This is a genomic window from Micromonospora sp. WMMD1155 (assembly GCF_029581275.1).
Classification (GTDB): Bacteria; Actinomycetota; Actinomycetes; order Mycobacteriales; family Micromonosporaceae; genus Micromonospora.
Genome location: NZ_CP120742.1, coordinates 6280102 through 6393665, shown reverse-complemented (window position 1 = coordinate 6393665; position 113564 = coordinate 6280102). Strand labels below are relative to the sequence as shown.

Sequence of the window (113564 nt, the reverse complement as noted above, 5' to 3'; positions counted from 1 at the left end):
GCCCGGTCGGCGGTCACCTCGGTGATCCTCGGCGCGCGTACCACCGAACAGCTCGACGACAACCTGACCGCCGCCGACCTGGACCTCGACGCCGAGCAGATGCGGTTGCTCGACGAGGCGAGCGCGCCGCCGGTGGGCGACTACCCGTACGGCGGCGCGGGTGTGCGGCAGCGCGGCCGTGACCTGCCGAGCGGGCCATGACGTCGTTCCCCGAGCCCACCGCCCCGGCCGGCAGCCGCACCGAGGTCTTCCTGCGCTACCTGGACTACTTCCGGGAATCCATGGTGGCCAAGGTGTCGGCGTTGGACGAGTCGGAGCTGCGCAGCAGTCGGCTGCCGTCGGGGTGGACCCCGCTGGAACTGCTCACCCACCTGCGGCACGTCGAGTTGCGCTGGATCGAGTGGGGCTTCCAGGGCCGCGACGTGGCCGAGCCGTGGGGCGACCGCCGCGACGACCGCTGGTACGTCGCCCCGGACGTGACCCGGGAGGACCTGGTGGCGGCGCTGCGGGCGCAGGGCGCACACACCAGCGCGGTCGTGACGGCCCACGACCTGGCGGAGATCGGCGCCCCGGGGCCGCGTTGGAACGGCGCGGACCCGGCGTCGCTGGAGCGGGTGCTGTTCCACCTGGTCCAGGAGTACGCCCGACACCTCGGTCACCTCGACGTGGTCGCCGAACTCGCGGGCGGCCCGACCGGCGAGTGAGGCCGGGCCCGATAATGGGCGGATGCCGCCGCTCGTCACGCCCGCCCTGCCCGCCGGAAGCCTCGGTGCCCAGGAGCAACCAGACCTTCCGGTACGCCCCGGGCTGGCGCTGCGGCCGTGGCGCGTCGACGACGCCACGGCCGTGCGGGCTGCCTTCGGCTGTCCCGACATCCAGCGGTGGCACGTCCTGCGTCTGGACGATGACGACGAGGCGCGGGCGTGGACGGCGCAGTGGGAAGGCCGTTGGCGCGACGAGACGGCCGTTAGTTGGGCGATCGTCGGCGACGACGACCGGCCCGTCGGTCAGGTGGGGTTGCGGGGCGTCCTGCTGGCCGAGGCGTCGGCGCACGTGTCGTACTGGGTGGTGCCGGCCGCGCGCGGTCGGGGGATCGCCGCCGACGTGCTGCGCACGATGACCCGGTGGAGTTTCACGCAGGCGGGGTTGCACCGGCTGGCCCTGGAGCACTCGACCGCCAATGCGGCGTCGTGCCGGGTGGCCACCCGGGCCGGCTTCGCCGTGGAGGGAGTGGCCCGACTGTCGATGCGCCACGCCGACGGCTGGCACGACATGCACCTGCACGCGCGACTGGCCTAACGGGCCGTGGCCCGCGCGGTGGTCGAACGCCGTACGCCCGCGCGCATCACGAACAGTTCACGCCGTGCCACCGCTTCACCCTTGGCGTTCAGCTGGTACGCGTCGAGCCAGAGCCAACCGTCGTAGGTGTACCGGTCGGGTATCTCGCGGATGACCCGCACGACGATCGGTTTCCGGAACTGCACGCTCGCGGCGTCGGTCAGGAGGACCACGTCCCCGGCCCGGAACCGGCCGGACTCTTCGTTGCTCTCCGGCACCGGTCTTCCCTCTGCTCGGCGTCTGGAAGGGGCCGCTTCCGGGAGTGCTCGCCCACCGGAAGCGGCCCCGCTACGAACGCGCCCGCCGGGTCTAATCCCTGCCGGGCGCGCCGTCTACACCGCACTTTGCCGGTAGTCACTGGACAAGCACACAGCGTTGCGTTATGTCTTCATCGCAGCCGCTTTGCACCAGGAGAGGACGGCATGAACCACGCCTTTGTCGCAGCGCTCGCCGCAGCGGGTCACACCGCCGAAAGCCTCGCCGACCGGATCGGGGTGCACCCGAAGACCGTCGCCCGGTGGGCGAACCCGGGGCACATTCCCCAGAGTCGGCACCGGGCGACCGTCGCCGACCTCCTCGCCAAGGACGTCGACACGCTGTGGCCGGACGCGGGCCACCGCCGTGAGCCGGTGTGGTTCCGGCCGTGGGTCGACCTGGAACGCGAGGCGGTGACGCTGCGGTCCTTTCAACTCGCGTGGGTGCCCGGGTTGTTGCAGACCGAGGCGTACGCGCGGGCGACCCTGGCCGGCGGGATGCTGGCGGCGGAGGCGATCGACGAGTTCACCGAGGCACGCCTCGACCGGCAGGCGATCCTCGCCCCGGGAGAGGGCGGGCCCCTGCTGGTGGCCGTGCTGGACGAGGGAGTGCTGCGACGGCGCGTCGGCGACGACCGGGCCCTGATGGCCGCGCAGCTCGCGCGCCTGGTCGGGCACGCCGAAGCGGGCGCCGTCCAGTTGCACATCGTCCCGGCGGACGCGCCCAGCTACCCCGGGCTCGACGGGCCGTTCACCATCGCGGACATGCCGGACGGTTCCCGGGTCGCGCACGTGGACAGCGCGGCCCAGGCGCAGATCCTGGACCAGCCATCGGACCTTGTTAATCTGGAGCGACGGTGGGAGCGGATTCGCGGAGAGGCACTGCCCCGAGGGCGTTCCCTGGCACTCCTCAGAGAAGCGGCAGCAGCATGGACATGACCGGCGCGCGGTGGCGGAAGAGCACGAGGAGCGGCGGCAACGGCGGTGACTGTGTCGAGGTCGCCGACAACCTGCCGGGTGTGGTCCTGGTGCGGGACACGAAGGATCGCGACGGCGGAACGCTGGCGGTAAGCCCCGCGTCGTGGCGGCGCTTCGTCGCGCTGATCCGCCACGCCGCCTGACCTCATCAGCGGACGCCGGCGGGTTCGGCCGGTTGCGGTTGCGGGGTCGCCGGCCAGGTGAGTCGGCGTACGCCGGGCACGAGTGACGTGCCCGCGCAGGAGGCGAGGACCAGCAACCCGGCGACGGCCAGGGGCACCGGCGCGCCGAACGCGTCGGCGGCCAACGGCGCCAGCGCGTAGCCCAACGGCATGGCGGCCAACGACACCAGCCAGTCGTACGAGGTGACGCGGGCCAGGACCTCGGGCGGAAACTGGTGTTGCACGACGGTCTCCCAGACCGGGTTGAGGTAGCCGAGGGCGGTCAGCGCCACGGCGTACGCGGCGATCACCGCGGGGGCGGGCGCGGCGACGGCCAGTAGGAACAGCGGCGCGGCGTAGCAGGCCAGCCCGAGGTTGGCCAGCAGCACCGGCCGGCGTAGCCGGACCCAACCGGCCAGCAACGATCCGGTGAGCATTCCGATCGCACCGGCCTGCAACAGCACCACCCAGGTCGTCTCACCGCCCAGCCGGTCGATGGCGACGGCCGGCCCGAGGGTCATCAGCACGGCGGCGGCGCCGTTCCACACGCCGTGCCCGATCAGGCTGGTCCAGAACCAGTCGCGGGCGCGGACCTCCCCGAAGCCGTGCCGCAGGTCGGCGAGGACGGAGCGGCGCGGCACCGGCACGTGACGGACCCGCACCACCATGAGGAGCGCGGCGCTGAGCGCGAACGACGCACCGTCCAGGATGAACGCCCAGCCGGGCCCGGCGGCCCAGATCAGCGCACCGGCCAGCGCCGGCCCGGCCAGGCGGCTGGTGTTGGCGGTGATGCCCATCAAGGCGTTGGCCTGCTGCCGGTCGGCCGGTTCGACGGTGCCGGCGACCAGCGGTGAAGCGGTCGGAATGGCGAACGCCGAGGCGACGCCGCCGAGCGCGGACGCCACGACGACGGTGCTCAGCGACGGGTCACCGCCGAGCAGCTCCACACCGACCGCGAGTTGGGTGGCGCAGCGGACCAGGTCGGCCAGCAGGGCGACCCGGCGGGCGTCGAAGCGGTCGGCGACGACACCGCCGAGGGGCAGCAGGAGCAGCCGGGGCACCATCGCCGCGGCGAGGACGACGGCAAGCGCGCCGGTGGAGTCGGTGGCCCGCAGCACGGCCAGCGCCAGCGCGGCGGGCACCACCGCGTCGCCGAGGGCGGAGACGGTACGACCCAGAAACAGCAGCCGGAAGGAGCGGTTGCGCAGAGGGTGAGCCATGACCCGAAGGTACTTCGACACCGAATATTTTGGCAATGAATATTTCGACATTGAGGTAAGCTGGTACGGTGACCCCGACCCCGGACGCCGCCGACCGGCACATCGAGCGTTGGCTGCCTGTGGTTCCGGACCTCGACGCGGACGTCGAGGGGGCGGTGACCAGGATGATCCGACTGACCCGACACCTGCGGGCGGTCAAGGAACGGGTCCTGGTCGATCTCGATCTCTCGGCCCACGAGTACGAAACACTGCACGCCCTGGCCGGTCGTCGAGGCCGGGCGGCGCCCTCGGACCTCGCCGCGGACCTGGCGATGGCCCCCGCCTCGATCACGGCGCGGGTGGACACATTGCTGCGGCGGGGTTTCGTGCGCCGGATTCCGTCGACAGTCGACCGTCGACGGGTCGACGTGGAGCTCACCGAGGCGGGGCAGGCCGCGTGGCGTGGGGCAATGGAGGTCCAGGGCGCCGAGGAGCACCGGCTGTTCGGAGCGCTCAGCGCGACCGAGCGGCGGCGCCTCTCCGACCTGCTGCGCCGGGTGCTGCTCGTCGCCGAGCAGCCGCCGGAGGCTGACCGAGGTCCCGGATAATTACCTGGCGGTGCGCGTACCGCCGATGCAAGGGTGACCGGCGTGACTGCGCATGCTCTGGCCGGGGCCCTGGCCGACGACGGACGGCGACGGATCTTCGCGGCGATCGTGCTGGGTGCGACCAGCGCGACCGACGTCGCCGAGCGGACCGGCCTGCCGGTGCGGGTGGTGCTCACCGGGGTTCGCCGGCTCACCGAGGCGGGTCTCGTCACCGGCGCGGACGGTGCGTTCGCGCCCGACCAGGCGTCCCTGCGGGAGGCCGCCCGCGACAGCCGTCCGGCCGACGACGCCGATCCCGGCGTCGACCCGGTGCTGCGGACCTTCCTGCGGGGGGACGTCCTGGTGGCTCTGCCGGCTCAGCGGGGTCGGCGGCGGGTGTTGCTGGCACACATCGCCGAGCAGTCGTTCGCGCCGGGCACCCGTTATCCGGAGCGGGCCGTCGACGACGTGCTCAAGAAGTGGTGCGCAGCCGGTGGGTCGGACCACGCGACGCTGCGCCGCTACCTGATCGACGAGCAGTTGCTCACCCGTGAGCACGGCATCTACCAGCGACACTGATCGTCCGCCGCCCTGCTGCCCCGACCCCGGCGGTAGCTATCGCGACGTAGGGGCAGTCGACCGCTGCGATACGGAGCGTTTGGAGCTGATGTCGTAGACGAATCAGACCGATGGTCAACTGCCTGATCCCCGACTTGATCGACTCGGGTTCCTGGAAACCGCGGTGTCCGAGCTACCGCGACGCCCCGCCTTTCAAGAAGCCGAGTCGATCAACGGGGCACTGCGGCTTTGCGACCGTGTCATTGCCGACCGATGCCGGTACGCGGGACAGCAGGGTGGGTGAAATTCCCGCGAGGCGCCTCGTCGGCGCTGCTAGCATCGCTGTCATGGCACGAGGTATCTGGTCGCAGAAGGTGCGCTCCGCCCGCTGACGGCGGCGTCCTTTCTGCTGAATTCGCGCTCGCCGTCCCGGTTCCCGCCGGGCGGCCGTCAGCCGCTGCCCGGCTCCATCGCGAGCTGCGGAGCACCGTTGAACCTCACCCCGAACCACGAAGCCATGTCCCTGCCCGTCGAGGCGGGCGGCAGCGCGCACGTACGCGCCACCGCCATCACCGTGACCCGCGGGTCGCGTCGCGTCCTGAACGACGTCTCGGTCACCGTCTCCGCCCGATCACGGGTAGCGGTCGTCGGCGAGAACGGCCGCGGCAAGACCACCTTGCTGCACGTCCTCGCCGGGCTGATCACGCCGGACGGCGGCACCGTCGCGCGGGCCGGCACGATCGGCCTGGCCCGCCAGGAACTGTCCGCCCGCGAGGGCGAGACGGTCGGCACCCTGACGTCCGAGGCGCTGGCCGCGTCGCTGGCCGCCGTCGCCGCACTGGACGCGGCAGCCATCGCCGTGGCCGAGGGCGACCCGACCGCCGGGGACCGCTACGCCAGCGCGCTCGACGCCGCCACCCGGCTCGACGCCTGGGACGCCGAACGCCGCGTCGATGTGGCACTGGAGGCACTCGACGCCTGCACGGACCGCGACCGTCCACTGGCGACCTTGTCGGTCGGGCAGCGTTACCGGGTGCGGTTGGCGTGCCTGCTGGGCGCACGCCACGACGTGCTGCTGCTGGACGAGCCGACGAACCACCTGGACGCCGACGGCCTGGACTTCCTGACCGCTCGGCTCCGCGAACACGACGGCGGTCTCGCCGTGGTCAGCCACGACCGGGCGCTGTTGCGCGACGTCGCGAACCGGTTCCTCGACCTGGAGCCGACCCGGGACGGAAAACCTCGGCTGTACGCCGGCGGCTACGACGCCTGGCAGGAGGCGCGTCGTCGCGAGCGGGAGCACTGGGAGCAGGACCACGAGCAACAGCAGGTCGAGCACCGACGACTACAGGACGCGGTGTCGAAGGCCCGCGACCGGCTCTCCACCGGCTGGCGACCGGAGAAGGGGACCGGCAAGCATCAGCGTCAGTCCCGTGCACCGGGTGTCGTGCAGGCGCTGCACCGGCAGCAGGACGCGTTGCGGGCACACCGCGTCGACGTACCGAAACCACCGCCGGCGTTGCGGTTGCCGGACCTCGGGGTGCGGCGGGGCGCGCCGCAGGTGCGGTTGCGGAGCGTCGCGGTCGAGGGTCGACTCCCCGGTCCGGTCGACGTCACCGTCGACGGCGGGGACCGGCTGCTCGTCACGGGGCCCAACGGCGCCGGGAAGTCCACGCTGCTCGCGGTGCTGGCCGGCGCACTGGAACCCACCGACGGGTACGTCTGGACGGCGAAGGACGCCCGGGTCGCCCGGGTCACCCAGGAGACCGCCGGGCAGACCCCCGACCTCACCGCCGACGAGGTGTACGCCCGCCGGGTGGGGCTCCTCGTCGCCCGCAGAGTGCTCGCCGACGCCGATGCCGTGTCGCTGGGATCGCTGGGGCTGCTGGACTCCGTCGCGGCGCGTACCCCCGTCGGGCGGATGTCGCAGGGCCAGCAGCGCCGTCTCGACCTGGCGTTGGCGCTGGCCGGGCGGCCCACGTTGATCCTGCTGGACGAGCCGACCAACCACCTGTCGTCGACCCTGGCCGACGAACTGACCGCCGCGATCCGCGACACGAGCGCCGCCGTCGTGATCGCCACGCACGACCGGCAACTGCTGCGCGACCTGGCCGACTGGCCGCGCTTGCGCATCGGTGCGCCGGGCGGGCGAACGCGTGGGGCAGGCCGGGAGCAGGTGTAATCCCGTTGACCGGGCGGTGATGATCGACAGGTGACCGTCACCGCCCGACCGACCTGGTCGATCAGTGCCACCCGACCCGACCAACCCGACGCGGTGCACCTGCTGCGCGAGTACATGACCGAGATGGTGGTCCGCTACGACCGTCGACCCGCCCGGCCCGGTGAGGTCGACGCGGCGCTGGCCGAGATGCCCAGCGACGACCTGACCCACCCGAGTGGACTGCTGCTGCTCGCCCACCACGGCCCCGACCTGGCGGGTTGCGCCGGACTGCGCCGGCAGTCGGGGTGGGCCGAGCTGACCCGGGTGTTCATCCGTCCCGAGCACCGAGGCGCCGGAGGAGGTGCCGCGCTGCTGGCCGCCGTCGAGCAGGCGGCCCGCACCGCCGGGGTGGACCGGATCCGGCTCGACACCCGCAACGACCTGGTCGAGGCCCGCGCCCTGTACGCCCGGCACGGCTACCTGGAGATCCCGGCGTACTCGCAGGGGCCCTACGCCGAGCACTGGTTCGAGAAGCAGTTGACGAACGCCTCGGAAGGCGCTAAATAAGAAGAGGAAGTTGAGTCACACCGACTCAACTCATCACCTTCGGCCAGGAGAACCGAGGAGGCATGACAATGTTGATGCGTACCGACCCGTTCCGCGAGATCGACCGGCTCGCCGAGCAGTTCTTCGGTACGGCAGCCCGTCCCGCGACGATGCCCCTGGACGCCTACCGCGACGGGGACCATTTCTACGCGGCGTTCGACCTGCCCGGCGTCGACCCCGACACGATCGACTGCACCGTCGAGCGCAACGTGCTCACCGTCCGGGCCGAGCGTCGCCGGCCCAGCGGCGACGGCGTCGAGCTGGTGGCCGCCGAACGCCCGATGGGCACCTTCACCCGGCGACTGTTCCTGGGCGACACGCTGGACACCGACAAGCTGGAGGCCGGCTACGAGCACGGGGTGCTGACGCTGCGCATCCCCGTCGCCGAGCGGGCCAAGCCCCGCCGGGTCACCATCAGCGCCAACGGCGAAGGACGCCGCCAGATCAACGCGTGATCACGACCTCGGGTGGGATCGGCGCGCCTGCACGCCGATCCCACCCGAGGCTGAGAACCTTTTTCACATGGTGTTCCCCGACGCTCCGGTGCTCGCCCGCCCGTCCACGACCCTCGCTCTGCCGAGCGGGCCGGTCGAGGTCACCGAGGCGTGGCTGCGCAACCGGCGGCTGTCCGAGCACACCCGCGACGCGTACCGCCGGGACGTCACCGGGTGGCTCACCTGGTGCGCCGGCCGCGACCTGGACCCGCTGCGGGCCAGCTTCCTGCACGTCAACGAGTACGCGCGGGCGTTGGAAGCCACCATCGGCGCCCGCAGCGGCCGACCGCTGACACCGGCGACCGTGGCGCGGCGGCTCTCCGCGCTGTCCAGCTGGTACGACTTCCTGGTCAAACTGGGCGCGGTCCCGGCCAACCCGGTCTCCGGGGCGGACCGGCCCCGCGTCGACCGGGACCACTCCGCCACCCTCGGGCTCACCCCCGAAGAAGTCGACGCGCTGCTCGCGGCCGCCGACGCGGACACCGGCGTGACCGCCGCCCGCAACCGGGCGGCCATCGCGCTCCTCGCCGACCTGGGCCTGCGGGTCGGGGAGCTGATCTCGCTGGACCTGACCGACCTCGGCGCCGAACGCGGCCACCGCAGCGTGCGCTTCGTCGGCAAGGGCGGCAAGCTCCGCCGCCGCGCCCTCACCCCCAGCAGCGGGTACGCCGTGGACGCCTACCTGGCCGAGCGGGCCGCCGCCGCCGGTGTGCCGGTGACGCAGCTGACCGGGCCGCTGCTGGTCACCGCCACCGGCGGTCGGCTGGACCGGCACTCGGTGTTCCGGTTGGTGCGTCGGCTCGCCCGCGCCGCCGGCATCCCGTCGTGGGCGAAGCTGTCCCCGCACTCACTGCGGCACGCGTTCGCCACCACCGCCCGCTCCGAGGGAGTGCCGCTGGAGGACGTGCAGGACGCGATGGGCCACGCCGACCCGCGCACCACCCGCCGCTACGACCGGGACCGGCACAACCTCGACCGCGACCCGGCCTACGCGGTGTGGGCGGCCCGCTCCCGTCGGCGCGCCTGACCCGGCCCGCTCCCTGTCGGCGCGGGCCGACCCAGCCTGATCCCCGTCGGTGATCAACACGGGTTCGGCGAAGTCGCGGTATCCCAACGCCTCCGACACCCCGACTTCGGTGAACCGGTGTTGATCATGCCGATCGGCGACCGGCGCGGCACCGGGTCAGGGGTCGTCTAGGGGCCAGAATGTCTGCCGCGCCGCGCCGTCGCGGCAGAGCAGCCCGGTGCCGGCCCGCCGACAGTCGGTCACCCCCGCCGGGAGCACCGCGGACACCCAGTGACCATCGCGACCCACCGTCGCGACGAGGGAGCGTCTGCCGTCCGCCGCCATACCCAGCACCAGCAGGGGTTCCGGGGCGCCCCGAGGGCCGGGCACGGTGCGCCAGCGCGCGCCCGCCGACCACGTCCACAGCCGCACCCCGGTGCCCGCGTCGATCGCCCAGCGGCCCCGCTCGTCCTGCCCGCAGATCAACCCCTGGCAGGGCCGAAGGGTCAGCTCGCCCGGGGGCACCGGCACCTGCCAGCGCGGTGCCAGCCCCGGTAGGTCGTACCCGGACAGCGCCGCCGCGCCGCCACTCGGATGACGCAGCACCAGATGCGCTCCGGCGACCTGGGGATTGTCCGGGCCGTAGTCGGCCGGCGGAAGTCGTCCCCGACCGAGTTCGGTGCCGTCATGGGCGTCGAGCAACCGGGTCAGCCCGTCGTCCTGCACCAGCAGCACCCGCCCGGGCAGGCCGGGAAGCGGCCGCAGCACCGCCGTGGAGGGCAGCGGGACCGACCACCGGGTTGCGCCGGTGCTCGGGTCGACACCGTGCACCGTGCCCTCGACCCGCCGTCCCGGTTCGGCGGCGCTGCGCACCTCGCTCACCGCCACCGCGGCGTCCCCGGCCGCGTACACCCGCTCGGGCCGCCGCCACACCGGCTGGCCGGTCCGCATCGACCGCGCGGAGGTCGCCCGCGCCCCGCGCGTCTGGTCGCGTTCGACGAGCAGGAGCAGGTCACCGGCGACCTCGGCGGACCACCCGGCCGCGGGCGGCACGGTGACCCGCCACCGGGGCGGGCCGCCCGGCGCGGCCGGGTCGTAGGCGCTCAGCGTCGGTGGGTTCTGGTCCGGGTCGGCGACCAGCAGCAGCGGCCCCGCACCGAGCACCGTCGCCCGGGCGGGCACCGGCGGCCCGACCTGGGGTGTCAGGCGCGCGGCCGGGGCGGCGCCGCCGAGCAGGGCACACGCCGCCACCAGCACCGCCAGCCGCCGACGGCGGGACGACTGCGGAGGCGGCGGGCGGTCGTCGAGTGGCGAACCCCGGTCGTCGCCCAGCTCGATCAGCACCGTCATGCGCGCCCACCCGTCCGCTCGCGCCGATCGCTCAGCACAGCAGGTCGAGGTGGTGGTGGGCGTCCTCGGCGATCTCCTCGTGTCGCAGCCACCGGCGTGCCCACAGCCGGGCGGTCAGTGCCGCCTGCTCGTCGCCCCAGGCGGCGTGTTCGACGAGCAACGCGGCGGTCAGCGCGTACGCCAGGCGCAGCGCCAGACCACGGGCACCGGCGAGGACCGTCGGCGAGCCCGGGTCGGCGGTCACCGAGGTGATGGTGTCGCCCAGCTGCGCGGCGGTGGCGGCCAGCGTGTCGGCCAGCGCCGGCGACAACGGTCGGGCCAGGTCGACGGCGGCGGCGAGCCGGGCCAGCAGGGGTGCCCCGGCGTCCTCCCGGGTCAGCGCCCGCAGTACGTCCAGGGCCAGCACGTTCGTGGTGCCCTCCCAGATCGGCAGCACCTGGGCGTCGCGCAGCAGGCGGGGTACGCCGGTGTCCTCCACGTAGCCGGCCCCGCCGAAGCTCTCCACGTACTCACTGGCCGAGCTGACCGCCAGTCGACCGGTGGCCAGTTTCGCCAGCGGTGCCACGATCCGCAGCTCCGCCGCAGCGTCCGGGTCCGCGCCGACCTCGACCCGCCCGAGCAGGGCGAACGCGTGCCCGGCCAGGGCGAACGCGCCCGCCGCGTCGACCGCGAGGGTGCCCAGGGTGGCCCGGTGCAGCGGCGACGACACCAACGCGCCGCCCGCGACGTGCCGCACGTCGGCGTACGCCCGGGCATACGCGAGACCTCGTCGCATCCCGCCCGCCGCCGCGGCGGCGTTGTGCACCCGGGTCACCACGACCAGGGTCATCGCCCGGACCAGGCCGGGAATCGCCGGGTCACCCAGCGGCAGCGCGTACGCGTCGCGCAGACCGATCTCGGCGGTCGGCAACGCCCGAGTGCCGAGCTTGTCCTTGAGGCGGTGCACCGTGACACCCGGCGCGGGTACCCCCGAGGCAGCGCCGTCGGCCAACGGTGAGTCGACCGCGTACCGGGGAACCAGGAACGGCGCGAGCACCCGACTGCCGCGTCCGGCGCCCTCCGGCCGGGCCAACGCCACCGCCATCGCCGCGTCGGCGGCGGAGCAGAACCACTTCTCCCCGGTCAGCCGCCAGGACCCATCCGCCGCGGGTCGGCCGATGGTGCTGGAACGGCCCAGGTCGGAGCCGCCCTGCGCCTCGGTCATCCACTGCCCGCTGGTGATCGCCACGGCCGGGTCGGTGGAGATCAGCCGGGGCAGCCACGCGTCCCGCACCCCGTTGTCCACCTCCGGCAGGCTGAGCAGCGCCGCAGCCCCGTCGGCCATCGCCACCGGGCAGGAGAACGTCGCCGACTCCGGCCCGTACAGGTGCAGCAGGGCGTGTTGCACCACCCGGGCGGCGGCGCCCCAGGTGCCGCGCGCGTCCGGCAGGTAGGGCAGCGCGACCACCGCGTGCCGGGCGGCGGCGGCCCGTTGCGCCTGCCAACCGGCGGAGGTGTCGATCCGGTCGACCCGTGCGCCCCACGGGTCGTAGCGGACCAGCGTCGGTGGGTGGGCCTCCGCGTCGGCGTGCGCCGCGCGCAGCGGCCCGGTGACGTCGGCGGCCAGGTCGGCGAGACGGCCCTTCGCGGCCGCGTGCCCGGCCGGGCCCAGGTGACGCTCCAGCCAGGACCGCAGCAGGCTGTCATCGGCGTACGGGTCGACGGGGGGTGGTACCGGCTGCACGAAGCGGCTCATCGATCGGCTCCTGGCACTGCTCGGGGGGTGTGCGCCGACGGTAGACGATCCGTGGCCGCCGCGAACAGGGTGAGTCGCCGGACCCGATTTTCCGCTTGTCGTACCCCGGTGCGACGGCGTTCTCTACGGTCGGTAGTCGTGGGTGCCGGCCAGTCGTGGAGCCGACCGGCCCGGCGCAGCCGCCCGATGCGCGCCGGGTTGGCGTTCGCCGGGTTCGGTGTGGCGCTGTGCTGCGTCGGGGTGGCCGGCCTGGCCGCCTGGAATCTGCAGACCGTCCGGCAGGCCGCCGGCCCGATCCGGGACACCGCCGACGGGTTCCTCACCGAGGTGACCCTCGGCGACAGCGACCGGGCGTACGAGCGGCTCTGCGAGGACGCCCGCAGCCGGTGGAGCGCGATCGGCTTCACCAGTTGGGTGCGTACCCCGCCGATGGTCACCGACTACGAGATCACCGACGTGTCGGTCACCACCCGCAGCGGCCGACCGCAGGGCACGGTGACGGTGAAGGTGACCCGCTCCGGTGGGCTCAGCGAGGAACGTCGCCTGCCGGTGGTCCGCGAGGGCGGCGACTGGCGGGTGTGCGGTGACCCCTTCTGAACCGCCGGCCGACAGCCCGGCGCATCCCGGGTTGCTGCGCATGCGCAAGGGGGTCCGACCGACCACCTCAACCGAGCTGTTCTTCGACCTGGTCTTCATCTTCACGATCACCCAGCTGTCGCACTACCTGATCGAACACCCGGGCTGGCGTGGTGGCGGACGTACCGCGCTGTTGCTGGCGCTCGTCTGGTTCGTCTGGGTCTACACCACCTGGCTGACCAACTGGCTGCACCCGGACCGGGGTCCGGTGCGGGCGATGCTGATCGGGGTGGCGCTGGGCAGTCTGCTGCTGTCGGCGGCGATCCCGCAGTCGTTCGCCGGGACCGGCCTGCTCTTCGCGGTGGTCTACGTGACCGTGCAGGTGGGGCGGACGATATTCGCGTTGTGGGCGGTGCAGGGCACCCCATGGCTGGTCGACGGCTTTCAGAAGTCGCTGCCGTGGATAGTCGGGACGTCGGTGCTGATGGTGGTCGGCGGCCTGGTCGGCGGGGCCGCCCGGGAGGCGTTGTGGGCGTCGGCGGTCGTGCTCGACGTGTTCGGCCTGTTGATCGGCTACCCATTGCCGGGGCGGGGGCGTAGCCGCCCCGAGCGGTGGATGGTGGAGGGCGGACATCTGGCCGAGCGGTGCGCGGCGTTCGTCCTGATCGCGCTGGGCGAGTCGATCCTGGTCACCGGCACCACCCTCACGTCGCACCTCGACCGGGTGACGTCCGGCGCGTTCCTGCTCGCCTTCGCCGGGTCGGTGGCCCTGTGGTGGGTGTACTTCGCCCGCTCAGCCCCGGCCGCGACGGAGGTCATCGCCCACGCCGGGGACCGCACCGGCGCGTTGAGCCGGGTGGCGTTCAACTTCCTGCATCCCGTGATCGTCGCCGGTGTCATCGTCACCTCGGCGGGTGACGAGCGGCTGCTGCGCGAGCCCGGCGCGCCCGCCACCATGGACGTCGTGATGCTCACCCTGGGCGGCCCGGCGCTTTTCCTCGCGGGGCACGCCGCGTACCAGGCATTGCTGTGGCGGATGCTGCCGACCAGCCGGATCACGGCGGTGGTGGTGCTGCTGGCGCTGATGCCGGTCTGCGTGGGGCTCGGGGTTCCGGTCGCCGGGTGCGCCACGGTGGCGTTGGTGGTGACGGTCGCCGTGATCGTCGCCGACCGGTCCCGGGCACAGCGGGCCGAGCGGTGACCCGCTCCGAACCGGCCGGCCGGTGTCTCAGTCGCGGGGGCCCAGGTCGCCGCTGCGGTAGTGACGGCGGCAGAGCACCTGGTAGCGCACCTCAGCGGTGTCCACGGTGTCGCCGATGACGACCTGCGCGCCCTCGCGGACCACCCGCCCGTCGACGACGCGGGCGTTGAGCAGACCTTCCCGGCCGCACCAGCAGAGCACCTCGACCTGGATGCGGGCCACCTCGTCGGCCAACTCGAACAGGCGTTGCGTGGCGGGGAACAGGTGGGACCGGAAGTCGGTGGCCAGCCCGAACGCGAACACGTCGACGTCGTAGCTGTCGACCAGTTCCGCCATCTGCTCGACGTGCTCCACGGTGTAGAAGCACGCCTCGTCGCAGATCAGGTAGTCCACGCGTACCCCGTCGGCCCACCGGCCGCGCACGAGCGCCCGCAGGTCCAGGTCGTCGGTGACCTCGATGGCCTCGTGCGCCAGCCCGATGCGGGTGGTGACCTGCGGGCCCAGCGACCGGTCGATGCGGGTGGTGACCAGTCCCCGACGGCCCTGCCGGGCGTGGTTGTAGTTCATCTGCAACGCCATCGTGGACTTGCCGCAGTCCATCGGCCCCCAGAAGAACTTCAACGCCGCCGCGTGCACCGGCCGCCCGTCCAGCCCGCGCGCCGCCGCGCACCCGGCCGGAGCGTGCGGCTGGCCGGGGAACGGGTGGGCGAGGCAGGTCGGGGCGGCGGTGGCGTCGTCAGTCACGGTCGGGCAGCCTAGCCGATCGACCGGCCCTGATCTGTCGGGTGCGGGATGCGTGCTCAGAGCACCCGCGGTGGCGTGTTGCCGGCGGCGACGATGGCACGGCGCATCGGTACGGCGGCGAGGAGCAGGAAACCGACCACGAAGAAGATCAGCAGTGAGACCAGGCCCACCCGGTAGGAGGAGGTGAGCTGGAACACCAGGCCGAAGGCGAGTGGGCCGAGCCAGCTGGTGCCCTTGTCGCTGATCTCGTAGAAGCCGTAGTACTCGCCCTCCTTCCCGGTGGGGATGAGCTGGCTGAACAGCGACCGGCTCAGCGCCTGACTGCCGCCCAGGACCAGGCCGATGGCCGCGCCGAGGACCATGAACGGCACCGGTGCCTCGGCGGGCAGCCGGAACGCGGCGATGATCACACCAGTCCAGAGCACCAGGCTGAGCAGCACGGTCTTCCACGCGCCGACGCGCCGGGCCAGCGCGCCCAGGCTCAACGCGCCGCCGAAGGCGAGGAACTGCACCAGCAGGATCGTGATGATCAGGGTGCTCTGTTCCAGGCGCAGCTCCTCGGTGCCGTACTGGCTGGCCAGGGTGATGACGGTCTGGATGCCGTCGTTGTAGACCAGGAAGGCGAGCAGGAAGTACAGCGTCAGCGGGTACGCCTTGATCTCGCGGACGGTGCGGCCGAGCTGGCGGAACCCGTCGGTGAGCACGTTGCCGCCACCGGCCAGCGCCGCCGCCGACGGACGCTCGCGCAGCCACCGCAGCGGGACCAGCGTGAACAGCGCCCACCAGACACCGGCGGACACGATCGACCAGCGGGCCAGGTCCAGGGTGCGCTGCGGGTCGTCACCCTTGTCGAGCAGGGTGATCGCGACCAGGTTCAGCGCCAGCAGCAGACCACCGCCGAGGTAGCCCAACGCCCAACCCCGGCTGGAGATGCCGTCGCGTTCGTCGGGGCCGCCGAGCTGCGGCAGGAACGAGTTGTAGACCACGATCGCGGCGCCGAAGGAGATGTTGGCGACCAGGAAGAGCGCCCCGCCGAGCAGGTAGCGGTCGCCGGTGACGAGGGCCATCGCGATGGTGGCGCCGGCACCGGTGAACGCGGCACCGCCGAGCAGCCGCTTCTTGTGCGCCGACCGGTCCGCGATGGCCCCGATGACCGGCAGCACGAACACGGTGAGGAACACCGACAGCGAGATCAGGTACGGGTAGTAGGACCCGGCGGCGACCTTGATGCCGAGCGGGTACACGAAACCGTCGCAGGAGTCCGCGCCCAACTCGCACCCGGCCGCCACCTCGGCGACGGTGGTGAGGAACGGGCCGAGGAAGACGGTGATCACTGTGGTCTGGAACGCGGAGTTCGCCCAGTCGTAGATGTACCAGCCCCGGCGCTCCCGGCGGGTGCTCGCCGGGGGCGGGGTGTCGTCCACCGCGGGGGTCACGGTCTCGGCCATCGGGGGTCCTTGGAATGGTTCAGGCGGCCCAGTGGCCGCGGCTGCGGTAGACGTCGCGCAGCACGCCGACGTGATCGGTCATGATGCCATCCACGCCACGATCCAGTAAGTCGTGCATCTGGGCGGGTTCGTCGATCGTCCAGACGTGCACCTGAAGGCCGATCCGGTGGCAGTAGTCGAGGAACCGGCGGTCCACCACCGGCACCCGCCCGTAGCGGGGCGGCACCTGTGCGGCGACCACCGACGGGGGAAGCCGCAGCGGGCGTCCGTGCAGGGAGGCGAGGCGTAGCCGGGCCACGCCCCGCATGCCGAGGCTGGTCGCGACCCGCCCCTCGGTGAGCGCGCGCATCCGGGTCAGGCGGGCGTCGCTGAACGAGGCGAGCAGCACCCGGTCGGCGGCGCCGACCCGGGTCACTGTCGCGACCGTCGGTTCGACACCACCGTCGGCCTTCACGTCGATGTTGAAGCGGACCTGCGGCCAGGCGCCGAGCACCTCGTCGAGCCGGGGTACGACGGCGGCGCCGCCGACGCGTACCGAGGCGAGGTCGGCCCAGCTCATCTCGGCGATGCGCCCCGGCTCACCGGTGACCCGGCGCAGCGTCGGGTCGTGGAAGATCACGGCCACGCCGTCCGCGGTGGCGTGCACGTCGGTCTCCACGTACCGGTAGCCGAGCCCGATGGCCCGGGCGAACGCCTCGGCGGTGTTCTCGTCGCCGTCGGCGGCGCCGCCACGGTGGGCGAACGCCAGCGGCGCGGGCGCGTCGAGGTAGCCGGGTCGGGTCAGCACGCGACGCAGTATGCCCGCCGCCGGTGGAGCCCGGGTGACCTACCGGCGAAGATCAGGCCCGCGACGCCGTTGCCGGCGGATGTCCCTGCTCGCAGTGGTGGCAGACCCCGCGTCGGCGCCGGGACCGTGGCGAGGGCGGGCGGGACCGGCCTGCCGGCCTTGAACCAGATCCAGCGCGGATAGACCTCTCCCCAGCGGGCCACCAGGCCGTGGGTGAGGACCCCGCCCACCGCCGACGCGACGGCGCAGCCCAGCCCCACCTCGAGCATTCCCGGCGTGCCCTGCATCATCCGCAGGAAGTCCTCGTCGATGCCGAGCGGAAACCCGAGGTACCAGGCGATCCGGGTGACCTCGTAGGGCAGTGGCGCGAGGCAGGCGGCCACGACGGCCCACCGGCCCCACCGCAGCAGCGTCTGCCGTGAAGGGCCGTCGCCGCTCCCGTGGCGGCGGCCGCAGTGCGCGCACGCGCCCCGGACCCGCCGCTGGTACGCGAGGGTGGCGGCGGCCCAGAGCAGACCGCCGAGGAACACGATGATCAGGTTCGTCCGGTGCCAGTACAGGATGTCGCCGATCCCGTCCTGCTCGCCGGGCACGCCGGTGAAGGCGAAGACCAGCAGCAGCGGCGCGAAGGCCACCAGGACGATCAGGGTGTAGTCGGGGATGACCAGGGTCGACCCGACCGCCACCGCCCAGCCGAACAGGACCAGCGCCGTCGGCAGGCGACCGGGTCGGGCGCGGCGCGTCATCACCCACGCGACGACCGCGCCGACCAGGCCGAGCACGGCGATGATCGGCGCGACGACCTCGACGCGGCTGCCTTCCAGGATCGACCCGGACGCCCGCGACGGGTCCACCGGGGCGAACGGAAACCCGTCGCCACCGGCGGTCCAGTAGAGGCCCAGCGCGCCGTACAGCAGTGAGAAACCCCCGGCGGCGTATCCGGCCCAGGTCGGCCAGTGCCTCCACCACGCCCAGGTCACCGAGGACCACACAGTGCCCACCGTGGCTCTCGCCACCGCCGCACGGGAACCAGACCGGGACATGGCACTCCTTCGCGCAGGTGGCTGGCTGACGCGAATCAGCATCACCGCCTGCCGAGGCGGTCTCATCCCCTCGCCGAGCCACCCGCATCCCCCGGACCGGGGACAACGCCAACGAGGGGGTACGGCCACCGAGGTCCCACGGGCACGCCGGTGACACCGCCGAAGCGGCCGTCCCGTAACCGCTCTTTCCGGCGCCCGCTGGCCGCCGAATGTTCCCGCCCGAACCGGCCCACGGCGGCCACCCCCGGCCACCCTCCCTACGTCCTTTGCTCTGCACCCACGGAGGCGACAGTCACCGTGGGTAGCTGGTGCATCGGCGGGTGCACAGCAAAGGGCGTAGGGGGTGGTGCTGGGGATGCGGTCGCCGTGGGCTGAACTCTGCGCTGTGGGCTTCGCTGGCACAGGCGCCCCGACGCCGCAGCAACCTCGTCGGTCGCAGCGCAGCCGGGCCGAGCGGCGGCGCGGGGCCGAGCGGCGGCGCAGACCGAATGGCGCTTCGGCCCAGCGGGCATCTCAGGCCGAGCGGCGGCGGTGGGCGCGGCTGAGGTCGCTCGGGCGGCCGGGGTCGACGTGCCGGGGCCGGTCGGGTTCGTCGGGTCGCAGCGGGACCAGGGTGTCGGTGAGCGCGTCGATGATCCGGTCGGTGGCCCGGCGTGCCGCGCCGGGGCTGGCGGCGGTCGACTCGCCCAGGTCGACGGGGGTGCCGAAGTGCACCCGGATGACCGGGCGACGCCACAGTGAGCGGGCGGCGCCGCGCAGCATTCCCCGGGGTGCCTGGTAGGGGAGTACCTCGTGCGAGCCCCACTGGGCGACCGGGACGACCGGGGCGCCGCAGGCCAGGGCGAGGCGGGCGGCGCCGGTCTTGCCGCGTTCGGGCCACATGCCGGGGTCCAGGCCGATGCGTCCCTCGGGGTAGATGAGGATCACCGAGCCGCGGGCGACAGCGGTGGCCGCGTCGTCGAGAGCCTGGTGGACGGCGCTGGTGCCCCGGTCGACGCGGATGTGCCCGGCGTGGCGCATGGCGGTGCCGAGCACCGGGGCGCGGAACAGTCCGGCGGTCGCCATGATCCGGGGGGCGATGCGCCGGGTCTGGCAGGCGGCGGCCAGCACCACCGGGTCGAACGGGCTGATGTGGTTGGCGGCCAGCACCAGCGGCCCGCGGCGCAGGTGCGCGGGGACGTCGCCGGTGACCTCGAGGCGGGCCAGCAGGCCGACCAGGCCCCGGGCCAGCAGGAGAGCGCCGCGCCAGATCAGCGGCGGCTGCCAGGTGGCGTACGTGGTGTCCATCAGCGCGACATCGTCGCACGCGGCGGTGAGGGCGTGCGGGCGGGTCGGCCGGATGCCTCGGGGTGATCAGGGTCATTGGTCCCGGACCGGTTCGGGCCGCCCGGCCCTGCCCAATCCTCTACGACGAGCAGTAGTATTTACTACGTCTCGTAGTACGGCTGGTTGGGGGTTTCAGGTGGACGCGTTGGACGTCGCCCGCTGGCAGTTCGGTGTCACCACCGTCTACCACTTTCTCTTCGTTCCGCTGACCATCGGCCTGTCCGTGCTGGTCGCCATCCTGCAGACGCTGTGGCACCGCACCGGCAACGAGCGCTACCTCAAGCTGACCAAGTTCTACGGCAAGCTGTTCCTGATCAACTTTGCCATGGGGGTGGTGACCGGCATCGTGCAGGAGTTCCAGTTCGGCATGAACTGGAGCGACTACTCGCGCTTCGTCGGCGACATCTTCGGCGCGCCCCTGGCCATCGAGGCGCTCGTCGCGTTCTTCCTCGAATCCACCTTCATCGGCCTGTGGATCTTCGGTTGGGACCGGCTGCCCAAGCGCGCGCACCTGGCCAGCATCTGGGCCGCCGCGATCGGCACGAACCTGTCCGCGTACTTCATCCTCGCCGCGAACTCGTTCATGCAGAACCCGGTCGGCTACCGCATCAACCCCGACAGCGGACGCGCCGAGCTGACCGACTTCCCGGCCGTGCTGACCAACAAGGTCGCCCTGATCACGTTCCCGCACACCCTGGCCGGCTCGTTCCTCGTCGCCGGGTCGCTGATCGTCGCGGTCGGCCTGTGGCACGTCATCCGCAACCGCGACTCCGCCGACACCGGCGCGTACCGCTTCGCCACGAAGTTCGGCTCCTGGGTGGTCCTGGTCGCCTCCGCCGCCGTGCTGTTCACCGGCGACATCCAGGGCAAGATCATGACTGAGGTGCAGCCGATGAAGATGGCCGCCGCCGAGGGTCTCTACTCCACCGAGAGTCCCGCCTCGTTCTCCGTGCTCACCATCGGCAGCCTCGACGGCAGCCGCGAGGTGTTCGCCCTCAAGATCCCGTACCTGCTGTCCTACCTGGGCACCGGTGACCCGCACGGCACCGTGCACGGCATCAACGACCTGCAGGCCCAGTACGCCACCCAGTACGGCGCGGGCAGCTACACCCCGATCATCCCGGTCACCTACTGGAGTTTCCGCTTCATGATCGCCTTCGGGATGGCCGCCGGCGCGATCGCCCTGCTGGTGCTCTGGAGCCAGCGCAAGGGCCGTACCCCGAGCAGCAGGTGGCTGCTGCGCGCGGGCCTGGCCATGCCGGTGCTGCCGCTGCTGGCCAACTCGTTCGGCTGGATCTTCACCGAGATGGGCCGCCAGCCGTGGATCGTCTTCGGCGAGATGCTCACCCGCAACGGGGTGTCCCGCAGCGTCTCGTTGGCCGAGGTCCTCACCTCGTTCACCGCGTTCACGCTGATCTACGCCACCCTCGCCGTCATCGAGGTCAAGCTGCTGCTGCGCTACGCCAAGGCCGGCGTACCCGACGTCAGCGAACAACCCCCCGCCGACGACACCGACGACGCCGAGCGCCCGCTCGCCTTCGCCTACTGATCCCGGAGCCCATCGTGGAACTGACCACCATCTGGTTTCTCCTCGTCGCCGTGCTGTTCACCGGGTACTTCATCCTGGAGGGCTTCGACTTCGGCGTCGGCATGCTGCTGCCCGTCCTGGGCCGGAACGACCGGGAACGCCGTGTCCTGATCAACACGATCGGCCCGGTGTGGGACGGCAACGAGGTGTGGCTCATCACCGCCGGCGGCGCGATGTTCGCCGCGTTCCCCGAGTGGTACGCCACCCTGTTCTCCGGCTTCTACCTGCCGCTGCTGCTGATCCTGCTGGCCCTGATCGCCCGGGGTGTCGCGTTCGAGTACCGGCACAAGCGCCCCGAGGCGTCCTGGAAGCGCCGCTGGGACACCGCGATCGTCGTCGGCTCACTGCTCCCGGCCATCCTGTGGGGCGTCGCCTTCGCCAACATCCTGCGCGGCGTGCCACTGGACGCCGACCACGAGTACGTCGGTGGCCTCGTCGACCTGCTCAACCCGTACTCCCTGCTCGGTGGCGCGACCACCCTCGCGCTGTTCCTGACCCACGGCGCGGTGTTCCTCGCGCTGAAGACCACCGGCGACATCCGCGAGCGCGCGGGCGCCCTCGCGGTGCGCCTGGGTGTCGTCGCCGCGGTACTCGCGGTCGGGTTCCTGAGCTGGACGTTGAGCATCCGCTCCAGCACGGCCGCCGTCGTGCTCGCCGTCGGCGCGGCCCTCGCCCTGCTCGGTGGTCTGGCCGCCGCCCGGGTACGCCGGGAGGGCTGGGCGTTCACCGGCACCGCCGTGGCGATCGGTCTGGCCGTGGCGACGCTGTTCGCGGCGCTGTTCCCGAATGTGCTGCCGTCCACGCTGGACACCGCCGGCACGTTGACGGCCACCAACGCCGCGTCCACCCCCTACACCCTGAAGATCATGACCTGGGTGGCGGTGATCTTCACTCCGGTGGTGCTGGCCTACCAGGGCTGGACCTACTGGGTGTTCCGCAAGCGCATCGGTGTGGCCAACATCCCCCAACACTGACCGCATCTCGCCGACGTGGCGGTATCCCGGGGGCGCGGATACCGCCACGTCGGCGATATCGAGTCGATCACGTCCGGCGTCCGCCGCTACCGTGTGCCGATGCACGTACGCGAACTCACCGCCGACGACCTCGACGCCGCCTGGGACCTGGGCCGGTTCGCGTTCGGCAACACCTCGGAACGAGCGGCGAGCACGCGGATCGTGGTACCCGGGATGACGCGCTGGGGCGCGTTCGACGACACCGGGCGGCTCGTCGGCAAGGCCGTCGACCTGCACCACGACCAGTGGTGGTCGGGGCGGGTGGTGCCGGCCGCCGACGTGGCCGGGGTGGCCGTCGCACCCGAGGCCCGGGGCCGTGGCGTGGCGAGGGCCATGCTCACCGCGTTGCTGCGCGGGGCGCACGAGCGGGGCGCGGCGGTCAGCGCGTTGTACCCGACCGTCGCCGCCCCGTACCGGGCCTGCGGGTGGGAGGCCGTCGGTGTGCTGCGGACGGTCGACCTGGCCACCGCCACGCTGCCCCGGTACCGGCCCGCGTCGCACCTCACCGTCCGGGCCGGTACGCCCGCCGACCTGCCCGCCGTCGCCGCCCTCTACGAGCGGGTCACCCGGCACCGTAACGGCCTGCTGACCCGCCGGGGTGAGCTGTTCGACGCCGACGATCGCGGCCTGCCCGGTGACGGACTCACCCTCGTCGAGAGGGGCGACGACCTGGTCGGCTACGCCACCTGGCAGCGGGGGAGCGGCTACGGTGCCGACTCGGTGCTCACCGTCGACGAGGCCCTGGCGGTCACCGCCGAGGCCGCCCGGGAACTCGTCGGGGTGCTCGCCAGTTGGGCGAGCGTCGCGCCGACCCTGCGGCTGTGTCCGCTCGACGGTGACGCGGTGAGCGCCTGCCTGCCGTTGGAGTCGGCCCGCGAGCACGAGCGGGACCTGTGGATGCACCGGCCGGTCGACGTCGCCCGGGCGGTGAGCACCCGTGGGTGGCCCGCCCACGTGCGGGGTGTCGTCGACTTCCGCCTCACCGATCCGCTCGCCGAGTGGAACACCGGCACCTGGCGGTTGGCTGTCGCCGACGGCGCGGCCGAGTTGACCCGCGTCGACGGTGAGGCGGATCTGCGGCTGGACGTCCGCGGTTTCGCGTTGCTGTACGCCGGGGCGGCCGGCGCCCGGTCGGTCGCGCAGGCGGGCCTGCTGCACGCCGCCGGTGTCGCGCCGGACGCCCTGGACCTGTTGGGCGCGGGCGGCCCGGCCCAGGTGCTCGACTACTTCTGACGGGTCGGACTCGTCCGGCGTCACCGCCACCTGCGGGCGATCGGCCCGACCACGTTCCCGGCGGTCAGGTCCGCGCACACGCCTGACCGGTCCGCCGACCCGCGACGGCACCGCTGTGCCCGGTCAGGCCGCCAGTTCGGCGTTCGCGCGTCGGCTGACCTGTGCCGCCACCGCCCCCGGTCAGGCCGCCAGTTCGGCGTTCGCGCGTCGGCTGACCTGTGCCGCCACCGCCCCCGGTCAGGCCGCCAGTTCGGCGTTCGCGCGTCGGGTGATCACGGTGAGCGCCCGGGCGGCGGCGTTCGCGTCGTCGGCGGGGATGTCGGCGTAGAGGCGCTCGGTGATGCCGGAGACGACGTCCGCGACGCGGGCCTGCGTCGCCTGACCGGCGTCGGTGAGCCGGATCCGCGCCGGGTCGGTGTCGTCGTCGGCGAGGTTCGCGTCGAGGAGTCTGGCGATCACCTCGTGGACGGCCGGCGCGTCGACCTTGAGTGTGCTGGTGATCCGGTCCGTCAGGTGGGCGCGGTCGACGGGCCCGTCGGCGAGGACGTTGAGCGCGAGCACCTGGCCGAAGGTGAGCCCGAGCGGGGCCACGGCCCGCTCCAGCAGGGCCCGGGTGGCGTAGTGGGCCTGGCCGATGACCTGGCCGTTGAGGGTGGGAGTGGTGGACATGACGCCTCCTTCTAAACGTTGGCCGCACCAACGTTGGTGAAGCCAACGTAGCATGGATCGTAGGTCGCGCCAACGATTCCTGTTAGGCTGCGGCCATGCAGTCCACCGCCCCGCAGTCACCCGCCGGGCTCCGCACCACCCCGACGTGGTTGCTCAACCAGACCGCCGCCCACGCCGCCCGGCTCATCAGCGAGGGCTTCGCCGCGCACGGCCTACGCGGCTACCACTACCGGCTGCTCGCCACGCTGGACGAGGACGGCCCCGCCAGCCAGGCCGACCTGGGCCGACGCTGCGGCATCGACCGCAGCGACGTCGTCGCGGCCGTCAACGACCTGGCCGGTCGAGGGCTCGTCGTACGCGCCCCCGACCCGGCCGACCGCCGCCGCAACGTCATCAGCCTCACCGACGCCGGCGCCGACGAGGCCCACCGGATGGGCGACACCGTCGGCCGGGTCCAGGACGAGCTGCTCGCCCCGCTGTCCACCGCCGAACGCGACCAGCTGACCCGCCTGCTCACCCGCCTGCTGGAGCACCACGCCCGGCGCTGAACACCCTCAGCGGGCCTCGCGCAGCTCCGCCAGGCGCGCCTCGATCTCGGCCAGCTCGGCGCGCAGCTTCTCGGCCTGCTGCTCCGCCTCGGCCCGCTCGGTGCCGAGGATCTGCTCCACCGCCTCCTGCACCCCGGGCACGTCGACCAGGGCCACCATCTTCAACGCCTCGGCCGGCTTCACCACGTACGGCTTCGCCAGGGCCTTGCTGCCCTGCTGCGCGGCGACGGTCCACTCACCGTCGGCGTACGCCAACGTGACGGTGAGACCGGCGGGCCCCTTCGGCTTGACGGCCTTGACCGCCCGCCGCGCCGGCGGCTTCTCCGTCTGCTCCACCTTCGGATCCTCCTGTCGCTGCGCGGGCACCCGCGGCGTGTCCAACACGAACTCCGGCGCCGCCACCGGCTCCGGCTCCGGCGCGGGCTCGGGTTTCGGCTCCACCACCCGACGACCGGCGCCCTTGGGCGCCACCGCCAGGTCGGCGGGGGAGAACGGCAACTCGTCGCGGCCGAACCGCACCACCACGAACTCGTCGGACACCTCCGGGTCGGTCAGCTCGACCACCTGACCGACCTGGCCGGCGATCTGCCCCGCCGAGGCGGTGAACACCACCCGTGGTTTACGCCCGGCCGCCAACGCCTCCCGGATGCTCTGCACCTCGTCAGTGGACAAACCCTGGCCGGCATCCATCACAACCCTCTTCCGTACACCTGTTTGATTTCTGTCTTGATACCAGCCGACTGCGACACCCGCCGCACAGGGCCCACGCCCACTCAGCCGCCCAACGCCCGCAGTGCGCGATCCGCGTGGTCGTTCATGCTGACCTCACTGTGGATCACCTCGATGACCCGCCGGTCGACGCCGATCACGAACGTCATCCGCTTCGTGCTCAACGCCCCCAACGGCATCCGCCGCCTCACCCCGAACTGCCGCGCCACCGTGCCGTCCTCGTCGGACAACAGCGGATAGTCGAACCCGTGCAGCTCGGAGAACTCCGCCTGCTTCGCCACCGGGTCCCGGCTGATGCCCACCCGCGACGCGCCCAACGCCGTGAACTCCGCCGCGAGGTCCCGGAAGTGGCAGCTCTCCGCCGTGCAACCCCGCGTCATCGCGCCCGGGTAGAAGAACACCACCACCGGCCCGGTCGCCAGGAACTCCGACAACCGCCGCGGCGTGCCCGTCTCGTCCGGTAGCTCGAAATCCTGCACCACGTCGCCGACACCCACACCCGCCACCGCGCACCTCCGTTGTCCCAGCGACCGAACGCGCGGGAAGCGTAAGCGATCACCCCGGAGCGACCCCGACTCCCCGGCCACCCCGCCGCCACCGTGTACCGAAGCCCGCCGCCTGTGACCCTCCTCTCGACGACCGAAGCGCGCCGGTCACGGTAGCGTCGGCGCATCCCGATCCGACAGCCCTGGAGTCGCCGTGGCACCGGTCACCGTCATCACCGGGGGCGGTCGCGGCATCGGCGCGGCCACCGCCCGCCGCCTCGCCGCCGCCGGTCACCACGTCGCCCTGTGCTACCGCCGTGACGAGGCCGCCGCCGCCACCGTCCTGGCCGACCTGCGCGCGACCGGAGTGCAGGCCATCGCGGTACGCGCCGACACCACCGACCCCGACCAGGTCGCCGAGCTGTTCGACGCCGCGGCGCGGCTCGGCCCGCTCACCGGCCTGGTCAACAACGCCGGCGTCACCAGCCTCATCGGGCCCTTCACCGAGCTGCGCGTCGAGGACCTGCGCCGGGTCGTCGACGTCAACCTCGTCGGCTACGTCCTGTGCGCGCAGCAGGCCGCCCGCCGGCTGAGCGACGGAGGCGCGATCGTCAACGTCTCCTCGGCCGCCGCCACCCTGGGCAGCCCGGGGGAGTACGTGCACTACGCCGCCGTGAAGGCCGCCACCGACACCCTCACCGTGGGTCTGGCCAAGGAACTCGCCCCGAAGGGCATCCGGGTCAACGCCGTCGCCCCCGGCATCGTGCGCACCGACATCCACGCCGACTCCGGGGTGCCCGACCGCCCCGACTCCGCCGTCGGCCGGATCCCGCTGGGCCGCGCGGGCGAACCCGACGAGATCGCCGCCGCCATCGCATGGCTGCTCGGCCCGGAGGCCTCCTACGCCACCGGCACGGTGCTGCGCGTCTCCGGCGGCCTGTGAGCCGGGGCGCCGCGCGCCCCGGCTCACCGCTCAGTGGGTGAACAGGTCAGTGGGTGAACAGCTTCGCCGCCGTGATGGCGGTCTGCGCCACCCCGTACCCGAGCAGCACCGCCACCACCAACCAGGAGATCCACAACCGGGCCTGCTGCCCGTTACGGCTGTCGTCGCTCATCGCGTACCGCTCCTCTGCTCGGTCTTCGGCTCGTCCACATTCGCCGCCGGCTCGTGGTAGCGCTGCGGCACCGGCCGCACCAACAGGTTCGCCACGAAGCCCACCGCGAGAACCCCCACCATGGTGAACAGCGCCGGCCGGTACGCCGCCGCCGTCAACGTGCCCGGCTCGCCCTGCGCGTCGAGGAACCCGTTGACGATCAGCGGGCCGGCGACCCCCGCCGCCGACCACGCGGTCAGCAACCGACCGTGGATCGCGCCGACCTGGAACGTGCCGAACAGGTCCCGCAGGTACGCCGGCACGGTCGCGAACCCACCGCCGTAGAACGACAGGATCACGCAGGCCAACAACACGAACAACGCCGTGGCGGTCTGCCCGACGAGGGCCAGCAGCGCGTACAGCACCATGCCGACACCCAGGTACACCAGGTAGATCGGTTTGCGGCCGATGACGTCCGACGTGGACGACCACACGAACCGGCCCGCCATGTTGAACAGCGACAGCAGACCCACGAACCCACCGGCCGCCGCGACGGTCACCGCCGACGTGCCGTCGTCCCGGAAGAAGTCCTGGATCATCGGGCTGGCCTGCTCCAGGATGCCGATGCCGGCTGTCACGTTGCAGAACAGCACCACCCACAGCAGCCAGAACGAGCGGGTCTTCACCGCGTTCGCCGCCGACACGTTCGCCGTCGTGACCAGTGGTTTCGCCGCCACACTCGCCGGGTCGAAGCCGGCCGGACGCCAATCCTCGGCCGGCACCCGCACGTTCGCCACCCCGAACATCATGATCACGAAGTAGCCGATGCCGAGTGTCACGAACAACCAGACCAGGGCGCTGCCGGACGCCGTCGACCCGGCGTTGGCCGGGTCGTAGGCGGGATCGAAGAAGGACAGCAGTTGCCGGGACAGGGGAGAGGCGACCATCGCCCCACCACCGAAACCCATGATCGCCAGACCGGTGGCCAGGCCCGGCCGGTCCGGGAACCACTTGATCAGAGTGGAGACCGGGGAGATGTAGCCGATGCCCAGGCCGATGCCGCCGAGCAGCCCGTAGCCCAGATACAGCAACCACAGTTGCTTCGTGGCGATGCCCAACGAGCCCACCAGGAAACCCGCCGCCCAGAAGCAGGCCGAGACGAACATCGCCTTACGCGGCCCGTTCTCCTCCACCCAGGTCCCGGCGACGGCGGCGGACAACCCCAGCATCACGATCGCGATGCTGAAGATCACCCCGATCGCGGTCTGGCTGGCGTCGAAGTGGGCGATCAGCGAGTTCTTGTAGACGCTTGTCGCGTAGACCTGGCCGATGCAGAGGTGGATGGCCAACGCCGCCGGGGGGATGAGCCACCGGCTGTAGCCGGGCGGCGCGACGGTGTGCCGACGATCGAGTGCGGAAAGCATGCGCTGCTTCCTCTCCGATGAGGACGAGACGTCCCCACAACGTGCCCACCGCACGTACCAGCGGCAAACCTCGACAGCGCCGGGTGGTCGAAACCGTGAGCTGAGCGGTCACTCAGCCGCCGGCTGCGCCCGCCACACCCAGTTACGCCGCTCGTAGAGCACGCTCATGCCCAGCCGACGCATGTTGTCCAGCGACGGATTCGACGCCCCCGGCGCGGGCCGACCCGTCTCGGCGGCGACCCACCGGCAACCGGCCGCCGCGGCGGCGGCCACCCGGGCCGCCAACAGACCCGACTGCGCGCCCCGACCCCGATGCGACGGCAGGGTGGCACCGGTGTTGAGGGAACCGACCTCGCCGTGCACGAACAGGTTCGCGGCCGCCACCATCTCCGCACCGTCCCACGCGGCGAACGGACGGAAGCCGGGGTCGCGGACACTCGCGGTCAGCATCGGCGCCAGGTGTTCCTCGGGCATCCCGAAACACCGCAACACGACCGACGCCCACTCGTGCACCGACCCGTCCGGAACCGGGCCCACCCGCAGGTCGGTGCCACCGGGGCTCAGGGCGTCGACCTCACCGGCGAGTTTCACCCACACACCGCCCGCCGTGATGTTCTCCCGCGCGCAGATCTCGTCCCAGTCCGCCGGCAACCGGTCCGGCGCGATCTGGATGACGGCGCTGGGCGTGCCCTCGGCGCGGTAGACGTCACACACCTGGGCGATCACCTCGCCGGTCACCGGCTCGGCGACGCCGAACCCGAGCGCCTTGGACCAGTAGCCGGTCGGGTCGTGCCGCATCGACAGCACCACCCCGCCGCCCACCCGGGCGGTCCGGATCCCGAGCGCGGCCCGCACGTCGGCCGGAGCACCCGACTCGTACCGGAACATGAACTCGGCCTCGGCCAGCTCGGCCAGCGCGCCTACCGTCTCGTCAGTCGCCACCCGGCACAGCCTGCCAGGGCGCGGTGCGCCCCGGCACCGGCGAGGCCGACGCCGTGAGCAGCGCCACTACCGCAGGTCCGGGGCGTGCCACCCGCCGGTGAGGGCCTCGGCGTCCGCCGGACCCCAGGTGCCCTTGTCGTACGACCGCACCGGCGCCGCCAGGTCCAGGATCGGCGCGACGATGCGCCACTCCTGCTCGATCGTCTCCGCACGGGCGAAACGCAGGTGCTGCCCGTCCATCGCGTCGTCGAGCAACCGCTCGTACGCCTCCTGGCGACGCCCGAGCGCCGAACCGAAGTCGACGGACAGGTCCACCGGGCGGCTCGTCACCTCGGCACCCGGGCTCTTCGCCTGGATCGACATCGTGATGCCGTCGCCACGCCCGAGGCGGAACCGCAGCAGGTTCGCGGCGGTCGCCGTGCCCCGCTCCGCCGGGATCAGCGCGCGCTGCGGCTGCTTGAACTCGACCACGACCTCCGTCGCCGTACCCGGCAGCGACTTGCCGGTGCGCAGGTAGAACGGCACGCCCGCCCAACGGGGTGAGTCGACGGTCAACCGGGTCGCCACGAACGTCTCCGTGTTGGAGTCGGCGGCGACACCCGGCTCGTCGCGGTATCCGGCGTACTGCCCCCGCACGGTGGACTCCGGCGACAGCGGCGCGATCTGCCGCAGCACCGCGGCCTCCGCCTCCCGGAACGCCGTCGTGTCGTCACTGGCGGGCGCCTCCATCGCGATCAACGCGACGACCTGCAGGATGTGGTTCTGCAACACGTCGCGGGTGGCGCCGACAGTGTCGTAGAACCCGGCCCGCCCCTGCGTGCCGAAGCCCTCCGCGAGGGTCACCTGGACGTTGTCGATGTGCTCGTTGTTCCACAACGGCTCGAACAACCGGTTGGCGAACCGGAAGGCGTAAAGACCCTCGACGGCCTCCTTGCCCAGGTAGTGGTCGATGCGGAACACCCGCTCGCTGTCGAACGCCGCCCGCAGCGTGCGATCCAACTCACGCGACGACTCCAGGTCACGCCCGAACGGCTTCTCCACGATCACCCGGCCTCGGTCGGCCAACCCGACCGCCGCGAGGCCCTCGACGACGGACCCGAACACCGCCGGAGGGATCGCCAGGTAGAAGAGCGGCCGCTCGGCGTCGCGCAGACGCTCGGCCAGGCGCTGGTACGTCGTCGGGTCGGCGTAGTCGCCGGAGATCATCGAAAGGTTGGCCGCGAGCCCGTCGAAGGTCTCCTCGTCGATCTCGTCGTTGGCCTCCAGCACCGACTTGCGGGCCGTGGTCACGAGCTGCTGGTCATCCCAGGGGGAGCGGGCCACGCCGATCACCGGGACGTTCAGGCGGTCGCGTCGGGTCAACTCGTACAGCGCCGGGAACAGCTTCTTCGAGACGAGGTCACCGGTGACGCCGAACAGCACCACCGCGTCTGAGCGCATGTGCATGGCTCTTCCATTCGATCATCTGATTCTGATCTTCCGAACGGAGAACGGCGCGACCCACCTCGGCATTCCCTGCTGGGCGGCGCACGTGAGGTCGGCGACAGCGACGGCGCTCACCGCGAACCCCGCGCTCCACCACCCGGTGCAGAATTCGACCATGCGCCTCACCTTCGACCAGTCAGCGGGAACCGGGCCGGAGATCATCTGCCTGCCGATGTTCAGCACGACCCGCGTCGCCACGGCCGCCGCCCTGGCACCCGCCCTCGCCGGTGCCGACCTGCGCGAGACGTACCTCGACCTGCCCGGCCACGGCGACACCCCGGCAACCTGCCCGGCCACGTCCCAGGCGGTGCTGGACGTGGTGTGCGCGTGGCTCGACGAGCACGTCGACGCCCCCGTCCTCCTGGCCGGCGCCTCCTACGGGGCGTACCTCGCCGCCGGGATCGCCCGCCGACGACCCGAACTCGTCCGCGGCCTGCTCCTCGTCTGCCCCGGTGTCACCATCGCGCCGAGCGGCCGCACCCTGCCCGAGGAGCGCCCGGCACCGGGGCCGGCCGGCTGGCTCGACGAGGCCCCCACCGACCTTCGCGCGCACCTCGACGCCGCGTTGGGCCACCGCACCCCGGCCGTGGTCACCACGGTGCTCGCCGCCCTCGCCACCGGCGGCCCCGGCGACGACACCTTTCAACGGACGCTGCGGTCCGGCTCCGGGTACGCGCTCCCGGACGAGGACGTCGACACCCCCTTCCCCGGGCCGGTCAGGGTGCTCACCGGCCGACAGGACGGCGTCGTCGGGTACGCCGACCAGTTCCACGCCATGCGCCGCTACCCCCGTGGCACCTACACGACCATCGACCAGGCCGGCCACTATCTGCCCTTCGAACAACCGGCCCTGCTGCGCGCGCACACCCAGGACTGGCTGCGGCGAACCCGCGCCTGACCCACCCTCCCGGCGAGCACACCCTGACTTTTGTCACGAGCACACTGTGCACCACGCATCGAAGGGTCGTGACTAACTGCACTGTGGCGCGCCCCGTCCCGTCAACGAGACTCGATCCAGAACGCCGGCACGACAGCCGGCCGGGTTCGAGACGGGAGGCGGGACGGTGGACGAGCGCTACGACAGCTACTGCGCCGCGGATCGACTGTTCTACGACTCGCTCGGCACCGCTGTCGCGCAGCCCGACTTCCCGGCCGCCACGGCGAGCCGTTCGACGACTGGCTGATCTACGGCCCAGGCCCCACCTGGCATGAGGGTCTGATTCGATAATGCACATTATGTAAAGTCATGGAATCCGGCGGTCCCCTCGACCACCGTCATCCACGGGTCAACCCGGGCGGGCACGCGTCCTCGTCCGGCCCGACGGGGCGGGCGTTGACCAGCGGATGGCGCCGCAGACGCGCCACCACAGCGGCGCTGCCGCCGAAGTCGGTCCAGGTGTCGTCCCACAACGCCGAGACGAGCCAGGAGCGATCCGCCGGGAAGAACAGATCCGGCAGCGGACCGTCACCACGCATGTGGCCGGTTCTCCAGGTCAGGGCCTGCTCGGGTCCGGCTTCGACCACCACGTAGGGATAGTCCCAGTAGAGGGAGATCCTCGGGGCGTGCGGGAAGACGACGTCGTGGGCGCCGGTGTCGAGGTAGCCCAGCCACCAGGGCTGATCCGTGGTGCACGACGCAAGTTCGTCCACCACGGCGCGTTCGTGGGCGTCGAAGCCGACACCTTCGGGTGGGTGGAACGTGGCGTACGCGTCGAACACCGGCGGGATCGCGGTGGTGACCGAGAAGCCCTGCGTGGTCTGCCCGGCGAGCCAGCGGACGTCGTCGGGGGTGCCGATCCGCCAACGCTGTCCGTCCTTGTCGACGTCCATGGGCTCCGTCCAGGTCGATGCGTCGTCCGCGCCATAGCGGCCGGACTGGGCGGCCGACGACGCGCAGGGCGCCCACCCTGGTCGACCGACAGCCCGCCACTGGTGTCCCTCCGGGCAGACCAGGTCCGTCGGTTCGCCCACCTCTCGATGAACGAAGACCGCGCCGGGTCGCCCGCAGTGCGGGCAGGTGGTGACGGGTACTGCCATGCCGCGCAGAGTACGTGTTCCCTCGATCCGCGCGACGCGTTGCCGCGATGCGCGCCGGCCGACAGGTGGCCGCGCCGCTGTCGAACCACCCCGGAACGCAGGACCCCGAAGGCAGTGCCTGCTCCCCTTGTCCGGGGCTGGTACGGGGCACTTCCCGGCAACCCGAAAATGCTGCATAATATCGCTTATGCATGACAAAAAGGACGAATCGCTCGCAGTGTTGATCGAGGAGTTCCTGACCGCCCGGGCCACCCGCAAGCCCTCCCCGCACACCCTGGCCGCATACCGGCGAGATCTGCTCGCGGTGGCGGCCCTGGTCGCCGAGGATGCCGCCACTCCCCTCCCCCTGGACGCCTTGTCGATCACCGACCTCTCCCCCAGGGTGATGCGGGCGGCCTTCGCCCGGTTCGCCGCTCCCCGGGCGCCCGCGTCGGTGCATCGGGCCTGGTCCACCTGGAACAGTTTCTTCACGTTCCTCGTCGCTGACGGGGTCGTGGCCGGCAACCCGATGCCGGCGGTCGGGCGGCCCCGGGCGCTACTCCCCCAGCCGAAGCCGTTGCGGGGCGCGGACACCCCCGAGGTGCTGCTCGCGTCCGCCGCGCGGGACGAGGGTCGGCAGCGCGATCCGTGGCCCGAGCGGGACGTCGCGGTGTTGGCGGTGGCGCTCTGCGCCGGGCTGCGCCTGTCGGAGCTGCTGGCGTTGCGGGTGGGTTCGCTGGGTGGTCGGCCTGGTGAGCGGCGGATCGAGGTGCTCGGGAAGGGTGGGCGGCCCCGGGTGGTGCCGATGGAGGCGGATCTGGACCGGGTGTTGGAGGACTATCTGGACAGTCGGGTGCGGCGGTTCGGTTCCCGGTCGGTACGCCCCGACTCGGCGTTGCTGGTGGATCGGCGGGGTGAGCCGTTGCGTCGTGGTGGGCTGCAGTACCTGGTCGAGTCGTGTTATCGGCGTGCGGGCATCGGTGACCGGGTGCCGCAGGGCGCGCGGTTGCACGCGTTGCGGCACACCTTCGCGACGCGGCTGGCCGAGGACGGGGCGAGCGCGGCGGAGATCATGCGGTTGTTGGGGCATGCGTCGTTGGCGTCGTCGCAGACGTACATCGAGGTGACGGTCGGGCAGCAGCGCGACGCGGTCCGGGCCAACCGGACCAACCGTGCGTTGGCGGCTCTGCTGCCGGTGCGGCCGCGGTGAGCGGTGGTCAGTGCGCGCGGTGGCCGGTGCCGGCGGTGACGGGCAGTGGGCCGAGGACGGCGTTGATGATGTGGATTCGGGCGTTGGTGGCCTGGTAGTCGGAGCAGACGGTGTCGGCGCGGTCGCCGAGGCGGCTGGTGGGTCCGGTGCGGGTGACGGTGATCGTGGTGCCGTCGAGGGTGGTGGCCCGGCCGGCGGTGGTGAGGTCGGCGATCGGGTGGGTTTCGCTGACGAGGTGGGCCTTGAGCAGGGTGCGGAGCTGGTCGGTGTGGTGGGTCATGAGGTCGTCCCAGTTGTCCTCGGAGAACGTGGCGGCGAAGGCGTCGTCGGTGGGGGCCAGGATGGTGAGGCCGGTGCCGGCGGGCAGGTCGGTGAGGACGCCGCTGGTGCGCAGGGCCGCCTCGAAGGTGGTGAGGGTGGGGATCCAGCGCAGCGCCTGGTCGGCGGGTTGGCCGGCGAGGAAGGTCGGGTTGCCGGGGTCGGTGCCGGTGGGTAGGGCGGCGCAGAGGGGTCCGGTGACCTGGGGTGTGGTGTCGGCTGGTGGTTGGGTGGCGGCGCGGGGGGTGTCGGTGCTGCTGGTGCAGGCGGTGAGCAGCAGTGTCGGCACGAGGAGGGCGAGGGCCCGCAGTCGGGGGTGTCGCGCTGGGGTGGCGGGTTGCGACACGGTGGCCTCCACGGGTCGGGGGTCGGTGGGTGCCGGCGGCGCGGGCGGTGGGTCCCGCGCCGCCGGCGTGTTCAGGTGACGGTCAGAGTGCCGCGCACTGGTTGGTGCGGGGGCCGTGGACGGTGTTGGCGATGCCGAGGTTGCTCGGGGTGGGGTTGTTGCCGGTGCAGGTGAGCGGGCCTCGGATGGTGGTGCCGGCGAGCAGTGGGGTGTCGGTGCCGGTGGTGTTGGTGGAGAGGTCGGCGGGGCCGGCGATGGTGACGTCGATGACGGAGACGGCGTCGGTGGTGTCGGCGATGCGGAGCGGGCCGTTGACGGTGCTGTCGGCGAGGAGGACGCCGGCGGCGCCGGTGGCGGTGAGGGGGCCGCTGATGGTCGTCGCGGTTGCGACGAGTGCCGCGCCGGGTCGGACGGTGACCGGGCCGTTGATGGTGGCGTCGGTGGCGCAGGTGAAGCCGGTGACGGTCAGGGGTCCGTTGCGGCGGCCGGTGAGGGTCGGGTGGACGCGTTCGCCGTCGGTCAGCTTCTCGACGCCGAGTGGGTCGAGGAGCAGTGGGATGAGGCCGCGTTCGGGTTGGTTGAGGGGGACGTAGTAGCCGTCGGTGGTCTTGACGACCTTCCAGCCGTGGGCGGTGATGCGTTGGGCGACGGTGGTGCCGGCGCCGCCTGGTCCGTCGGTGCGGGCGCCGTTGTACTGCTCCTCGGTGAGCTTGTAGGCGCAGGGTGCGTTGTCGAGGATGAGGTTGGCGGGGGGCGCGTCGAGCGGCGGCGGGCTGTCGCCGGGGTGCGGCGCGGGATGGGCGGGGATGGGTCGGGATCCGCGGAAGACGAGGCGGCCGGTGTTGGCGGCCTGGGTCTCGATGGCGTCGGCGCGGGAGTTGAGGATGTCGGCGCGGTCGGCGCGGTGGTAGTCGAGGAACTGGTGGAAGGTCCACAGGGCGGAGTAGGTCTTGCGGCGGCGGTTGTTGGCGGTGTTGCCCTCGTCGGGGCGGGTCTGGCCGCCGGAGCTGCGCAGTTCCAGGAGGGAGTTGGTGACGTTCTTGAGGCCGAGGGTGTTGCGCAGGATGGTTTCCTCGCTGAGGCCGACGTTGCCGCCGCCTTCGCAGCCGTAGGGGCAGGCCCACCAGCCGGCTTCGGCGCCCTTGGCGTACATGTGGCCTTCGATCATGTCCTGGGACTGGTCGAAGATGGGTTGGGCGACGTTCTGGTGTCGGGGTGGGAGCATCGGGAGGTCGCCGGCGCGGGAGTTGCCGTATTCGTGGCCGTCGTAGCCGGCGACGGGTCGGTAGTCGCGGACCATTTTGATGTACGCGGTGGTTTCGGGTTGGCGGATCAGGGAGTAGTCGCGGTTGAGGTCCTGGCCGGTGGAGTTGCCGCGGGTGTTGTTGGCGCGGCCGTCGCCGTTGATGGTGGGGACGATCAGGACGGTGGTGTGGCTGAGCAGGTCGGTGATGCGGGGGTCGGTGCTGAAGGCGAGTTGGCGGGCCATGATGAGGCAGGCTTCGCGGTCGCCGGGTTCGTTGCCGTGGACGTTGCAGTTGATGGCCACGGGTGCGGTGGCGGCGACGGCGGCGGGGGTGGCCGGTGGGGTGGGGTGGCCGATGACCAGCATGTTGATGGGTCGGTTCTGGACGGTGCGGCCGAGTTCGACGACGCGGACGCGGTCGCTGAGGGCGTCGGTGGCGGCGGTGTAGGCGTACTCGTCGGTGTCGCTGGTGTATTGCGCGGCGTGGGTGGTCTCCCATTGGGTGCGCAGGTGTTGGCCGGGGGTTTCGGGATTGCCCCAGGGTGCGGTGGTGGTGGCGACGACGGGGTCGGAGTAGGGCTGTTCGGTGGTGCCGACGCGGGCGCGTACCCGCCATTGGAAGGTGTCTCCGGGGTTGAATCCGGCGTCGGCGAAGGTGGGTGACTGTTGGTTGATCTGGCGGTTGGGGCGCCAGACGCCGACGATCGTGGGTGTGCCGGTGGGGGTGTCGGTGGCGTCGACGGGTGTGCGTTCGATCTGGTAGTCGGTGGCGTCGGGGACGGGTTGCCAGGCGAGGGTGGCGTATCCGTCGGCTTGGCGGACGGTGAGGTCGGTGACCTGCGCGGTGGTGGGTTGGGCGTGGGCGGGGGTGGGTGCGGTGGTGAGGGTGAGGGCGGCGATGGTGGACACGGCGATGAGGGTGGGTCGCTGACGTCTCATGTGGCCTCCGACGAGGTGCTCGTGGGCGCGTGTCGATCAGCATGATCGTCGAGGTCCGTCGATGCAATGATCTTGAGGGAATCTTGCGGCTCGTGGTGCGCTCCCCCGCCAGGTGCAGGAGCACGGTGCCGATGTCGGTGGCGGCGGCGCGTACGCGGCGGGTCGGGACGGTGTCGCCGGTGATCCAGAGCGCGCCGTGGTGTTGCCCGTTCCAGCGCAGGATGAAGCCGATCTCCAGGGGGCTGGGGTCGGCGTTGATCGCTTCGACCTCCGCCTCCAGACCGGGGTACGCGGGGGTGAGCACCCGGAAGCCTTTGGCCTGGTAGTGGGCCCACTGCTCCCAGCTGCGCGGGGTGACCCAGAATCCGTGGATGAGGACGATGGTGTCCGGCGTGCCGCTCATGTCAGCGCCGTGGCGTCGGGGGTGGCGATGGCGTGACGACGGTGGTGTCGGTGAGCCCACCCTAGACATTCGTGACTCGCGATGCCGGGCTTTTCGTGACGTCCGTCAGTCGAGGTCGACCAGCAGGGGGCGGTGGTCGGAGATGGTGGACGGTGGGGCGGTGACGGCGCGTACCGGTGGGAGCTGTTGGAGGGCGTGCCGGTCGGCGAGGATGTGGTCGAGTTGGACGCGGGGTTGCCCGGCGGGGTAGGTGGGGCGGCGGCCCAGCGGGTGCCAGCCGGAGACGAGTCGGGCCGCGCCGGCGGGCAGGTTGAGGTCGCCGAGCAGGACGCGGGGGGCGGGCAACGCGCGCAGGGCGCGGACCGTCTGGCGGAGCTGGCGGGCGTTCCAGCCGGGCACGAAGGACAGGTGGGTCGCGGCGACGGTGAGCGGGCCGTGTGGGGTGTCCAGGACGGCGGCGAGGACGACGCGGGGTTCGTCGTGCAGCAGGATCAGGCCGCCGCGGGGGCCGGGTACGTAGACCGGTGAGCGGACGGGGGCGGGCTTGAGTCGGGTGACGTGCCAGCTGCGGACGGGGTGTCGGCTGACCAGCCCGATGCCGTAGCAGGGTTCGCCGTGTCCGTCGTCGTCGTGGCGGAGGGGGCGGAAGTGTTCGCCGGGGGTGCCGACGACGGCGGCGGCGAAGCGGTGGTGTGGTGCGTCGAGGGCGCGGGCGGCGATGGCGGTGAGGTCGAGGTTGCCGCTGCGGTGTTGGTCGCGGTCGACCTCCTGCAGGGCGAGCACGTCGGCGTCGAGGGCGCCGACGGCGGCGGCGAGCCGGTCGGGGTCGACGAGCCCGTCGGTGAGGGATCGTCCGTGCAGCAGGTTGAAGGTGGCCAGGCGCACTCCTGCACCTTACGTGCCCGTGGGATGGTTGCCGGGTGGTGAAGGTGTTGCTGTGTTCGATGGTGGTGTTCGTGGCGGTGGGTGCGTTGGGGGTGTGGTTGCGGCGTACGCGGGGTCGCTGAGCGGTGAGTTCTCCCACTCGGGGGGCCGGTCGGGCGCGTCGGGTGGCGAGAATTGCGACCCGTGGACGCCGTGACGCTGAGTACTCTGCTGGCCGCCGCCGCGATGGCGGGATGGGTCGATGCCGTCGTCGGCGGTGGTGGGTTGCTGCTGTTGCCGGCGTTGTTGGTGGCTGCCCCCGGGTTGCCGGTGGCCACCGCGTTGGGCACGAACAAGCTGGCGGCGATCTTCGGTACGTCCACGGCGGCGGCGACGTACGCCCGGCGGACGAAGGTGGATTGGCGGGTGGCGGGTCCGGCGGCCGGGTTGGCGGTGCTCAGCGCGGGTGTGGGCGCGGCGTTGGCCGGGGCGGTGCCGGCGTCGGCGTACCGGCCGGTGGTGTTGGTGGTGCTGGTGGCGGTGGCGGTGTTCGTGCTGGTGCGTCCCCGGATGGGGGTGGTGGCGGTGCCGGCGAAGCGGACTCCGGTGCGGGTGGGTGTGGTGGTCGCGCTGGCCGGGGTGGGTATCGCCCTGTACGACGGGATGATCGGTCCGGGCACCGGCACGTTCCTGGTGTTGGCGTTCACGACTGTCGTCGGCGCGGACTTCGTGCACGGTTCGGCGATGGCGAAGGTCGTCAACGCGGGCACGAACCTGGGTGCGTTGGTGGTGTTCGGGGTGACCGGACACGTGTGGTGGCTGCTGGGCGCGGGGATGGCGGTGTGCAACATCGCCGGTGCGGTGCTGGGTGCGCGGATGGCGTTGCGCCGGGGGTCGGGGTTCGTGCGGGTGGTGCTGCTGGTGGTGGTGCTGGCGTTGGTGGCGAAGCTCGGCCACGACCAGTGGGTGGCCCGGTGACGGTGCGCTGACCCGCTGCCGCCGGTCGTCGCCGCGCCGGCCGGGACCGCCGACAGCGACTGACGGGACCGCCCGGCCGGCGCGTCGGTCGGATCAGCGCAGGCGGATCAGCGGCGGCGGCTGGGTGAGTCGAAGCGGCCGGCGCGGATCTCGCGCAGGGCCCGGCGGCGGATGTCACCGCGCAGCGTGTCGACGTAGAGGGTGCCGCGCAGGTGGTCGGTCTCGTGTTGCAGGGCGCGGGCGAGGAAGCCGCTGCCGGAGATGGTCAACGGTTCGCCGTTCTGGTCGACGCCGTGTGCGGTGGCGTGCAGGGCCCGCACGGTCGGGAAGTACAGCCCGGGGATGGACAGGCAGCCCTCCTCGTCGTCCTGGAGTTCGTCGGACAGTTCGAGGGTGGGGTTGATCAGGTGCCCGCGGTGCCCGTCGGCGTCGTAGACGAACACCTGGGCGCTGACGCCGATCTGCGGTGCGGCGACACCGGCGCGGCCGGGCTCGCCGAGCAGGGTGTCCATCAGGTCGGCGACGAGGGACCGCAGCTCGGCGTCGAAGGTGGTGACCGGCTCGCATTCGGTGCGCAGGACGGGGTCGCCGATGATCCGGATGGGCCGCATGGTCATGACCGGCAGCTTATCGCCGTCGGCGGCGGAGTCAGCGTCCGGCCAGGGTGGCGCGGATCGGCGCGACCTTCGCCGCGGCCTCGGCGACCTCGGCGGCCGGGTCGCTGTCCCAGGTGATGCCGCCGCCGGCCCAGGTGTGCAGGTGGCGGCCGTCGGCGGCGGCGGTGCGGATGGTCAGGCCGAGGTCCACGCGGCCGGGGGCGACCCAGCCCAGCGCTCCCATGCTGGCGCCCCGGCCGACCGGTTCGAGGGCGTTGATCTGGGTCAGGGCGGCGAGTTTCGGGGCGCCGGTGACGGACCCACCGGGGCAGGTGGCGCGCAGCAGATCGGCGAGGCCGAGGCCGTCGGCGGCGACGGCCCGTACCGTCGACTCGGCCTGCCACAGGTCGCACCAGCGGCGGACGGTGAACAGGTCGTCGACGGTGACGGTGCCGGTGCGGGCGATGCGGGCGAGGTCGTTGCGTTCCAGGTCGACGATCATGACGTGTTCGGCGCGTTCCTTCGCGCTGGCGAGGAGTTCGGCGCGGCCGGCGGCGGTGGCCGGGCGGGTGCCCTTGATCGGTCGGGTGATGAGGTACCCGTCGGTGACCTCGATGAGGGTCTCCGGGGAGGCGCAGCCGATGGCCCAGCCGTCGCCGGTGAGCACACCGCCGTAACGGGCGCCGGGCAATCCGCCGAGGCGGCGCAGCGCGGGCAGCGGGTCACCGGTGTAGGGGGCGGCGGCGTGCCCGACGACATTGGTCTGGTAGACGTCGCCACGACCGATGGCGGCGCGCACGCGCGTGACCGCGTCGGCGTGCTGCCGGGGCGTCCAGCTCTCGGCCCACTCGCCGAGCCACCACGTCGACGCGGGCGGGCCGAACGGGTTGGCCGTCGGCGGGCGGTGCTCGTAGACGACGACGGCGAGGTCGGGCAGCGTCGGCGCGGGTTCGGGTGCCGTGCTGGGCGCACCGGCCAGGTGCGCGCCGGCGGCGGCGGACAGGTAGAGCGTGGCCCCGCAGACCCCGCTGCCGAGGTGGTGCGCGCTGGCCGGGCGGGTCAGGTCGTGCAGGGGCAGGCCGTGCGCGGCGAGGAACTCCTCGGCCAGGGCCGCGGGGTCGCCTCCGTCGCCGAGGCGCCACTGCAGGCGGGCGCGTTCGGTGAGCGCGCCTCGGCATGCGGCCGGGCCCGCCGGGACATCGACGAACGCCGCCGAGTCGCGGCGCGCGACGGAGCCGGCCGGGTCGCGGCGCGCGACGGAGCCGGCCGGGTCGCGGTTCGCGGCCGAGCCAGCTACGCCGCGTTCCGCGGTAGACACCTGTGGGAGCGTTTCCACGCCGTACGGTTCGACCTTCCTCATCCGTTCAGTGGATTTCCGGCGCGACAGACGGACACCTGCTCGATGCCGGACACTTTCGCTTGGTACTGTGCGTCACTGGTCATGTGAACCATGACACAGTGCCCCCACAGTCCGGAGAACCCGATGTGCCAGCACCAACCGACCTGCCCCTCCGCTGAAGCCACCGACCGGGAAGCCGCGCGAGTCCTCGCCTGCTTCCGTGAGCAGGGCTGGAGCCTGCTCTGCAATGGTGTCATCGTCTTCGAGGACACTGGCGAGCTGCTCCCCGACGGCAGCAGCATCGCACCGCACCGCGGCCCCGCCCGCCACGCCCTCGTGGCCTGACCGACCACTCAGCGTCACCGAATAGCCGCGATCGGCCCGGTCGTTCCCCGGGTCGCAGCGGCTGCCGGGGCGGCTCGCACCGCCCGCCCCGGCACGCCCGTCGCCACTCAGTCCTCGAACGCCTCCGGCGACGGGCACGAGCAGACCAGGTTCCGGTCGCCGTACGCGCCGTCGATGCGCCGCACCGGCGGCCAGTACTTCCCAGCCCGGTCCACCCCGGCCGGGTACGCGCCCACCGACCGCGGGTACGCGTGCGGCCACTCGTCACCGCTGACCATCGCCGCGGTGTGCGGCGCGTTCGCCAGGGGGTTGTCCCCGGCCGGCCACTGCCCCGAGGCGACCTGCTCGATCTCCGCGCGGATCGCGATCATCGCGTCGCAGAACCGGTCCAGCTCGGCCAGGTCCTCGCTCTCGGTCGGCTCCACCATCAGCGTCCCCGCGACGGGGAACGACATCGTCGGCGCGTGGAAGCCGTAGTCGATCAGCCGCTTCGCCACGTCGTCCACTGTCACCCCGGTGGCCTTCGTCAACGGCCGCAGGTCGAGGATGCACTCGTGCGCCACCAGGCCCTTGTTGCCGGCGTACAGCACCGGGAAGTGCCCCCGCAGACGCGCCGCCACGTAGTTCGCCGCGAGGACCGCCACACCGGTCGCCCGGGTCAGGCCCTCGGCGCCCATCATCCGCAGGTACGCCCACGGGATCGGCAGGATCCCCGCCGACCCGTACTTCGCCGCCGAGATCGCCGGCGTCGCGTCCGCGTGCGCGCCCAACGGGTCACCGGGCAGGAACGGCGCCAGGTGCGCGCGTACCGCCACCGGCCCGACGCCGGGGCCACCGCCGCCGTGCGGGATGCAGAACGTCTTGTGCAGGTTCAGGTGCGACACGTCCGCCCCGAACTTACCCGGCTTCGCGAAGCCGACCAGGGCGTTGAGGTTCGCCCCGTCGACGTACACCTGACCGCCGGCGTCGTGGACCTTCGCGCACAGCGACGCGATGCCCGTCTCGTACACGCCGTGCGTCGACGGGTACGTCACCATGATCGCGGCGAGCGCGTCCCGGTGCTTGTCGATCTTCGCGTCCAGGTCGACCAGGTCGACGTTGCCGTCGTCGTCGCAGGCCACCACGACGACCCGCATGCCGGCCATCACCGCCGACGCCGCGTTCGTGCCGTGCGCCGACGACGGGATCAGACACACGTCGCGGTGCGTGTCGCCCCGCGACGCGTGGTAGGAGCGGATCGCCAGCAGCCCGGCCAGCTCACCCTGCGAACCCGCGTTGGGCTGCACGCTGACCGCGTCGTAGCCGGTCACCTCGGCCAGCCACGACTCCAACTGGCCGATCATCTCCCGGTACCCGACGGTCTGGTCGTCCGGCGCGAACGGGTGGATGTGCGCGAACTCCGCCCAGGAGACCGGCTCCATCTCGGTGGTCGCGTTCAGCTTCATCGTGCAGGACCCGAGCGGGATCATGCCCCGGTCCAGGGCGTAGTCGAAGTCCGACAGCCGCCGCAGGTAGCGCAGCATCGCCGTCTCCGAGTGGTGGCTGCGGAACACCGGGTGGGTCAGGAACTCGGTGGTGCGGGCCAGGTCGACCGGCAGGGTGGCGTCCACGTCGCCGTCGAACGCGGCCACCCCGAACGCCTCCCACACCAGGGCCAGGTGCGCGAGGGTGGTCGTCTCGTCGCAGGACACACCCACCCGGTCGGCGTCGACCAGCCGCAGGTTCACGCCCCGCTGCGCGGCGGCCGCGACGACGGCCGACGCCCGGCCCGGCACCCGCGCGGTGACGGTGTCGAAGAACGCGACGTCCGCGACGTCGACGCCACCGGCGCGCAGCCCGGCCGCGAGCCGCGCCGCCATCGCATGGGTACGCGACGCGATGTCCCGCAACCCGTCCGGGCCGTGGTAGACGGCGTACATGCCGGCCATCACCGCGAGGAGCACCTGCGCGGTGCAGATGTTGCTGGTCGCCTTCTCCCGCCGGATGTGCTGCTCCCGGGTCTGCAACGCCAACCGGTACGCCGGGTTGCCGTCCGCGTCGCGCGACACCCCGACCAGACGCCCGGGCAGCATCCGCTCCAGGCCCGCGCGCACCGCCAGGTAACCGGCGTGCGGCCCACCGAATCCCATGGGTACGCCGAAACGCTGGGTGGTGCCGGCGGCGATGTCCGCCCCGATCTGCCCCGGCGCCCGCAGCAGCGTCAACGCCAACAGGTCCGCGGCGACGGTGACCAGCGCCCCCACCGCGTGCGCGGCCTCGACCAGGCCCGCGTGGTCGCGGACCGCCCCGGACGCCCCCGGGTACTGCAGGTGCAGGCCGAAGAACTCCGCCGGCAACTCGTCGGCATCGACGTCGAGGACCCGCACATCGATGCCCAGCGGCTGCGCCCGGCTGGTGATGACCGCGATGGTCTGCGGCAGGGCGTCGGCGTCGACCACGTACACCGGGCTCTTGCTCTTGGACGCGCGGCGCGCGAGGGTCATCGCCTCCGCCGCCGCGGTGCCCTCGTCGAGCATGGAGGCGTTCGCGGTGGCCAACCCGGTCAGGTCGGTGACCATCGTCTGGAAGTTCAGCAGCGCCTCCAGGCGGCCCTGGCTGATCTCCGGCTGGTACGGCGTGTACGCCGTGTACCAGGCCGGGTCCTCGAGGACGTTGCGGCGGATCACCGCCGGGGTGTGCGTGCCGTGGTACCCCAGGCCGATCATGGAGACGGCGACGGTGTTACGGGCCGCCAGGGCCCGCAGCTCGGCGATCGTCTCGGCCTCGGTGGCCGGGTCCGGCAGGTCGAGGGTGCCGTGCCAGCGGATCACCTCGGGGATCGCGGCGTCCATCAGCTCGTCGATCGAGTCGTGCCCGACGACCTCCAACATCCGACGCTCGTCGTCGGGGCCGGGACCGATGTGACGGGTGGCGAACTGCTCTACGGTCATGGGTGGCGCTCCCGGGGCGAGGTCGACGTGTCGGCCTCCCCCTCTGTCACACCCACGAGCGGCGCTCCACAGTGCCTGCCCACGAGGTCCTTTTGCCTGAGAGGTTCCGGGGAGGATTTGCCCCTTCGGCGCCGCCCTGCGTGCTCTCGGGCGGTCTCTCCCACGTGGGTGTTACCGGCACCGACAACGCTACCAGCGCCGGTGTTACCGCCAGATGTCCTACCCCCGGCCCGTGCCGGTCACCCCGCCGCCGGTCACACCCCCACGGTCGCCGCGCTGCCACTGACCCGCGCGGCCAACTCCGGCAACACCACACCCAGCGGCGCATCGACGCACACCCGGGCGTGCCCGTCACCACGGGTCGGCCCCTGGTTGACGATCGCCACCGGGATGCCCTGTTTCGCCGCCCGAATCACGAAACGCCGCCCGGACATCACCGTCAACGACGACCCCAGCACCAGCAACGACCGGGCCTGCTCCACGGCGGCGAAGCACCGCGCCACCCGCTGCGCCGGCACCGTCTCGCCGAAGAACACCACGTCCGGCTTCAACATGCCGGTGCCGCAGATCCCGCAGTCCACCGTCCGGAACGCCGCCACCTGCTCATCGGGGAGATCCACATCACCGTCCGGGTTGACCCCGGCGACCCGGGCCGTGAAATCCGGGTTCGCCTCGCGCAACCGGCGGTCCAACTCCTCCCGGGAGGTCAGGTTGCCGCAGTCCAGGCACGTCACCTCGTCCAGGCGGCCATGCAACTCGATCACCGACGTGCTGCCCGCCGCACCGTGCAGACCGTCGACGTTCTGGGTGATCACCGTGTCGACCAGACCGGCCCGCTGCAACCCGGCGACCGCCCGGTGCCCGTCGTTCGGCGCCGCGCCGGCGATCAACCGCCACCCCAGGTGGCTACGCGCCCAGTACCGCCGCCGGGCCACCGGATCCCGGGTGAACGCCTGGTACGTCATCGGCGTGTGCCGCCGCGCCACCCCACTCGGGCCCCGGTAGTCCGGGATGCCCGACTCGGTGGACAGGCCCGCACCGCTGAGCACCACCACCCCACCCCCGGCCACCAGCGAGGTCAACGCGTCGAGGCTCTCCATCACCCCTCCATGCTGCCTCAACCCGCCACCCACCGCCGAACCCCGCAGAGGTTCGGCGGTGGACGTGCCGCGCCGTGAACCCGGCGACGACGTCGGCCGAACCCCGCAGAGGTTCGGCGGTGGACGTGCCGCGCCGTGAACCCGGCGACGACGTCGGCCGAACCCCGCACGGGCCCGGCGGCGGGAAGCAACCGCGCCGCCTACCCGGCGACGACGTCGGCGACGACGCAGGCGATGTTGTCCGGCGCCCCCTGCGCCCGCGCCGACTCGACCAATGCCCGCACCGTCTGCTCCGGGTCGGTGGGCGCGGCCAACGTCGACCGCACCGCGTCCCGGTCGACGACCGCGGACAACCCGTCCGAGCACAGCAGGTACCGGTCACCCGGCCGCGCGGTTCGCAGTGCCAGGTCAACCTCGACCTGCGCCCCGGCGCCGAGGGCGCGGACCAACAACGCCCGCTGCGGATGCACGGCGGCCTCGGCACTGTCGAGCCGCCCCTGATCCACCTGCGCCCGCACCCAGGTGTGATCCTGCGTGAGCAGCGACAACTCACCATCGCGCAGCAGATACGCCCGGGTGTCACCGACGTGCGCGAGGGCCAACTGGGAACCGCTGCGCAGCAGCACGGTCAACGTGGTGCCCGGCTGGTCGTCGCCGGTCGCCAACCCGCGCACACTCCGGTCGGCGTCGGCGACCGCTGCGGCGAGCATCGCCACCAGATCCACGGCCGGTGAATCCACCAGCGCCAACGGGGTGAGCGCCTCGATCGCGGCGGCGCTGGCGGCAGCACCGCGCGGCCCCCGGATGCCGTCGGCGACGGCCCACAACCGGTCACCGGCATACACGGCGTCCTCATTGCTGTCGCGCACCAACCCCGTGTCACAACAGGCGGCGTAGCGGACGACGACCGCCGTACTCGGATCGGACATGGTGGTACCCCCTTCGGACAGGTGGTCCACGAGGAGGGTCGCGAGCCGGGCGCGTGCCGCCGTGTCAGCGGTGACCCGCCGCCAGTACGCGGTGACCGCCTCGGCCGCCGCCGCCGGATCCAACCCACACACGACGCGGATCGTCGCCAACGGCATTCCGATGCCCCGCAGCCGCGCGACCAACCGGGCCGACGGCACCTGCGCCGGGTCGTAGAGCCGATACCCGGACTCCGCGTCGACAGCGGCCGGCGGCACAAGCCCCACCTGGTCGTACAGCCGCAACGCCTTCGGCGTCAGACCCGCCGCCTGCGCGAACGCCCCGATGGTCATGAGCCCCACGTCGACAACCTCCTCGCACCGGCCACGGTGACCGGCACACCCAGGTTGAGCCTTCCCCGAAGGTCAAGGTCAAGCCCACTGCGGCGGCTCCCACACCGCCGGTAGGTTGAACGCATGCGTGTCGTCATCGCCGGAGGTCACGGCAAGATCGCCCTGCTGCTGCACCGTCGCCTCGCCGAACGCGGCGACACCCCGGTCGGGCTGATCCGCAACCCCGCGCAGACCGAGACGGTACGCGCCGCCGGCGCCACACCCGTCGTCTGCGACCTGGAACACACCACGGTCACCGCACTCGCCGAACACCTCACCGACGCCGACGCGGTGATCTTCGCCGCGGGCGCCGGCCCTGGCAGCGGCGCCGCCCGCAAGGACACCGTCGACCGGGCCGCCGCCGCGCTCCTCGCCGACGCCGCCACCCGCGCCGGTGTCCGCCGCTACCTGCTCGTCTCCTCGATGGGCGTGGACAACCCACCGGCAGCCGGCACCGACGACGTGTGGGCGGCGTACCTGCGCGCCAAACGCGCCGCCGAGGACGATCTCCGCGACCGCGACCTGGACTGGACGGTGCTGCGACCCGGCCGCCTCACCGACGACCCGCCCACCGCCGCCGTCACCCTCACCCGGCACGCCGGACGCGGCGCGATCAGCCGCGCCGACGTCGCCCACGTCCTCGCCGCGCTCCTCGACGAACAACGCACCACCGGCACGACCCTGGAAGTCGTCGCCGGGCCCACCCCGATCGCCGACGCCGTCCGCGCCGCCACCACCTGAGTGGGCCCCGCGCGGTCAGCGCTGCTGGTGCCGAGGCAACGCCGACCGGCCCGCCGTCGCACCGGCGGCGAACGGCGCCCCCGGCGTCTCCGCCGCGATCCGGTCCATCGTGCGCGCCAGATGCTCACTGCCGTCGTCGAGATGCCGCGCCGCCGCCTGCATGTGCGACACCATCATCTCGCCGAAGATCCGCAACGCCTCCCGGGTCGCCACCGTGTCGTCGAAGCTCGGCCCCGCGGCGCTGCGGTACTCCGCCACCGCCCGCTCCGCCTCCTGCTTCGCCTCCGCCTCCGCGGCGTGCATGTAGCTCTCGTACTGCACCCGGGCGTACTCGGCGACCCGACGCGCGTAGTCGTGCGCCTGCGCGATGATCTGCTCCGCCTCACGCTGCGCCGCGGACAGCAGGTTCACCTCCCGCGCCGCCGGGACCTTCGCCGCCGCCCCCGTACTCGGAATCACCCCGTGCCGGTGCAGCTCCACCCGGTCGTTGAGCCGCTCGTTCTCCGCCCGCAACGTCGCGATCTGCGTCGCCAACAGGTCCAACTCGTCGGCCACCTGCATCCGGAACCGGTCCACGTCCGCGTTGTCGTACCCACGCCGGGCGAACGACGCCGACCCGAACTCCCACCGCCGGACCCGATCGGCGGTCATCCGCACCTGCACACCGCCGGAAATCTGCACACCGTCGTACCGGCTGATCGGGGTCGCGCTCACCTGTTCCCGCCTCCGTCCGCGACTACGGGACCTGCAAGCTCACTCCGTGCGCTCACCTGAGCCCACCTCCCGAAGTGTCACCGGCGGTCGTCTCCTGCACCGCCGTCCGCCAGGCCGAGCCGTACCACTGCGAACCCAGGCCCTCGTGATGCACCTGACCCGGGTGGAAACCCGCCTGGACCAACGTCTGCACCGCGTGCGAAACCATCTCGTCCGACCCACACACGAACACGTGCCGGGAACGCCAGTCACCGTCGGCCAACGCCCGATCCACCGCCTGCACGAACTCCCCCGGCCGGTGCACGTCGGCACCCACCACGTACGTCACCGTCAACCACGGGTGCGACGCCGCCAACTTGTCGATCGCCTCACTGTCGTACAACTCGCTACGCGAACGAGCCCCCACGTAGAGGTCCACCCGACGGCGGGAACCCTCCGCCGCCACCTGCTCCACCAACGCCTTCACCGGCGCCCACCCCGTGCCCGACACCAACAGCAGCAGGTCACTCGAACCCGCCGACCACAACGACAGCCGGTCCCCCACCGGCGCCGCCAGGTGGATCCGATCACCCACCGCCGACCCGTACACCAACCGCGACGACACCGCGCCACCCGGCGCGGCCCGCACGTGCAACTCCAACGTGCCGTCCGCACGCGGCGCGTTCGCCGGCGAGTAGTACCGCCACGACCGCACCGACGGGTGCGACACCCCCACCGACTGGCCGGGGGTGAACGGCAACAGATACTGCGGGCGCACCGTCAACACCGCCACGTCGAACGCCCGCCGCTCGTGCGCCACGATCTCCGCCACCCACCACGGCGGATTCACCGCCTCGGCGGCCTGCGCGGCCTCCGTCATCACCTGCGCGACCAACCCGTACGCGGCCGTCCAGTCCGCCGCCAACTCGTCGGTCCACTGCTCGGCGAGGAAATGCTGCAACGTCGCCACCAGCGCCTCACCGACAGCCGGGTAGTGCTCCGCGCGGACCGCGAACTTGCGGTGATCGGCGCCGAGATCCTGCAGGAAACCCACCAGGTGCTCGACCTGGTCCACGTTGGACACGATGTGACCCAACGCGGTCACCAGCCGGTCCCGCTGCCCGGCCATGTTCGTGGGGAACATCTGCCGCGTCTCGGGATGCGCCAGGAACAACGTGGAGTAGAAGTAGAGCGGCACCTGATCACCGTGCGCGGCGACCAGCGACCAGCTCTGCTTGAGTCGGGCCGCGTCCACGCTCAGGCGCCCGACCGGTTTTCGCGGGCCACCACCTGGTCCTGCACCTGCCCCAGCACCGTCTGCACATCAGCCAGGATGTCCGCCGGCACACCCAGCTCGGTCAGCGTCACCGTCAGGTGCTCACCCACCTTCGCGTAGTGCTCCACCGGAATGTTCAACGGCTGGTGCGCCTCGGCCAACCCACGACCCGCGTACTCGTTGGGACCACCCAACACCGTGGTCAACATCAACGTCAGATGCCGCCGCTGACCCACCATGTCCACATCGGCGAAGTAACCAGCCAACTCCGGGTCCACGAGCACCTTGTCGTAGAACAGCTCAACCGCCGCCTTGACCGAACTGGCACCACCAATACGGTCGTAGTGCGAAGCGGGAGCAGTCTCTTCCGTAACCGTCACGGTCGTTCCTCCGGGGGGTGAAGGGTCCAGAACCGTCAGGGACCATAGCGTGTCAAACGCCTCCGGTCAGCGCCCCCGTATCGGATTTCCGACAGAGCGCTGACACGCTCCGTCACCACTACCCGCAGGTAAATCCACAATCGGCCACCACGACGACACACACCGTATCCACAATGGACCGCACACACCCACCGACCCCTGCCACCGTCACCGAGGGTCGCGAGAAAACCAACCGGAAAAAGACCGGGAAATGGGAACGCTCAGCCAGCCCGCCGACGCGCCCGCCGGGCCGCCAACTCGTCACCCACCGGATCCGAATCGGACGCCACCGCCGGCTCCACCGGGCCACTCGCCGCCGGCTCCGCCGGCAGATGCGACAACGACCCCTGGATCTCCTTGAAAGCCCCACCGATCGCGATCCCGAAAACGCCCTGGCCCCCCTGCAACAGGTCGACCACCTCCTCCGGAGACCGGCACTCATACACGGTCGTCCCATCAGAGATCAGCGTGATCCCCGCCAGATCCTCCACACCACGCGACCGCAACGCCTCGATCGCCTTACGGATGTTCTGCAGGGACACCCCCGCATCCAACAACCGCTTCACGACCTTCAACACCACCAGGTCCCGGAACGAATACAACCGCTGCGTCCCCGAACCCGAGGCGTCCCGAACGCTCGGCACCACAAGCGTCGTCCGCGCCCAGTAATCCAACTGCCGGTAACTGATGCCCACCGCGTGGCAGGCCGTCACACCCCGGTAGCCAACCGAACCCTCACCCTCGACCGCCGCCTGCGGCGACGAGGCACCCGGCCCATCCCACTCTCGACCCGGATCGGAATCCTGCGGCTCGTGCATCCGGACAACCTCCCCGTCAGTGCGGCGACGCGTCGTTTCCGGGACGCGCACCCCTCGACACGGCAACCCTATAGCCACCTTCAGGGGTTACCACGGAGGAACCGACGCGACACGCCGCGCAGCCACCGAGAAGATCACCAACCGCACCACCGGGGCGTCACCGACCGTGACACCCCGGACGCGAAGCCCACCTCAGCCCGCGAAATCCTCCGGACGCACCTGGTCCAGGAACTCGCGGAACTTCTCCACCTCGTCCTCCTGCTCGTCAGGGATAACGATCCCCGCCTCGCTGAGGACCTGCTCCGAACAACGAATCGGCGCACCGACACGCAACGCCAACGCGATCGAATCGCTCGGCCGCGCCGACACCCGCACCCCGTCACCGATCAACAGATCCGCGTAGAACACGTTCTCCTTGAGCTCGGTGATCTCCACCGCCTGCAAGGGCGCCTTCAACGCCGCCAACACATCCCGCAGAAGATCGTGAGTCAACGGCCGGGCCGGCTTGACCCCCTGCTGCTCGTAAGCGATAGCCGTCGCCTCGACCGCACCGATCCAGATCGGCAGATAGCGGTCCCCCTCGACCTCCCTGAGCAGGACGATCGGCTGGTTGCTAGGCAGCTCCACCCGAACTCCGACCACGCTCAGCTCGCGCACCGCCGCCTCCGTGTCGTTGTCACCTACGCCGCACCGCGCCCTTCCCTGCACGGTACACGGACCGCGACACGGCCGTCCCATGCGCTACAGCACCACGCCCGCGCCGGAAAGGGGTTACCCCGGCAAGCCTACGGCACGCTTCCCGGCAGAGATCTTTCCGCTCAGCCACCACCCACCGGACACCGTCAACGACCCAACGTCGACCGCAGACCCACCCGCACCAACGCCGCGTGCAACTGCTCCGACAACGCCACCAACTCCCGCGCCGTCTCCGCCGCCCGCGCCCGCGCCGCCGGATCACTCTGCCGCACCAACGGCGCCACCAACTGCGCGAACAGACCAACCTCACGGTCCGCCGCCGTCCGATAACCCCGCAGGTGCCGCGGCTCCAACCCGTACGACGCCAAACCCGCCACCGCCGACGCGATGATCAACGCATCCGCGTCATACCAACCCGGCGGATCCGACACCAACACACCGAGCCGCTCCAACTCCACCAACGTCGACTCGTCGATCCCACTGCGCGCCACCAGATCCGCCCGGCCGAGCCGCACCTGCGACGACTCGGCCGGCTCCGACTCACGACCCGGCACCTCGCCATCGGGACCGACAGCCACCAACGCGGGCCGCGACCTCTCCGGCTGCTCACCGGACGAATCCCACTGCGCCAACTGCTCACGAATCACCCGCAACGGCAGATACCGGTCCCGCTGCGCGGTCAACACGAACCGCAACCGCGCCACATCGTCCCAGCTGTACTTCCGGTAACCCGCCGCCGTCCGCTGCGGCTCGACCAGCCCTTCGGCCTCAAGGAACCGCAACTTCGAAATCGTGGTGTCCGGGAAATCCACCCGCAACTGCCCGAGCACCTCACCGATGCTCATCAGCGGCTGAGACCGGGCCGCACCGGGTGACGTGGAGGCCGCAGGCTCGTTCACCCCCGGCCGGCCTCCTCCTCCGGGCGCGGACCGGCGATGAACACCACCCGGAACTTACCGATCTGAACCTCGTCACCATTGCTCAACGTGGCCGCCTCGACACGCTCACGATTCACGTACGTGCCATTCAGGCTACCCACGTCCCGCACCGTGAACGTCCCACCGTCACGGTGGAACTCCGCGTGCCGACGCGACACCGTCACGTCATCGAGGAAGATGTCACTGTCCGGATGCCGGCCACTGGTCGTCACATCGTGGTCCAACAAGAACCGGGCACCCGCATTCGGGCCTCGACGAACCACCAGCAGCGCCATACCCGGCGGCAACGAACCGGACATCCGGCTCGGCACCACATCGGTGTCCGGCCCCTCCAGCACTTCGTCGAGCGAACCGAGATTGAGCGTCGAAGTGACGTCGAGCGGGGGGAACTCGTCGTCTGGCCGCGTCATGGGACCACCTCACGGATCTGTTCGGTCGGCGTCGGGTAATGGCGGGTCTGGCCGCCGGGCACGTGAACACCCGGCGGCTGGCTCCCCGTGCCCGGGAAGGCAATTCCGCAACGCTCAACTATTTGGGTTCTCGGTCGACTGGGCGAGCCTAGCCAGCGCCGAAATGCAGGGCAACCGGACGCGCGCAGACAGCCCACGCGCCGGAACAAGCTCACTCAGCCTTCGGTGATCTTCTGATACGCGCCCGCCGTCAGCAACCCATCCGTCGCCGTCGGATCATTCGGCGTGATCTCCACCAACCAACCCGCACCATACGGATCAGTGTTGATCAGCTCAGGCGTGTCACCCAACGCCTCGTTACGGGCCGCGACCGTACCCGCGACCGGCGCGTAGATCTCCGACACACTCTTGGTCGACTCGATCTCACCCAACGAGTCGCCAGCCGCGACCACCGCACCCGCCTCGGGCAACTGCACGTACACGATGTCACCCAACGCGTCCTGCGCGAAGTGCGTGATGCCGACCCGGATCACACCCGTGCCGTCACCCGCCACCCACTCATGCTCGGCGGTGTATCGCAGATCCTCAGGAATCACCAGACGCGTCCTTCATCCATCGGTGCCCCGGACCACCCGGGTCCGGCGCGGCCGCGCCGGTCAGGAGACCGGACGGGCGTGTTCCAACTTGATCGGCACGTGCAGCGCCGAAACCTCGGCAACCTCACGCTCCCCAAACGTCACGTTACCGCCGCCACCCCGGACCGACGCCACCACCCCACCAGGAATGTTCAACGCCGTACGCATCGTCGCCGGATCACCGATCACCGTGATCGTGTACGGGCCCGTCAACCGACGCCCCTCCACCACCAACGACCCGTTGTCCCCATCGAGGAAGTACGTCGACGCGATGATCCGCACCGTCGCCCGGTCACCACCCGCGATCTGCATCGCCTCCGCGCCCGCGCCCCGCAACTCCTGCACCGCGTCCAACACCCGGTTCGCCGTGATCGGCTTGACACCCGAATCGAACTGCACCGTCAGGCCCGGACCCACCGCCGGCAACGTCCCCGCCAGGATCCCCAACTCGTCCGCCCGCCGCGTCGCCTCGTCCAACGCCGCCTGACGACCCTGCTCACCCGACCGCAACTGCCGCTGACTGTCCTCCAGAGCGCGGATGTCCTGCTGAAGACGGTTCTCCCGCGCATCCAGATCCGACAGAATCCGGACCAGGTCCTCCTGCCGCGTCGCCCCCAACGTCGGGTCCGTCGACGTCGTCTTCAACTGCACGACCAACGTGAAACCCAACAACACCAGCAACGCGACGATCATCACCCCGGCCGTGGTCAACCGGGACCGGCCGGCCACCACCGGCGCGGACTCCCCCACCGGCTCCGCCGACCCGTCCGAACCCGACACCGGCTCCCCCGACCGCGGCACCGCGCTCAGGTCCACCGTCGCGCCGTCGTCGACCGGCTCCACCACAGCCTCGTCACCCGACGCCGGCTTCGGCTCGCCGGGCTCCTCCTGCGGCGCCAACGGACTCAACTCGTCCGGATCCGGCGCATCCGGCCGCGGATCCGGCTCACCCGCCGGCCCACCCGGCCGCGCCGGACCCGCCGGCTGCGGCCACCCCGTCCCCGTGTCCGTCTGCTCGTCACTCATCGCAACCAACCTACGCCCGGAACAGGTGCCGACGGATCGCCGCCACGTTGCCGAAGATACGAACACCCAGCACGACGACCACACCGGTGGACAACTGCCCGCCCACCCCCAACTGGTCACCCAGATAAACGATCAGACCGGCGACCAGCACGTTCGAGATGAACGACACCACGAACTGCTTGTCGTCGAAGATCCGGTCCAACCTCGCCCGCACCCCACCGAACACCGCGTCCAACGCGGCCACCACCGCGATCGGCAGGTACGGCTGCAACGCCGCCGGCACCGTGGGATCAAGCCACACACCGAGCACCACCCCGGCGAGCAACGCCAGCACCGCGATCATCGGCCACCTCCGGAGGGGCTAACGGTCGTCGTCGGACCGGACGACCCGGGACTGCCGGACCGGACACCCGACGCGGAAGGGCTCGGACTGACCGACGGCTTGGCGTAGCGTAGCTGCGGCTCCGGAGCCGCCGGCAGGGTGAGGTCGTCCGACTCCCGCACCCCGAACGACAACCCGGTCTTCTGCGACACCTCCCGCATCAGCGCCGCGTTGCGACTGTCCTCGAACTTGCGCCGCATCGAACCCGGCCCGATCGCCGACACCTCGTACGGCCCGGTCACCGGCCGGAAATCCACCAACATCGCCTCACCCGCCGACCGGATCGTCGACGTCGACGTCAACCGCTGCCCGTTGATGGCGATCGCCTCCGCGCCGGCACTCCACAACGCGTTGGCCACCCCCTGCAGATCGCTGTAGAGCACCCGCGGCGGGCCGGCACCAGCACCGGTCACCGCGTCCGCGTTGTCCGGCGCGTCAGCCAACCGCACCACCACACCGTCACCACGCACCCGACCCAGCCCCGTGCTCGCCTCCAGGTTGCGCAGCCGCGCCGCCGCCGAACCGCTCAACGCCGCGTCCCGCTGCCGGCTGACCTCCTCGCGCAGCTGGTCCGCCCGCGTGGACAACCGGTCGGTCTGACTCTCCCGCTCCTTGATCTGCGTCACCAACCCGGAACGGGCCTGGCTGCGCCCCGGCTCGTCCTCCATCGTCTGCCGGTAAGCGACAGCGAACAGGAAACCGAGCATCACCACCACGACCAGGCTGACCGACCGCGACGACCAGCCCCGCCACCCCCGCACCGGCCCGGACGCCGCCGACTGCCGACGGGCAGCCGCCGCGTCCGCGTACCCCGGATCAAGCGGGTTGCGGAACAGCTCGGTGAGGAAGTCCGGCGCGTACACCCGGTCCTGGCCGGGCTTCCCGAGCCGCGGCGCGCTCACGCCGCCGCCCCCGGGCCGCGGGCCGCGCGCACCAACCGCGCCGCCTGGACGACGTACATCGCGCCGGCCACCCAGTAGAGCACCAACCCCCACCAGGCCAGCCCCCAGCCGATCGCGGCCGTCGCCGTCGCCCCGGCGCTCCACTCGGTGGCCAACAGCAGCACCGGGAACGCCGCGAGCAACAGGAACGTGGCGGTCTTGCCCACGTAGTGCACCGGCGGCGGCCCGTAGCCGTAGCGCCGCAGCACCGCCAGCGAACCGAGCAGGAGCAGCTCGCGGGCCAGCAGGGCCGCGGTGAACTGCCACGGCACGATCTCGCGGGCGGTGAAGGCGACCAGGGTGGCGAGGATGTAGAGCCGGTCGGCGAGGGGGTCGAGCAACTCACCGAGGCGGCTCACCTGGCGCAGGCGGCGGGCGATCCAACCGTCGACCCAGTCGGTGGTGCCGCCGATGGCGAGCACGACGATCGCCGCGACGTCGGCCCGGGTGACCAGGAACAGGTAGAGGAACAGCGGGACACCCAGCAGCCGTCCGAAGCTGATCAGGTTGGGCAGGGTGAGCACCTGGTTGCCGGGGGTCTGGTCACCGGTGTCCGGCGGTTGCTCTGCCCGAGCCGGCCGACGCGACACCGATCCTCCTCCACGGCACGCGGGGCCCCGGCCGACGTCTGGCGTGGCTGAGGGGCGTACGCGTTGTCGGGCCGGCCACCGCCGGCTCCCCCTGCTGCGGCCCCGGGCGGGGCCCCTCCCCTGACACGGCCCGCGATCTCGAGATCGCGGGCCGGTACGTGCGCTGTCACTATATCGGGCTTGCGCCGAGCTCCAGGTGCCGCCGCGTGCCGTCCGGTGCGGCTTTGCCGCACTGTGGCGTGGATCACCACGCGTAGAGCGTCCTAGGACACTAGTGGGAGCCGGGCCGTGTTCACGCCGTCTGCACCGCCGGATCGACCTGCGGCTCGGGTGCCGGCTGCTTCGCCGCGCGGGCGAACCCGACCAACGCCAGCAGCAGATCGTGCTGCGTCCGCGTCGGCATCCGGTCCAACACCGCCTGCACCGCACGCTGCCGCCGCGCGGCCAACTCCTCCAACAGGGTCAACGCCGCCGGAGTCGGCACCAGCCGCACCTCGCGCCGGTCGCGGGGATCGGCCACCCGGCGCAACAGCCCGGTCGCCTCCAGGCGGTCACACAGACGGCTCGCCGACGAGGGCACCACGTCCAGCAACTCCGCCAGCCCGTTGACGTTCGTCTCCTGCCGGCTGCTGATCAGCGTGAGCACCCGCAACTGGGTCGGCGGCAACTGGTGGCGCGACGCGGCCGAGTCGAGGACGGCGATCAACGCCTCGGCAGCCGCGGTGATCGCCGCGGCGAGATCCGCAGGTCGCTCCACCCGATGTCCCCTGCCGTCGTCGCGCTGCTGGCCGCCCGGCGAAACGGCGGCCCTCACCCGCTGCCCCGCTCCCGCGGACCGCGCCAGTCCAGACAGACCACGACCGCGTCGTCGCGCAGATCGGACTCCGCGTGATAAGCGTGCAGCTCGCGCATCACCGTACCAACCGCCTCGGCCGCCGGCTGCAACCGTGTGGCGCGCAGGGAACGCGCCATCACGCGCTGCCCGTACGGCTCCCGCCCCGGCGGCTCGGCGGCCCACACCCCGTCACTGACCACGAAGAGGCGGTCACCCGGTTCGAGGTGCAACTCCTGCACCTCGTAACGGGTCTCGGCGAACATCCCCAGCGGCAACTGCTGGTCCAGCTTGATCTGCTCCACCACGGGCCCCCGCATCCGCAGCAGGTGCGGGGAGCCGGCGTCGACCGCCCGTACCTGACCGGTGCGAGTGTCCACCTCCAGCAGCAGGGTGGCCACGTACCGCTGGCCCCGGTGCTGGTAGAAGACGGTGTCCGAGGCCAGCTCGGCCTGCTCCACGAGGCCGCCGCCGGACCGACGCGCGTTGCGCATCGCGTTGACCGTGACCGACGTCAGCATCGACGCGGCCAGACCACTGCCCTCGCCGTTGAGCACCGTCAGGGTGAGACGGTCACCGTCCAGCGACCAGTCGAAGTGGTCACCACCCACTGTGTACGCCGGCTCGAGCTGACCGGCCAGGTCGAACGCCCGATGCGCCACGCTACGACCGGGCAGCAGGTCCCACTGCATCTCGGCGGCCATCGTGAGCCGCTCCCGGCGGCGTGCCCGCCGGTAACGGTCGGTCTCCCGGTCCGCCGCCCGCATCGCGACCGCCAGGGCGCCGGCGACGTCCGTCGCGCGGCCGGTGACCGCCGGACCGGGCACCTCGGGAAGCTCGATCAGCAGCACACCCAGCCGCTCCCCCCACACCGTCAACGGCAGGTACAGCCGGCACGGACCCTCGCCGTCGCGCACCGGCTGCTGGCTGCTGAAACAGCGCTGCGCCATGGTGTGACAGGCCAGGAAACCCGCTGCCGGCAGGTCCGGATCCAGCAGCGGCCACAGCCCGCTGATCCGGTAGTCGGCGACGAACACGTCGGTGCGCAGCGCACCCATCGTCGACCGGATCACCCGGTCCGCCGCCTCCGCCAGTTGGTCGGGCGGGGCGTCGCGCAGCGCGCGCGACACCACGTCCGGCACGTCCACCATGGTCGTCCTCTCAAGAAGCTTGCTACAGGGCAAGCATCATACGGACGCCCCCGGACGCCGAATCCGCGCGGTCAGTCGCCGCCCCGGGTCGCCAGCACGCCGTGGAACGCGTCGGGCACCCGCGGCGGTGGACCCTCCGGCCGCCAGTCGGTGACCGGGACGATCCCGTCCTCCGTCGGCGCCCAACGACCCAGCAGGGGCGCGAACGCCGCCGGCGGACGCATCCGGAACTGCGGCCCCATCATCGCCAGGGCCTGCGGGTGACCCGCCAACTCCTCGGTGTCGAAGTCCACGGCGAGCAGGCTGCCCGGCGCCGCGGCGGCATACAACTCGTCGAGCGTGCGGGTCAGCGTGTCGTCGTCGAGGAACGCGGCGAGCCCGAGGAAGACCACCCCGACCGGCCGTCGCCCCCAGCCCGGCACGAAGCGGTGCAGCTGCGCCGGGTCGATCGTGCCGATGTCGGTCGCGTCACCGAAGCCGTAGCCGGCCCGGTCGCTGCCGGCGAGGATGCTCTGGCCCAGCCGGATGGTGACCGGGTCGACGTCGGTGTAGAGCACCGTCGCGTCGGTGGCGACCTCGTGCACGTTGCCCCTCGTCGGCACCCCGGCGCCGAACACCAGGAAACCGTCCACGCCCTGGTCGGCCATCGCCCGCACCGCCCGGCCCAGGAACGCCCGCAGCTCCCGGAACACCGGCGCGCACGACCCGTACGCCTGCTCGAACGCGCTCGCGGCGGCCACGTCGACCGGGAAGTGGTGCTCCCCACCGAGCCAAAAGTCGATCATTCGCGCGGTGCTCGGCTGGTCTGGTCCATCCATCGACGACGCCCCCTCCCCGGCCGGTCGTCGCCAGCGTACCGACAGCGACGCGCTCGGCGGTATCGCGACGCGGAGGCGTCCGGGCCCGCGATACTGGCCGCGACGGGAGGTGGGCGGTGAACTCGGCGAACAACGCGGCGGTGGTGGTCGGCGTGGACGGCTCGGAGCCGGCGCTGCGGGCCGTCCGCCTCGCCGCCACCGAAGCCGCGCGTCGGCACCGACCACTGCGGGTCGTGCACGGCTTCATCTGGCCGCTGCTGCACGTGCCGACCGCCCCCGCCCCCGGTGCGCCACCGGGCGGTGGGCTCCGCCACGGGGCCGAGGAACTGGTCGAGGCCGCAGTGTCCGAGGCCGAGGCGACAGCACCCGGGCTGTCGATCAGCGGCGAGATCATCGACGGCGAGGCGGCCGCCGTACTCGTGGGTGAGTCCACCACCGCGGCGCTCATCGTGCTCGGCGACCGTGGCCTGGGCGGCTTCTCCGCGCTGGTGGTCGGGTCGGTCGCGGTGCAGGTGGCCGCGTACGCCGACTGCCCGGTGCTGGTGGCCCGCGGCGCGCAACGACCCGACGAGCCGGTGCTGGCCGCGGTGGACGGGTCGGAGGCCGCCCGCGTCGCCGTCGACTTCGCCGCCGAGACCGCCGTGTCCCGGGGTGTGCCACTGGTCGCGGTGCACGCCTACCGGCACCCCGGCAGCAGCGGCCCCGGCGACATGCAACCCCTGGTGTACGACGACGCGAAGCTGCACGCCGAGCAGGAGCGGATGCTCGCCGGGTGGCTGACCGGCCTGACCGAGCGCCACCCGACGGTACGACTCACCTGCCGGGCCGTGCGCGGACGCGCGGGCAGCGTGCTCGCCGACGAGTCCCGCTCCGCCCAACTGGTGGTGGTGGGTGGGCAGGGGCGCGGGGAGGTGTCCGGGTTGCTGCTGGGGTCGGTGAGCCAGTCGTTGCTGCACCACGCGCAGTGCCCGGTCGCCGTGGTCCGCGGGCCGCACTAGGGCGGCCCTGTGGTTCGCGGGCCGCACTAGCGCGGCGGCCGTCTGGTCCGCGGGCCGCGCCGGCACGGGGTTGGCCCGGCGGCAGACGGGTAGACGGCCGCCGTACGCCCAGACCGCCGACGAAGGAGGCAGCAGATGCCAGGACCACGGCCGGGCAGTAACGCGTACGACAAGCAGCGGGCGCGGTTGCGCAACGCCATCGACGACTCCGGACGCCGGGTGCCCGACGGCAAGGCCAACCAGGTCGCGAACCGGATCCTGCAGGAGGATCGCGGCCAACGGGGCGTGGTGCGCGGTGACCGCACGTACGGCCCGAAGAGTGAGCGCGAACCGGGCGACCCGAAGTGAGAAGGGTCGACGTGGCCGACGGCGCCATCGCGGGCGCCGTCGGGAGCACCGCGTTGAACGTGGTGAGCTACCTCGACATGGCACTTCGGGGGCGTCCGGAGAGCGACGTGCCGCAGGAGACCGTCGACAAGCTGGCCGGCATCGCCCACGTGGATCTGGGGTCCGGGGACCGGAGGGCCAACCGCCGCTCCGGCCTCGGGCCCCTGATCGGTTACGGGCTGGGCATCGCCGCGGGTGTCGCGTTCGCGCTCTACGCGGGCGACCGGCGGCAACCCCTGCCGGTGGCGACCGGTCTGCTCGGCGCCGGTGTGATGACGATGACGGACGGGTCGATCACCGCGCTGGGGATCAGTGACCCGCGCACCTGGCGGCGCTCCGACTGGATCTCCGACATCATCCCGCACCTCGCGTACGGACTGACGGCCGCCGCCACCTGGAACAGGCTGCGGCGGCCGTCCGGTCGCGGTCGCTGATCAACGGGTGTCGCTGTCGTCCTCGGCCACGGGTTCACCGGCCGGGCCGTACGGCGACACCTGGCCCTTGGGCACCGGTCGACCGGCGTCGCCGCGCGACGTGCCACGGTTGGCCGGGTGCCCGCCCGGGGCGGGGCCCTTGTTGTCCTGGCTGGTCGCGCCCAGCGCGTTGCGGCGGAGTTCCTGCTGCTGCGGGTTCGTCACGGGTGTCTCCCTTCCGGGTACGGCAGGCGGCATCGACCGCCTCCACCGTCGGCATACCCGCCCGCCCCGGGGGCATTCCGGCCTCGGGTACGGCCGGGACGGCTAGCCGGTGCCAAACCGGGTAACCGTTCGCCGTGGGCAACGATCGAACGGTGGTGCGGGTCCTGCTGGACCGGCGCGGCCGCACGTACGCGGAGGAGGCCGGGATCCGGCTGTCCGACCGACCCGGCCCGCTGTACCAGCTGCTGGTGCTGACCACCCTGCTGAGCACCCGGATCCGGGCGTGCGTGGCGGTGGACGCCGCGCGGGAGCTGTTCGCGGCGGGCTATCGCACCCCGCAGGCGATGGAGGCGGCCGGTTGGCAGCAGCGCGTCGACGCGCTGGGCCGGGGCCACTACCGCCGCTACGACGAGCGGACGGCCACCATGCTCGGCACCGGGGCCCGGCTGTGCCTGGACCGCTGGCACGGTGACCTGCGGCGGCTGCACCGCGAGGCCGAGGGTGACCCGGTCGGGCTGCGTCGGCGGCTCACCGAGTTCCCCGGCATCGGCCCGACCGGCGCGGACATCTACCTGCGCGAAGCACAGGCGGTCTGGTCGGACCTGCGCCCGTACGCCGACCGTCGGGCCCTGGCCGGGGCGAAGCGGTTGGGTCTGCCGGGATCCCCGGACCGGTTGGCCGGGCTCGTCGACGAACCGGATTTCGGGCGTCTCGCCTCGGCGCTGGTCCGGGTGGCGCTCGGCGAGGAGTCGGCGGGCGAGGTCACCCGCGTCGCCGCCCGTTGAGCGCTCACTTCACCGTCTTGTCTCCGGGGCGGGTCAGGTGCCACACCAGCAGGGCGGCGAGCAGGGCGAGGACGACCACGCCGCCGGAGATGCCACGGCCCTCCTCGGGGCTGCGGCCGGCGCTACCGAAGTAGATCACCGCGAGGCCGGCCAGCACCGTGACGAACGTACGCAACCCTCGGTCCTTCACGTGTCGCACGCTAGCCCGGCACGATCGGCTTTCGCCCTGATTCGCGGCTTGTGTCCCCTGGTCGGGTGACAAGTCACCGGTCGCTGACGAAACCCCGCAACCGCACCCGACGAACGGCCCGGTCGGCGACCTCCACGACCTCCAGGGTCAACCCGGGAAGACGCACCGTCTCCCCCGGCTCACCGGGCAGGTGCCGCAGCCGGGCCAGCACCAACCCCGCCACCGTCGTGTAGTCGCGGGACAGCGGGAAACTCAGCCGCACCCCCAGGTCGGGCAGGTCGTGCAGCGGGAAGTCCCCGGGCACCAGCAGGGACCCGTCCGACTCCCGCACGACGCCGTGCACGTCGCGGTCCGTCTCGTCGTACAACTCGCCGACCACCTCGGCCAGTAGGTCCTCCATGGTGACCATGCCGTCGATGCCACCGTGCTCGTCGACCACCAGGGCCAGTTGCTGGTGTCTCTGCCGTAGCTGACGCAACGCGTCGGCGACCGGCAGGGTCACCGGCAGCAGCAGCGGCGACCGGACCCGCTCGGCCACCGGGGCGGCACCGGCCCGCACCAGGTCCCGGATGTGCACCACACCGAGCACCTCGTCCAGCCCGCCGGGCCCGGTGACCGGGGCACGGGAGCGCCCGGCGGCGGCGAGCCGACGAACCCCCTCGTCGGCCCCGAGGTCGGCCGGCAGCGTCAGCACCTCCCGCCGGGCCACCAGGATCTCGCGCAGCGTACGACCGGCGATGTCGAACGCGCCGGTCAGGATCTCCCGCTGCTGGGCGGACAGCCCGCGCTGGCTGGCCAGCATCTCCCGCAACTCCTCCTCGGTCATCTCCTCCCGGTTGGCCCGCGGGTCACCCCCGGCGAGCCGGACGACCGCGTCGGTGGCCCGACTGAGCAGCCACACCGCCGGCCGGGACACGCGGGCGAGCAGGTCCAGTGGGCGGGCGCTCACCAGCGCCCACCGCTCCGCCCGCTGCATCGCCAGCCGTTTCGGGGCCAACTCGCCGAGCACCAGCGTGACGAACGTCAACAGCACCGTCACCAGCAGCACGGCGGCGGGGCGGGCCGCGCCGCCGAGGAAACCCAGCACGCCGACCAGCGGCTCGGACAGCGACACCGCGGCCGCCGCCGAGGCGAGGAAACCCGCCAGGGTGATGCCGAGCTGGATGGTGGCCAGGTAGCGGTTCGGGTCACGGGACAGCCGCACCAACCGGTCACCGGAGCGGCTGCGCCGACCCAGCCGCCGCAACTGCCCCTCGCGCAACGTCACCAGCGCCATCTCGCTGCCGGAGAGCGCCGCGTTGACCAGCACGAGGACGGCCACCAGCGCCAACTGCCCGAGCTGACCGCCCATCGCGTACCCCCGTGTCCGCCGCCTGAGGTCACTCAACCGCAGCGCGGCCGACTCCGGGCCCGGTTTACGACCCGCTCAGTCGACCTCCAGGTCGTCCAGCGAGATGGAGTGGGTCATCAGCCACCGGGCCAACGCCGTCATCCCGAACAGCCACAGCGGCACGGACTCGGTGGGCCCGTTGGTGGCGTAGATGGCGAAGCGCAGGTCCGGTGCCCGGTACGCCTCGATCCGCCACTGGTGCTGCCGGTCCCGCCAGACCGCGGAAGGGTCCATGGCGTCACCGTAGGCGACCACGGCCGACCCCGGGGCCGGTTGCTCAGGTGACGACGATCCGGGCGTCGTCGGGCAGTCGCCGGGTCGCGCCGCGACGGTCCAGCAACTCCAGCAGGGGCACCGCCACCCGACGGGTGGTGTCCAACGCCTGCCGGGCCGCCGAGAGCGTGAACGGCTGCGGCAGCCCGGCCAGGACCCGGACCGCGCCGTCGAGCGCGTCGGGCAGCAGGACCACGTTGTCGGCGAGCCGCAGCAGGGCCCCGGCCCGCACCGCGGCGCCGATCTCCCGGGGGCCCAGACCCAGGTCGACGAGGCGGTCCGCCTCGGGGGCCCGGAACGGGCGGTCGCCGTACTCGGCGCGGACCCGCTGCACGGCCCGGGCCACCGGTTCCGGCAACGCGTCGACGCCCGCCGCCCCGACCCGCCCGGCGTGGATCCGCAGCGGCGGCCGGACCAGCGCCTCGACCAGCACCCGGTCGGGCAGCGCGAGACGCCGGCGCAGCGCGTCCACCGGGATCCCGGGTTCCAACGGGTGTTCCCGGGCGTAGCGGGCGACCTCCTCGGCCAGCTGCTCGCCGAGCCGCTGCCAGTGCGCCGGGTCGGCCAACCAGTCACCGGCCACCGGAGCTACGTGCACCGGCACCCCCATCCGGATCAACGCGCCGACCCGGACCAACCGGCGGCGGCGCAGCTCCCCGGCCAGGTCGGGGCGGCCGTCCAACTCGGCGAGGACCTGCGCGCGGGCCGCCGCGGCACCCCGGCGGGACAGCGGTGGCGGCGCCACGTCCAGCACCCGTACCCCACCTGTCACGTGGTGCCGACCCGGGTCACGCAGCAACGCCCGGTCGCCCACCAGCAACGGCAACGGACGGGCCAACCGCAGCCGTACGGTGTCCGGGCCGAGCGGTCGGACCCGTACCGGGACCGCCGCCGACCCGACGTGCAGGGTGAGGGTGGCCGGTAGGTCGGCCGCGGGATCGCCGGTGAGCCGCACGTCGACGAGGTCGGTGCGGTGGAACCGGCCCGGGGTGAGCAGCGCGTCGCCACGGCCGAGGCGGTCGCGGGGCGTACCGCGCAGGTTGACCGCCACCCGGGCCACCGCCGTGACCTCCGGTCGGGCCTCCCCCAGGGCGTGCAGGCCGCGTACCCGGACCGGTTCGTCGGCACCGGCCAGCTCCAACTCGTCGCCCACCCGCAACCGTCCGCCGCCGAGGGTGCCGGTGACCACGGTGCCGCTGCCCCGCACGGTGAAACTGCGGTCGACCCACAGACGCACCGGGTCGTCCACCGCGGGGGCGGGCACCCCGGCGGCGAGCCGGTCCAGGGCGGTACGCAGCTCCGGCAGGCCCGCGCCGGTCAGGCCACTGACGGCCACCGCCGGCACCGTGCCGAGGCTGGTCGCCGCGATCTCGTCCCGGGCGCGGGCGATGGCCGGCCCCGGGTCGGCCAGGTCGGCGCGGGTCACCGCCAGCAGGCCGTACGCGACACCGAGCGCGTCGAGCGCGGCGAGGTGCTCGGCGGACTGTGGCATCCACCCCTCGTCGGCGGCCACCACGATCAGCGCCGCCGGTACCGGGCCGACACCGGCGAGCATGTTCGGCACGAACCGTTCGTGCCCCGGCACGTCGACGAAGGCGACAGTGCCACCGGACGGCAGCGTCGTCCAGGCGAAGCCCAGGTCGATCGTCATGCCCCGGCGGCGTTCCTCGGCCCACCGGTCGGGTTCCATCCCGGTCAACGCCCGGACCAGTGTCGACTTGCCGTGGTCGACGTGCCCGGCGGTGGCGACGACGAACACGCTCAGTCGTCCCCGGTTACGCGCAGCACGGCCGCCCGGACGGCGTCGTCGGCCTCGACCGGCACGCAGCGCAGGTCCAGCAGGAGCCGACCCCGGACCACCCGCCCGAGCACCGGGTGCTCGCCGGTGCGCAGCGGCCCCGCGTACCGTTCGGGCAGGCTCAGCGCCCACGAGTCCAGCTCCACGCCCGGTGCCCCGCCGCCACCGACCACCGCGACGGTCGGCACCACCTCCGCCTTGCGGCCGTCCGCGCCGAGTCGGTCGCGCAGCCGCTCCACCCGGCTGCGGAGCGCGCCCGGGTCGGCGTGCAGCGCCGCCCGGGTCGGCGTGTCCGGTTGGTGCACTGTCGCGGCCAACGCGGCCAGGGTGAGCTTGTCCACCCGCAAGGCCCGGGCCAGCGGGTGCCGGCGCAGCTTCTCGACCAGCTCGACGTCACCGAACAGCAGGCCCGCCTGCGGGCCGCCGAGCAGCTTGTCGCCGCTGGCCGTGACCAGCGCGGCCCCGGCGCGCAGGGTGGTGGTCGCGTCGGGTTCGTCGGGCAGCAACGGATCGGGGGTGAGCAGACCGGAGCCGATGTCGGCGACCACCGGCACGCCCAGAGTGGCCAGTCGTCGCACCGGGGTCGCCGAGGTGAAGCCGGTGACCTGGAAGTTCGACGGGTGCACCTTGAGCACGAAGCCGGTCTGCGGGCCGAGCGCCGCGGCGTAGTCGGCGAGCGTGGTGCGGTTGGTGGTGCCCACCTCCCGCAGCCGCGCGCCGGTGCTCTCCAACAGGTCGGGCAGGCGGAAACCGTCGCCGATCTCGACCAGCTCACCCCGGCTGACGACGATCTCCCGACCGGCGGCCAACGCGGTGGCGGCCAGCACCAGCGCGGCGGCGCCGTTGTTGACCACGTGCACGGCGCCCGCGTCGGGCACAGCGGCCGCCAGTGCGTCGAGGGCGTCCCGGCCCCGACGGGCCCGCCGCCCGGTGCCCAGGTCCAACTCCACATCGGTGTGCCCGGCGGCGGCGACCACCGCGGAGACCGCGGCGGCGGACAGCGGCGCCCGGCCCAGGTTGGTGTGCAGCACGACCCCCGTCGCGTTGAGCACCACCCGGGGCCCGGCCGCGGGCAGCGCGGCGACCGCCGCGTCGCGTACCTCGTCGGGGTGCAGCTCGCCCCGGCGGGCCCGCTCCTGGGCGTGGGCGACGACCGCCTTGACCCGTTCCCGACCGAGCGTCGCGCTGGCGGCGGCCAGCCGAGGATCGGCGAGCAGCGTGTCGGTGCGGGGCACCCGCCGTCGCGGGTCCGTCGGCCCGTCGCCCATCGCGTCATCTCCTGCACTGGTTTGGCGGAGACGGACGGGAATCGAACCCGCCTGGCCCGGGTCCCGGACCACACCGGTTTTGAAGACCGGGAGGGGCACCAGCCGCCTGAACGCCTCCACCGGACATTCGATCACAGCACGGGCAGGGCCGCCCGGTCAGGTGGAACTTCCGCCGTCGGTCCGACGGGCTTCCACCCGCTCGCGTTGTGGCACCACCGTGTACCGGGGGTCGCGGGCCGACGCGACGCCGCCGTAGAAGATGCCGAACCGGGTCGCCAGCGAGGCGGCCAGCAACGCCACACCGGACAACCCGCTGACCACCCGACTACGCCGGCCGAGCAGCGCACCGGCGACGCCTCCCGCGGTGAGCAGCCGACCGGCGCGCAGCAGCCGACCGGGGCGGCCCAGGCGGTAGGGCTCGCTGAGCAGACCGAGACGCGTCTCCACCCGGTGCGCGCCGTACAGCTCCAGGGCCGCTCCGGCCACCGCCATCCGCGCCGCCGGCCCGGTCTGGGCCGGCGGCGCGGCGAGCAGACCCACGGCGGCGCCGCTGGCCAACGCGCTGCCCGCGAAGATGACCGGCAGTTCGGGGTACGCCTCGTGCCACGACGGCACCGCCGTGTCGGCCAGCAACACCCCGGTGTACGTGGCCAGCACGGGCGCGGTGCCCGCGGCGAGCAGCCCAGCGGCGTGCCCGACCGGCGGCAGCGCCTTCGCGGCCAGCCCGAGCAGGCCGTGGCGCGGCAACACACCGGCTGCCTCGGCGACCGCGGCGACACCGGCGGCGGGCCCGTACGCGGTCAGGATCCAGGTGCCCATCGACATCGGCGAGGTCGGCTTGGCCACCCGCAGCATGTGGTGGAACCGGGCCGGTCGGCCCAGGTCCTTGACGAGGAAGACGGCGCTGGCGCTGACGGCGGCCAGCGCGGTGACCCGACCGGCGCGACGCAGCGCCGGCCGCCCGGTGAGCTGCCCACCGGCCGCGAGCAGCGACGAGCCGGCCGCCAGGCCACCGGTGAACAGGTACGCGGCGATGTCCCACTTCCAGACCGGCCCCTTGAGGATCGGACGACCGTAGTACGACGTGAACTCGGCCTCCGGAACCCGTACCTCCTCGCCGCCGCGTCCGCCGCGTCGGCGGCCCGCCCGTCGACCGGGCTGGTCGGTGGAGGTCTCCTGCGGCCGGGCAGCCCGGTGCCGCGTGGCGATCTCCTGCGGCGGGGTGGTCGCGTGCTGCGAGGTCGTCGCGTGCGGACGGTGGTCGTCGGCTCCCGTCGGCGCGCCGTCGGCCCCGATCTCCGGCCGCGCCGAGACGCCCGGTCGGGCGGAAGCCTCGGCGGCCAGCCGGTCGCGGAAGCGGCGGAACAGGTCACCCACCTCGGGGCGCTGCGGACTCACGAGGAACCTCCGACGAACGCGGCGACGGTGGCCGCCGCCATCGCGAGGGCCGCGAGGCCGGCGCGTCTCCACATCTTCGGCAGGTCGCGGGTGGTCACGACCGGGTCGGGTGGCAGCCCGTACACCTCGGGCTCGTCCAACAGCAGGAAGAACGCCCCGTCGCCGCCGACGCCGTCGTCCGGGTCGTGCCCGTACAACCGCGCCTCGGACACCCCCCGCCCCCGCAACGTCGCCACCCGCGCGGCGGCCCGCTCCCGCAGCTCGTCAAGCGGCCCGTACTGGATCGACTCCGTCGGACACGCCTGCGCGCACGCCGGAGTCATCCCCGCACCGAGCCGGTCGTAGCACAACGTGCACTTCCACGCCCGACCATCACCCTTACGCTGATCGATCACCCCGTACGGACACGCCGAGATGCAGTACCCACACCCGTTGCAGATGTCCTCCTGCACCACCACCGTCCCGAACTCCGTCCGGAACAACGACCCCGTCGGACACACGTCCAGACACGCCGCATGAGTGCAGTGCTTGCACACGTCGGACATCATCAACCACCGGAAATCCGTCCGACCCTCGACACCGGTGCCCCGACCCGGCGGCTGCGCACCCGGCATCCCAAGGAACTGCGGTGTTGAGCCCGCGTCCACCGACCGCTGCCCGCCGGCGTTCACCGGCTCGCCGAGCACGTCCGCCGACGGCGGGTGCTGCCCGGCCGGGCGGGGCTGCTCGACGAACGCCACGTGCCGCCAGGAGTTCGCCGTCAACGCGCCGGTGTTGTCGTACGACATGCCGAGCAGGTCCAACCCGCTCTCCGGCACCCCGTTCCACTCCTTACAGGCCACCTCACACGCCTTGCACCCGATGCAGACGCTGGTGTCGGTGAAGAACCCCATCCGCGGCGGCGCATTCACATAGCCCGCGTCCGGGGCCGGGTCCAGCGGACCGTACAGGCTGTTCGGGTCAGGAAGCACCGCGCCGCTCCCCCTCGCTGTCGGTGGTGACCGCCGGAGCATTCTCACCCGGGGTGATCCCGGCACGCCGCTGGTAGTCGGCGACCAGGTCCAGCAACGCCGAGCCGGTCGGCCGTCGGCCGGGCCGCACATCACAGGTGCCGACCTTGCTCTCCTGGATCAGGACGTTCGGATCCAGGCTGATGCCGAACAGGTCGTTGGCCGAGTCACCGGTCACCAGACCCTCGAAACCGAAGTGGTACGGCAACCACACCTGGTGGATGATCCGCCCGTCCACCCGCAACGGGGTGAGCCGATCCGTCACCAGCACCTTCGCCTCGATCACCGCACGACCGCTGACCAGGTGCGCCCAACCCAGATGCGTCAGACCGGCCTCGGCGGCCAGGGCCGGCGACACCTCGACGAACATCTCCGGCTGCAACTCGGCCAGCGGCGACACGGTCCGACTCATCCCACCGGCGGTGTGGTGCTCGGTGAGCCGGCTGACCGTGAACACGTACGGGAACACCTGGGTGTGCTCCTGCGGCGGGCTCGGGTTCACCGAGTTCACCGGGTGCGCGTACATCTTGCGGGTCGGGTTGGCCTGCTGCCGGTAGAGCGGGTTCCGCACCGGCGACTCGACCGGCTCGTAGTGCGTGGGCAGCGGGCCGTCCAGGACACCACTCGGCGCGTACAGCCAACCCTTGCCGTCGCCCTGCATGACGAACGGGTCGTCACCGGCGATGCCCTCCGTCCCGGACGCCCCGGGCGGCGGCCGGTACGACGGCGGTTTGGTCTTCTCGAAGTCCGGCACGTCGTAGCCGGTCCACTCACCCTTGTCGGCGTCCCACCACACGTAGCGTTTGCGCTCACTCCACGGGTTGCCGTCCGGGTCGGCCGACGCGCGGTTGTAGAGGATGCGCCGGTTCGCCGGCCACGCCCAACCCCACTCGGCGGCCACCCAGTCCTGCTCGTGCCGGGACTTACGCCGAGCCGCCTGGTTGACGCCGTCCGCGTACACCCCGCTGTAGATCCAGCAGCCGATCGCCGTGGAACCGTCCGGGCGGGCCTCGGCGAAACCGGACAGTGGGCGGCCGGTCGCCACGTCGTACCCGTTGATCTCGCGCAGCACCGCCTCGGCGCTCGGCTCCGCGTGCGGACCGTGCGTCGGGTAGTCCCAGGTGAGGTCGAGCAGCGCCCGGTCCCGTGGCAGCGGCGAGCCGGACAGCTTCTCCCGCAGCTTGCGACCGAGGTGGTAGAAGAACCACAGCTCGGAGCGGGCGTCGCCCGGCGGCTCGACGGCCTTCTCCCGCCACTGCAACAACCGCTGCGTCTGCGTGAACGTGCCCTCCTTCTCCACGTGCGACGCGGCCGGCAGGAAGAACACCTCGGTACGACACTCCTCCGGCACGAGTTCCCCGGTGGCCACCTCGGGGCCGTTCTGCCAGAACGTGGCGCTCTCGATCATGAACAGGTCCCGGACGACCAACCAGTCCAGATTGGCCATCCCGAGCCGCTGCGCGCGACCGTGCGCCGAACCGACCGCCGGGTTCTGACCGAGCAGGAAGTAGCCCTTGATCTTCCCGTCGATCATGTTGAGCACCTGCTGGTAGGTGCCGTGGTCCCCGGTCAACCGGGGCAGGTAGCCGTAGCAGAAGTCGTTCTCCGGGGTCGCCGCGTCGCCCCAGTACGCCTTCAACAGGCTGGCGGCGAACGACCGCGCGTTGCCCCAGAAACCCTTCTGCCCCGGGTGCCGGATGCTGTCCACCCACTCGTCGAAGGTCGGGTGGTCGGCGTGGTGCGGCATCGGCAGGTAGCCCGGCAGCAGGTTGAACAACGTCGGGATGTCGGTGGAGCCCTGGATGCTGGCGTGCCCGCGCAGGGCCATCACCCCGCCACCCGGGCGGCCCATGTTGCCCAGCAACAGCTGGATGATCGCGCCCGTGCGGATGTACTGCACACCCACACTGTGCTGCGTCCACCCCACCGAATAGATCAGCATGCCGGTGCGGTCCCGACCCGAGTTCGCCGTCCACGCCCGGGCCAACTCCAGGAACTGCTCCTGCGAGATCCCGCAGACCCGCTCCACCATCTCCGGCGTGTAGCGGGCGAAGTGCCGCTTCAGGATCTGGTAGACGCAGCGCGGATGCTGCAACGTCTCGTCCCGCTGGGTCTGCCCGCCGACCTCCGCGCCGTGCGACTCGTGCTCCAGACCGGCGGCGGTGTCCCGCTCCTTCGCAGTGTGTCCACTGCCCGACGAGCCCTCATGCCCCTCGTACTGCCAGCTGTCCTGCACGTACGTGCCGGTCGCCGGGTCGAAGCCGGAGAAGAAGCCGTCACCGTCCTCGGTGTCGCTGAACTGCTCGCTGACGATCGTGGCGGCATTCGTGTACGAGAGCACGTACTCCCGGAAGTCCAACTCGTTCTCCAGGATGTAGCGCACCACCCCACCGAGCAACGCGATGTCGGTGCCCGCCCGGATCGGCAGGTACGCGTCGGCCACCGCACTGGTCCGCGTGAACCGTGGGTCGACGTGGAACACCTTCGCGCCCCGGCGCTTCGCCTCCATCACCCACTGGAAACCCACCGGGTGCGCCTCGGCCATGTTCGAACCCTGGATGACGATGACGTCAGCGTTGGCGATGTCCTGCTGGAAATCCGTCGCACCGCCACGACCGAAACTGGCCCCCAGACCGGGGACGGTGGCGGAGTGTCAAATACGGGCCTGGTTCTCGATCTGGAGCGCCCCCATCGCGGTGAACAACTTCTTGATGAGGTAGTTCTCCTCGTTGTCCAGCGTCGCCCCACCCAGACTGGAGATGCCCAGCGTCCGGTTGAGCGGCCGGCCCTGCGTGTCGACGTCCTCCCAGGTCTGCTCACGGGCCGCGAGCATCCGGTCGGCGATCATGTCGAGCGCGGTGTCGAGCTCCAGATCCTCCCACTGCGTCGAGTACGGACGCCGGTAGCGGACCTTGGTCTGCCGTAGTGGGCTGGTCACCAGACTCTTACTGGCCGAACCCTTCGGGCAGAGCCGACCCCGCGAGATCGGGCTGTCCGGGTCGCCCTCGATCTGACTGACCTGCCCGTCCTTGACGAACACCCGTTGCCCACAACCCACCGCGCAGTACGGGCAGACCGACCGGGCCACACTGTCGGCGTCCTCGGTACGGGCCGTCAACGCGCGAGATCCAGCGGACTTGGCCGCCGCACCCCGACCGAGCGGATCGGTGCCGGTGAGCTGCCGGTAGACCGGCCAACCCTCGATGAAGGTCCGCAGACCCATGCCCCGACACCCCCTCCCACGCGAGCGGCCCCACGAACATAGGCCAGTTGAGACATGTTCGCGAGTCGTGCCCCGCCCTGCACGCGCAGACACCGCCGCCCCCGGCCTCGTCGGCCGGGGGCGGCGCTGGTGTCGGTGTGCAGGTCGCCTCTCGGCGAGTGGCACGACGCGGCTCCGGCCGAACGGTATTCCGCGAGGGCGATATAGGTGAGGCCCGGGGACACTGAGTCACACCGACACCCTCCACAACCAACCCCACCCCGACCTTGTTCCCGGCATCGCCCCCCGCCACGACCCACCGCCGAACCGTCAGGCCAGCCGCCAGGCGGACGGCCCGGGGACGAAGGCCAGGGCCGCGGGCCAGGCCAGGGCCATCGGCCGGAGCGGAGGCAGGGGCTGGGGCCGGGGCCGAGGGCCGAAGGTGGCCCGGGGGCCGAGGGCGGCCCGGGGGCCGAGGGCGGCCCGGGGGCCGAGGGCGGCCCGGGGGCCGAGGGCGGCCCGGGGGCCGAGGGCGGCCCAATTCGGTCCACGAATCGCGAGATCTTGGGCAGTTCCCGTTCCGCGGGCGGAACGGGAACTGCCCAAGATCTCGGTGTGGACGCGCTGCCACCCGTGGTGGCGGTGGTGGATATGCCGCTGGCCGGCACCCCGGGTGGGGTGCCGGCCAGCGGTCGAGCTGTTTCGGTGCGGGGTCAGCTGTTCCAGTGCTGGGCGACCAGGTCGGTGGCCTGCTGCTCCCACTGGGCGTACGCGTCCGGGTAGGCGGAGACCTGCACGGTCTGCGCGGCGTCGGTCAGCGGCATGTCCTGCCACCCGTCAACTTGCTTCAGACCCTTCAGGAACGCCGTCGTGGAGTAGGCGGGGTCGGTGATCTGCTCCGGCGTACCCCAACCCGAGGACGGGCGCTGCTGGAACAGGCCCAGCGAGTCGTGGTCGTTGGCGTCGCCGAGGTGGCCCAGGTTCTCCAACTTCGACTCCTGCAGGCTCGTCGCGATCGAGATCACCGCAGCCCGCTCCGGCAGACCCGCCTTCTTCGTCGCAGCGATGATCGCCTTCACGTTCGCGGTCTGCTCGCCGTTCAGGTCGATGTGCGACTGCTCACCCTGCGGCTTCGGCGCACCCGCCTGCACCGCAACAGCGGTGGCGGGCTTGGCGTCGACGGGGTTGGCGTGGGCGGCGATCGGACCGGCGAACACACCACCGGCGAACGCCAGACCAGCAACGGACAGCACACTCTTACGCATGATCGTGTTCATGGGGGAAGCTCCTTCGGGGGTCAGAACACCCACCCGGGTACGGCGGGTGCGAGCACCTCGTCCGGCGCTGCAACAAACGGGGAAGTCTTGGGGGATCATCGGCGGCCTACGAGCGGGGGCTCGTGGCGCCGGGGTCCGGGTGTAACGACCCGGCGGGCCGGGTCATTCCGGGGTCGGCCGAGTCCGTGAGCACCCGGTGGAACGGGGTGCCGGGTCGGGCCGGGGTCCAGGTGTAACGACCCGGGGTCGGGGGTCATTCCCGGGGGCGGACCATCGAGCCGACCGGCCGTGGTCCTGCCATCGTCAGGGTGTGTAACGACCCCGGCCCGGCCGTCATTCCGACCGACGAGTGCCGCCGACCACACCCACATACCACCCAAACGGAACAAACCGTACCGGACCGACACGGCCCCGGCCCCCACGGCACCCACGCCTGCGGGCAGAACACCCCGCCTCACGCATGATCCACTCGACTTCGCCGAAATCGCGGTATCCGCGCGGGGTTGATACCGCGACTTCACCGAAACCGAGTCGATCAAGTCGCGCGGGTGGGGCCGATGCTGACAAACCGGACTCGCGTGACGGCTGGATGCAGGCCAACGGGCACCGTCAGAACCAAGGGCGCCATCCGGCGGCCCGGCATACGGGTCAGGCATAGACGGGTCAGGCATAGACGGGTCACCTCCCGGCGGCCTGACGAGGACAAACCCGGCGGGCTGCCAAAAGCGGACACCACCCGCGGGCATGAAACCACGCACGCCAGGGGCGCACGTTCAGCGCGGCACGGACAGCCGGCACGGACGGCAACGGACGGCAACGGACGGCAACGGACGGCACGGACGGCACGCGCGACACGGACGGTACGGGCGACGGCACACGGGCAGACGGCACGGGCGACACGGACAGCTGCGGACCCACGGAAAGCACCCCGGGTGACCGCGCCGATCAGGCCTCCACGAGGGCTTCGCCGACCAGCCCTGAGGCGCGTAGGGATCGTCCTGAGCGACACCGGCTGCGGTGGGCGTTACCCTGACACCATGCAGGCCGTCTCCCCCACCGCGACCGGCGTGGCCTTCCTGGCCCGGCCCGGTCGTCCTGCCGTGGTGGCGAGGACGCTCGCCGAGCTCGCCGGTCCCACTCGCGGCGTGGTCGAGTTGCCGGTGCGGTTGATGTGGAACGCCGAGCGCACCTTCGACCTCGCCGACCCTGACCAGCTTCTGTGGATGTACGAGAACGTGCTCCGCGAGACCACCCGCGTCGATGACCTGCGCGTCCTCGTCAACGGGCGCACCCTTCGGCGGGTGTGGCGGCTGCTCAACCTGCCTCGTGGCGTACGCCAGGCGTGGGAGAGCCGCCACCGCGGCCTGCGCGCGGCGTGACCGAACCGCATCTGCACGAGTTCTACCGGGAGGTCGCCCGGGTGGCGCTCACCGCCGCCGGGCCGCACCGGTTCGTGTTGGGGGGCGGGGTGGCCTGGGCGGCGCACGGTCTGGTCGCCCGTCCGACGGAGGACGTCGACCTCTTCGCGGACGTGGAGGGTGCCGCCGCGGCGGCGTCCACGGGTGTACGGGTGGCGCTGGAGCGGGCCGGCTTCCTCGTCAGCGACGCCGACCCCGACGGTGATCTCGCCGAGTTGTTCGACGGGTACGAGCAGGACATGAAGGACTTCGTGGTGAGCCGCGACGGCCGGCAGATCCGGCTCAGCCTCGCCCGGTTGGACCGTCGGCAGAGCCCGGTGGTGATGGACCTCGGCCCGGTGATGGACGTGCGCGACCTGGTGGCCAACAAGATCGCGGCTCTGGTCAACCGGCGGGAGGTCCGCGACTTCGTCGATGTCGCGGCGGCGCTGGAGCACTACGACGTGACCGAACTGTTGGTGCTGGCCCGGCAGGTCGACCCGGCGCTGGATCCGGCGGACGTGCGCGCCGCCGGGCGTTACCTGGATCGGCTGTCCGAGCAGCGCTTCGGTCGTTACGGCCTGGACGCCGCCGCCGTCGCCCAGGTCCGGCGGCGTTTCGCCGCTTGGCCCCGCTGAAACCCCGCCGCACGCTCTGCTGGCCGGACGCCGGACGCCGGACGCCGAAGTACGGGCGGCAACGCTGAACCCCGCCGCACGCCCTCCAAGCCGGACACCGAAGCACGCACGGCAACGCTGAACCCCGCCCCACGCCCTCCAAGCCGGACACCGAAGCACGCACGGCAAGGCTGAACCCCGCCGCACGCCCTCCACGCCGGACACCGAAACGCGCACGGCAACGCCGGACGCCGACACACCTACCGCAACGCCGCACGACGCCGGTCACCGACGCCCACGCACACCGATACGGGCCGCGCGAGGCGGGCGCCCGAGCAGCGCCCGCCCCACCTCGCGGGATCACTTCGTCGGCCGACCGCCCGTGACGCCCAGGATCTCGCCGGTGACGTAGCTGGACTCCTGCGAGGCGAAGAAGACGTACGCCGGAGCAAGCTCCGCCGGCTGCCCGGGACGCCCCTCCGGGGTGTCGGTGCCGAACTGCTTCACCTTCTCCTGCGGCATGGTGGCCGGGATCAGCGGCGTCCAGACCGGGCCGGGCGCGACCGCGTTGACCCGGATGCCCTGGTCGGCGAGGTCGGCGGCGAGCGCCTTGGTGAAGTTGGCGATGCCCGCCTTGGTGGTCGCGTAGTCCAGCAGCTGCGGCGACGGGTCGAACGCCTGGATCGACGCCGTGTTGATGATCGCCGCCCCCTCGGGCAGGTGGGGGATCGCCGCCTTGCAGAGCCAGAACATGGCGTAGAGGTTGGTCTTGAGCACCCGGTCGAACTGCTCGGTGCTGATCCCGAGGATCCCCTTGTCCTGCGACATCTGGTAGGCGGCGTTGTTGACCAGGATGTCGATGCCGCCCAGGTCGCGTACCGTCCGATCGACCAACTCCTGGCAGTGCGACTCGTCGGTGATGTCACCGCGCACTGCGACGCCCCGCCGACCGGCCTCCTCGACCAGGCGAATGGTCTCCCGGGCGTCGGCGTCCTCCTCCTCGCCCAGGTAGGAGATCAGCACATCGGCGCCCTCCCGCGCGAACGCGATCGCGACCGCCCGGCCGATCCCCGAGTCACCGCCCGTGATCAGCGCCCGCTTGCCGTCGAGTTTGCCGCTGCCACGGTACGACTCCTCCCCGTGGTCCGGCTTCGGGCTCATGTCCGCGGTCGAACCGGGTGCCGACTGCTGCTGCGCGGGTTGACCCGACTGCCCGCCGTACTGGCTGGTCGGGTCCTGCTGGGTGTGCTGGTCCTCAGTCACCGGTTTCTCCGAAGTCTCCTCGCGCCGCGCGGGAGGCGACGGCTCTCCCGCGAATCCCGTCCCCGACCGCCCTACCCCACGCTGACCGGCGGAAACCGCAGCAACAGTCGGGGCTGACGTGGCAGGAGTGACAGCCGGTGGTTATGGTGCGCGAGGCGCCCACGAAGCGCGTCCACCCCCATGGAAAGGCACGTCATGACCTCTCCCTCCGGCCCGTCGCGTCGTCAGGTGCTCGTCGCCGCCGCGGCGGCGGCGTCCGCCCCGCTGATCGCCGCCGCGCCCGCGCAGGCGGCCGGCGCGGCCCGGTCACGCACCTGGGACCTCACCCTCCTGGGCACGTCGGACACGCACGGCAACGTCTACAACTGGGACTACTACCGCGACGCCGAGTACGACGACAGCAAGCACAACGACATCGGCGTCGCGAAGCTGGCGACTCTGATCAACCAGATCCGTCGGGAGCGGCGCGGCAAGGCGACGCTGGTGCTCGACGCCGGAGACACCATCCAGGGCACGCCCCTGGCCACGTACTACGCCAAGCAGGAACCGATCACCGCCACCGGGGAGAAGCACCCGATGGCCCGGGCCATGAACGTCATCGACTACGACGCGGTGACGCTGGGCAACCACGAGTTCAACTACGGGCTGCCGCTGCTCGACCTGTGGATCCGCCAGCTCGGCTTCCCGGCGCTCGCCGCGAACGCCGTCAACGCGAGGACCGGCAAGCCGGCCTTCCTGCCGTACGTCATCAAGAAGGTCTCCCTCGGTTTCGCCGCGCCCACCCTGCGCGTCGGCATCCTCGGTCTGACCAACCCCGGTGTGGCCATCTGGGACAAGGGCAACGTCGAGGGCAGGCTGCGCTTCGACGACATGGTCGCGACCGCGGCGAAGTGGGTACCGATCATGCGGGCCCGCGGCGCGGACCTGGTGCTGATCTCCGCGCACGGCGGGGACAGCGGCACCTCCAGCTACGGCCCGGAGCTGCCGAACGAGAACCCGGTGGCGTTGATCGCCCAGCAGGTGCCGGGGATCGACGCGATCCTCTTCGGGCACGCGCACAACGAGGTGGTCGAGCGGTTCGTCACCAACGAGCGGACCGGCGCCCAGGTGCTGCTCTCCGAGCCGTCGAAGTGGGGCCAGCGGCTCACCCGGATGGACTTCACCCTCACCCGCGAACACGGCCGGTGGGTGATCACCAAGAAGGCCGCCACCATGTTGAACACCAACACGGTGGTCGAGGACCCGAAGGTACTCGCGGCCGTGCGGGCCCAACACCAGAAGACCGTGGCGTACGTCAACCAGGTCGTCGCCCGCTCCACTGTGGAGTTGTCGGCGGCCGAGTCGCGGTACAAGGACACCCCGATCCTGGACTTCATCAACCACGTGCAGACCGAGGTGGTCGGCGCGGCTCTGGTCGGCACGGCGTACGCCGACCTGCCGGTGCTGTCGATCGCGGCGCCGTTCAGCCGTACCGCCGTCTTCCCCGCCGGCGACGTCAAGATCCGCGACGTGGCCGGCCTGTACGTGTACGACAACACCCTCGAAGCCGTCGTGCTCAGCGGCGCGGAGGTGCGCGCGTACCTGGAGTACTCGGCGAAGTACTTCCGCACCCTCGCGCCGGGCGCCCCGGTCGACACGGAGCAGCTCAGCGACCCGGCGGTACCGGACTACAACTACGACGTCTTCTCCGGCGTCGACTACGACATCGACATCTCCAAGCCGGTCGGGCAGCGGATCACCCGCCTGGTGCTGCCCGGCACCGACACGCCGGTGGCCGACGACGCACAGTTCGTGGTGGCGGTGAACAACTACCGGCGCAGCGGCGGCGGCAACTTCCCCGGCATCGTGAAGACGCAGGTCTACAACGCGCAGCAGGAGATCCGCCAACTGCTCATCGACTGGGCGCAGGCCAAGGGGACGATCGACCCGGCCGACTTCTTCCAGCCGAACTGGCGGCTCGTACGCGAGGGCGTGCCGGTCTTCTGATCGCACAGCGCAGACGGGCCGTGGGTGGCGACACCCACGGCCCGTCTGCTGTCGTCAGCCCTGCACGTTCCAGCGGACCGGGTCCTCGGCCTTCTCCGGCCGGTCCCGCCCGGGGTCGGTCTCGGTCAGGGCGACCCGTTCGTCGGGCCGGACGGCGGGCGGCAGCTCGCCGAACCGGATGTGGCGGAGGAACGCGTACTCGTCATCGGTGAACGGCTGCTCGGCCATCGGCACCTCCCTGCATCCCTCGCCATTGTCCAACGAGCCGGCTGTGCAGAATCAGCAGCCGCTCACACCGTGTAGGGCGTCCTAGGATCCTGGGAGAACGGCGGTGGGCTGGCGTGGCGTGGGTAGTCGGTCCAGCACCGCGAGGGCGGCCCGGATGGACCGGCGTCGCAGCATCTCGTCGAAGCTCGCCCGCCCCTGACAGAACTGCACGAACATCCGCCAGCCCGGCGGCGTCGCCAACAGGGCGTGGAACACGTCCGGGCGCCGGGTGAACACGTCCAGCAGACGGAAGCCCGCCCGCATCTCCGGCACCAACCGCGCGGCGACAGCCCGCTCGTACCCGGTCAGGTCACCGTCGGCGACCGCCGCACCGGCCAACGCACCGGACCGCAGCGCGAAGCTGATGCCCTCCCGGCTCCACGGCTCCAACAACCCCGCCGCATCCCCCACGACCAGCACCCGGCCAGTGCGCAACGGCGAATCCTCCGCACGGCACCGGGTCAGGTGACCGGAGTCGTGCTCCGCCGGCAGCCCGGTCAACCCCAACCGGTCGACGAACCGCCGCAGGTACTCGCGGGTCCCCTCCCCCGCTCCCCGACCGGCGATCACACCGACGGTCAGGCGGTCACCCTTCGGGAAGACCCAGGCGTACGAGCCCGGCATGTCGCCCCAGTCCAGCAGCAACCGCCCCCGCCACCGTTCCCGCTCCGCCTCGGGTATCGGGATCTCCAACTCCAGCCCCAGGTCCACCTGCCGGTATCGGACCCCCACGTGCCGGGCGGTCACCCCCGACGAACCGTCGGCGCCGATCACCGTGCGGGCCGCGATCGTCGTACCGTCGGCCAGCCGCAGGCGTACCCCCTCGGGGTCCTGCTCGATCGCGCGGACCGCGACCCGCTCCCGCATCTGCGCGCCGGCGGCGACCGCCGCCGCGCGCAGCCGGTCGTCGAACTCCTCGCGGCGCACCATCGTCACGACCGGACCGTCGTTGCGGCGGGTGAACTCCCGGCGACCCTCGCGGGTGAACGTGACACTGTCCACCCGGTCGTGCGCGGGCACCTCGATCCGATCCTCGACGGCCGCGAGGGAGGTGCCGATCAGACCACCACCGCAGGTCTTGTACCGCGGGTGTACGGCCCGCTCGACGACGAGTGTGGAGACACCGGCGCGGGCAGCGGCGTGTGCCGCGGAGAGCCCGGCGGGGCCGGCGCCGACGACGACGAGGTCCCAGACGATCACGACAGCAGCCTAGGCCACGGACCGACCCGGACAGCCGGACCCGCCGACCGCCCGATCGGGTGTGCATCTTCGGTCACCGAGGGGGTAACCGGCGCACGGCAGCCGCCGCGCGACGGCGGACGAACCGAGGAGGAACCATGCAGCAGGTGCAACTGTCGGAGGCCGAGCAACGGGTGTACCAGGCGGTCACCACCCTGGAGGCACGCGGGCAGGTGCCGTACCCGGATTTGATCGCCGAGGAGTCCGGGTTCACCGAGGAGCAGGTAACCAGTCCCCTGCACCTGCTCACCGAGAAGGGCCTGCTGCACCGCGAGGACTCACCGATGGCGGGCCTCGACTTCGGCCCCCGGTTCTGCGCCCGCCAGATGGCGTGACCGGCGGGACCTCCCGAGACGATTCGCCCCCCGCTGACCCGGGTAGCGGCCAGGAATGCGCGATCAACGGTCACCGGGGGGCACGATGAGCACGGCGCAGCCGGTGACGGCGGCCGAGAACCGGCGACGCTGGCAGGCCGTCGGCGTCGGGCTGGTGGCCGCGTTCATGACGCTGCTCGACGTGAGCATCGTCAACGTCGCGGTGCCGTCCATCGACCGGGCGCTGCACGCCGCCCCGAGCGACCTGCAGTGGGTCCTCTCCGGGTACGCGCTCACCTTCGGCCTGGCGCTGGTCCCCGCCGGCCGCTTCGGCGACGCCCGAGGCCGGCGCAACGCGTTCGTCTTCGGCATCGCCCTGTTCACGATCACCAGCGCACTCGCCGGCCTCGCCACCTCCCCGACCTGGCTGGTCGTCACCCGACTCCTTCAGGGCGCCGCCGCCGGCATCGTCAACCCGCAGGTCATCGGGCTCATCCAGCAACTGTTCCGCGGCCCGGAACGGGCCCGGCCCTTCGGGCTGCTCGGCGCCACCATCGGCATCAGCACCGCGGTCGGGCCGTTGCTCGGCGGACTGCTCATCGCGGTCGGCGGCGAGGAACACGGATGGCGGTGGGTCTTCTTCGTCAACGTGCCGGTCGGCATCCTTGCGGTGATCCTCGGCTGGCGTCTGCTGCCCGGCCGCCCCGCCGGTCAACCCGGCTGGCGTCAACTCGACCCCGTCGGTGTCCTGCTGCTCGGGGTGGGCGTGGTCCTGGTCCTGCTCCCACTCGTGCAGGAACAGCAGTGGGAGACCCCGTGGAAGTGGGCGCTCATCCCGATCGGCCTGGCGGTGCTGGTCGTCTTCGGGCTGTGGGAGCGGCGGTACGAACACCACCACCAGCCCCTGTTCGACCTTCGGCTGTTCCGCCTCCAGTCGTACACACTGGGCTCACTGCTGGCGCTGGTCTACTTCGGCGGCTTCACCGCCATCTTCTTCATCTTCACGCTGTTCCTGCAGATGGGTCTCGGCTACAGCGCGCTCGTCGCCGGCCTGGCCATCACCCCGTTCGCGCTGGGCTCGGCGGCCGCCGCCGTCCTCGGTGGCCGCATCGTCAACCGCCTCGGCCGACCGTTGGTCGCCATCGGTCTGCTCACCGTCGTGGTCGGGCTGGCCGCGACCGTGATCGCGCTGCGCCTCGCGCCGGACGCCCCGGCACCCTGGGTCGCCGCCGGCCCACTGCTCGTCGCCGGCATCGGCAGCGGGCTGGTGATCGCCCCCAACCAGACGATCACCCTCTCCGAAGTGCCGGTGGCCCAGGCCGGCAGCGGCGCGGGCATGCTCCAGACCGGCCAGCGGATCGGTGCCGCCGCCGGCATCGCCGCCGTCGGCTCGATGTTCTTCTCGTCGCTGGCCGACACCCGTGGCGACTGGACCACCGCCTTCGAGCGGTCCCTCATCCTGGCCACCGGCATCATCGGACTGGCGCTGATCTGCGCGCTGGTCGACATCGTCCGCAACCGCTGATTCGGGTACGCCGCTGGCCGGCACCCCGTTGTGGGGGTGCCGGCCAGCGGTCGAGCTCTTTCGGTGCGGGGTCAGCTGTTCCAGTGCTGGGCGACCAGGTCGGTGGCCTGCTGCTCCCACTGGGCGTACGCGTCCGGGTACGCCGACACCTGCACGGTCTGCGCGGCGTCGGTCAGCGGCATGTCCTGCCACCCGTCAACCTGCTTCAGACCCTTCGAGAACGACCGCCCAGCCGGGCGTGATCCACTCGACTTCGGCGATATCGGGGTGTCCGTACCGGGTTGATACCGCGACTTCCCGGAAATCGTGTCGATCAAGACGTGTCGGTGCGGAGCGCGCGCCCCGCACAGAGCTGACGCCCGCCGGAACACTCCGACGGGCGTCAGCTTCAGTGCGATCCGGGCGATGCCCGGCGGTCGGATCAGTGCGCGGCACCACCGAAGCGCTGGCGGCGACGCCAGGCCAGGGTCAGCAGCAACATGATCGCTCCGGCGCCGACCAGGCCACCGCCGACCTTCATCGGCGTACCGAGGCTGTCACCCGTGACGGGCAGCGGCTGCTTCTTGTGCAGCACCCGCAGCTCGGTGGAGGCGGTACGTCCCGACTCCCGGCCGGTCGCGGTGAAGGTCAGCAGACCCGTCACCGACGGCTTGTAGTACTTGGTGAAGCGCCCCTGGGCGTTGGTGGTCGCCGTGAAGTTCAGGGGTGCGCTCGCCTGGTAGGCCACCGGAGCCATGGCCACGGTGCTGCCGTCGCTGCGGCGAGCCGGAGCCTGACCGCCGGCCGGAGCGGCCAGCGGGGTGACCGTCACCGCGATGTCGACGATCTCGTTCGGGCCGAAGTTGGTGCCGGTCAACAGCACCGTCTCGCCGAGGAAGATCGTCGGCCGGTTGACGGTAAGCGCCGGGGGTTGCGGCGCGTACGGCGGCGGTTGCGGCGGGTCAGTGGTCGCGCTGGGCGCCGGCTGCGGCTGTGCCGCCCCCGCTGCCGTCGGCACGGCCACCACGGCCAGGCCGACCGTGAGCGCCATGATGATGCGGGATAGCCGCATGATTGGTTCCCTCCTACTGGTCACAGCTTGGTGCGGAATGAACTTGGGTGGTCCAGGGGCTGGCGGTGGGGGTCAGCCACAGCTCGGCTTGTCCGACGCCGGTCTTGGCCGTCAGCACGGTGGCCTCCAACGTCTTCTCGGCGCCGGGAGCGACGTCGACGCTGGCGGTCGCCACCTGACGGCGACGTTCGGTGCCGCTACCCACGGCCGTCTCGGCCCCGTCGAGCCGGGCTTCGAGCACCGCTCCACCGGCCGGGCTGAAGATCGACACCAAGGTGCGGACGGTGTACGGATCACCAGCCATGCCGAGACCGAGGACGGACTTGGTGAGTCCGGACTTCGGTGCCGTCGACCGCAGGGTCACCCGCAGCCGGAGCTCGCGGCGACCGTCGGAGCGGCATTCGCCGACCGTCAGGTTCGCCGTCTGTCGTAGGTAGTAGCCGAGCTTCGCGCCGCTGCCGTCGTTGAGGAACACGCCGACCGTCGGCACGGTGTCCTGTTCCGGAAGCGTCCCGGCCATCCGGCTGCCGCCGAACGTCCGCTGTTCCTCAGGTCGGGCACTCCAGAACAATATCCGTCGTTCGGTGATAGCACGGTCAAATGCGGACAACAACACCCTAGGGTTGACATTCTTCTTGAAGAAGGCGTCGAAGACGGCTGCCGCCGACGCCGCGAAGAACTCGTCCTGCTGCTCGACCTCGAGCTGCCGGTAACTGTCGTTGAGCAGCGTCTGCACGACCTTCTCGCTGGCCAGCGGGACACCGCCGGGCACCAGCACCGGGCCGGTCGCCTTGAGCAGGTAGGACAGCACCACCGGGTCGACGGCGAGCACCCCGTCGACAGTGGTGCCCGTCTTGCGACGGACCATCTCGCGGTACAGCGTCGCGGCAGTCGGGAAGTGCGGGGACAGATTCACGTCGGCCGGGTAGATGCCGGGAAGGTCGGTCCAGATCGCGCGGGTCTCGGCGGGCACCTTCAGGGGCGGGTTGAAGAAGCCGAGCGAGGACGAACTGCCCTGCTTGCCCATCTTCACCGCGCCGTTCTTCGCCTCGATCACCGCGTACGCGCCGAACATGCCCCCGGTGGCGCGCAACTCGGCGGAGTTCTGCGAGACCAGCAGGTACCGCCGCGGTCCGTTCGCGCCGAGCAGTGGCGGGAGCAGGCGGGCGCCCTGGTCGGCGGCCGTGGTGAGGCCGGCCAGGCGGTCGATCTCGCCGCGCAGGTCGACGAGCGCCTGCCGGACCTTGTCGACCAGGCTGTCGGCCGGCACCGCGGCGAGGTCTCGGCGCGTACCCTGCACCGACTCGTTGACCCGGGTCAGCTCGGCGGAGACGCCGCTGAGTCGGGCCAGGTCCAGACGACCGCCGGTCGGCACCAGGCTGGTCAGGTCCATCCGGAGCAAGGTCGGGAACGCCTGCCGAGCCAAGTCGTCGATGGCGGCGGCGATCTGCCGGATGGCATCGAGGTTGTCGCCCACCATCGGGGTACGCCGACCGAGCCGCCAGCTCGGGTCACTGGTCGCCGCGCGGGCCGCGCGGGACTGCTCCTGGAGGGCGGCGAGGGTCCGCAGAGCACGGTCGGTGTCCCCGCCGACCACCAAGGCGCTCAGTTCCCGGGCCAGGCCGGCGGCGTTGAGCAGGTGGGCGCGCGCCTGCCAGCCGCGGAAGCCGACCCAACCGCCTGCCGCCAGCAGCAGCGAGCCGACCACCAGGGCACTGAGGAGGGCACGTCGCAGTCGGGCCCGCCGACGGCGTCGGGACCGGCTCCGCCGTCGGGTCGGCCGTTCGCTTTCCGTCACACCACGCTCCCAATCGGGGAATCGGACAGTTGGTCGATTCCCTGACGTTCTTAGCATGCGTCTGGGAATTTCGTGCCGTTATCGCGATGATTGCCGCTTAGGCGAGGTTTCCTCGCAGCTCCGTGACCGGTGCGGTGGCCCGCCCCGCCGCCTCGTGCAGCAACCGCTCGATCCGGTCCACCCCGGCGGGCAGCGACATCTCCCTGAGGTACGCCGACCGCCCCCGGCGGCCCATCTCGGCCCGGGTGGGCGGCGGGATGGTAGCCGCCAACCAGAACCGGTCGGCCAACGCCGCCCAGTCCTCCGGCGGGCAGGAGAGCCCGGCCCTGGCCCGTTCGACCAGCTCGGCCGTGTCCCCGCCGGTCGACGCGACCACCGGGGCAGCGCAGGAGAGCGCGGCCTGAAGCTTGCCCGGCACCGTGCCGCGCAGCTCCGGAAGGTCCCGCAGGATGACCAGTTGGTAGTCGGCGGCCGCGTACAGCTCGGGCATGTCCACAGGTGACCGTCGCTGCACGAAGCGGACGTTGTCGGCACCCAGCTCGGCGGCGAGCCCCCGCACCCGCCGCTCGTCCGCGCCGGAACCGACGAGGACCAGGTCCATCGTCCGGTCCAGGGCCGCCGCCGCCCGGACCGCGGTCTCCAGTCCCTGGCGCTCGCCGATGGTCCCGGCGTGCATCACCACGCACCGACCGTCCCTACGGACCAACTGGCGGGCCGCCGTGCCGGGCGTCACCGGGTGGAAGATCCGTTCGTCGGTCCAGTTCAGCACCTCGCGGACCCGGTCCGGGTCGGCGCCCGCAGCGACCACGAGCTCCCGCATCGACGGCGCGGCCACCGCGATCCGCGCCGCGGCCCGGTAGATCCGGGTCATCGCAGCGCTCATCCGCGCCGCCCAGCGGTCCTCGCCCGCGTCCTCGGCGCCGTCGCGGGTCCACACGTCCTGCACGTGCAGCACCGTCGGCACCTGCCCGAGCAGCCGGAGCACCCCGGCGGCGGCGAACGTCGTCGCCGGCAGTTGGAAGACGTAGAGCGCGTCCACGTCGCGGAGGTACCGTCGGGCGGCCCACGTCGCGCTGCCCGCGAACGAGAGGTAGCCGGCCACTCGCCCCCTGGTGGACGTGGTTCGCCCGGGGTAGCGCGGTACCCGACGAACGGTCAGGTTCCGGCTGTGTGTCTCGTGGTGCCAGCGCTGCCGCCAACCGGGATAGACGTGCCCGCCCGGGTAGTCCGGAAATCCGGTGAGCACCCGAACCTCGTGCCCGCGCGCGGCCAACTCCTCCGCGAGGCTGCCGGGGATGAACGCCGGTTCGGGCGGGAAGTGGTACGACAGGATGCCGATCCTCACCGGTGAGCCCCCGTTCGGCACTGATCGGCGTCGGTCGGCGCGGCACCACGACCGGCGGGCGTCTCGCGCGCGTACGATGCCGACAACCCCTCCCCGCGCGACCACCGGCGTCGACGCACCGCCCTCGCGGTGTGGACAGCCCGGTCCGCACCGAGGAGAGGGGCCCCGATGGCCGATCGCGTGTTGTTCGTGTGCCACGCCAACCTGTGCCGGTCGCCTATGGCGGAGTTCCTGGCCCGCCGACTACTGGCCGGGAGGCCCGTCACGGTGGGCAGTGCCGGCACCGACGCGATCGACGGGCTGGGCATGCACCCGTACGCGATGGAGGTCGTGACCGACGGCGACACGGACCCGGCGGCGTTCCGCACCCGGGCGCTGCGCCCCGAGTACCTGGCCGACGCGACGCTCGTGCTGACCGCGACCCGACGCCAGCGCTCGGTCTGCACCGCGCTGGCACCGGCGGCGCTGCACCGAACGTTCACGGTGCGCCAGTTCGGCCGGCTGGCCGCGGCGGCCGAACCGCCCGCCGGCCCGGCCGACGACTCCTTGGGGGCGGCGATCGCCGCCGCCGCCAAGGCCCGGGGACGGCTGCAACCCGCCGCCCCGGACGCGGACGACCTCCAGGACCCGATCGGCGGCAGCGCCGCCGACTTCCGACGCTGCGCCGAGGAGATCGAACGGTCCCTGCGACCCCTCGCCGCGCTCATCGGGGCAGCCGGGTGAGTTCCTGGGTGTGGTCGGTGACGCCGTTGAGACCGCCGGTGGTCGCGACATGCCGACCCGTTGCGGCTCCTTCGGTCGGCACCGACGCCGTCGTCGTCGTGGCGACCACCCGGTAGGCCTCGTACTGGTACGCCTCGGCCTTCGCCACCTTCGCCATGTTGAGCACGCAGCCGAGCAGACGGACCGAGACGGCGTGCAGTGAGCGTGCCGCGGCGGCGACCTGGCTTCGCGAGGTGCGGCCCTGCTGGGTCACCAGCAGCGCACCGTCGGCCTGCACGGCCACTACCACGCCGTCGGTCACCGCGAGCAGCGGCGCGGTATCGATGATCACGATGTCCGCCGACTCCCGCAGTGCCAGCAGCAGGTCCGACATCGCCTTGGAGCCGAGCAGCTCGCTCGGGTTCGGCGGGGCGGAACCGCTGGGCAGCACCAGCAGCGACTTGTCGCCCCAGCGCTGCACGACGTCGCCGACCTGCACGTCGCCGACCAGCACGTCGGTGAGGCCGACACCCGCGTCCAGGCCCAGGTAGTCGTCGACCTTCGGGCGACGCAGGTCCGCGTCGACCAGCAACACCCGCCAGCCCGCCTCGGCCAGCGCGATGGCCAGGTTGCAGGAGAGCGTGGTCTTCCCCTCACCCTGCAGCGCGCTGGTCACGGCGATGACCCGGGCCGGCTCGTGGACATCCACGAAGCGCAGGTTGGTACGCAGCTTGCGCACCGCCTCGGCACGCGCGGAGGTGGCGGCGTCGCCCACGATCAGCGGCGCGCTGCGCGCGTTGCCCTCGAACGGAATCTCGCCGAGCAGGGGACTGCCGGTGGCTCGTTGCAGACCGGCCGCGTCGCGCAGTCGAACGTCGGCGACGCCACGCAGGATCGCCAGACCGATGCCGAGGAGCAGGCCGATCACGCCGCCGAGAGTGAGGTTCCGGACCGGCTGCGGCGAGACGGGGTTGGCGCTCACCCGGGGGCCGCTGACCACCTCGATCTTGATCGGCGCCTTGCCCTCGGGCGTCGTCTCGACCTTCTGGACGAGCTCGACGAACTTCGCGGCCAGGGTCTCCGTCACGCGCAACGCGCGGGTCTGGTCGGTGTCGGTGACCGACGCCTGGAGCATGACGGTGCCGGTCTCGGTGGAGGTCTTCACCCGTTGCTGCACCTCGTCCGCGGTGAGGCCGACCGGGGTCTCGGCCACCACGCTCTGCGCCAGTCGGTCGCTCGTGAGCAGGTCCGCGTACGACTTGACGCGCTGCTGGAGGAAGAGCCCACCCTGGTATGCCTCGCTGACGCCGGTGTTGGGGGTGGTGACGAAGAACGTCACCGAGGCGACGTACCGGGGTTGGGCGCGCACGGTCAGGAATGCCGAGAGGCCGAGGGCCACCATGACCGTGACCAGCGCAACCCACCAGTGCCTACGCACGTGACGCAAATGGCGGAGCAGATCCATCAGGCGCGCCTCCGTGCCGGGCCGGTTACGCCAAAGAACTTCACGAAAACCCCCAAGGTCGTCTCTAAACTCGTGAAACCATTAAAGCGGCTCATGCGGCTTATGTCCGGAGTTATGTATTTTCTGTAGTGCGACATGGCTCCGGATGACCAACCCGAGAACAGCCCATTCGGCAGCGGCGACAACGAGGAAAAAGTCGGAAGCAGGTCCGGTGACGTCCGATCGGCCCGGCGGCCGTCGTCGAACGCGAAGCCGGATAGGGTCGGTGACGGTGTGCCGGGAAGTCTGGCCGGCGAGCGGATTCCATGCCGTCCTGACGCCCCGAGGTGACCCCGCAGATGACCTCCCGCACCCCGCCACCCGACCAACGCCCTCCGAAGAATCGGCTGTTCACCAGGTCGTCCTGGCCGGAGGCCCGACACCTGGCCGACGTGCTGCGTACCGAGACCGTCGGTGGCGCGCTGCTGCTCATCGGTGCGGCGATCGCACTGATCTGGGCCAACTCCCCCTGGTCCGACGCGTACACCCGGCTCGCTCGGTGGGTCCCCTGGCCCGGCGGCGCGCCCTGGCACCTCGACCTGGACGTGGCCACCTGGGCGGCGGACGGCCTGTTGGCCGTCTTCTTCTTCGTGGTGGGCCTGGAACTCAAGCGGGAGTTCGTCGCCGGGGAGCTACGCGACCCCCGGCGCGCCGCGCTGCCGGTGGTGGCCGCGCTCGGCGGGATGCTGCTGCCGGCGCTGGTCTACGTGGCGGTCGTCCTCAGCGCGGGCGGCGAGGGACTACGCGGCTGGGCGATTCCCACCGCCACCGACATCGCCTTCGCTCTCGCCGTGCTCGCGGTGATCAGCACTCATCTGCCCCAAGGCCTACGGGCATTCCTGCTCACCCTCGCCGTTGTCGACGACCTGCTCGCGATCACCATCATCGCGGTCTTCTACACCGCCGATCTGCAGCCCGCCGCCCTGTTCGCCGCGCTGGCGGTGATCGGGGTCTTCGCGATTCTGGTGCGGCGCGGACGTCACTGGCAGTGGGCGCTCATCCCCCTCGCGGTCACCGCCTGGGCGCTGATGCACGCCTCGGGAGTGCACGCCACGGTGGCCGGCGTCCTGCTCGGCTTCGCGGTCCCGGTGCTGGCCCGTCCCCGGACGGCGACCGGTGACCGATCGGACGCCGACGCCGAGGGCGGGCTCGCCGCGCGCCTGGAGCACCGCTGGCGTCCCGTGTCGGCCGGCTTCGCGGTGCCGGTCTTCGCCCTGTTCGCCGCCGGGGTCACCCTTCGTGGCAGCGACCTGGGGGCGTTGCTGACCGACCCGGTGGTGATCGCCGTCGTCACCGCCCTGGTGCTCGGCAAGAGCATCGGCATCCTCGGCTCGACCTACCTGCTGGCCCGGTTCACCAGGGCCGAACTCGACGAGGACGTCACCTGGTCGGACCTGCTCGGAATCGCGATGCTCGGCGGCATCGGGTTCACGGTGTCGCTGCTCATCGGCGACCTGGCCTTCGGCGACGGCACCACCGACGGCCGGGTCAAGGCGGCCGTGCTGCTCGGGTCGGTGATCTCCGCCGGGTTGGCCGCGGCGGTGCTCGTCCGGCGCAACGCGGCGTACCGCCGGGTGGCGGAGCGGGAACGACGCGACGCCGACGGCGACGGCGTGCCCGACGTCTACCAGCGGCCCACCGAGCGCTGAGCGGCGCCGTACGGCGATCCGGGGTCAGCGTCGACGGTCGGCCGGCGGCAGGTCCTCGGTCTCCTCGACCACCGCCTCGGCCGCCGGGGCGGTCAGGTCGTCGCCCGGCACCGCCACCTCCTCGACACGATCCTGCTCGTCGGGCTTCCCACCCGGCGGCGGCTCGGGAGCGGTGCCGGCGCCGGAGAAGCCGTACTCGTTCGGTTCGTCGTGCCGGCTCATCTGGTCATCCTCCCGTTTTCCCCGGTCTCGCGTCCTAGCGCCAACGGTAGGTGGCAATCGTCTTCGGCGCAGGGGGCCGGGGATTGTCGCCCCGACCACGGCGTCGGAGCGCTCAACGCCGCCCCGAGCAGTTGACGCAGGGCGATGATCGCCACCGCGCCGGCCAGACCGTTCCAACCCGGATCGCCGGCCAGCCGAATCAGACCGGCCGCCGTCAGCAGGTCCAGCAGCAGTCGGACGCCGGTTCGCAGCGCGCCGGTGCTGACCACGGTCACCACGCCGACGACCAGGGCCAGCGCGGTCACCGCCGTGACCAGGGTGTCCATCACCCTCGACGCTCCCCCTCGGCCACCTGGCGCTGCTCCTGACGGATCTCCCGGCCCAGGAAGTAGTTCAACGCCGTCCGGATCGTCGCGATCGCGGCCAGTTGACCGATCTGCTGGAACGACGGGGACACCGCGGTCCGCAGCACGTCCGCCGCCAGCTGAAACTCCAGGCCGAGGGTCAGGAACCGGCCCAGCGAGAGCCGGATCGGAGTGAAACGGGCGGCGGTGCGGTGTCGTAGCCCCTCGACCACGAACCGCACCGCCGCCCAGACCGCGCCCACGAAGATCACCAGCGCGCCGGCCACCTCCACCACGGCCACCAACACCTGGTCGCCCTGTCGCAGCAGCTCGGCCGGCTCCACCCCGGACCGTTACCCGCCCTCGGGGCAGCTAGGCCCCGCTCAGGTCAGCTCGTTCACCGCCTCCAGGATCAGCCACAGACCGGAGACGGCGAACAGGATCGCGGCACCGTACTTGATGGTCTTCTCCGGCAGCCGACGACCCAGCATCCGGCCGACCAGGATGGCCAACGCGTCCGCCGCCACCATGCCGATCGTGGAGCCGAGCCAGGTGCCGAACCAGCCGTACTTGGTGGCCAGCGTGATCGTGGCGAGCATCGTCTTGTCACCCAACTCGGCCAGGAAGAACGCCACCGACACCGCGACCAGCGCGGTCTTGTTCGTCTTCTCCGCCTTGCGTTTCTCCTCCTCGGTGAGCTTGTCCCCGCGCAGGGTCCACGCACCGAAGCCGAGGAAGGCCACACCGGCCACCAGCGAGATCCACTCCGTGGGCAACACCGCCCCGAGGCCCGCGCCGATGGCCACCGACGCCAGGTGCACCACCGCCGTGGCGACCGTGATACCGATCAGCACCGGAATCGGCTTGAACCGCGTGGCGAAGGTCAACGCCATCAACTGGGACTTGTCCCCCAGCTCCGCGACGAAGATGACGCCGAAGCTGACGACCAGCGCGGCGAGAAATCCCTCCATGACGTCCTTCCCGCTCATGCCGGGAGGAGGTACAGGGGCGCCCTCGACCCGGCTGCAACAGCCTGAGTCGAAGGTCTCGCCCGCCCCGGAAACCGGGGCCGCGTGGCCGGATGCGGAACGCACCAGTATGTCGACCACGACATTGGGGGCTACTCCCCTTCGCCCGCTCAGCCTAGCCGATCATCGGCGGCCCGGTCCGAGGCGGGTGAACAGGCTCACCGGGCCCGCGCCAACGTGACCCCGAAGAGCCCACCCGGGTCCGTCCAGAACTCCGCCGTGGCGAAGCCCGCCGCCCCCAGCTCCGCGGCGACCCCCTCCCGGTGGAACTTCGCCGACACCTCGGTACGCAGGTCCTCCCCCGCCGCGAAGTCGACGGTCATGCCCAACACCCGCACCCGCATCGGCCGGGTCGCCCGCAGCCGCATCTCGATCCACTCGTGCTCCGCATCCCAGAGAGCGACATGGTCGAACGCCCCCGGGTCGAAGTCGGCACCCAACTCACGATTGATCACGTGGAGCACGTTGCGGTTGAACTCGGCGGTGACCCCGGCCGCGTCGTCGTAGGCGGGCACGATCACCGACGGGTCCTTCACCAGGTCCGTGCCGAGCAGCAGCCAGTCGCCGACCTCCAACGCCGCACGCATCGCCGTCAGGAAGGCGGCCCGCTCGGCGGGCAGCAGGTTGCCGATGGTGCCGCCGAGGAACACCACCAGCCGTCGACCGCCGGTGGGCAACCGGTCCAACTGCCGGGTGAAGTCGCCCACGATGCCCCGCACCCGCAGGCCCGGATAGTCGGCGGCGATCTGGGCCGTGGACCCCCGCAGCGCGCTGACCGACACGTCCAGCGGGACGAACGTGCCCAGCCCACCCCGGCGGGTGAACGCGTCCAACAACAGGCGGGTCTTCTCCGACGACCCGGAACCCAACTCGATCAACGTCTTGGCCCCGGTCGACGCCGCGATGTCCGGAGCACGCTCGGCCAGCACCGTCCGCTCCGCCCGGGTGGGGTAGTACTCGGGAAGTCGGGTGATCTCCTCGAACAACTCGCTGCCCCGGGCATCGTAGAACCACTTCGGCGGCAACCACTTCTGCTCGGCGCTCAGCCCGGCCCGAACGTCGTCGCGCAGACCACGCTCCAGATCGCGCTCCTCGAGGTAGACCTCCAGCGGTTCCGCCGTCATCGACTCGCCTCTCTGTTCGACAAACAGTTGCGTGCCCGCCCGGTGCTGCTCAGCGGGTCGGAAGTGGACGTGTCCGCACCTCGTCGGCGGTGGCCAGGACCAGGTGCCCCTCCGGTGCCGCCCGCCACCCGGGGTCGTCGTCGTACGGCTCCGAGGCCAGCAGCACCGAACCCGGCGCCTCGCGTACCGACAGGGCGTGCCCGGCCACACTCGCCACCACCCGGCGGCCGTCGGTGAGCAGCAGATTCAGCCGCGACCCGGGGGCCGCCGCGGCGACGTCGGCCACCGTCCGCCCGACCGCGTCCGCCGGGTCGTCCCCGGCGCGCAACCGGTGCCGCACCAGCGCCCACAGCAACGCCGAGTCGGTGGCGGCGTCCAACGTGAGCAGGTCACGCACCGGCAGACCGGCGGCGAGCGGCACCAACGCGTCCGGCCAGCCGCGGACGACACCGTTGTGGCTGAACAACCACCGCCCCTCGGCGAACGGCGCGGCCGCGCCGTCGAGCACCGCCATCCCGACCGTGGCCGACCGCACCGCCGCGAGCACCGCGCCGGTCCGGGTCACCGCCGCCAACTGGGCGATCGTCGGATCACTCCAGATCGGCTGCGCCCGTCGATACCGCACCGGCTCACCCCCGCCCGGGTACCAGCCGACGCCGAACCCGTCCGCGTTGATGGTGCCGCCGCCGCGCATGTCCCGAGGGGCCCAGGACTGCCGCACCAACGAGTGCGGCGGATCGAACAACACCTCCGCCAGGGTGACCGGCACCCCCAGGTAGACCAGATGACGGCACATCAGCGCGCCCCGCCCGCCGGATTGCCGATCACCGGTACGACTCGTCCGGTCGGGCGTCGCGGGCACAGCGGAAACCACTGAAGATCTGCCGGCGGATCGGATAGTCCCAGTTACGGAAGGTGCCGCGACAGGCCGACCGGTCGGTGCCGAACGAGCCACCCCGCAACACCCGGTAGTCGTCGCCGAAGAAGACCTCGGAGTATTCGCGATAGGGAAACGCGGTGAAACCCGGATGCCCGCCGAACGTGCTCGACGTCCACTCCCAGACGTCACCGATGAGCTGGTGCACACCCAACGGCGACACCCCACCCGGGTACGCGCCCACCGGCGCCGGCCACAGATGCCGCTGATCCAGGTTGGCGTGCGCCTCGGTCGGGTCCTCGTCGCCCCAGGGAAAACGCCGCGACCGCCCGGTCGCCGGATCCCACCGGGCCGCCTTCTCCCACTCCGCCTCGGTCGGCAACCGCTTACCGGCCCACGCCGCGTACGCCTGCGCCTCGTAGAAGCACACATGCACCACCGGCTCGTCCGCGCGCACCCGATCCCACCGGCCGAAACGCCGGTACGACCACTCGTCGCCGTCACGACGCCAGTGCATCGGCGCCACCAGCCCCTCCCCGAGCCGATGCGCCCAACCCGCCGGGCTCCACCACCGCTGATCGTCGTAACCGCCGTCGGCGATGAAGGCCGCGTACTGCCCGTTGGTCACCGGGGCCGCGTCGATGACGTACGCCGGCAGGTCCACCCGATGCGCGGGCCGTTCGTTGTCCAGAGCCCACGGGTCGGTGTCGGTGCCCATCGTGAACTCCCCCGCCGGCACCAGCACCTCCCCGCCGACCCGGACCGACGGCTCGGGCGGCGGCGGAGCGTGCAGCACCGCCGGCCCCCCGCGCAGTTGATGGGTGGCGAGCATCGTCTCGTCGTGCTGCTGCTCGTGCTGCACGATCATGCCGAAGGCGAACCCGTCGGCGACCAACGGCCGCTCGCTGAAAGCCACCGTGTCCAGCAGTTCGTGCACCTTGTCCCGCACCGTGCCCAGATAGGCGCGCGCCTCGGCGGGCGCCAGCAGAGGCAGGGCCGGGCGGTCCCGGCGCGGCTGCTTGAACGCGTCGTACAACTCGTCGATGTCACACCGCACCGGCTCACGCCCGCCGACATCGCGGACCAGCCACAACTCCTCCTGGTTACCCACGTGGGCGAGATCCCAGACCAGCGGCGACATCAGCGGCGAATGCTGACGCATCAACTCACCGTCGTCGACCACCTCGGTCAACAACGAGGTACGCGAGCGGGCCCGCGCCAACTCCCCAGCGATCCGGTCCCGCAACCGCTCACCACTCACACCCACCGAACCTCCCGACGCTCGCGACTGCGGGGCTCGCAACCCCGGCTCACTCCTCGCACTCACCGAACCTCCCGACGCTCGCGACTGCGGGGCTCGCAACCCCGGCTCACTCCTCGCACTCACCGAATCCCCCGACGCTCGCGACTGCGGGGCTCGCAACCCCGGCTCACTCCTCGCACTCACCGAACCTCCCGACGCTCGCGACTGCGGGGCTCGCAACTCCGGCTCACTCCTCGCACTCACCGAACCCCCTCCTTCGCGGCGGCCAGCCGCCGTCGTACCCCTCGCTCGATCTCGTCGTTGGTGTCGGCCGGCAGGTCCAGCCGGGGCAGGACGGTCAGGGCCAGGTCGAACAGACCCGTCGCGGCGGTGGCCAGCGCGCGGTCGGCCAGACCGCTCCGCGCGGCGGCCGACCAGCGGTGCCCCACCGGAGCCGCGATCGCGTACGCCTCGCGGACCGTGGCTGGATCGTGGAAGAGGGCGCTCAGCACCGCCAACGGGAGCCGCCAATCCCGCTCGGGCTGGGCGTCCAGGTAACGCAACTCCAGGTAACCGCGTGGCCGCACCGGCGGGAAGAGCGTGCTGACGTGGTAGTCGAGGTCGTCGGTGGTGGGCGGCTGCGGCAACGCGCCGTCGAGCCAGTCGGCGAAGGTCACACCGGGCGGTACGGTCCAGTCCGAGCCGTGCCGCCGCCGGCAGAGCAGCGGCGCGGCGAGTACGTACCGGATCCAGGTCGCCGTCGGGTCCTGCAGGGCGTTGCCGGGGGTCCACACCGGGCGGGTGCGGGCCGGGTCGATGGCCAGCCAGGCGGCCATCCGGGCGGAGGCCCAACCGGTGCGACGCCCGGCGTGTCGGGTGGCCGAGGCGAACGCCGCGAGCAGCGGCGGACCGACGGCGTGGGCGGCGGCCCACCGGTCGGCGACCTGGTCCGGCTCACCGGCGTCGAGACAGACCTGCAGGCCCGCCGTGCCGTACATCATGACGCGGCCGGCCGGACCACGCCGGTCGAAGGAGGCGCGCATCGCGCGGTAACGGGGAGTCTCCACCACCGGGCGGGGTCGTCGGTGTGGGTCGATGCCGCTGCGGCCCAGGACCAGCCCGGCGGCGGCCAACAGGTCGGTGACCTGGGCGATGTCAGCCTCGGTGGCCCTGAGTAACGCGGCCGTCGAGGGTCGGGGCGGGGTGGAGATCTCCACCTGACCACCCGGCTCGACGGTCACCACTCCGCCGTCTCGCAGCGGCTCGGCCGGGCTCGTCGGATCCAACGTGGCGGGGCTGTGCCGCCCCAGCGCCGCCCTCAACCGCCCCGGATCGACCGGGCGGGCGGGATCGGCGGCGTCATGCACGGTCCATTCCAGTTCGACGCCGACATGGGTCGGTGGACCGGTCTTGAAGCAGATCCGCGCGAGATGACGGCCTGCGGCGGCGGACTCCCGCAGGATGGCGCTGCGTTCCAGGTCGGGCGACGTCACCAACGGTCGGGCCCCTCTCCATCTGCCGGGTCAACGACACCGTGTCACGGTAGACCCATCCACCGACACTGTCGGAGGCCGTGCACGGGGCCACCAACCTCTGTCCGCCAGACGAATTTCCCATGCCGGGCGGAACTAACCACCCGGTCGCCCACCGCTCACTTCGGAGAGGGGCGGCCCGACGGAGGGTGCGGCGCGGCGGACTTCGCCGGTGCGGAGGGCTTCGCCTCGGCACCCAGTCGGCGGCAGTACTCCTCGACCCGGTCGGCACCACCGGCGGCGGTCACCAGCCGCTCGAAGGCCGGCGTCCGCAACGCCTTCTCCCGTTGGTCGGGTTTCTTGGCCGACCAAGCGCGGCACTTGCCGTGCAGGGAACCGGTGGTTGGGCTGTGGGCCGGGGGCGCCGCCACCGACGGCGTGCCGGGCGACGGTGGCTGGGGCGACGCGGTGCCGCGCGACGGCGTCTGCGCCGGCGACCGGGTGGGTTCGCCGGACCGGGGCGAATCCGGCGTCGGCGACGTTCTGGACGGCTCCGGTGCGACGGGTACCGGAATCCAGTCCTGACGGACCGCGGCGAAGGCGGCGCCCGCCGTGGCGGTGACCGCGACCGCCCCGATCCACGCCGCCGCGCCGGTCGTCAGGCGTCGACGGCGCACCCGGTGTGCCGCCGACGGCGATTGTTCGGCCCGGGCAGCCCGGAACGCGGCGAGCGCGGCCTCCTCGCCGGCCAGTTCGCCCGGCCGGACCGGGCCGGCGGCCGCGGCGAGCAACCGGGCGACCGGGGTCGACGCCGGGGCCTCGGGTGACGTCACGTCGCTGTCCGCCGGGACCGGGGCCGCACCCGACCGCGTGTCCCCGCTGGGCTGGGCGGAGTCGAGCAGCCGTTCGGTGTCGGCGTGATCGGCCCGCCGGAACGGGTTCATCGGAGATCCCCTCACGTCAGCCGTCCGCCGGCTCGGTGTGCGACGCCCGCAGGGCGGGACCGTTACCCGTGCGGGGCGACGGCACCGCGTCGACAGCGACCGAATCCTCGCGCTCCAACAGGGTCGCGAGCCGTCGCAGGCCCCGGTGTGCGGCGGTCCGCACGGCACCGGCCCGACGGCCCAGCACCCGGCCGGCGGACCCGGCGTCGAGCCCCACCACGGCCCTCAACAACACGGCTTCGGCCTCACGGGGAGGCAGGGTGGCGATCAACGCCAGGGCCGTCTCGGTGCCGATCGTCTCGCTGGCGCCCTCGGCGGTGTCCGCGTCGCTGGCGAGATGGACGAGCGCCTGCACCGGCACGGGGAAGGCCGGGCGTCGGCGCAGCCGGCGCAGGTGGTCCATGGCCCGGTTACGGGCGATGGTGACGGCCCAGGCGCGGAACTCACCACCGGTGAAGCTGGGCAGGTCGCGGGAGATCTGCAGCCAGGCCTCCGAGGCGACGTCCTCGGCGTCCGCGCCGACCAGGGCGGTCAGGTAACGCAGGAGCCCCGGCTGAAGGCTGCGGTAGAGGAAGCGGAACGCATCCTCGTCCCCACCCTGTGCCGCGCTGACCGCCTCCGACAGGTCGCCACTCATCCGCGACCCGTGAACTGCCTGGAGCCTGCCGACCCGCTCCGCCCCACCGGGGTCGAGCACCGGCTACGGAGGGTCCACCCGACCAGCTCACGCACCCGTACCGCCCCCCGCCGATCTGATCGCGCCCGCGACCCGGGTGGTCCGGGTCGGCTGGTCCGGGCACCGGCAGGGTGATCGGCGGCGCGCCGACGTCGCCGGGGTCCGAGCCGGGCTAACGCTAGGAGGGGACCGGCGGCGCGACAAGTCGGCACCACGTCACGGAAGAGTGACAATTATCAACCATGTTCGACGGCGCGTCGGTGTAACGGTCGGTGAGCCGGGGAAGCGGTCCGTGGTCGAGGGCGGTTTTCGGCGACCGCCGAGCGGTCGGACCCCGAAAGATGTCAGCTTTCGTCACACCACGTCGTCGCCGTGTCACAGGAACGTGGAGTCCACACAGGTCGGGGACGGTTGACCGACGGGTGTCACCCGAGCGGACGACAGGCCGCGGTACGCCGTGCACCGCCACTCTAGGTACGGTAATGCGGTGTTGTCATCGGAGGTCGTGCTCAGCGGTCGCTACCGCTTGGACGAACGTGTCGCCACCGGCGGTATGGGCGATGTCTGGCGTGCCTCCGACCTGATCCTCGGCCGCCAGGTCGCGGTCAAGGTGCTGCTGCCGGCGTTGGTCTCCGACCCGGATTTCATCGCCCGGTTCCGGGCCGAGGCGCGGATCATGGCGGCGCTGCGGCACCCGGGCATCGTTCAGGTCTTCGACTGCGGCGCCGACGACCTGCCCGACGACGGCGGCCGAGCGGACTACCTCGTGATGGAGTTCGTCGCCGGCGAGCCGTTGTCCAAGCGCATCGAGACGGCCGGTCGGCTCGACGTGGCCGAGACGATGTCGATCGTGGCCCAGGCCGCCGCCGCGTTGAACGCGGCGCACCGCGGCGGCATCGTGCACCGGGACGTCAAGCCCAGCAACCTGCTGGTGCAGGAGGACGGCACCGTCGTCCTGGTGGACTTCGGGGTGGCCCGTTCCACCGACATCACCAGCATCACCAGCACCAACGCGGTGCCGGGCACCGCCCTCTACATGGCTCCCGAGCAGGCCGCCGGTCGGCCGGTGAGCGGTGCCACCGACATTTACGCGTTGGGCGCGGTCACCTACTGCTGCCTCACCGGCAGTCCGCCGTTCACCGGCGACAACCCACTCCAGGTCGCGGTGCGTCACCTGGACGACGAACCGCCGGAGTTGCCGCACGACATCCCGGAGGCGGTCCGCGCCCTGGTGTCACGGGCCCTGGCGAAGGATCCGCTCGACCGCTTCACCAGCGGCGCGGCGATGGCCGAGGCCGCCCGGACCGCGGTCACCGGCGGCGAGCCTCCGACGGCGATGGCCACGCCGATCCCGTTGCGCGACGCCGGCCCGGGCACCCGTACCGACGCGCCGGTCGGCGCGGCGGTGGCGAGCGCGGCGCAGTCCCGGCGTCACCGGCGGCGGGGTCCCCTGGTCGGCGCGGCCGCGGCCGTGCTGGTCGCGCTGGTCGGGCTCGGTGCCGCGTTGGGAGCGGCGCGCAACGCCGGCGAGGATCCGGCGGTGAAGCTGCCCACCACGTCGCCGACTGTGGCGCCGAGCGGCCCGGCGGAACTACCGGCGGCGAACGAGCAGGTCGTCACCGTCGATCCGGGCCGACCCGGTCGGCCGCATGCCCCCAGCACCCCGTCCGCCTCGACGTCCGCGACGCCGAGCGTGCGACCCAGCCAGACGAGCAGTTCACCGACGCCGACGGGGACGCCGACCGGGACCACCGCGCCGACGGGCGGCCCGACCGGCGAGCCGAGCACCACGCCGACGTCGGCCACGCCCACCGCGACGGAGAGCACACCGACCGTTCCGGAGGGCTCGGGCGACGGGTAGCCGGGCGGGCGCCATTCGTCGGCGCGGTCCCACCAGCACCGATATCCCCAAAACGGACTTACGTCGCTCAAGACGCCTCTAGGCTCTCTGCAGGCCATTTCCACCAACTGCCGCAGGAGCCTGGGTGAGCGTTGAAAAGCTGGTCGTGATCGGTCAGGGATACGTCGGGCTGCCGCTGGCCCTGCGTGCTGTCGAAGCGGGGCTGGACGTGGTCGGCCTCGACGTCGACGCCGACCGGGTCAAGCGTCTCGCCTCCGGTGAGTCGTTCATCGAGGACATCCCGACCGACCGGCTGGGCCGGGCGTTGAGCAGCGGGCGGTACAACCCCAGCACCGAGTACTCCGACGCCGAGGGCTTCGACGTCTGCGTCATCACCGTGCCGACTCCGCTGCGCGACGGCACCCCCGATCTGAGCTTCGTCGAGCAGGCGGGTATCGGCATCGGCCCGTACGTCCGGCCGGGTTGCACAGTGGTCCTGGAGTCGACCACGTACCCGGGGACCACCGAGGAATTGCTGCGCCCGCTGTTGGAGAAGGCCAGCGGGCTGACCAGTCCGGGCGACTTCCACCTCGGCTACAGCCCGGAACGGATCGACCCGGGCAACCCGACGTGGAAGCTGGAGAACACCCCCAAGGTGGTGTCCGGGGTGGACTCGGCGTCGCTGGCCCGGGTGGACGAGTTCTACCAGCGCATCGTGCACCGCACCGTCGCGGTGGACTCCACCCGGGTCGCCGAGCTGACCAAGCTGATCGAGAACACGTTCCGCCAGGTCAACATAGCGTTGATCAACGAGCTGACGATGCTGTCGCATCACCTCGACATCGACGTCTGGCAGGCGATCGACGCCGCCGAGACCAAGCCGTTCGGGTTCCTGCCGTTCCGGCCCGGCCCCGGCGTCGGCGGGCACTGCCTGCCGATCGACCCCTGTTACCTGTCGTGGCAGGTCAAGCGCCGCCTCGGCCGACAGTTCCGGTTCATCGAGCTGGCCAACGACGTCAACCACGAGATGCCCGAACACGTCGCGCAGCGGGTCATGGCGGGATTGAACCGCACGGGCCGGTCGGTCAGCGGCGCCCGGCTGTTGCTGCTCGGCCTGGCGTACAAGAAGAACACCGGCGACATGCGGGACTCCCCGGCGGTCGACGTGGCCCGCCGGCTGCAGGCGCTCGGCGCCGAGGTCCACGCCGTGGAGCCGTACGCCGAGCCGCACCAGATCCCCGCCGGGGTCACCGTGGTCGGGCTCTCCGAGCGGGAGGTGAGCGCCGCCGACGGGGTGGTGGTGGTCACCGACCACGACAGCTTCGACTACGACCTCGTGGTCCGGCACGCCCGCTACGTGTTCGACACCCGCAACCGGTGCGCCGGCCCACTGGTCGAGCGCCTGTAGACCCGGCACCGCTGGCCGGTCCCGCCGCCGACAGTCGGCGGGACCGGCCGGCGGATGTCCGTCCGGGCCGACGTCGCGGGTCACTGGTCGGCGAGCGCCTCGACGACCGGGCGGGACAGCGCGCGACGGGCCGGTAGCACCGAGGCGAGCAGGGCGGCCAGCACCGCGACGGCGAGGGTCAGACCGAGCTGACCGAGCGGCAGCACCACGTGGAAGTCCCCGCCGAGGCGGGCCAGCAGGGCCATCGCGGAGGCGCTGACGCCGGTGCCCAGCCCGATGCCGAGCACCGCGCCGACCAGCGCCATCAGCACCGCCTCCACGGCGAGTACGCCCCGCATGCGTCCCCGGGTGAGCCCGACCGCCCGGAGCACGGCGTTCTCCCTGGTGCGCTCGACCACCGACAGGCTCAGCGTGTTAGCCACGCCGACCAGGGCGATCACGACCGCCAGGCCGAGCAGCGCGGTGACGAAGACGAGCAGCATGTCGACGGTGCCGGTCAGCATCCTCTTGTACGCGCCCTGGTCCATCAGGTTCACCGTCGGGTAGCGGCCCAGCACCGTCTCGATCGCCTCCCGGGCCCGGTCGGCGCTCACCCCGGCGGCGGGGTCCACCTCGGCCAGGAAACCGCGCTGGTCGGGAAAGAGCGCGGCGAAGTCCTCGTCGGCCATGTCGATGACGTGCCCGGTCGGCGCGCCGTCGCCGGACGTGTCGTCGGTGACCACGGCGGCCACCCGGAACGAGCGGCCCCGCACGGTGACCGGTGAGCCGACCTGCCAGCCGCGTGCCTGCGCCACCTCCCGGTGCACCAGCACCTGCCCCGGCCCGAGCCGCGCGACGTCGCCGGCGAGCACCGCGCCCAGGGTCCGGCCGACCAGCGCCGGGTGGGCCGCGCGGATCTCGACGTCGGCGACGACCGTGCTGAGCTGCTCGTGCACCACACCCAACTCGGGGCGGGCGGCCAGCTCACCGGCGAGCGCGGCCGGCAGGTTCTGACCGATACCGCTGACCACGAAGTCGGTGCCGATCTGGGCGTCCACGCTGCGTTCGATGCCGTCCTTGGTGCTGCGGGCGCCGACCATGAACGCCGACACCAGCCCGATCCCGATCACCAGGGCGGTGGCGCTCGCGGCGACCCGCCGCGGGTTGCGGATCGTGTTGGCCACCGCCAGGTCACCGGTCGCCCCGAGCACGCGACGAGCTGGCCAGCCGAACACCCGGGCCAGGGCCGGGACGAGCACCGGCCCGAACAGCACGATCCCGAAGAAGGCCAGTACCCCGCCGACCGCCACCAGCAGCAGTTGACCGGCGTCGGCGGCACCGGCCAGCGCCGCGACACCGACGGTCAGCACCACCGCGCCGACGGCCAGGCGTACCCGACCAGCAGCCCGCGCGGGCTGCACCGCGGCGTCGGTGAGCGCGGCCACCGGGGCGACCCGGGTCCCCCGCCAGGCCGGAAGCAGAGCGGCGCACACGGTCAACGCGGTGCCCAGGAGCAGGCCGGTGACGACGGTCGAGCCGGTCACGGTCAGGCCGCCGGTGACCGGCGCGTCCAGTCGGGACATCATCAGTCGCATCCCACCGGCGAGGGCGACCCCGAGCAGCACCCCGCACGCGGAGGGCACCAGGCCCAGCACCGCCGACTCCAGTACGGCCGCCCGGAACACCTGACCACGGGTGGCCCCGATCAGGCGCAGCAGGGCGGTCCGGCGGGTGCGCTGCGCCAACACGATCGCGAACGTGTTGGCGATGACGAAACCGGCCACCACGACGGCGACCCCAACGAAGATCAACAACAGCATCCGGAACTGCTCCACGTTGCGGACCGCGTCCTCGACGGCCTCGTCGAGAATCTGCGCACGGCTCTTCACGGTGGCCTCGCCGCCGACCACCGCGCGCAGCCGCTCGGTCAGCGCCGCGACGGAGGCCCCCGGTCGGGCGGCCACCAGGACCCGGCCGTATCCGGGCCGGACGGTGAGGGCCAGCGCGTCCGGTCCGACCATGCCGACGAACGGGCCGCCGACGTCGCGGGCGGTCCCGGCCACGTCGACGGTGCCGACCAGGGTGTACGGGTGGGCCGGGCCGGTGGCGCCGCCGACTCGGACCGCGGCACCGAGCGCGAAACCCTCCGCGGCGACCGTCTCCGCGTCGAGCACCACCTCTCCGGCGCGGTCGGGCAACCGTCCGGCGACCACGTCGTACGAGCGCAGGGCGTCCTCGGTGGGGATGGCGGCGAGCACGGTGAAGCCGAGCACCGGTCGACCGTCGACGCCGAGCACCCCGGCGGTGTCGGTCAACTCACCGGCCGCGGCGGCCACCCCGTCGACAGCGCGTACCCGGTCGACCAGGGTCGGCGGCAGCACCTCCCGGCCGGCGGAGTAGACACCCAGGTCGGTGTGGCGGTCGAACGTCCCGGCCCGCTCGTACGTTCCGGCGCGCATCCCGTCGACGAAGATCATGGTGCCGGCGACGAACGCGACACCGAGCACGACGGCCAGCGCGGAGAGCAGCATGCGCAGCGCCTCGGCACGCAGCGAGCGCAGGGTCAGGCGGATCAAGCGGGGCTCCCGGTGCGGGTGGCGGATCGGACCCCTCCGACGCTATGGCCGAGGCCGGTCAGTCGATCTCCACCTGCGCGCTCGACCTGTGTGCCCCCCGGGTCGCGGTGCGTCCGCCGGTCGCTACGACCCAGGTCGTACGCGGCGTCATCCGCCGGGTGTGACCAACCCGCTCTCGTACGCCAGGACCACCGCCTGAACCCGGTCGCGGAGCTGGAGCTTCGCCAGGATCCGCCCGACGTGGGTCTTCACCGTCGCCTCGGCCACGTGCACCCGGTCGGCGATCTCCCCGTTGGACAGCCCCTGCGCGACGAGCAGCAGCACCTCCCGTTCCCGTTCGGTGAGCTGCGCCAGCCGCGGGTCGGTACGCGGTGCGGTGCCGAGCTGCCCGGCGAACCGGTCCAGCAGCCGCCGGGTGATCGACGGGGCGACCACGGAGTCGCCCTGGGCCACCACCCGGATCGCGGCCAGCAGGTCCTCCGGTGGGACGTTCTTGAGCAGGAACCCACTCGCGCCGGCCTGAAGGGCCGCGAACGCGTCGGCCTCGGTGTCGAAGGTGGTCAGGACCAGCACCCGGGGCGCCGCGGCGGACCGGTCGGCGCACAGCCGCCGGGTGGCCTCCACCCCGTCCATCGTCGGCATCCGGATGTCCATCACGACGACGTCGGCCTCGGTGCGGGCGAGCACCCGCAGGGCGTCGGCGCCGTCGATCGCCTCCCCGACCACCTCCAGGTCGGGCTGGGAGTCCAGCACCATCCGGAAACCGGCGCGGACCAGCGCCTGGTCGTCCACGATCACCACCCGGATCGTCATGCCGCGATCACCTCCGTTGCCGGCTCCGACGGTAGCGGTAGCCGTACCTCGACCAGCCAGCCCCCGCTCGGTCGGGGACCGGCGGTGAGGCTGCCGTCGTACACCGTCACCCGCTCCCGCATGCCGAGCAGACCGTGACCGCCCGACGGCGCCGGGCTGACCAGGGGGCGACCCAGACCGTTGTCGACGACCCGGACCACGACGGCCTCGTCGCCGTAGGTCAGCGCGACCTCGACGCCGGCGCCGACACCGGCGTGCTTGAGCGCGTTGGTCAGCGCCTCCTGCACCACCCGGTAGACGGTCAGCTCCAGCCCCGGGGGCAGCGCCGGAGGCGTCCCGGTGACGGCGCTGCGGATCCGCAACCCGGCGTCACCGAACCGGGCCAGCAGGTCGGGCAGCTCGGCCAGGGCCAGGCGGCGGTGCTCCGGGTCGGCGGCCACGACGAGCCCGTCCGCTCCGCCCGGTCCGGCGTCGCGCAGGACGCCGACCAGCCGACGCATCTCCTCCAGGGCCTGCCGGCCGGTGTCCGCGACCACCTTCACGGCGGTACGCGCCTGGGCGGGGTCCCGGTCGAGCATGAACCGGGCGCCGTCCGCCTGGACGATCATCACCGCCATGCTGTGGGCGACCACGTCGTGCAGTTCCCGGGCGATGCGGGTGCGTTCCTCGGCGACCGCCGCGCGGGACTCGGCCTCCCGTTCGCGTTCCAGGGTGGTGGCCCGCTCCTCCAGGCTGAGCACGTAGAGCCGCCGGGTCCGCACGTTCAGCGCGACCAGCCACACCGCGCCGGTGACCAGGGCGTACCACAGCGCGGTGACCCACCACTGGATGACGCCGGGGGTCTGCGCGGCGGCCAGCAGCACGCCCACGGCGGCGACCGCGCCGGCCAGGACTCCGTCGCGCAGGCGCTCGCCGTACTTCACCACGCTGTAGAGCGCGATCAGGACGGCGACGTCGTAGACGAGGGGACCCCACTCGGCGATCACCTGGACCAGGGCGAGCGCCGCGACCACCACTGTCACCGCTCTCGGGTGGGTACGGCGGAACAGCAGCGCCACCGCCATCCCCACACCGACCGCGGTGGCCGCCCACTGACCCGGCTGGTTCACCGCCGAGGCGAGGGAGACGAGCACCACCAGGGCGGCGACGGCCACGTCGAAGGCGACGCCGCGCAGCGGGCGACCGAAGAGGGTGCGTCTCACGGTGACCCAGGGTACGTGTCGGGGCCTTCCCGGCCCGCACGCCTCGCGCCCGGGCTCAGCGGTCGAGGATCTCGCGCATGCGGTCGATCTCGACGGTCTGCTCGGTGGCGACGGCGTTGGCGAACTCGTTGAGCGTCAGGTCGGAGCCGACGGTGAGCAGGTTGGTGGCCAACTCGATGGCGCCCTGGTGATGCTCGGTCATCATCCGCACGAAGAGCCGGTCGAAGTCCGCGCCGCGGGTCGCGGCGAGCTGCCGCATCGCCTCGGGCGACTGCATGCCACGCATGGTGCCGTGATCGTGCCCCGGCCCCTCCGCCGGGAGGCCACGGGTCTGCAGCCAGCCGCGCATCACGCCCATCTCCGGCCCCTGGCTGGCGCGGATGCGCTCGGCGATGGCACGGACGTCGGGGTCGGCGGCCCGGTCGGGGGCGAGTTCCGCCATCGCCAGGGCCTGCGCGTGGTGCGGGATCATCATCTGGACGAACATGACGTCCAGTGCGTTGTGCGGTGCGGGGCCGACGTCGCGGACCTCGTGCGCCGGGCGGGTGGCCGCCGTCTCGCCCGGGCGGCCGGGCGCGATGACCGTCAGGTCGGTGGGGACGGGGCTGGCGGTCGGCGGCGCGCTGGAGGCGGGTGCGGAGACCGGCTGCCCGGTGCCCGTGCCGGTGTCGTCGCCGAGACGGATCGCGAAGAACGCCGCCAGCGGCAGCACGAGAGCCAGTGTGACGACTGCCAGGGTGCGCGCGCGCCGATCGGTCATGGGCCACTCCCTGAGGTCGAGGTCACCGCGATGTTATCTATTGAAGAACCCACTTTGATGTGATCCAGCTCACATCGACGATCTTCGCCGGACGGTAACGTGTCAACCATCGTCTCCCCCTTGCGAAGGGCCCCGCCGATGATCAGACTCCACAAGCCACGGTTACGACGACTGCGCGTCGTGGCGGCCGCCACGACCGGCCTCCTCGTCGCCAGCGCCCTCGTCGCCCCGCCGAGCAACGCGCAGGCGGTGCCGCAGGCGGCCCCAGCCCCCGCGCTCACCAACACGATCCCCGGCGTCGACGAGATCGTGAGCAGCCCCAACCTGCGCCAGATCGCCAACGTGCCCAAGGTCGCCCCGCTGGACGCCACCAACAGCGACATCGCCTTCCAGGGCAAGTACGCGTTCGCCGGCAACTACAACGGCTTCGTCATCTACGACATCTCGCGGCCCAGCGCCCCGACGGTCAAGGCCCGGGTGCTCTGCCCGGGGTCGCAGAACGACATCTCCGTCCACGGTGACCTGCTGTTCCTCTCCACCGACTCGTCCCGCAGCGACGACTCCTGCAACAGCACCACGCAGGGAGCGGACGTGAAGGGCTCGTGGGAGGGCATCAAGGTCTTCGACATCAAGGACAAGGCCAACCCGCGTTACATCAAGTCGGTCGAGACGGCCTGCGGCTCGCACACCCACACCCTGGTGCCGGGCAAGGACCGCAAGGCCGTCTACCTGTACGTCTCGTCGTACAGCCCGCGGGCCGAGTTCCCGGACTGCCAGCCGCCGCACGACTCGATCTCCATCATCAAGGTGCCGCTGAAGAAGCCGACCGACGCCGCGGTGATCGCCGCCCCGAACCTCTTCCCGGACGGCGGTTTCCCGGGCAGCGAGACCGGCTCGGCGACCACCGGCTGCCACGACATCACCGTCTACCCGGCCAAGGACCTGGCCGCCGGCGCGTGCATGGGTGACGGCATCCTGCTCGACATCAAGAACCGGGAAGCACCTCGGGTCATCAACCGGGTCCGGGACACCGTCAACTTCGCGTTCTGGCACTCGGCCACCTTCAACAACGCCGGCACCAAGGTGATCTTCACCGACGAGCTGGGCGGTGGCGGGGCGGCGACCTGCAACGAGGCCATCGGCCCGAACCGGGGCGCGGACGCCATCTACGACATCTCCGGGCGTGGCGACGCGCGGACGATGACCTTCCGCAGCTACTACAAGATCCCCCGGGCGAACGCCGACACCGAGAACTGCGTGGCGCACAACGGCTCGCTGATCCCGGTGCTCGGCAAGGACATCATGGTCCAGGCGTGGTACCAGGGCGGCATCTCGGTCTGGGACTTCACCGACTCGGCCAAGCCGAAGGAGATCGCCTTCTGGGAGCGCGGCCCGCTCTCGGCCGACCGGCCCGTCGGCGGCGGCACCTGGTCCGCGTACTACTACAACGGCCACATCTACTCCAACGACATGGTGAAGGGCCTGGACGTCCTGGAGCTGAACGACTGGCGCACCTGGACGGCCAAGCTGACCCGCTACCAGGAGCTCAACGTGCAGACCCAGCCCAGCTACCTGGGCTGGTAGGCACCGAGCACGCAACCGGGCCCGGTCCCCCGACGTCGGGGGGCCGGGCCCGGCGACGTCCGGAAGACCCGACAGGTCAGCTCGTCGCCCACCCCGCCCGATCGGTGCGGCGCGGCGGGGGACGCGGGCCGGCTGGGCGCTCGACGGCGGGCGTCGTGGGACTGGTCACCCTCGCCCGGGGTTGCCGAGCGGGGGGTCAGGACCTGTGCGAACGTCACGAGATGTGACAGTCGCAGCCCCGCCCGAACCGACCACGCGCCGACGGCCCCACCCGCTGGACGTGGTGGCGGTCGTGCTCGCCGTGGTCGGCGCGGCCTGCGCGCTGAGCGGGCTGCTCCCCCGTGCCGAGACCACCCAGACCCTGCACCGGATCCTGCCGTTGCTGCTGTTCCTCGGCACCGTGATCGTGCTCGCCGAGTTGACCGCCGTGGCCGGTGTCTTCGACGTGCTGGCCAGCCGACTGGCCCGGGCCTCCCGGGGCAGGTGGGTCGCGTTGTTCCTGCTCTGCGGCGGTCTGGCCACACTGACCACGCTCGTGCTCAACCTCGACACCACCGCCGTGCTGCTCACCCCGGTGCTGCTCGCACTGGCCCGGAACCTGCGGATCCCCGCCGCCCCGCTCGCCGTCACCACGGTCTGGTTGGCCAACACCGCGAGCCTGCTGCTGCCGGTGTCCAACCTGACCAACCTGCTCGCCGCCGACCGGGTCGGGCTGGCCCCCCTGACGTACGCGGCCCGGATGGCGCTGCCGCAGCTCGCCGCCGTCACGGTGACCATGGCCCTGCTCTGGTTCGCCTGGTGGCGACGGGAACGGCCGAGCGGTGGGCGCTTCGTCCCACCGGCCCGCCACGTGCCCGCCGATCCGGTGCTGCACCGCACGGCGCTGGCCGGTTGTCTGCTCTTCGTCGCCGGCATCCTCGCCGGAGTGGAGATCGGTCTCGCCTCCACCGTCGCGCTCGCGTTGGTCCTGGTCGGGTTCCTCCTCCGCTCCCCCGCCACGCTGCGCCCGGGGCTCGTCCCGGTGCGCCTGCTGTTCTTCGTCACCGGCCTGTTCCTGGTGGTGCAGACCTTCGGCCGGCACGGTCTGGACGACCTGGTCGGCACCCTGCTCGGCGCCGACGGTGGAGCGCTGGGCGCCCTGCGCGCCGGAGGCACCGGTGCACTGCTCGCCAACGGGGTGAACAACCTGCCCGCCTACCTGGCCGGCGAGTCGGTGCTGCCGACCGGTGACCACACCCGCCTGCTGGCCCTGCTGATCGGCACCAACGTCGGCCCGCTGGCCGCCCCCTGGGCCTCGCTGGCCACCCTGCTCTGGTTCGAGCGGTGCCGGGCCGCCGGGGTGGCGGTGCCGGTGACCCGGTTCGTGCTGACCAGCACGCTGCTCGCGGTCACCGGCACGCTCGCCGCGGTCGGCGCGCTGCTGCTGGGGAGCTGACCGCCGGCCGCCAGGAACGGTCGGGCGGGGAGTTCAGCGGCGGGGCGGGCGCGGGCCGACCAGTCGACGGACCATCGGCGCGGCGTTCCACCTGGCCGCACCGACCAGGTCGCGGGCGTGCTCCAACACCGTGTAGTCGGGTCGGCTCAACCCGTCGGCGATCGCCCGGTCCAGGTCGTTGCCGCAGCGGCTGAGGACGGTGTCGAAGTCCCGGCGGACCGGCTCCTGCAGGTCGTAGCCGAACGAGCGGTGCAGTCGGGCGAAGAGCGGCTTGTACAGCCGGACCCGCTCGTGCAATCCGGACGAGTAGGACATCGGGTTCTTGGGGCGGCGCAGGATGTAGTCCGGCAGCACGTCCGCGAACGCCCGGCGGACGATCCACTTCTCCTGCCCGTGGCGGATCTTCAGATCCACCGGCAGTCGCATCGCCAGTTCCACGACGCTGAGGTCGAGGAACGGCACCCGGGCCTCCACCCCGTGCCCCATGGCGGCCCGGTCGACGCGCTGCAACTCCGTACGGCACAGGTTGCGGATCCGGTGCAGGAACAACCGTCGCGCCGCGGTGGGGCCGACCTGGTGGTACATCGGGTAGCCGCCGAACAGCTCGTCGGAGCCGTCGCCGGTGAGCACCACCTTGATGCCCAGGTCGCGCAGCCGCCGGAAGATCGGCACCGAGACGACCGCGTTGATGATGTCGCCGTACTCGGTCAGCTCGGAGATCCGGATCGCCTCGCGGACGTCGGCGAGCCGGATGTCCCGCGGACGCAGCTCGACCACCACGTGCGGAACGTCGAGGTCGGCGGCGAGCCGTCGGGCGTACGCCACGTCGGGGCTGTCCGCCACCCCGACCGTCACGGCCACGCAGTCCGGGTGGATGTCGCGCACCTGCCGCAGTGTCAGCGAGCTGTCCAATCCACCGGAGAGCACCACCCCGACGGTCAGGTCGGTCTCCACCCGCATCCGGATCGAGTCGCTCAACGCGGCGCGGACGAGCAGGGCGGCCTCGTCCGGGTCGTCGATGACGGGCAGGCCCGCGCCGATGGTGAGCAGGTCGACGTGCGGGGTGAACCGCACGTGCCCGTCCGCCTCCGCCCAGCCGTGGTGGCCGGGCGGCACCTCGACGATCGGGGCGCCGTGCCCGACGAGCGCCTTCACCTCGGAGGCGAGGTGCAGGCAGCCGGGACGGCGGGACCAGTACAGCGGCTTGACCCCGACCGGGTCGCGGGCCAGGTAGGCCCGGCCGGTGGCCCGCTCGACGATCGCGAAGGCGTACTCGCCGCGGAGCCTGGTCACCGCCGCCTCGCCCCACTGCTGGAACGCGGCGAGCAGCACCTCGGTGTCGCTGTCGGTGCGGAAGACCTGCCCGAGACGGGTCAACTGCGCCCGCAGCTCCCGGTGGTTGAAGATCTCCCCGTTGAAGCAGAGCAACCAGCGTTCGTCGGTGGAGGTCCACGGCTGAACCGCCCGGTCCCGGTCGACGATCCGCAGTCGGCGGGTGCCGGCGAGCAGACCGTTCTCGGACCGGGTCTCGGTGACCTCACCGCGTGGGGCCAGGACGGCGAGCATCCGCCGGAACGTCGCCGGGTCGGCCTCGGGGCCGATGCTCAACGCGATGCCACACACCGGGTCAGACCCCCATCTCGGCCTCGTACGCCCGGCGCAGGCGACGCCGGGCGGTCGGGGCGAGACACAGGTGCCACGCCTGCCCCTCGTCGATCACGTTCAGCTCTCCGGCCTCCTGCCGGTCGAGCAGCAGCTCCGCCAGGGTGTCCCGGGCGCCGAAACGCTCGAACCAGGCCAGCTCGACGTCGACGGAGTAGCCGAGGCAGTGCCCGCTGGGCAGCATCGCGGCGTAGCCCAGACGGCGCAGGCGGTACTGGTGTTCGGCGCTGCGGACCAGGCTGGTGACCCACAGCGGCGGGGTGGCCGGCGGCGCGGCGGCGGCGAACTCCCGTCCGATGTCGTTGAGCAGCGCCACCACCTCTCGGCGGGCCCGGCGGAACAGCAGCCCTGCCGTGCGCGGGGTGACATCGGGTCGGAGTCGACGCCGCAGACCGCGGGCGGCCCGGCCGAGGATGGTGGCGGGCTGCTCCTGGTAGCGGAAGCGCAGCAGGTCACGGCGGCGCAGCCACTCCAGGTCGACCAGTTCGGCGCTGCCGTTGACCTGGTCGTCGGTGACGAACGTGGGAGCGTCCTGCCACCACAGCACGTCGATGCGCGAGAGCAGGTAGATCCGGACCAGCGCGGTCAGGTCACGGGCCGAGGTGCGCTCGTTCGGCTGGTAGCGGGCCATCTCCAGCAGCAGCGTCTCGCGGGCGCCGATCAGCCCCTGCGGGGTGGCGTCCAGGACCGCGGCGAGCGCCGGCTCCCGCAGTCGCTCGTCGATGAGCACCTGCCGGGCCCGGGTGCTGGTCGCGTCGGCCAGGGCGCCCACCTCGACCAGCAGTTCCGCCACGGCGGCGCGGTAGGCGGCCAGGTCGGGGTCGGCGGTGGGAAGGCGGCGCGGGGCCGCGCCGGAGGGTCGGCGGTGCGCGGGTGCGGTGGGTGACACGGGCGGACCGGGTTGCTGTCCCGGACTACGACTGGGCACTCGCATGACGGGGGTCCCTTCTCCGGTCACCACAGTGGGTACTTCGCCCTGTAACACACCGTAATCGCCGTGACCGGAGCGGACCGAACAATCCTCCTATCTACCCCTAAGGGAGCGGGCCGTCCGGTTGCTCCGGGGTCAGCCCCTGCACCTCGGCGTACGACGGCAGCCCCGCCGGGGCGTCGAGCCCGCCGGCGCGTACCCGCCGGGTGAGGTGATCGCTGGCCGTGGACGGCGCGACCCCGGCACGACGGGCCAACTCCCCGGCGGTCCACGCCCGCCCGTCGAGCAGCGCGAGGCACATCCCGGCTCGGGTGCCGTCGGCCAGCAACGCGGCCAACTCGACCATCCCCCGCCCCTCAGCACCACTCATGACGCCATCATCGCCCTGAGCACCGGAGCGGCGACCGGGCAGGGTCGGGTTCGAGGGGCGCTCCCGCTCAGTCGAGCCGGGTGAGCGGGGACACCGTCCGGTTCGTACCGTCGTAGCTGCGGGCACCGTCGAAGGAGCCCGTCGGTCGCTGCCCACCCGCGACGGCCCGGGCCAGCCGCAGGTCCGCGTTGCGGAACCGCAGCGCCAGGCTCAGGTGCGGCACCCAGGCACCGGGCGCGTGCCACGGACGTCGCCCCTCGACGTCGGCGAGGATCTCCCAGACGGCGGCGTGCAGCGCGGTCAGCACCGGCGTGGGCCGGACGAGCCAGACCAAGGGAGCGCTGCCGTCGAGGACCACGACGCGGTCGAGGGTCACCGGCACCGGCAGCGCGTCGTCGAACGCCTCGCCCAGTCGGTGCTCGACGCCGGGCGGAAGGTCGTCCACCGCGGCGAGGGTGAGGTGCGGCCGGTTGGTCGGATGGATGTTGCGAGCCAGACTGGGCAGACCCGCCGCAGCGAGCCGCTCCCAGGTCGACCGGACCGCGGTCTCCAACCCGGGTGAGCAGACCAGTTCCACCGTACGCACGCGCCCACGCTAACGGGTACGGCGGAGGGCGACGTCTTCGCCGGACACCGGGTTGACCCCGCCTGCGATCCGGGAGCGGTGGGTCAGGTCGAAGACGGCGACGATGGTGATGGTGGCCGCCCCCAGCAGGCCCACCGCCAGCGGCGGGAACCGCGCCGCCA

General features: G+C 72.1%; 113 protein-coding genes, 1 tRNA gene, 1 pseudogene and 1 riboswitch (2 of these 116 only partly in view). Of the genes and pseudogenes, 38 read left to right on the top strand and 77 right to left on the bottom strand.

The genetic code is table 11. The features are described from left to right. The 3 genes in view from O7617_RS29175 to O7617_RS29165 are tightly spaced (at most 22 nt apart) and all read left to right on the top strand, a layout consistent with a single transcriptional unit that may run on beyond the window. On the top strand, window positions 1-201 hold the end of the coding sequence (locus tag O7617_RS29175; protein ID WP_282259502.1) for an aldo/keto reductase. 831 nt of this gene lie to the left of the window's left edge; 201 of the gene's 1032 nt are visible here — the last part of the coding sequence; its start codon lies beyond the left edge, outside the window; the stop codon is at window positions 199-201. Next, on the top strand, window positions 198-704 hold the full coding sequence (locus O7617_RS29170) for a DUF664 domain-containing protein (RefSeq protein ID WP_269678862.1): 507 nt from the start codon (window positions 198-200) through the stop codon (window positions 702-704). Before O7617_RS29175 ends, O7617_RS29170 begins: the two co-directional genes overlap by 4 nt. A 22-nt stretch (window positions 705-726) precedes the next feature. Further along, window positions 727-1299, top strand: a complete 573-nt coding sequence (locus tag O7617_RS29165) for a GNAT family N-acetyltransferase (RefSeq protein ID WP_282259501.1) — start codon at window positions 727-729, stop codon at window positions 1297-1299. On the opposite strand, the gene O7617_RS29160 is transcribed toward O7617_RS29165, so the two are convergent. Continuing rightward, window positions 1296-1556 (bottom strand): hypothetical protein, encoded by a 261-nt coding sequence (locus O7617_RS29160; RefSeq protein WP_282259500.1) that lies wholly within the window; start codon window positions 1554-1556, stop codon window positions 1296-1298. The two genes, O7617_RS29165 and O7617_RS29160, sit on opposite strands and share 4 nt — an antisense overlap. A 204-nt stretch (window positions 1557-1760) precedes the next feature. Between O7617_RS29160 and O7617_RS29155 the strand changes: the two genes are divergently transcribed. Continuing rightward, a complete protein-coding gene (locus tag O7617_RS29155; RefSeq protein ID WP_282259499.1) occupies window positions 1761-2531 on the top strand; it encodes a DUF5753 domain-containing protein in 771 nt (256 codons plus the stop codon). Next, window positions 2522-2713 (top strand): DUF397 domain-containing protein, encoded by a 192-nt coding sequence (locus tag O7617_RS29150; protein WP_282259498.1) that lies wholly within the window; start codon window positions 2522-2524, stop codon window positions 2711-2713. The genes O7617_RS29155 and O7617_RS29150 overlap by 10 nt, the downstream gene beginning before the upstream one ends. A gap of 5 nt (window positions 2714-2718) precedes the next feature. On the opposite strand, the gene O7617_RS29145 is transcribed toward O7617_RS29150, so the two are convergent. Further along, entirely contained in the window at window positions 2719-3951 is a 1233-nt protein-coding gene (locus tag O7617_RS29145) for an MFS transporter (RefSeq protein WP_282259497.1), read from the bottom strand. 68 nt (window positions 3952-4019) lie between these two features. Here O7617_RS29145 and O7617_RS29140 point away from each other — a divergent pair, with 68 nt between their 5' ends. The 6 genes from O7617_RS29140 (at window position 4020) to O7617_RS29115 (ending at window position 9363) form a co-directional block, all read left to right on the top strand. Continuing rightward, complete coding sequence (locus tag O7617_RS29140; protein WP_282259495.1) at window positions 4020-4538, top strand: MarR family transcriptional regulator; 519 nt, start codon at window positions 4020-4022, stop codon at window positions 4536-4538. A gap of 42 nt (window positions 4539-4580) precedes the next feature. Further along, window positions 4581-5096 (top strand): DUF2087 domain-containing protein, encoded by a 516-nt coding sequence (locus O7617_RS29135; protein WP_282259493.1) that lies wholly within the window; start codon window positions 4581-4583, stop codon window positions 5094-5096. Window positions 5097-5565: 469 nt separating this feature from the next. Beyond that, window positions 5566-7257 (top strand): ABC-F family ATP-binding cassette domain-containing protein, encoded by a 1692-nt coding sequence (locus O7617_RS29130; protein ID WP_282259491.1) that lies wholly within the window; start codon window positions 5566-5568, stop codon window positions 7255-7257. 30 nt (window positions 7258-7287) lie between these two features. Beyond that, a complete protein-coding gene (locus O7617_RS29125) occupies window positions 7288-7803 on the top strand; it encodes a GNAT family N-acetyltransferase (RefSeq protein ID WP_282259490.1) in 516 nt (171 codons plus the stop codon). A gap of 68 nt (window positions 7804-7871) precedes the next feature. Further along, window positions 7872-8297: an Hsp20/alpha crystallin family protein gene (locus tag O7617_RS29120; RefSeq protein ID WP_088991665.1), complete on the top strand. Its 426-nt coding sequence runs from the start codon at window positions 7872-7874 to the stop codon at window positions 8295-8297. A gap of 67 nt (window positions 8298-8364) precedes the next feature. After that, a complete protein-coding gene (locus tag O7617_RS29115) occupies window positions 8365-9363 on the top strand; it encodes a tyrosine-type recombinase/integrase (protein ID WP_282259489.1) in 999 nt (332 codons plus the stop codon). Window positions 9364-9519: 156 nt separating this feature from the next. On the opposite strand, the gene O7617_RS29110 is transcribed toward O7617_RS29115, so the two are convergent. Next, window positions 9520-10692: a PQQ-binding-like beta-propeller repeat protein gene (locus O7617_RS29110; RefSeq protein WP_282259488.1), complete on the bottom strand. Its 1173-nt coding sequence runs from the start codon at window positions 10690-10692 to the stop codon at window positions 9520-9522. A 31-nt stretch (window positions 10693-10723) separates the two neighbouring features. After that, on the bottom strand, window positions 10724-12427 hold the full coding sequence (locus O7617_RS29105; protein ID WP_282259487.1) for an acyl-CoA dehydrogenase family protein: 1704 nt from the start codon (window positions 12425-12427) through the stop codon (window positions 10724-10726). A 186-nt stretch (window positions 12428-12613) separates the two neighbouring features. On the opposite strand from O7617_RS29105, the gene O7617_RS29100 reads away from it, so the two are divergent. Continuing rightward, entirely contained in the window at window positions 12614-13024 is a 411-nt protein-coding gene (locus tag O7617_RS29100; RefSeq protein WP_282264898.1) for a hypothetical protein, read from the top strand. Continuing rightward, window positions 13011-14204 (top strand): low temperature requirement protein A, encoded by a 1194-nt coding sequence (locus O7617_RS29095; RefSeq protein ID WP_282259486.1) that lies wholly within the window; start codon window positions 13011-13013, stop codon window positions 14202-14204. The genes O7617_RS29100 and O7617_RS29095 overlap by 14 nt, the downstream gene beginning before the upstream one ends. A gap of 27 nt (window positions 14205-14231) precedes the next feature. On the opposite strand, the gene O7617_RS29090 is transcribed toward O7617_RS29095, so the two are convergent. From O7617_RS29090 to O7617_RS29070, 5 genes are all read right to left on the bottom strand, one after another. Beyond that, complete coding sequence (locus O7617_RS29090; protein ID WP_282264897.1) at window positions 14232-14855, bottom strand: thymidine kinase; 624 nt, start codon at window positions 14853-14855, stop codon at window positions 14232-14234. 149 nt (window positions 14856-15004) lie between these two features. After that, window positions 15005-16396 carry an MFS transporter gene (locus tag O7617_RS29085; RefSeq protein WP_282259485.1) on the bottom strand — a complete coding sequence of 464 codons (1392 nt, stop codon included), beginning with the start codon at window positions 16394-16396 and terminating at the stop codon, window positions 15005-15007. Window positions 16397-16415: 19 nt separating this feature from the next. Beyond that, window positions 16416-17183 carry a glycerophosphodiester phosphodiesterase gene (locus O7617_RS29080; protein ID WP_282259484.1) on the bottom strand — a complete coding sequence of 256 codons (768 nt, stop codon included), beginning with the start codon at window positions 17181-17183 and terminating at the stop codon, window positions 16416-16418. Continuing rightward, window positions 17177-18226 (bottom strand): NYN domain-containing protein, encoded by a 1050-nt coding sequence (locus tag O7617_RS29075; RefSeq protein ID WP_282259483.1) that lies wholly within the window; start codon window positions 18224-18226, stop codon window positions 17177-17179. Before O7617_RS29075 ends, O7617_RS29080 begins: the two co-directional genes overlap by 7 nt. A gap of 513 nt (window positions 18227-18739) precedes the next feature. Further along, window positions 18740-19513, bottom strand: a complete 774-nt coding sequence (locus tag O7617_RS29070) for a lysophospholipid acyltransferase family protein (RefSeq protein ID WP_282259482.1) — start codon at window positions 19511-19513, stop codon at window positions 18740-18742. Between the two features lie 175 nt (window positions 19514-19688). Here O7617_RS29070 and O7617_RS29065 point away from each other — a divergent pair, with 175 nt between their 5' ends. The 3 genes from O7617_RS29065 to O7617_RS29055 all read left to right on the top strand — a co-directional run bounded on the left by O7617_RS29065 (window position 19689) and on the right by O7617_RS29055 (window position 23386). Next, the gene (locus tag O7617_RS29065; RefSeq protein ID WP_282259480.1) at window positions 19689-21101 is read left to right on the top strand and encodes a cytochrome ubiquinol oxidase subunit I; all 1413 of its coding nucleotides are present in this window, start codon (window positions 19689-19691) and stop codon (window positions 21099-21101) included. Window positions 21102-21115: 14 nt separating this feature from the next. Further along, entirely contained in the window at window positions 21116-22114 is a 999-nt protein-coding gene (cydB, locus tag O7617_RS29060; RefSeq protein WP_282259479.1) for a cytochrome d ubiquinol oxidase subunit II, read from the top strand. Between the two features lie 99 nt (window positions 22115-22213). Further along, complete coding sequence (locus tag O7617_RS29055; RefSeq protein WP_282259478.1) at window positions 22214-23386, top strand: GNAT family N-acetyltransferase; 1173 nt, start codon at window positions 22214-22216, stop codon at window positions 23384-23386. Between the two features lie 237 nt (window positions 23387-23623). Here O7617_RS29055 and O7617_RS29050 read toward each other — a convergent pair whose 3' ends face one another. Then, window positions 23624-24055: a hypothetical protein gene (locus O7617_RS29050; protein ID WP_282259477.1), complete on the bottom strand. Its 432-nt coding sequence runs from the start codon at window positions 24053-24055 to the stop codon at window positions 23624-23626. A 95-nt stretch (window positions 24056-24150) separates the two neighbouring features. Between O7617_RS29050 and O7617_RS29045 the strand changes: the two genes are divergently transcribed. Then, window positions 24151-24603 (top strand): MarR family transcriptional regulator, encoded by a 453-nt coding sequence (locus O7617_RS29045; protein ID WP_282259476.1) that lies wholly within the window; start codon window positions 24151-24153, stop codon window positions 24601-24603. Window positions 24604-24609: 6 nt separating this feature from the next. Here O7617_RS29045 and O7617_RS29040 read toward each other — a convergent pair whose 3' ends face one another. Together O7617_RS29040 and O7617_RS29035 are read right to left on the bottom strand one after the other, a co-directional pair. After that, entirely contained in the window at window positions 24610-25293 is a 684-nt protein-coding gene (locus tag O7617_RS29040) for a hypothetical protein (protein ID WP_282259475.1), read from the bottom strand. 83 nt (window positions 25294-25376) lie between these two features. Beyond that, window positions 25377-25838: a peroxiredoxin gene (locus O7617_RS29035; protein ID WP_282259474.1), complete on the bottom strand. Its 462-nt coding sequence runs from the start codon at window positions 25836-25838 to the stop codon at window positions 25377-25379. Between the two features lie 193 nt (window positions 25839-26031). Here O7617_RS29035 and O7617_RS29030 point away from each other — a divergent pair, with 193 nt between their 5' ends. Next, the gene (locus O7617_RS29030) at window positions 26032-26760 is read left to right on the top strand and encodes an SDR family oxidoreductase (RefSeq protein ID WP_282259472.1); all 729 of its coding nucleotides are present in this window, start codon (window positions 26032-26034) and stop codon (window positions 26758-26760) included. Window positions 26761-26806: 46 nt separating this feature from the next. On the opposite strand, the gene O7617_RS29025 is transcribed toward O7617_RS29030, so the two are convergent. From O7617_RS29025 to zwf, 4 genes are all read right to left on the bottom strand, one after another. Beyond that, window positions 26807-26932 carry a hypothetical protein gene (locus O7617_RS29025; RefSeq protein WP_282259470.1) on the bottom strand — a complete coding sequence of 42 codons (126 nt, stop codon included), beginning with the start codon at window positions 26930-26932 and terminating at the stop codon, window positions 26807-26809. Next, entirely contained in the window at window positions 26929-28335 is a 1407-nt protein-coding gene (locus tag O7617_RS29020; protein WP_282259468.1) for an OFA family MFS transporter, read from the bottom strand. Before O7617_RS29020 ends, O7617_RS29025 begins: the two co-directional genes overlap by 4 nt. 108 nt (window positions 28336-28443) lie before the next feature. Further along, window positions 28444-29277, bottom strand: coding sequence for a hypothetical protein (locus tag O7617_RS29015; RefSeq protein WP_282259467.1), 834 nt, complete (start codon window positions 29275-29277; stop codon window positions 28444-28446). A gap of 66 nt (window positions 29278-29343) precedes the next feature. After that, window positions 29344-30723 (bottom strand): glucose-6-phosphate dehydrogenase, encoded by a 1380-nt coding sequence (zwf, locus tag O7617_RS29010; protein ID WP_282259466.1) that lies wholly within the window; start codon window positions 30721-30723, stop codon window positions 29344-29346. 154 nt (window positions 30724-30877) lie between these two features. On the opposite strand from zwf, the gene O7617_RS29005 reads away from it, so the two are divergent. Further along, window positions 30878-31660: an alpha/beta hydrolase gene (locus tag O7617_RS29005; protein ID WP_282259464.1), complete on the top strand. Its 783-nt coding sequence runs from the start codon at window positions 30878-30880 to the stop codon at window positions 31658-31660. Between the two features lie 377 nt (window positions 31661-32037). On the opposite strand, the gene O7617_RS29000 is transcribed toward O7617_RS29005, so the two are convergent. Beyond that, a complete protein-coding gene (locus O7617_RS29000) occupies window positions 32038-32799 on the bottom strand; it encodes a hypothetical protein (RefSeq protein WP_282259462.1) in 762 nt (253 codons plus the stop codon). Window positions 32800-32986: 187 nt separating this feature from the next. Here O7617_RS29000 and O7617_RS28995 point away from each other — a divergent pair, with 187 nt between their 5' ends. Beyond that, window positions 32987-33988 carry a tyrosine-type recombinase/integrase gene (locus O7617_RS28995; protein WP_282259460.1) on the top strand — a complete coding sequence of 334 codons (1002 nt, stop codon included), beginning with the start codon at window positions 32987-32989 and terminating at the stop codon, window positions 33986-33988. A gap of 7 nt (window positions 33989-33995) precedes the next feature. Here O7617_RS28995 and O7617_RS28990 read toward each other — a convergent pair whose 3' ends face one another. The 3 genes from O7617_RS28990 to O7617_RS28980 all read right to left on the bottom strand — a co-directional run bounded on the left by O7617_RS28990 (window position 33996) and on the right by O7617_RS28980 (window position 38125). Then, window positions 33996-34652 (bottom strand): fasciclin domain-containing protein, encoded by a 657-nt coding sequence (locus O7617_RS28990; RefSeq protein ID WP_282259459.1) that lies wholly within the window; start codon window positions 34650-34652, stop codon window positions 33996-33998. Window positions 34653-34734: 82 nt separating this feature from the next. Then, window positions 34735-36837 (bottom strand): M14 family zinc carboxypeptidase, encoded by a 2103-nt coding sequence (locus O7617_RS28985; RefSeq protein ID WP_282259458.1) that lies wholly within the window; start codon window positions 36835-36837, stop codon window positions 34735-34737. 508 nt (window positions 36838-37345) lie between these two features. After that, window positions 37346-38125, bottom strand: a complete 780-nt coding sequence (locus O7617_RS28980; protein ID WP_282259457.1) for an endonuclease/exonuclease/phosphatase family protein — start codon at window positions 38123-38125, stop codon at window positions 37346-37348. 183 nt (window positions 38126-38308) lie between these two features. Between O7617_RS28980 and O7617_RS28975 the strand changes: the two genes are divergently transcribed. Then, a complete protein-coding gene (locus tag O7617_RS28975) occupies window positions 38309-39082 on the top strand; it encodes a TSUP family transporter (protein WP_282259456.1) in 774 nt (257 codons plus the stop codon). Between the two features lie 107 nt (window positions 39083-39189). Here O7617_RS28975 and def read toward each other — a convergent pair whose 3' ends face one another. Both def and O7617_RS28965 read right to left on the bottom strand, forming a co-directional pair. Beyond that, window positions 39190-39699, bottom strand: coding sequence for a peptide deformylase (def, locus tag O7617_RS28970; RefSeq protein ID WP_282259454.1), 510 nt, complete (start codon window positions 39697-39699; stop codon window positions 39190-39192). A gap of 31 nt (window positions 39700-39730) precedes the next feature. Next, entirely contained in the window at window positions 39731-40825 is a 1095-nt protein-coding gene (locus O7617_RS28965; protein ID WP_282264896.1) for a chorismate-binding protein, read from the bottom strand. A 336-nt stretch (window positions 40826-41161) separates the two neighbouring features. Here O7617_RS28965 and O7617_RS28960 point away from each other — a divergent pair, with 336 nt between their 5' ends. Then, window positions 41162-41362, top strand: a complete 201-nt coding sequence (locus O7617_RS28960) for a DUF5999 family protein (protein ID WP_007460326.1) — start codon at window positions 41162-41164, stop codon at window positions 41360-41362. 107 nt (window positions 41363-41469) lie between these two features. Here the strand turns inward: O7617_RS28960 and gcvP are convergent, their stop codons facing one another. The 3 genes from gcvP to O7617_RS28945 form a co-directional block, all read right to left on the bottom strand. After that, window positions 41470-44292, bottom strand: coding sequence for an aminomethyl-transferring glycine dehydrogenase (gene gcvP, locus O7617_RS28955; protein WP_282259453.1), 2823 nt, complete (start codon window positions 44290-44292; stop codon window positions 41470-41472). Between the two features lie 74 nt (window positions 44293-44366). After that, a riboswitch (glycine riboswitch) is annotated at window positions 44367-44465 on the bottom strand. 81 nt (window positions 44466-44546) lie between these two features. Continuing rightward, window positions 44547-45392 (bottom strand): NAD-dependent protein deacetylase, encoded by an 846-nt coding sequence (locus O7617_RS28950; RefSeq protein WP_282259452.1) that lies wholly within the window; start codon window positions 45390-45392, stop codon window positions 44547-44549. Window positions 45393-45592: 200 nt separating this feature from the next. Further along, entirely contained in the window at window positions 45593-46660 is a 1068-nt protein-coding gene (locus O7617_RS28945; RefSeq protein ID WP_282259451.1) for a MerR family transcriptional regulator, read from the bottom strand. Between the two features lie 114 nt (window positions 46661-46774). Here O7617_RS28945 and O7617_RS28940 point away from each other — a divergent pair, with 114 nt between their 5' ends. Then, a complete protein-coding gene (locus O7617_RS28940; protein WP_282259450.1) occupies window positions 46775-47431 on the top strand; it encodes an NAD(P)H-binding protein in 657 nt (218 codons plus the stop codon). A gap of 15 nt (window positions 47432-47446) precedes the next feature. On the opposite strand, the gene O7617_RS28935 is transcribed toward O7617_RS28940, so the two are convergent. From O7617_RS28935 to O7617_RS28865, 15 genes are all read right to left on the bottom strand, one after another. Next, the gene (locus tag O7617_RS28935) at window positions 47447-48145 is read right to left on the bottom strand and encodes a cell division protein DivIVA (RefSeq protein ID WP_282259449.1); all 699 of its coding nucleotides are present in this window, start codon (window positions 48143-48145) and stop codon (window positions 47447-47449) included. A 52-nt stretch (window positions 48146-48197) separates the two neighbouring features. Beyond that, complete coding sequence (locus O7617_RS28930; protein ID WP_282259447.1) at window positions 48198-49379, bottom strand: globin domain-containing protein; 1182 nt, start codon at window positions 49377-49379, stop codon at window positions 48198-48200. 2 nt (window positions 49380-49381) lie between these two features. Beyond that, window positions 49382-49780: a group 1 truncated hemoglobin gene (locus tag O7617_RS28925; RefSeq protein WP_282259445.1), complete on the bottom strand. Its 399-nt coding sequence runs from the start codon at window positions 49778-49780 to the stop codon at window positions 49382-49384. A 260-nt stretch (window positions 49781-50040) separates the two neighbouring features. Beyond that, a complete protein-coding gene (locus tag O7617_RS28920) occupies window positions 50041-50637 on the bottom strand; it encodes a MerR family transcriptional regulator (RefSeq protein ID WP_282259444.1) in 597 nt (198 codons plus the stop codon). A 192-nt stretch (window positions 50638-50829) separates the two neighbouring features. Further along, the gene (locus O7617_RS28915) at window positions 50830-51294 is read right to left on the bottom strand and encodes a bifunctional nuclease family protein (protein WP_088989552.1); all 465 of its coding nucleotides are present in this window, start codon (window positions 51292-51294) and stop codon (window positions 50830-50832) included. Window positions 51295-51479: 185 nt separating this feature from the next. Continuing rightward, window positions 51480-52178 (bottom strand): MerR family transcriptional regulator, encoded by a 699-nt coding sequence (locus O7617_RS28910; RefSeq protein WP_282264895.1) that lies wholly within the window; start codon window positions 52176-52178, stop codon window positions 51480-51482. Between the two features lie 50 nt (window positions 52179-52228). Further along, a complete protein-coding gene (locus O7617_RS28905) occupies window positions 52229-52681 on the bottom strand; it encodes an FHA domain-containing protein (RefSeq protein ID WP_007071101.1) in 453 nt (150 codons plus the stop codon). Between the two features lie 215 nt (window positions 52682-52896). After that, the gene (gene gcvH, locus O7617_RS28900) at window positions 52897-53277 is read right to left on the bottom strand and encodes a glycine cleavage system protein GcvH (protein WP_282259443.1); all 381 of its coding nucleotides are present in this window, start codon (window positions 53275-53277) and stop codon (window positions 52897-52899) included. A gap of 60 nt (window positions 53278-53337) precedes the next feature. Beyond that, window positions 53338-54342 (bottom strand): DUF881 domain-containing protein, encoded by a 1005-nt coding sequence (locus O7617_RS28895; protein ID WP_282259442.1) that lies wholly within the window; start codon window positions 54340-54342, stop codon window positions 53338-53340. A 10-nt stretch (window positions 54343-54352) separates the two neighbouring features. Then, window positions 54353-54685 (bottom strand): small basic family protein, encoded by a 333-nt coding sequence (locus tag O7617_RS28890; protein ID WP_030327710.1) that lies wholly within the window; start codon window positions 54683-54685, stop codon window positions 54353-54355. Beyond that, on the bottom strand, window positions 54682-55626 hold the full coding sequence (locus tag O7617_RS28885; RefSeq protein WP_282259441.1) for a DUF881 domain-containing protein: 945 nt from the start codon (window positions 55624-55626) through the stop codon (window positions 54682-54684). The genes O7617_RS28890 and O7617_RS28885 overlap by 4 nt, the downstream gene beginning before the upstream one ends. Continuing rightward, window positions 55623-56255, bottom strand: a complete 633-nt coding sequence (locus tag O7617_RS28880) for a CDP-alcohol phosphatidyltransferase family protein (RefSeq protein ID WP_282259440.1) — start codon at window positions 56253-56255, stop codon at window positions 55623-55625. Before O7617_RS28880 ends, O7617_RS28885 begins: the two co-directional genes overlap by 4 nt. Window positions 56256-56547: 292 nt before the next feature. Then, window positions 56548-57012, bottom strand: a complete 465-nt coding sequence (locus O7617_RS28875) for a MarR family transcriptional regulator (RefSeq protein ID WP_282259439.1) — start codon at window positions 57010-57012, stop codon at window positions 56548-56550. Window positions 57013-57065: 53 nt separating this feature from the next. Continuing rightward, entirely contained in the window at window positions 57066-58238 is a 1173-nt protein-coding gene (locus O7617_RS28870) for a PP2C family protein-serine/threonine phosphatase (protein WP_282259438.1), read from the bottom strand. A gap of 71 nt (window positions 58239-58309) precedes the next feature. Then, entirely contained in the window at window positions 58310-59056 is a 747-nt protein-coding gene (locus O7617_RS28865; RefSeq protein WP_282259437.1) for an SAM-dependent methyltransferase, read from the bottom strand. Between the two features lie 116 nt (window positions 59057-59172). Between O7617_RS28865 and O7617_RS28860 the strand changes: the two genes are divergently transcribed. The 3 genes from O7617_RS28860 (at window position 59173) to O7617_RS28850 (ending at window position 60875) form a co-directional block, all read left to right on the top strand. Continuing rightward, a complete protein-coding gene (locus O7617_RS28860; RefSeq protein WP_282259436.1) occupies window positions 59173-60054 on the top strand; it encodes a universal stress protein in 882 nt (293 codons plus the stop codon). A 135-nt stretch (window positions 60055-60189) separates the two neighbouring features. Beyond that, window positions 60190-60402 (top strand): phosphatidylethanolamine-binding protein, encoded by a 213-nt coding sequence (locus O7617_RS28855; RefSeq protein ID WP_088989541.1) that lies wholly within the window; start codon window positions 60190-60192, stop codon window positions 60400-60402. Continuing rightward, window positions 60399-60875 (top strand): hypothetical protein, encoded by a 477-nt coding sequence (locus tag O7617_RS28850; protein WP_282259435.1) that lies wholly within the window; start codon window positions 60399-60401, stop codon window positions 60873-60875. Before O7617_RS28855 ends, O7617_RS28850 begins: the two co-directional genes overlap by 4 nt. Here O7617_RS28850 and O7617_RS28845 read toward each other — a convergent pair whose 3' ends face one another. After that, window positions 60876-61079 carry a hypothetical protein gene (locus O7617_RS28845; RefSeq protein WP_278146074.1) on the bottom strand — a complete coding sequence of 68 codons (204 nt, stop codon included), beginning with the start codon at window positions 61077-61079 and terminating at the stop codon, window positions 60876-60878. It abuts the gene before it with no gap. Window positions 61080-61213: 134 nt separating this feature from the next. Between O7617_RS28845 and O7617_RS28840 the strand changes: the two genes are divergently transcribed. Next, window positions 61214-61864: a hypothetical protein gene (locus O7617_RS28840; RefSeq protein ID WP_282259432.1), complete on the top strand. Its 651-nt coding sequence runs from the start codon at window positions 61214-61216 to the stop codon at window positions 61862-61864. 4 nt (window positions 61865-61868) lie between these two features. Here the strand turns inward: O7617_RS28840 and O7617_RS28835 are convergent, their stop codons facing one another. The 10 genes from O7617_RS28835 to O7617_RS28790 all read right to left on the bottom strand — a co-directional run bounded on the left by O7617_RS28835 (window position 61869) and on the right by O7617_RS28790 (window position 73670). Then, entirely contained in the window at window positions 61869-62054 is a 186-nt protein-coding gene (locus O7617_RS28835) for a hypothetical protein (protein ID WP_036410487.1), read from the bottom strand. 73 nt (window positions 62055-62127) lie between these two features. Continuing rightward, window positions 62128-63405: a hemolysin family protein gene (locus tag O7617_RS28830; protein ID WP_282259431.1), complete on the bottom strand. Its 1278-nt coding sequence runs from the start codon at window positions 63403-63405 to the stop codon at window positions 62128-62130. Window positions 63406-63480: 75 nt separating this feature from the next. Beyond that, window positions 63481-63678, bottom strand: coding sequence for a hypothetical protein (locus tag O7617_RS28825; protein WP_145781709.1), 198 nt, complete (start codon window positions 63676-63678; stop codon window positions 63481-63483). Between the two features lie 43 nt (window positions 63679-63721). Further along, window positions 63722-65476 (bottom strand): selenocysteine-specific translation elongation factor, encoded by a 1755-nt coding sequence (gene selB / locus O7617_RS28820; RefSeq protein ID WP_282259430.1) that lies wholly within the window; start codon window positions 65474-65476, stop codon window positions 63722-63724. Window positions 65477-65478: 2 nt separating this feature from the next. Next, window positions 65479-66783: an L-seryl-tRNA(Sec) selenium transferase gene (gene selA, locus O7617_RS28815; protein ID WP_282259428.1), complete on the bottom strand. Its 1305-nt coding sequence runs from the start codon at window positions 66781-66783 to the stop codon at window positions 65479-65481. A 22-nt stretch (window positions 66784-66805) separates the two neighbouring features. Next, window positions 66806-66901 (bottom strand) — tRNA-Sec (locus O7617_RS28810). A gap of 38 nt (window positions 66902-66939) precedes the next feature. Next, the gene (gene nrfD / locus O7617_RS28805; RefSeq protein WP_282259426.1) at window positions 66940-68181 is read right to left on the bottom strand and encodes an NrfD/PsrC family molybdoenzyme membrane anchor subunit; all 1242 of its coding nucleotides are present in this window, start codon (window positions 68179-68181) and stop codon (window positions 66940-66942) included. Beyond that, window positions 68178-69194 (bottom strand): 4Fe-4S dicluster domain-containing protein, encoded by a 1017-nt coding sequence (locus O7617_RS28800; protein ID WP_282264894.1) that lies wholly within the window; start codon window positions 69192-69194, stop codon window positions 68178-68180. The genes nrfD and O7617_RS28800 overlap by 4 nt, the downstream gene beginning before the upstream one ends. Continuing rightward, window positions 69142-72414 carry a formate dehydrogenase gene (fdh, locus tag O7617_RS28795; RefSeq protein WP_282259424.1) on the bottom strand — a complete coding sequence of 1091 codons (3273 nt, stop codon included), beginning with the start codon at window positions 72412-72414 and terminating at the stop codon, window positions 69142-69144. The genes O7617_RS28800 and fdh overlap by 53 nt, the downstream gene beginning before the upstream one ends. 692 nt (window positions 72415-73106) lie before the next feature. Beyond that, on the bottom strand, window positions 73107-73670 hold the full coding sequence (locus O7617_RS28790; RefSeq protein WP_282259423.1) for a hypothetical protein: 564 nt from the start codon (window positions 73668-73670) through the stop codon (window positions 73107-73109). A 1037-nt stretch (window positions 73671-74707) separates the two neighbouring features. On the opposite strand from O7617_RS28790, the gene O7617_RS28785 reads away from it, so the two are divergent. After that, window positions 74708-75049, top strand: coding sequence for a hypothetical protein (locus tag O7617_RS28785; protein WP_282259422.1), 342 nt, complete (start codon window positions 74708-74710; stop codon window positions 75047-75049). Next, window positions 75046-75705, top strand: coding sequence for a nucleotidyl transferase AbiEii/AbiGii toxin family protein (locus O7617_RS28780; protein ID WP_282259421.1), 660 nt, complete (start codon window positions 75046-75048; stop codon window positions 75703-75705). The genes O7617_RS28785 and O7617_RS28780 overlap by 4 nt, the downstream gene beginning before the upstream one ends. A 339-nt stretch (window positions 75706-76044) precedes the next feature. On the opposite strand, the gene O7617_RS28775 is transcribed toward O7617_RS28780, so the two are convergent. Further along, entirely contained in the window at window positions 76045-76947 is a 903-nt protein-coding gene (locus O7617_RS28775) for an SDR family oxidoreductase (protein WP_282259420.1), read from the bottom strand. 195 nt (window positions 76948-77142) lie between these two features. Between O7617_RS28775 and O7617_RS28770 the strand changes: the two genes are divergently transcribed. After that, a complete protein-coding gene (locus O7617_RS28770; RefSeq protein WP_282259419.1) occupies window positions 77143-78933 on the top strand; it encodes a 5'-nucleotidase C-terminal domain-containing protein in 1791 nt (596 codons plus the stop codon). Between the two features lie 54 nt (window positions 78934-78987). On the opposite strand, the gene O7617_RS28765 is transcribed toward O7617_RS28770, so the two are convergent. Both O7617_RS28765 and O7617_RS28760 read right to left on the bottom strand, forming a co-directional pair. Further along, entirely contained in the window at window positions 78988-79161 is a 174-nt protein-coding gene (locus O7617_RS28765; RefSeq protein WP_167524833.1) for a hypothetical protein, read from the bottom strand. Between the two features lie 81 nt (window positions 79162-79242). After that, a complete protein-coding gene (locus tag O7617_RS28760; RefSeq protein ID WP_282259416.1) occupies window positions 79243-80400 on the bottom strand; it encodes a geranylgeranyl reductase family protein in 1158 nt (385 codons plus the stop codon). 137 nt (window positions 80401-80537) lie between these two features. Here O7617_RS28760 and O7617_RS28755 point away from each other — a divergent pair, with 137 nt between their 5' ends. Both O7617_RS28755 and O7617_RS28750 read left to right on the top strand, forming a co-directional pair. Then, complete coding sequence (locus O7617_RS28755; RefSeq protein ID WP_282259414.1) at window positions 80538-80774, top strand: hypothetical protein; 237 nt, start codon at window positions 80538-80540, stop codon at window positions 80772-80774. A 55-nt stretch (window positions 80775-80829) separates the two neighbouring features. Beyond that, window positions 80830-82278 (top strand): MFS transporter, encoded by a 1449-nt coding sequence (locus O7617_RS28750; protein WP_282259412.1) that lies wholly within the window; start codon window positions 80830-80832, stop codon window positions 82276-82278. A 421-nt stretch (window positions 82279-82699) separates the two neighbouring features. Here the strand turns inward: O7617_RS28750 and O7617_RS28745 are convergent, their stop codons facing one another. From O7617_RS28745 to O7617_RS28735, 3 genes are all read right to left on the bottom strand, one after another. Then, a complete protein-coding gene (locus O7617_RS28745) occupies window positions 82700-83329 on the bottom strand; it encodes a hypothetical protein (protein WP_282259410.1) in 630 nt (209 codons plus the stop codon). 13 nt (window positions 83330-83342) lie between these two features. Continuing rightward, window positions 83343-85127 (bottom strand): DUF4012 domain-containing protein, encoded by a 1785-nt coding sequence (locus tag O7617_RS28740; protein ID WP_282259408.1) that lies wholly within the window; start codon window positions 85125-85127, stop codon window positions 83343-83345. 97 nt (window positions 85128-85224) lie between these two features. Then, on the bottom strand, window positions 85225-86472 hold the full coding sequence (locus O7617_RS28735; RefSeq protein ID WP_282259406.1) for a glycosyltransferase family 4 protein: 1248 nt from the start codon (window positions 86470-86472) through the stop codon (window positions 85225-85227). 168 nt (window positions 86473-86640) lie between these two features. Here O7617_RS28735 and O7617_RS28730 point away from each other — a divergent pair, with 168 nt between their 5' ends. Continuing rightward, window positions 86641-87195 carry a low molecular weight phosphatase family protein gene (locus tag O7617_RS28730; RefSeq protein WP_282259404.1) on the top strand — a complete coding sequence of 185 codons (555 nt, stop codon included), beginning with the start codon at window positions 86641-86643 and terminating at the stop codon, window positions 87193-87195. Here the strand turns inward: O7617_RS28730 and O7617_RS28725 are convergent. Next, window positions 87176-88639 (bottom strand): polysaccharide biosynthesis tyrosine autokinase, encoded by a 1464-nt coding sequence (locus tag O7617_RS28725; protein WP_282259402.1) that lies wholly within the window; start codon window positions 88637-88639, stop codon window positions 87176-87178. The two genes, O7617_RS28730 and O7617_RS28725, sit on opposite strands and share 20 nt — an antisense overlap. A gap of 338 nt (window positions 88640-88977) precedes the next feature. Here O7617_RS28725 and nhaA point away from each other — a divergent pair, with 338 nt between their 5' ends. After that, window positions 88978-90327, top strand: coding sequence for a Na+/H+ antiporter NhaA (nhaA, locus tag O7617_RS28720; protein WP_282259399.1), 1350 nt, complete (start codon window positions 88978-88980; stop codon window positions 90325-90327). A 24-nt stretch (window positions 90328-90351) separates the two neighbouring features. On the opposite strand, the gene O7617_RS28715 is transcribed toward nhaA, so the two are convergent. From O7617_RS28715 to O7617_RS28670, 10 genes are all read right to left on the bottom strand, one after another. Then, entirely contained in the window at window positions 90352-90549 is a 198-nt protein-coding gene (locus tag O7617_RS28715) for a hypothetical protein (protein ID WP_269678953.1), read from the bottom strand. Beyond that, window positions 90546-90875 carry a hypothetical protein gene (locus tag O7617_RS28710; protein ID WP_282259390.1) on the bottom strand — a complete coding sequence of 110 codons (330 nt, stop codon included), beginning with the start codon at window positions 90873-90875 and terminating at the stop codon, window positions 90546-90548. Before O7617_RS28710 ends, O7617_RS28715 begins: the two co-directional genes overlap by 4 nt. Continuing rightward, window positions 90875-91237, bottom strand: coding sequence for a DUF1622 domain-containing protein (locus O7617_RS28705; RefSeq protein ID WP_282259388.1), 363 nt, complete (start codon window positions 91235-91237; stop codon window positions 90875-90877). The genes O7617_RS28710 and O7617_RS28705 overlap by 1 nt, the downstream gene beginning before the upstream one ends. A gap of 39 nt (window positions 91238-91276) precedes the next feature. Beyond that, window positions 91277-91864, bottom strand: coding sequence for a TMEM165/GDT1 family protein (locus O7617_RS28700; RefSeq protein ID WP_282264893.1), 588 nt, complete (start codon window positions 91862-91864; stop codon window positions 91277-91279). Window positions 91865-92079: 215 nt separating this feature from the next. After that, entirely contained in the window at window positions 92080-93045 is a 966-nt protein-coding gene (egtD, locus tag O7617_RS28695; RefSeq protein ID WP_282259386.1) for an L-histidine N(alpha)-methyltransferase, read from the bottom strand. 49 nt (window positions 93046-93094) lie between these two features. Then, window positions 93095-93841, bottom strand: a complete 747-nt coding sequence (egtC, locus tag O7617_RS28690; protein WP_282259384.1) for an ergothioneine biosynthesis protein EgtC — start codon at window positions 93839-93841, stop codon at window positions 93095-93097. Between the two features lie 28 nt (window positions 93842-93869). Further along, window positions 93870-95189, bottom strand: coding sequence for an ergothioneine biosynthesis protein EgtB (gene egtB, locus O7617_RS28685; protein WP_282259382.1), 1320 nt, complete (start codon window positions 95187-95189; stop codon window positions 93870-93872). Between the two features lie 236 nt (window positions 95190-95425). Beyond that, the gene (gene egtA, locus O7617_RS28680) at window positions 95426-96661 is read right to left on the bottom strand and encodes an ergothioneine biosynthesis glutamate--cysteine ligase EgtA (RefSeq protein ID WP_282259380.1); all 1236 of its coding nucleotides are present in this window, start codon (window positions 96659-96661) and stop codon (window positions 95426-95428) included. A gap of 155 nt (window positions 96662-96816) precedes the next feature. Further along, a complete protein-coding gene (locus tag O7617_RS28675) occupies window positions 96817-97581 on the bottom strand; it encodes a hypothetical protein (protein WP_282259377.1) in 765 nt (254 codons plus the stop codon). A 16-nt stretch (window positions 97582-97597) separates the two neighbouring features. Beyond that, a complete protein-coding gene (locus tag O7617_RS28670; RefSeq protein ID WP_282259375.1) occupies window positions 97598-98218 on the bottom strand; it encodes an RNA polymerase sigma factor in 621 nt (206 codons plus the stop codon). A 526-nt stretch (window positions 98219-98744) separates the two neighbouring features. On the opposite strand from O7617_RS28670, the gene O7617_RS28665 reads away from it, so the two are divergent. Next, window positions 98745-100118, top strand: a complete 1374-nt coding sequence (locus O7617_RS28665; RefSeq protein ID WP_282259373.1) for a serine/threonine-protein kinase — start codon at window positions 98745-98747, stop codon at window positions 100116-100118. 124 nt (window positions 100119-100242) lie between these two features. After that, a complete protein-coding gene (locus O7617_RS28660; protein ID WP_282259371.1) occupies window positions 100243-101505 on the top strand; it encodes a nucleotide sugar dehydrogenase in 1263 nt (420 codons plus the stop codon). Between the two features lie 80 nt (window positions 101506-101585). Here O7617_RS28660 and O7617_RS28655 read toward each other — a convergent pair whose 3' ends face one another. From O7617_RS28655 to O7617_RS28640, 4 genes are all read right to left on the bottom strand, one after another. Further along, the gene (locus O7617_RS28655; protein ID WP_282259370.1) at window positions 101586-104060 is read right to left on the bottom strand and encodes an FtsX-like permease family protein; all 2475 of its coding nucleotides are present in this window, start codon (window positions 104058-104060) and stop codon (window positions 101586-101588) included. 147 nt (window positions 104061-104207) lie between these two features. Beyond that, window positions 104208-104873 carry a response regulator transcription factor gene (locus O7617_RS28650; RefSeq protein ID WP_282259369.1) on the bottom strand — a complete coding sequence of 222 codons (666 nt, stop codon included), beginning with the start codon at window positions 104871-104873 and terminating at the stop codon, window positions 104208-104210. Continuing rightward, on the bottom strand, window positions 104870-106075 hold the full coding sequence (locus tag O7617_RS28645; protein ID WP_282259368.1) for a sensor histidine kinase: 1206 nt from the start codon (window positions 106073-106075) through the stop codon (window positions 104870-104872). Before O7617_RS28645 ends, O7617_RS28650 begins: the two co-directional genes overlap by 4 nt. 55 nt (window positions 106076-106130) lie before the next feature. Further along, complete coding sequence (locus tag O7617_RS28640; RefSeq protein ID WP_282259366.1) at window positions 106131-106835, bottom strand: DUF305 domain-containing protein; 705 nt, start codon at window positions 106833-106835, stop codon at window positions 106131-106133. Window positions 106836-106973: 138 nt separating this feature from the next. On the opposite strand from O7617_RS28640, the gene O7617_RS28635 reads away from it, so the two are divergent. Both O7617_RS28635 and O7617_RS28630 read left to right on the top strand, forming a co-directional pair. Then, window positions 106974-108419: a hypothetical protein gene (locus O7617_RS28635; protein ID WP_282259365.1), complete on the top strand. Its 1446-nt coding sequence runs from the start codon at window positions 106974-106976 to the stop codon at window positions 108417-108419. Window positions 108420-108642: 223 nt separating this feature from the next. After that, the gene (locus O7617_RS28630) at window positions 108643-109854 is read left to right on the top strand and encodes an SLC13 family permease (protein ID WP_282259364.1); all 1212 of its coding nucleotides are present in this window, start codon (window positions 108643-108645) and stop codon (window positions 109852-109854) included. Between the two features lie 33 nt (window positions 109855-109887). On the opposite strand, the gene O7617_RS28625 is transcribed toward O7617_RS28630, so the two are convergent. The 5 genes and pseudogenes from O7617_RS28625 to O7617_RS28605 all read right to left on the bottom strand — a co-directional run. Next, the gene (locus tag O7617_RS28625) at window positions 109888-111477 is read right to left on the bottom strand and encodes an asparagine synthase-related protein (RefSeq protein WP_282259363.1); all 1590 of its coding nucleotides are present in this window, start codon (window positions 111475-111477) and stop codon (window positions 109888-109890) included. Between the two features lie 4 nt (window positions 111478-111481). Further along, on the bottom strand, window positions 111482-112450 hold the full coding sequence (locus O7617_RS28620; RefSeq protein WP_282259362.1) for a DUF5715 family protein: 969 nt from the start codon (window positions 112448-112450) through the stop codon (window positions 111482-111484). Between the two features lie 178 nt (window positions 112451-112628). Then, a pseudogene (locus O7617_RS28615) lies at window positions 112629-112817 on the bottom strand (helix-turn-helix domain-containing protein); the annotation flags it as partial. 67 nt (window positions 112818-112884) lie between these two features. Further along, window positions 112885-113403: a 2'-5' RNA ligase family protein gene (locus O7617_RS28610; RefSeq protein ID WP_282259360.1), complete on the bottom strand. Its 519-nt coding sequence runs from the start codon at window positions 113401-113403 to the stop codon at window positions 112885-112887. 9 nt (window positions 113404-113412) lie between these two features. Continuing rightward, window positions 113413-113564: the 3' end of a low temperature requirement protein A gene (locus O7617_RS28605; protein WP_282259359.1), read on the bottom strand. Its footprint extends 1048 nt past the window's final position; the window shows 152 of its 1200 coding nt (coding positions 1049-1200); its start codon lies off the right edge, out of view; the stop codon is at window positions 113413-113415.

Excerpts from the sequence above, each read along its gene's own strand:
- O7617_RS29170 (WP_269678862.1), top strand. The coding sequence starts at position 198 with ATGACGTCGTTCCCCGAGCCCACCGCCCCGGCCGGCAGCCGCACCGAG.
- O7617_RS29165 (WP_282259501.1), top strand. The coding sequence starts at position 727 with ATGCCGCCGCTCGTCACGCCCGCCCTGCCCGCCGGAAGCCTCGGTGCC.
- O7617_RS29155 (WP_282259499.1), top strand. The coding sequence starts at position 1,761 with ATGAACCACGCCTTTGTCGCAGCGCTCGCCGCAGCGGGTCACACCGCC.
- O7617_RS29150 (WP_282259498.1), top strand. The coding sequence starts at position 2,522 with ATGGACATGACCGGCGCGCGGTGGCGGAAGAGCACGAGGAGCGGCGGC.
- O7617_RS29145 (WP_282259497.1), bottom strand. The coding sequence starts at position 3,951 with ATGGCTCACCCTCTGCGCAACCGCTCCTTCCGGCTGCTGTTTCTGGGT.
- O7617_RS29120 (WP_088991665.1), top strand. The coding sequence starts at position 7,872 with ATGTTGATGCGTACCGACCCGTTCCGCGAGATCGACCGGCTCGCCGAG.
- O7617_RS29115 (WP_282259489.1), top strand. The coding sequence starts at position 8,365 with ATGGTGTTCCCCGACGCTCCGGTGCTCGCCCGCCCGTCCACGACCCTC.
- O7617_RS29110 (WP_282259488.1), bottom strand. The coding sequence starts at position 10,692 with ATGACGGTGCTGATCGAGCTGGGCGACGACCGGGGTTCGCCACTCGAC.
- O7617_RS29105 (WP_282259487.1), bottom strand. The coding sequence starts at position 12,427 with ATGAGCCGCTTCGTGCAGCCGGTACCACCCCCCGTCGACCCGTACGCC.
- O7617_RS29100 (WP_282264898.1), top strand. The coding sequence starts at position 12,614 with ATGCGCGCCGGGTTGGCGTTCGCCGGGTTCGGTGTGGCGCTGTGCTGC.
- O7617_RS29085 (WP_282259485.1), bottom strand. The coding sequence starts at position 16,396 with ATGGCCGAGACCGTGACCCCCGCGGTGGACGACACCCCGCCCCCGGCG.
- O7617_RS29075 (WP_282259483.1), bottom strand. The coding sequence starts at position 18,226 with ATGTCCCGGTCTGGTTCCCGTGCGGCGGTGGCGAGAGCCACGGTGGGC.
- O7617_RS29070 (WP_282259482.1), bottom strand. The coding sequence starts at position 19,513 with ATGGACACCACGTACGCCACCTGGCAGCCGCCGCTGATCTGGCGCGGC.
- O7617_RS29055 (WP_282259478.1), top strand. The coding sequence starts at position 22,214 with ATGCACGTACGCGAACTCACCGCCGACGACCTCGACGCCGCCTGGGAC.
- O7617_RS29050 (WP_282259477.1), bottom strand. The coding sequence starts at position 24,055 with ATGTCCACCACTCCCACCCTCAACGGCCAGGTCATCGGCCAGGCCCAC.
- O7617_RS29045 (WP_282259476.1), top strand. The coding sequence starts at position 24,151 with ATGCAGTCCACCGCCCCGCAGTCACCCGCCGGGCTCCGCACCACCCCG.
- O7617_RS29040 (WP_282259475.1), bottom strand. The coding sequence starts at position 25,293 with ATGGATGCCGGCCAGGGTTTGTCCACTGACGAGGTGCAGAGCATCCGG.
- O7617_RS29025 (WP_282259470.1), bottom strand. The coding sequence starts at position 26,932 with ATGAGCGACGACAGCCGTAACGGGCAGCAGGCCCGGTTGTGGATCTCC.
- O7617_RS29020 (WP_282259468.1), bottom strand. The coding sequence starts at position 28,335 with ATGCTTTCCGCACTCGATCGTCGGCACACCGTCGCGCCGCCCGGCTAC.
- zwf (WP_282259466.1), bottom strand. The coding sequence starts at position 30,723 with ATGCACATGCGCTCAGACGCGGTGGTGCTGTTCGGCGTCACCGGTGAC.
- O7617_RS29005 (WP_282259464.1), top strand. The coding sequence starts at position 30,878 with ATGCGCCTCACCTTCGACCAGTCAGCGGGAACCGGGCCGGAGATCATC.
- O7617_RS29000 (WP_282259462.1), bottom strand. The coding sequence starts at position 32,799 with ATGGCAGTACCCGTCACCACCTGCCCGCACTGCGGGCGACCCGGCGCG.
- O7617_RS28995 (WP_282259460.1), top strand. The coding sequence starts at position 32,987 with ATGCATGACAAAAAGGACGAATCGCTCGCAGTGTTGATCGAGGAGTTC.
- O7617_RS28985 (WP_282259458.1), bottom strand. The coding sequence starts at position 36,837 with ATGAGACGTCAGCGACCCACCCTCATCGCCGTGTCCACCATCGCCGCC.
- def (WP_282259454.1), bottom strand. The coding sequence starts at position 39,699 with ATGACCATGCGGCCCATCCGGATCATCGGCGACCCCGTCCTGCGCACC.
- O7617_RS28960 (WP_007460326.1), top strand. The coding sequence starts at position 41,162 with ATGTGCCAGCACCAACCGACCTGCCCCTCCGCTGAAGCCACCGACCGG.
- gcvP (WP_282259453.1), bottom strand. The coding sequence starts at position 44,292 with ATGACCGTAGAGCAGTTCGCCACCCGTCACATCGGTCCCGGCCCCGAC.
- O7617_RS28950 (WP_282259452.1), bottom strand. The coding sequence starts at position 45,392 with ATGGAGAGCCTCGACGCGTTGACCTCGCTGGTGGCCGGGGGTGGGGTG.
- O7617_RS28940 (WP_282259450.1), top strand. The coding sequence starts at position 46,775 with ATGCGTGTCGTCATCGCCGGAGGTCACGGCAAGATCGCCCTGCTGCTG.
- O7617_RS28920 (WP_282259444.1), bottom strand. The coding sequence starts at position 50,637 with ATGCACGAGCCGCAGGATTCCGATCCGGGTCGAGAGTGGGATGGGCCG.
- O7617_RS28910 (WP_282264895.1), bottom strand. The coding sequence starts at position 52,178 with ATGAGCATCGGTGAGGTGCTCGGGCAGTTGCGGGTGGATTTCCCGGAC.
- O7617_RS28905 (WP_007071101.1), bottom strand. The coding sequence starts at position 52,681 with ATGACGCGGCCAGACGACGAGTTCCCCCCGCTCGACGTCACTTCGACG.
- O7617_RS28895 (WP_282259442.1), bottom strand. The coding sequence starts at position 54,342 with ATGAGTGACGAGCAGACGGACACGGGGACGGGGTGGCCGCAGCCGGCG.
- O7617_RS28890 (WP_030327710.1), bottom strand. The coding sequence starts at position 54,685 with ATGATCGCGGTGCTGGCGTTGCTCGCCGGGGTGGTGCTCGGTGTGTGG.
- O7617_RS28870 (WP_282259438.1), bottom strand. The coding sequence starts at position 58,238 with ATGGTGGACGTGCCGGACGTGGTGTCGCGCGCGCTGCGCGACGCCCCG.
- O7617_RS28865 (WP_282259437.1), bottom strand. The coding sequence starts at position 59,056 with ATGGATGGACCAGACCAGCCGAGCACCGCGCGAATGATCGACTTTTGG.
- O7617_RS28855 (WP_088989541.1), top strand. The coding sequence starts at position 60,190 with ATGCCAGGACCACGGCCGGGCAGTAACGCGTACGACAAGCAGCGGGCG.
- O7617_RS28830 (WP_282259431.1), bottom strand. The coding sequence starts at position 63,405 with ATGGGCGGTCAGCTCGGGCAGTTGGCGCTGGTGGCCGTCCTCGTGCTG.
- O7617_RS28825 (WP_145781709.1), bottom strand. The coding sequence starts at position 63,678 with ATGGACCCTTCCGCGGTCTGGCGGGACCGGCAGCACCAGTGGCGGATC.
- selA (WP_282259428.1), bottom strand. The coding sequence starts at position 66,783 with ATGGGCGACGGGCCGACGGACCCGCGACGGCGGGTGCCCCGCACCGAC.
- O7617_RS28800 (WP_282264894.1), bottom strand. The coding sequence starts at position 69,194 with ATGCTCCGGCGGTCACCACCGACAGCGAGGGGGAGCGGCGCGGTGCTT.
- O7617_RS28790 (WP_282259423.1), bottom strand. The coding sequence starts at position 73,670 with ATGAACACGATCATGCGTAAGAGTGTGCTGTCCGTTGCTGGTCTGGCG.
- O7617_RS28785 (WP_282259422.1), top strand. The coding sequence starts at position 74,708 with ATGCAGGCCGTCTCCCCCACCGCGACCGGCGTGGCCTTCCTGGCCCGG.
- O7617_RS28770 (WP_282259419.1), top strand. The coding sequence starts at position 77,143 with ATGACCTCTCCCTCCGGCCCGTCGCGTCGTCAGGTGCTCGTCGCCGCC.
- O7617_RS28765 (WP_167524833.1), bottom strand. The coding sequence starts at position 79,161 with ATGGCCGAGCAGCCGTTCACCGATGACGAGTACGCGTTCCTCCGCCAC.
- O7617_RS28755 (WP_282259414.1), top strand. The coding sequence starts at position 80,538 with ATGCAGCAGGTGCAACTGTCGGAGGCCGAGCAACGGGTGTACCAGGCG.
- O7617_RS28750 (WP_282259412.1), top strand. The coding sequence starts at position 80,830 with ATGCGCGATCAACGGTCACCGGGGGGCACGATGAGCACGGCGCAGCCG.
- O7617_RS28745 (WP_282259410.1), bottom strand. The coding sequence starts at position 83,329 with ATGCGGCTATCCCGCATCATCATGGCGCTCACGGTCGGCCTGGCCGTG.
- O7617_RS28730 (WP_282259404.1), top strand. The coding sequence starts at position 86,641 with ATGGCCGATCGCGTGTTGTTCGTGTGCCACGCCAACCTGTGCCGGTCG.
- O7617_RS28725 (WP_282259402.1), bottom strand. The coding sequence starts at position 88,639 with ATGGATCTGCTCCGCCATTTGCGTCACGTGCGTAGGCACTGGTGGGTT.
- nhaA (WP_282259399.1), top strand. The coding sequence starts at position 88,978 with ATGACCTCCCGCACCCCGCCACCCGACCAACGCCCTCCGAAGAATCGG.
- O7617_RS28715 (WP_269678953.1), bottom strand. The coding sequence starts at position 90,549 with ATGAGCCGGCACGACGAACCGAACGAGTACGGCTTCTCCGGCGCCGGC.
- O7617_RS28710 (WP_282259390.1), bottom strand. The coding sequence starts at position 90,875 with ATGGACACCCTGGTCACGGCGGTGACCGCGCTGGCCCTGGTCGTCGGC.
- O7617_RS28700 (WP_282264893.1), bottom strand. The coding sequence starts at position 91,864 with ATGGAGGGATTTCTCGCCGCGCTGGTCGTCAGCTTCGGCGTCATCTTC.
- egtD (WP_282259386.1), bottom strand. The coding sequence starts at position 93,045 with ATGACGGCGGAACCGCTGGAGGTCTACCTCGAGGAGCGCGATCTGGAG.
- egtC (WP_282259384.1), bottom strand. The coding sequence starts at position 93,841 with ATGTGCCGTCATCTGGTCTACCTGGGGGTGCCGGTCACCCTGGCGGAG.
- O7617_RS28675 (WP_282259377.1), bottom strand. The coding sequence starts at position 97,581 with ATGAACCCGTTCCGGCGGGCCGATCACGCCGACACCGAACGGCTGCTC.
- O7617_RS28670 (WP_282259375.1), bottom strand. The coding sequence starts at position 98,218 with ATGAGTGGCGACCTGTCGGAGGCGGTCAGCGCGGCACAGGGTGGGGAC.
- O7617_RS28650 (WP_282259369.1), bottom strand. The coding sequence starts at position 104,873 with ATGACGATCCGGGTGGTGATCGTGGACGACCAGGCGCTGGTCCGCGCC.
- O7617_RS28640 (WP_282259366.1), bottom strand. The coding sequence starts at position 106,835 with ATGACCGATCGGCGCGCGCGCACCCTGGCAGTCGTCACACTGGCTCTC.
- O7617_RS28635 (WP_282259365.1), top strand. The coding sequence starts at position 106,974 with ATGATCAGACTCCACAAGCCACGGTTACGACGACTGCGCGTCGTGGCG.
- O7617_RS28620 (WP_282259362.1), bottom strand. The coding sequence starts at position 112,450 with ATGCGAGTGCCCAGTCGTAGTCCGGGACAGCAACCCGGTCCGCCCGTG.